106 protein-coding genes and 2 pseudogenes (1 of these 108 cut by a window edge) are annotated in these 113,575 nt (G+C 74.7%); 74 read left to right on the top strand and 34 right to left on the bottom strand.

Annotated elements, in window-relative coordinates; all coding sequences use genetic code 11:
* The first annotated feature begins 203 nt into the window (after window positions 1–203).
* Window positions 204–1,607 (top strand): MFS transporter, encoded by a 1,404-nt coding sequence (locus LWC35_RS08125; RefSeq protein WP_232869382.1) that lies wholly within the window; start codon window positions 204–206, stop codon window positions 1,605–1,607.
* A gap of 113 nt (window positions 1,608–1,720) precedes the next feature.
* On the opposite strand, the gene LWC35_RS08130 is transcribed toward LWC35_RS08125, so the two are convergent.
* Both LWC35_RS08130 and LWC35_RS08135 read right to left on the bottom strand, forming a co-directional pair.
* Complete coding sequence (locus tag LWC35_RS08130) at window positions 1,721–2,884, bottom strand: glucuronyl esterase domain-containing protein (protein WP_232869384.1); 1,164 nt, start codon at window positions 2,882–2,884, stop codon at window positions 1,721–1,723.
* 408 nt (window positions 2,885–3,292) lie between these two features.
* On the bottom strand, window positions 3,293–4,186 hold the full coding sequence (locus LWC35_RS08135; protein WP_232869385.1) for an MIP/aquaporin family protein: 894 nt from the start codon (window positions 4,184–4,186) through the stop codon (window positions 3,293–3,295).
* 456 nt (window positions 4,187–4,642) lie between these two features.
* Here LWC35_RS08135 and LWC35_RS08140 point away from each other — a divergent pair, with 456 nt between their 5' ends.
* Together LWC35_RS08140 and LWC35_RS08145 are read left to right on the top strand one after the other, a co-directional pair.
* Entirely contained in the window at window positions 4,643–6,397 is a 1,755-nt protein-coding gene (locus tag LWC35_RS08140; protein ID WP_232869387.1) for a helix-turn-helix domain-containing protein, read from the top strand.
* Window positions 6,398–6,559: 162 nt separating this feature from the next.
* The gene (locus LWC35_RS08145) at window positions 6,560–6,853 is read left to right on the top strand and encodes a hypothetical protein (RefSeq protein ID WP_232869389.1); all 294 of its coding nucleotides are present in this window, start codon (window positions 6,560–6,562) and stop codon (window positions 6,851–6,853) included.
* 21 nt (window positions 6,854–6,874) lie between these two features.
* On the opposite strand, the gene LWC35_RS08150 is transcribed toward LWC35_RS08145, so the two are convergent.
* Together LWC35_RS08150 and LWC35_RS08155 are read right to left on the bottom strand one after the other, a co-directional pair.
* A complete protein-coding gene (locus LWC35_RS08150) occupies window positions 6,875–8,260 on the bottom strand; it encodes a GAF domain-containing protein (protein WP_232869391.1) in 1,386 nt (461 codons plus the stop codon).
* Window positions 8,261–8,391: 131 nt separating this feature from the next.
* Complete coding sequence (locus tag LWC35_RS08155; RefSeq protein WP_232869393.1) at window positions 8,392–9,705, bottom strand: hypothetical protein; 1,314 nt, start codon at window positions 9,703–9,705, stop codon at window positions 8,392–8,394.
* 386 nt (window positions 9,706–10,091) lie between these two features.
* Here LWC35_RS08155 and LWC35_RS08160 point away from each other — a divergent pair, with 386 nt between their 5' ends.
* From LWC35_RS08160 to LWC35_RS08170, 4 genes are all read left to right on the top strand, one after another.
* Entirely contained in the window at window positions 10,092–10,304 is a 213-nt protein-coding gene (locus LWC35_RS08160; RefSeq protein WP_232869395.1) for a hypothetical protein, read from the top strand.
* Window positions 10,305–10,376: 72 nt separating this feature from the next.
* Window positions 10,377–10,511, top strand: a complete 135-nt coding sequence (locus LWC35_RS39065) for a hypothetical protein (protein WP_269803791.1) — start codon at window positions 10,377–10,379, stop codon at window positions 10,509–10,511.
* On the top strand, window positions 10,495–11,004 hold the full coding sequence (locus LWC35_RS08165) for a MarR family winged helix-turn-helix transcriptional regulator (protein WP_232869397.1): 510 nt from the start codon (window positions 10,495–10,497) through the stop codon (window positions 11,002–11,004). The genes LWC35_RS39065 and LWC35_RS08165 overlap by 17 nt, the downstream gene beginning before the upstream one ends.
* Before the next feature lie 128 nt (window positions 11,005–11,132).
* Complete coding sequence (locus LWC35_RS08170; protein ID WP_232869399.1) at window positions 11,133–11,555, top strand: hypothetical protein; 423 nt, start codon at window positions 11,133–11,135, stop codon at window positions 11,553–11,555.
* A gap of 102 nt (window positions 11,556–11,657) precedes the next feature.
* Here LWC35_RS08170 and fmdA read toward each other — a convergent pair whose 3' ends face one another.
* The 3 genes from fmdA to LWC35_RS08185 form a co-directional block, all read right to left on the bottom strand.
* Entirely contained in the window at window positions 11,658–12,911 is a 1,254-nt protein-coding gene (gene fmdA, locus LWC35_RS08175; protein WP_232869400.1) for a formamidase, read from the bottom strand.
* A 39-nt stretch (window positions 12,912–12,950) separates the two neighbouring features.
* Window positions 12,951–13,604 carry an AmiS/UreI family transporter gene (locus LWC35_RS08180; RefSeq protein ID WP_232869402.1) on the bottom strand — a complete coding sequence of 218 codons (654 nt, stop codon included), beginning with the start codon at window positions 13,602–13,604 and terminating at the stop codon, window positions 12,951–12,953.
* A gap of 86 nt (window positions 13,605–13,690) precedes the next feature.
* On the bottom strand, window positions 13,691–13,972 hold the full coding sequence (locus LWC35_RS08185; protein ID WP_232869404.1) for an FmdB family zinc ribbon protein: 282 nt from the start codon (window positions 13,970–13,972) through the stop codon (window positions 13,691–13,693).
* A 214-nt stretch (window positions 13,973–14,186) separates the two neighbouring features.
* Here LWC35_RS08185 and ligD point away from each other — a divergent pair, with 214 nt between their 5' ends.
* Window positions 14,187–16,238, top strand: coding sequence for a DNA ligase D (gene ligD / locus LWC35_RS08190; RefSeq protein ID WP_232869406.1), 2,052 nt, complete (start codon window positions 14,187–14,189; stop codon window positions 16,236–16,238).
* Between the two features lie 15 nt (window positions 16,239–16,253).
* Here the strand turns inward: ligD and LWC35_RS08195 are convergent, their stop codons facing one another.
* Entirely contained in the window at window positions 16,254–17,153 is a 900-nt protein-coding gene (locus LWC35_RS08195) for an aldo/keto reductase (RefSeq protein WP_232869408.1), read from the bottom strand.
* Between the two features lie 180 nt (window positions 17,154–17,333).
* Here LWC35_RS08195 and LWC35_RS08200 point away from each other — a divergent pair, with 180 nt between their 5' ends.
* The 5 genes from LWC35_RS08200 to msrA all read left to right on the top strand — a co-directional run bounded on the left by LWC35_RS08200 (window position 17,334) and on the right by msrA (window position 21,127).
* Window positions 17,334–17,981 carry a HemK2/MTQ2 family protein methyltransferase gene (locus LWC35_RS08200; protein WP_232869410.1) on the top strand — a complete coding sequence of 216 codons (648 nt, stop codon included), beginning with the start codon at window positions 17,334–17,336 and terminating at the stop codon, window positions 17,979–17,981.
* A complete protein-coding gene (locus LWC35_RS08205) occupies window positions 17,974–18,183 on the top strand; it encodes a CDGSH iron-sulfur domain-containing protein (protein WP_232869419.1) in 210 nt (69 codons plus the stop codon). The genes LWC35_RS08200 and LWC35_RS08205 overlap by 8 nt, the downstream gene beginning before the upstream one ends.
* Window positions 18,180–19,208 carry an iron-containing redox enzyme family protein gene (locus LWC35_RS08210; RefSeq protein WP_232869421.1) on the top strand — a complete coding sequence of 343 codons (1,029 nt, stop codon included), beginning with the start codon at window positions 18,180–18,182 and terminating at the stop codon, window positions 19,206–19,208. The genes LWC35_RS08205 and LWC35_RS08210 overlap by 4 nt, the downstream gene beginning before the upstream one ends.
* Window positions 19,209–19,596: 388 nt before the next feature.
* The gene (locus LWC35_RS08215; protein ID WP_232869423.1) at window positions 19,597–20,511 is read left to right on the top strand and encodes an NADP-dependent oxidoreductase; all 915 of its coding nucleotides are present in this window, start codon (window positions 19,597–19,599) and stop codon (window positions 20,509–20,511) included.
* Between the two features lie 100 nt (window positions 20,512–20,611).
* Window positions 20,612–21,127 (top strand): peptide-methionine (S)-S-oxide reductase MsrA, encoded by a 516-nt coding sequence (msrA, locus tag LWC35_RS08220; RefSeq protein WP_232869425.1) that lies wholly within the window; start codon window positions 20,612–20,614, stop codon window positions 21,125–21,127.
* Between the two features lie 54 nt (window positions 21,128–21,181).
* Here msrA and LWC35_RS08225 read toward each other — a convergent pair whose 3' ends face one another.
* Window positions 21,182–23,041, bottom strand: a complete 1,860-nt coding sequence (locus LWC35_RS08225) for a putative nucleotidyltransferase substrate binding domain-containing protein (RefSeq protein WP_232869427.1) — start codon at window positions 23,039–23,041, stop codon at window positions 21,182–21,184.
* 33 nt (window positions 23,042–23,074) lie between these two features.
* Window positions 23,075–24,058, bottom strand: coding sequence for a beta-ketoacyl-ACP synthase III (locus tag LWC35_RS08230; protein ID WP_232869429.1), 984 nt, complete (start codon window positions 24,056–24,058; stop codon window positions 23,075–23,077).
* A gap of 245 nt (window positions 24,059–24,303) precedes the next feature.
* Here LWC35_RS08230 and LWC35_RS08235 point away from each other — a divergent pair, with 245 nt between their 5' ends.
* The gene (locus LWC35_RS08235) at window positions 24,304–24,810 is read left to right on the top strand and encodes an SRPBCC family protein (RefSeq protein WP_232869431.1); all 507 of its coding nucleotides are present in this window, start codon (window positions 24,304–24,306) and stop codon (window positions 24,808–24,810) included.
* Window positions 24,810–25,853 carry an LLM class flavin-dependent oxidoreductase gene (locus LWC35_RS08240; RefSeq protein ID WP_232869433.1) on the top strand — a complete coding sequence of 348 codons (1,044 nt, stop codon included), beginning with the start codon at window positions 24,810–24,812 and terminating at the stop codon, window positions 25,851–25,853. Before LWC35_RS08235 ends, LWC35_RS08240 begins: the two co-directional genes overlap by 1 nt.
* Here the strand turns inward: LWC35_RS08240 and LWC35_RS08245 are convergent.
* Both LWC35_RS08245 and LWC35_RS08250 read right to left on the bottom strand, forming a co-directional pair.
* Complete coding sequence (locus LWC35_RS08245) at window positions 25,850–27,514, bottom strand: sigma-54-dependent Fis family transcriptional regulator (RefSeq protein WP_232869440.1); 1,665 nt, start codon at window positions 27,512–27,514, stop codon at window positions 25,850–25,852. The two genes, LWC35_RS08240 and LWC35_RS08245, sit on opposite strands and share 4 nt — an antisense overlap.
* Before the next feature lie 136 nt (window positions 27,515–27,650).
* Window positions 27,651–27,800 carry a hypothetical protein gene (locus LWC35_RS08250; RefSeq protein ID WP_232869441.1) on the bottom strand — a complete coding sequence of 50 codons (150 nt, stop codon included), beginning with the start codon at window positions 27,798–27,800 and terminating at the stop codon, window positions 27,651–27,653.
* Window positions 27,801–28,014: 214 nt separating this feature from the next.
* On the opposite strand from LWC35_RS08250, the gene LWC35_RS08255 reads away from it, so the two are divergent.
* On the top strand, window positions 28,015–29,538 hold the full coding sequence (locus LWC35_RS08255; RefSeq protein ID WP_232869442.1) for a catalase: 1,524 nt from the start codon (window positions 28,015–28,017) through the stop codon (window positions 29,536–29,538).
* Between the two features lie 72 nt (window positions 29,539–29,610).
* Here LWC35_RS08255 and LWC35_RS08260 read toward each other — a convergent pair whose 3' ends face one another.
* Window positions 29,611–30,690 (bottom strand): class I SAM-dependent methyltransferase, encoded by a 1,080-nt coding sequence (locus LWC35_RS08260; protein ID WP_232869443.1) that lies wholly within the window; start codon window positions 30,688–30,690, stop codon window positions 29,611–29,613.
* 65 nt (window positions 30,691–30,755) lie between these two features.
* On the opposite strand from LWC35_RS08260, the gene LWC35_RS08265 reads away from it, so the two are divergent.
* From LWC35_RS08265 to gabP, 3 genes are all read left to right on the top strand, one after another.
* Complete coding sequence (locus LWC35_RS08265) at window positions 30,756–31,823, top strand: 2,3-butanediol dehydrogenase (RefSeq protein WP_232869444.1); 1,068 nt, start codon at window positions 30,756–30,758, stop codon at window positions 31,821–31,823.
* Window positions 31,820–32,584, top strand: a complete 765-nt coding sequence (locus LWC35_RS08270; protein WP_232869448.1) for an acetoin reductase — start codon at window positions 31,820–31,822, stop codon at window positions 32,582–32,584. Before LWC35_RS08265 ends, LWC35_RS08270 begins: the two co-directional genes overlap by 4 nt.
* 181 nt (window positions 32,585–32,765) lie before the next feature.
* Complete coding sequence (gabP, locus tag LWC35_RS08275; RefSeq protein WP_232869449.1) at window positions 32,766–34,178, top strand: GABA permease; 1,413 nt, start codon at window positions 32,766–32,768, stop codon at window positions 34,176–34,178.
* Here gabP and LWC35_RS08280 read toward each other — a convergent pair.
* Window positions 34,115–35,908: an acyl-CoA dehydrogenase gene (locus LWC35_RS08280; RefSeq protein ID WP_232869450.1), complete on the bottom strand. Its 1,794-nt coding sequence runs from the start codon at window positions 35,906–35,908 to the stop codon at window positions 34,115–34,117. The genes gabP and LWC35_RS08280 overlap by 64 nt on opposite strands.
* Window positions 35,909–35,985: 77 nt before the next feature.
* Between LWC35_RS08280 and LWC35_RS08285 the strand changes: the two genes are divergently transcribed.
* Genes LWC35_RS08285 through LWC35_RS08300 form a run of 4 tightly spaced genes read left to right on the top strand, consistent with a single transcriptional unit; the run spans window position 35,986 to window position 39,329 of the window.
* Window positions 35,986–36,633: a TetR/AcrR family transcriptional regulator gene (locus LWC35_RS08285; RefSeq protein ID WP_232869451.1), complete on the top strand. Its 648-nt coding sequence runs from the start codon at window positions 35,986–35,988 to the stop codon at window positions 36,631–36,633.
* Window positions 36,634–36,637: 4 nt separating this feature from the next.
* Window positions 36,638–37,426 (top strand): carbon-nitrogen hydrolase family protein, encoded by a 789-nt coding sequence (locus tag LWC35_RS08290; RefSeq protein WP_232869452.1) that lies wholly within the window; start codon window positions 36,638–36,640, stop codon window positions 37,424–37,426.
* Between the two features lie 40 nt (window positions 37,427–37,466).
* Complete coding sequence (locus LWC35_RS08295) at window positions 37,467–38,309, top strand: MBL fold metallo-hydrolase (RefSeq protein ID WP_232869453.1); 843 nt, start codon at window positions 37,467–37,469, stop codon at window positions 38,307–38,309.
* A 27-nt stretch (window positions 38,310–38,336) separates the two neighbouring features.
* Window positions 38,337–39,329: an adenosine deaminase gene (locus LWC35_RS08300; RefSeq protein ID WP_232869454.1), complete on the top strand. Its 993-nt coding sequence runs from the start codon at window positions 38,337–38,339 to the stop codon at window positions 39,327–39,329.
* Between the two features lie 66 nt (window positions 39,330–39,395).
* Here LWC35_RS08300 and LWC35_RS08305 read toward each other — a convergent pair whose 3' ends face one another.
* Window positions 39,396–40,682: an acyl-CoA dehydrogenase family protein gene (locus tag LWC35_RS08305; protein WP_232869455.1), complete on the bottom strand. Its 1,287-nt coding sequence runs from the start codon at window positions 40,680–40,682 to the stop codon at window positions 39,396–39,398.
* A gap of 195 nt (window positions 40,683–40,877) precedes the next feature.
* On the opposite strand from LWC35_RS08305, the gene LWC35_RS08310 reads away from it, so the two are divergent.
* Window positions 40,878–41,690 (top strand): siderophore-interacting protein, encoded by an 813-nt coding sequence (locus LWC35_RS08310; RefSeq protein ID WP_232869456.1) that lies wholly within the window; start codon window positions 40,878–40,880, stop codon window positions 41,688–41,690.
* A 66-nt stretch (window positions 41,691–41,756) separates the two neighbouring features.
* Window positions 41,757–42,341 carry an Rv1733c family protein gene (locus LWC35_RS08315; RefSeq protein WP_232869457.1) on the top strand — a complete coding sequence of 195 codons (585 nt, stop codon included), beginning with the start codon at window positions 41,757–41,759 and terminating at the stop codon, window positions 42,339–42,341.
* A 193-nt stretch (window positions 42,342–42,534) separates the two neighbouring features.
* On the opposite strand, the gene dinB is transcribed toward LWC35_RS08315, so the two are convergent.
* The 3 genes from dinB to LWC35_RS08330 form a co-directional block, all read right to left on the bottom strand.
* The gene (gene dinB / locus LWC35_RS08320) at window positions 42,535–43,749 is read right to left on the bottom strand and encodes a DNA polymerase IV (RefSeq protein ID WP_232869544.1); all 1,215 of its coding nucleotides are present in this window, start codon (window positions 43,747–43,749) and stop codon (window positions 42,535–42,537) included.
* Window positions 43,750–43,844: 95 nt separating this feature from the next.
* Window positions 43,845–45,323 (bottom strand): aldehyde dehydrogenase, encoded by a 1,479-nt coding sequence (locus tag LWC35_RS08325; protein ID WP_232869458.1) that lies wholly within the window; start codon window positions 45,321–45,323, stop codon window positions 43,845–43,847.
* 77 nt (window positions 45,324–45,400) lie between these two features.
* On the bottom strand, window positions 45,401–46,651 hold the full coding sequence (locus tag LWC35_RS08330) for an aminotransferase family protein (protein WP_372463016.1): 1,251 nt from the start codon (window positions 46,649–46,651) through the stop codon (window positions 45,401–45,403).
* Window positions 46,652–46,761: 110 nt separating this feature from the next.
* Here LWC35_RS08330 and LWC35_RS08335 point away from each other — a divergent pair, with 110 nt between their 5' ends.
* The 3 genes from LWC35_RS08335 to LWC35_RS08345 all read left to right on the top strand — a co-directional run bounded on the left by LWC35_RS08335 (window position 46,762) and on the right by LWC35_RS08345 (window position 48,606).
* Window positions 46,762–47,508, top strand: a complete 747-nt coding sequence (locus LWC35_RS08335) for a dienelactone hydrolase family protein (RefSeq protein ID WP_232869459.1) — start codon at window positions 46,762–46,764, stop codon at window positions 47,506–47,508.
* Window positions 47,509–47,511: 3 nt separating this feature from the next.
* Window positions 47,512–47,769, top strand: coding sequence for a DUF6295 family protein (locus tag LWC35_RS08340; RefSeq protein WP_232869460.1), 258 nt, complete (start codon window positions 47,512–47,514; stop codon window positions 47,767–47,769).
* Window positions 47,770–47,835: 66 nt separating this feature from the next.
* Window positions 47,836–48,606: a DUF5995 family protein gene (locus tag LWC35_RS08345; RefSeq protein WP_232869461.1), complete on the top strand. Its 771-nt coding sequence runs from the start codon at window positions 47,836–47,838 to the stop codon at window positions 48,604–48,606.
* A gap of 19 nt (window positions 48,607–48,625) precedes the next feature.
* Here LWC35_RS08345 and LWC35_RS08350 read toward each other — a convergent pair whose 3' ends face one another.
* Genes LWC35_RS08350 through LWC35_RS08370 form a run of 5 tightly spaced genes read right to left on the bottom strand, consistent with a single transcriptional unit; the run spans window position 48,626 to window position 55,452 of the window.
* Window positions 48,626–50,272, bottom strand: coding sequence for a thiamine pyrophosphate-dependent enzyme (locus LWC35_RS08350; protein ID WP_232869462.1), 1,647 nt, complete (start codon window positions 50,270–50,272; stop codon window positions 48,626–48,628).
* On the bottom strand, window positions 50,265–51,581 hold the full coding sequence (locus LWC35_RS08355) for an MFS transporter (RefSeq protein WP_232869463.1): 1,317 nt from the start codon (window positions 51,579–51,581) through the stop codon (window positions 50,265–50,267). Before LWC35_RS08355 ends, LWC35_RS08350 begins: the two co-directional genes overlap by 8 nt.
* Window positions 51,578–53,197 carry an amidohydrolase gene (locus tag LWC35_RS08360; RefSeq protein ID WP_232869546.1) on the bottom strand — a complete coding sequence of 540 codons (1,620 nt, stop codon included), beginning with the start codon at window positions 53,195–53,197 and terminating at the stop codon, window positions 51,578–51,580. Before LWC35_RS08360 ends, LWC35_RS08355 begins: the two co-directional genes overlap by 4 nt.
* A 2-nt stretch (window positions 53,198–53,199) precedes the next feature.
* Window positions 53,200–54,873 (bottom strand): urease subunit alpha, encoded by a 1,674-nt coding sequence (locus tag LWC35_RS08365; protein ID WP_232869464.1) that lies wholly within the window; start codon window positions 54,871–54,873, stop codon window positions 53,200–53,202.
* Window positions 54,874–54,876: 3 nt separating this feature from the next.
* Entirely contained in the window at window positions 54,877–55,452 is a 576-nt protein-coding gene (locus tag LWC35_RS08370) for an urease subunit gamma (RefSeq protein WP_232869465.1), read from the bottom strand.
* Between the two features lie 74 nt (window positions 55,453–55,526).
* Here LWC35_RS08370 and LWC35_RS08375 point away from each other — a divergent pair, with 74 nt between their 5' ends.
* The 10 genes from LWC35_RS08375 (at window position 55,527) to LWC35_RS08420 (ending at window position 63,923) form a co-directional block, all read left to right on the top strand.
* Window positions 55,527–56,744, top strand: a complete 1,218-nt coding sequence (locus tag LWC35_RS08375; RefSeq protein ID WP_232869466.1) for a PucR family transcriptional regulator — start codon at window positions 55,527–55,529, stop codon at window positions 56,742–56,744.
* A gap of 11 nt (window positions 56,745–56,755) precedes the next feature.
* Entirely contained in the window at window positions 56,756–57,139 is a 384-nt protein-coding gene (locus tag LWC35_RS08380; RefSeq protein WP_232869467.1) for an ArsR/SmtB family transcription factor, read from the top strand.
* Window positions 57,136–57,621 (top strand): SRPBCC family protein, encoded by a 486-nt coding sequence (locus tag LWC35_RS08385; RefSeq protein WP_232869468.1) that lies wholly within the window; start codon window positions 57,136–57,138, stop codon window positions 57,619–57,621. Before LWC35_RS08380 ends, LWC35_RS08385 begins: the two co-directional genes overlap by 4 nt.
* A gap of 131 nt (window positions 57,622–57,752) precedes the next feature.
* Entirely contained in the window at window positions 57,753–58,328 is a 576-nt protein-coding gene (locus LWC35_RS08390; protein ID WP_232869469.1) for a biotin transporter BioY, read from the top strand.
* Complete coding sequence (locus LWC35_RS08395) at window positions 58,325–59,593, top strand: AMP-binding protein (protein WP_232869470.1); 1,269 nt, start codon at window positions 58,325–58,327, stop codon at window positions 59,591–59,593. Before LWC35_RS08390 ends, LWC35_RS08395 begins: the two co-directional genes overlap by 4 nt.
* Window positions 59,590–60,732, top strand: a complete 1,143-nt coding sequence (locus tag LWC35_RS08400) for a thiolase family protein (RefSeq protein WP_232869471.1) — start codon at window positions 59,590–59,592, stop codon at window positions 60,730–60,732. The genes LWC35_RS08395 and LWC35_RS08400 overlap by 4 nt, the downstream gene beginning before the upstream one ends.
* A complete protein-coding gene (locus tag LWC35_RS08405) occupies window positions 60,729–61,406 on the top strand; it encodes an energy-coupling factor ABC transporter ATP-binding protein (RefSeq protein ID WP_232869472.1) in 678 nt (225 codons plus the stop codon). The genes LWC35_RS08400 and LWC35_RS08405 overlap by 4 nt, the downstream gene beginning before the upstream one ends.
* A complete protein-coding gene (locus LWC35_RS08410; RefSeq protein ID WP_232869473.1) occupies window positions 61,403–62,086 on the top strand; it encodes an energy-coupling factor transporter transmembrane component T family protein in 684 nt (227 codons plus the stop codon). Before LWC35_RS08405 ends, LWC35_RS08410 begins: the two co-directional genes overlap by 4 nt.
* Before the next feature lie 56 nt (window positions 62,087–62,142).
* Complete coding sequence (locus tag LWC35_RS08415) at window positions 62,143–63,132, top strand: alpha/beta fold hydrolase (protein ID WP_232869474.1); 990 nt, start codon at window positions 62,143–62,145, stop codon at window positions 63,130–63,132.
* Window positions 63,129–63,923 carry an acyl-CoA thioesterase gene (locus LWC35_RS08420; protein ID WP_232869475.1) on the top strand — a complete coding sequence of 265 codons (795 nt, stop codon included), beginning with the start codon at window positions 63,129–63,131 and terminating at the stop codon, window positions 63,921–63,923. Before LWC35_RS08415 ends, LWC35_RS08420 begins: the two co-directional genes overlap by 4 nt.
* 146 nt (window positions 63,924–64,069) lie before the next feature.
* On the opposite strand, the gene bldD is transcribed toward LWC35_RS08420, so the two are convergent.
* Window positions 64,070–64,561 carry a transcriptional regulator BldD gene (gene bldD / locus LWC35_RS08425; protein ID WP_037038677.1) on the bottom strand — a complete coding sequence of 164 codons (492 nt, stop codon included), beginning with the start codon at window positions 64,559–64,561 and terminating at the stop codon, window positions 64,070–64,072.
* Between the two features lie 603 nt (window positions 64,562–65,164).
* Here bldD and pyrR point away from each other — a divergent pair.
* The 11 genes and pseudogenes from pyrR to coaBC all read left to right on the top strand — a co-directional run.
* Window positions 65,165–65,740, top strand: a pseudogene (gene pyrR / locus LWC35_RS08430) (bifunctional pyr operon transcriptional regulator/uracil phosphoribosyltransferase PyrR); the annotation flags it as partial.
* A gap of 119 nt (window positions 65,741–65,859) precedes the next feature.
* Entirely contained in the window at window positions 65,860–66,804 is a 945-nt protein-coding gene (locus tag LWC35_RS08435) for an aspartate carbamoyltransferase catalytic subunit (RefSeq protein WP_232869476.1), read from the top strand.
* Window positions 66,801–68,105: a dihydroorotase gene (locus LWC35_RS08440; protein WP_232869477.1), complete on the top strand. Its 1,305-nt coding sequence runs from the start codon at window positions 66,801–66,803 to the stop codon at window positions 68,103–68,105. The genes LWC35_RS08435 and LWC35_RS08440 overlap by 4 nt, the downstream gene beginning before the upstream one ends.
* On the top strand, window positions 68,102–69,301 hold the full coding sequence (carA, locus tag LWC35_RS08445) for a glutamine-hydrolyzing carbamoyl-phosphate synthase small subunit (protein WP_232869478.1): 1,200 nt from the start codon (window positions 68,102–68,104) through the stop codon (window positions 69,299–69,301). The genes LWC35_RS08440 and carA overlap by 4 nt, the downstream gene beginning before the upstream one ends.
* Window positions 69,301–72,603: a carbamoyl-phosphate synthase large subunit gene (gene carB / locus LWC35_RS08450; protein ID WP_232869479.1), complete on the top strand. Its 3,303-nt coding sequence runs from the start codon at window positions 69,301–69,303 to the stop codon at window positions 72,601–72,603. The genes carA and carB overlap by 1 nt, the downstream gene beginning before the upstream one ends.
* A gap of 82 nt (window positions 72,604–72,685) precedes the next feature.
* A complete protein-coding gene (gene pyrF / locus LWC35_RS08455) occupies window positions 72,686–73,516 on the top strand; it encodes an orotidine-5'-phosphate decarboxylase (RefSeq protein WP_232869480.1) in 831 nt (276 codons plus the stop codon).
* Window positions 73,517–73,692: 176 nt separating this feature from the next.
* Window positions 73,693–74,163 (top strand): response regulator transcription factor, encoded by a 471-nt coding sequence (locus tag LWC35_RS08460; protein WP_232869481.1) that lies wholly within the window; start codon window positions 73,693–73,695, stop codon window positions 74,161–74,163.
* A 289-nt stretch (window positions 74,164–74,452) separates the two neighbouring features.
* Window positions 74,453–74,767, top strand: coding sequence for an integration host factor, actinobacterial type (gene mihF, locus LWC35_RS08465; RefSeq protein WP_037038688.1), 315 nt, complete (start codon window positions 74,453–74,455; stop codon window positions 74,765–74,767).
* 11 nt (window positions 74,768–74,778) lie between these two features.
* Window positions 74,779–75,396: a guanylate kinase gene (gene gmk / locus LWC35_RS08470; RefSeq protein ID WP_372463017.1), complete on the top strand. Its 618-nt coding sequence runs from the start codon at window positions 74,779–74,781 to the stop codon at window positions 75,394–75,396.
* Window positions 75,397–75,398: 2 nt separating this feature from the next.
* Window positions 75,399–75,671: a DNA-directed RNA polymerase subunit omega gene (gene rpoZ, locus LWC35_RS08475; RefSeq protein WP_232869548.1), complete on the top strand. Its 273-nt coding sequence runs from the start codon at window positions 75,399–75,401 to the stop codon at window positions 75,669–75,671.
* Between the two features lie 36 nt (window positions 75,672–75,707).
* Window positions 75,708–76,922 (top strand): bifunctional phosphopantothenoylcysteine decarboxylase/phosphopantothenate--cysteine ligase CoaBC, encoded by a 1,215-nt coding sequence (gene coaBC, locus LWC35_RS08480; RefSeq protein WP_232869482.1) that lies wholly within the window; start codon window positions 75,708–75,710, stop codon window positions 76,920–76,922.
* Between the two features lie 99 nt (window positions 76,923–77,021).
* Here coaBC and LWC35_RS08485 read toward each other — a convergent pair whose 3' ends face one another.
* A complete protein-coding gene (locus LWC35_RS08485) occupies window positions 77,022–77,465 on the bottom strand; it encodes an SH3 domain-containing protein (protein ID WP_372463021.1) in 444 nt (147 codons plus the stop codon).
* A gap of 417 nt (window positions 77,466–77,882) precedes the next feature.
* Between LWC35_RS08485 and metK the strand changes: the two genes are divergently transcribed.
* From metK to LWC35_RS08550, 13 genes and pseudogenes are all read left to right on the top strand, one after another.
* Window positions 77,883–79,085: a methionine adenosyltransferase gene (gene metK, locus LWC35_RS08490; protein WP_308194487.1), complete on the top strand. Its 1,203-nt coding sequence runs from the start codon at window positions 77,883–77,885 to the stop codon at window positions 79,083–79,085.
* Between the two features lie 56 nt (window positions 79,086–79,141).
* Window positions 79,142–81,148, top strand: a complete 2,007-nt coding sequence (locus tag LWC35_RS08495) for a primosomal protein N' (RefSeq protein ID WP_308194488.1) — start codon at window positions 79,142–79,144, stop codon at window positions 81,146–81,148.
* A 223-nt stretch (window positions 81,149–81,371) separates the two neighbouring features.
* Window positions 81,372–81,920, top strand: coding sequence for a peptide deformylase (def, locus tag LWC35_RS08500; RefSeq protein WP_232869485.1), 549 nt, complete (start codon window positions 81,372–81,374; stop codon window positions 81,918–81,920).
* On the top strand, window positions 81,917–82,849 hold the full coding sequence (fmt, locus tag LWC35_RS08505; RefSeq protein WP_232869486.1) for a methionyl-tRNA formyltransferase: 933 nt from the start codon (window positions 81,917–81,919) through the stop codon (window positions 82,847–82,849). The genes def and fmt overlap by 4 nt, the downstream gene beginning before the upstream one ends.
* Before the next feature lie 604 nt (window positions 82,850–83,453).
* Window positions 83,454–84,896: pseudogene (locus LWC35_RS08510) on the top strand (RsmB/NOP family class I SAM-dependent RNA methyltransferase); the annotation flags it as partial.
* Between the two features lie 84 nt (window positions 84,897–84,980).
* Window positions 84,981–85,682 carry a ribulose-phosphate 3-epimerase gene (rpe, locus tag LWC35_RS08515; protein ID WP_232869488.1) on the top strand — a complete coding sequence of 234 codons (702 nt, stop codon included), beginning with the start codon at window positions 84,981–84,983 and terminating at the stop codon, window positions 85,680–85,682.
* Between the two features lie 38 nt (window positions 85,683–85,720).
* The gene (gene ribD / locus LWC35_RS08520; protein WP_232869550.1) at window positions 85,721–86,710 is read left to right on the top strand and encodes a bifunctional diaminohydroxyphosphoribosylaminopyrimidine deaminase/5-amino-6-(5-phosphoribosylamino)uracil reductase RibD; all 990 of its coding nucleotides are present in this window, start codon (window positions 85,721–85,723) and stop codon (window positions 86,708–86,710) included.
* A gap of 32 nt (window positions 86,711–86,742) precedes the next feature.
* On the top strand, window positions 86,743–87,414 hold the full coding sequence (locus tag LWC35_RS08525) for a riboflavin synthase (RefSeq protein WP_232869489.1): 672 nt from the start codon (window positions 86,743–86,745) through the stop codon (window positions 87,412–87,414).
* A 5-nt stretch (window positions 87,415–87,419) separates the two neighbouring features.
* The gene (locus LWC35_RS08530; protein WP_232869551.1) at window positions 87,420–88,739 is read left to right on the top strand and encodes a bifunctional 3,4-dihydroxy-2-butanone-4-phosphate synthase/GTP cyclohydrolase II; all 1,320 of its coding nucleotides are present in this window, start codon (window positions 87,420–87,422) and stop codon (window positions 88,737–88,739) included.
* Between the two features lie 70 nt (window positions 88,740–88,809).
* Entirely contained in the window at window positions 88,810–89,292 is a 483-nt protein-coding gene (ribH, locus tag LWC35_RS08535) for a 6,7-dimethyl-8-ribityllumazine synthase (protein ID WP_232869490.1), read from the top strand.
* The gene (locus tag LWC35_RS08540) at window positions 89,289–89,825 is read left to right on the top strand and encodes a PH domain-containing protein (protein ID WP_308194489.1); all 537 of its coding nucleotides are present in this window, start codon (window positions 89,289–89,291) and stop codon (window positions 89,823–89,825) included. Before ribH ends, LWC35_RS08540 begins: the two co-directional genes overlap by 4 nt.
* A 187-nt stretch (window positions 89,826–90,012) precedes the next feature.
* The gene (locus tag LWC35_RS08545; protein ID WP_232869491.1) at window positions 90,013–90,564 is read left to right on the top strand and encodes an MSMEG_1061 family FMN-dependent PPOX-type flavoprotein; all 552 of its coding nucleotides are present in this window, start codon (window positions 90,013–90,015) and stop codon (window positions 90,562–90,564) included.
* 223 nt (window positions 90,565–90,787) lie between these two features.
* On the top strand, window positions 90,788–91,630 hold the full coding sequence (locus tag LWC35_RS08550) for an HAD family hydrolase (protein WP_232869492.1): 843 nt from the start codon (window positions 90,788–90,790) through the stop codon (window positions 91,628–91,630).
* A gap of 23 nt (window positions 91,631–91,653) precedes the next feature.
* On the opposite strand, the gene LWC35_RS08555 is transcribed toward LWC35_RS08550, so the two are convergent.
* Window positions 91,654–92,454 carry a DUF2786 domain-containing protein gene (locus LWC35_RS08555; RefSeq protein ID WP_232869493.1) on the bottom strand — a complete coding sequence of 267 codons (801 nt, stop codon included), beginning with the start codon at window positions 92,452–92,454 and terminating at the stop codon, window positions 91,654–91,656.
* 151 nt (window positions 92,455–92,605) lie between these two features.
* On the opposite strand from LWC35_RS08555, the gene uvrC reads away from it, so the two are divergent.
* The 9 genes from uvrC (at window position 92,606) to LWC35_RS08600 (ending at window position 101,931) form a co-directional block, all read left to right on the top strand.
* Complete coding sequence (uvrC, locus tag LWC35_RS08560; RefSeq protein ID WP_232869494.1) at window positions 92,606–94,780, top strand: excinuclease ABC subunit UvrC; 2,175 nt, start codon at window positions 92,606–92,608, stop codon at window positions 94,778–94,780.
* Window positions 94,781–94,956: 176 nt separating this feature from the next.
* Window positions 94,957–95,814, top strand: coding sequence for an RNase adapter RapZ (gene rapZ / locus LWC35_RS08565; RefSeq protein WP_232869553.1), 858 nt, complete (start codon window positions 94,957–94,959; stop codon window positions 95,812–95,814).
* Window positions 95,815–95,888: 74 nt separating this feature from the next.
* Window positions 95,889–96,872, top strand: a complete 984-nt coding sequence (locus LWC35_RS08570; RefSeq protein WP_232869554.1) for a gluconeogenesis factor YvcK family protein — start codon at window positions 95,889–95,891, stop codon at window positions 96,870–96,872.
* A 55-nt stretch (window positions 96,873–96,927) separates the two neighbouring features.
* Window positions 96,928–97,911 carry a DNA-binding protein WhiA gene (gene whiA, locus LWC35_RS08575; RefSeq protein WP_232869495.1) on the top strand — a complete coding sequence of 328 codons (984 nt, stop codon included), beginning with the start codon at window positions 96,928–96,930 and terminating at the stop codon, window positions 97,909–97,911.
* Window positions 97,912–98,042: 131 nt separating this feature from the next.
* The gene (gap, locus tag LWC35_RS08580) at window positions 98,043–99,056 is read left to right on the top strand and encodes a type I glyceraldehyde-3-phosphate dehydrogenase (protein ID WP_232869496.1); all 1,014 of its coding nucleotides are present in this window, start codon (window positions 98,043–98,045) and stop codon (window positions 99,054–99,056) included.
* Window positions 99,053–100,249: a phosphoglycerate kinase gene (locus LWC35_RS08585; RefSeq protein WP_232869497.1), complete on the top strand. Its 1,197-nt coding sequence runs from the start codon at window positions 99,053–99,055 to the stop codon at window positions 100,247–100,249. The genes gap and LWC35_RS08585 overlap by 4 nt, the downstream gene beginning before the upstream one ends.
* Window positions 100,249–101,034, top strand: coding sequence for a triose-phosphate isomerase (gene tpiA / locus LWC35_RS08590; RefSeq protein WP_232869498.1), 786 nt, complete (start codon window positions 100,249–100,251; stop codon window positions 101,032–101,034). The genes LWC35_RS08585 and tpiA overlap by 1 nt, the downstream gene beginning before the upstream one ends.
* 255 nt (window positions 101,035–101,289) lie before the next feature.
* Window positions 101,290–101,526: a preprotein translocase subunit SecG gene (secG, locus tag LWC35_RS08595; protein WP_037038713.1), complete on the top strand. Its 237-nt coding sequence runs from the start codon at window positions 101,290–101,292 to the stop codon at window positions 101,524–101,526.
* Window positions 101,527–101,589: 63 nt separating this feature from the next.
* Window positions 101,590–101,931 carry an RNA polymerase-binding protein RbpA gene (locus tag LWC35_RS08600; protein WP_232869555.1) on the top strand — a complete coding sequence of 114 codons (342 nt, stop codon included), beginning with the start codon at window positions 101,590–101,592 and terminating at the stop codon, window positions 101,929–101,931.
* 80 nt (window positions 101,932–102,011) lie between these two features.
* Here LWC35_RS08600 and LWC35_RS08605 read toward each other — a convergent pair whose 3' ends face one another.
* Entirely contained in the window at window positions 102,012–105,266 is a 3,255-nt protein-coding gene (locus tag LWC35_RS08605) for a bifunctional cytochrome P450/NADPH--P450 reductase (RefSeq protein ID WP_232869499.1), read from the bottom strand.
* The gene (locus LWC35_RS08610; RefSeq protein WP_232869500.1) at window positions 105,256–105,993 is read right to left on the bottom strand and encodes a hypothetical protein; all 738 of its coding nucleotides are present in this window, start codon (window positions 105,991–105,993) and stop codon (window positions 105,256–105,258) included. Before LWC35_RS08610 ends, LWC35_RS08605 begins: the two co-directional genes overlap by 11 nt.
* A gap of 244 nt (window positions 105,994–106,237) precedes the next feature.
* Here LWC35_RS08610 and LWC35_RS08615 point away from each other — a divergent pair, with 244 nt between their 5' ends.
* Together LWC35_RS08615 and LWC35_RS08620 are read left to right on the top strand one after the other, a co-directional pair.
* Window positions 106,238–107,497 (top strand): TrpB-like pyridoxal phosphate-dependent enzyme, encoded by a 1,260-nt coding sequence (locus LWC35_RS08615; protein ID WP_232869501.1) that lies wholly within the window; start codon window positions 106,238–106,240, stop codon window positions 107,495–107,497.
* A gap of 71 nt (window positions 107,498–107,568) precedes the next feature.
* The gene (locus LWC35_RS08620; protein WP_232869502.1) at window positions 107,569–108,690 is read left to right on the top strand and encodes a lysylphosphatidylglycerol synthase transmembrane domain-containing protein; all 1,122 of its coding nucleotides are present in this window, start codon (window positions 107,569–107,571) and stop codon (window positions 108,688–108,690) included.
* A gap of 10 nt (window positions 108,691–108,700) precedes the next feature.
* On the opposite strand, the gene LWC35_RS08625 is transcribed toward LWC35_RS08620, so the two are convergent.
* The 3 genes from LWC35_RS08625 to LWC35_RS08635 form a co-directional block, all read right to left on the bottom strand.
* Window positions 108,701–109,150, bottom strand: coding sequence for a rhodanese-like domain-containing protein (locus tag LWC35_RS08625; RefSeq protein WP_232869503.1), 450 nt, complete (start codon window positions 109,148–109,150; stop codon window positions 108,701–108,703).
* Window positions 109,151–109,231: 81 nt separating this feature from the next.
* The gene (gene purT / locus LWC35_RS08630) at window positions 109,232–110,416 is read right to left on the bottom strand and encodes a formate-dependent phosphoribosylglycinamide formyltransferase (protein WP_232869504.1); all 1,185 of its coding nucleotides are present in this window, start codon (window positions 110,414–110,416) and stop codon (window positions 109,232–109,234) included.
* A gap of 41 nt (window positions 110,417–110,457) precedes the next feature.
* Window positions 110,458–110,946 (bottom strand): VOC family protein, encoded by a 489-nt coding sequence (locus tag LWC35_RS08635; protein ID WP_232869505.1) that lies wholly within the window; start codon window positions 110,944–110,946, stop codon window positions 110,458–110,460.
* Window positions 110,947–111,053: 107 nt separating this feature from the next.
* On the opposite strand from LWC35_RS08635, the gene LWC35_RS08640 reads away from it, so the two are divergent.
* The gene (locus tag LWC35_RS08640) at window positions 111,054–111,551 is read left to right on the top strand and encodes an Lrp/AsnC family transcriptional regulator (RefSeq protein ID WP_232869506.1); all 498 of its coding nucleotides are present in this window, start codon (window positions 111,054–111,056) and stop codon (window positions 111,549–111,551) included.
* Window positions 111,552–111,695: 144 nt separating this feature from the next.
* Here LWC35_RS08640 and LWC35_RS08645 read toward each other — a convergent pair whose 3' ends face one another.
* The 3 genes in view from LWC35_RS08645 to opcA are tightly spaced (at most 11 nt apart) and all read right to left on the bottom strand, a layout consistent with a single transcriptional unit that may run on beyond the window.
* Window positions 111,696–112,076, bottom strand: coding sequence for a PIN domain-containing protein (locus LWC35_RS08645; RefSeq protein WP_232869507.1), 381 nt, complete (start codon window positions 112,074–112,076; stop codon window positions 111,696–111,698).
* A gap of 11 nt (window positions 112,077–112,087) precedes the next feature.
* Window positions 112,088–112,867, bottom strand: coding sequence for a 6-phosphogluconolactonase (pgl, locus tag LWC35_RS08650; protein ID WP_232869508.1), 780 nt, complete (start codon window positions 112,865–112,867; stop codon window positions 112,088–112,090).
* On the bottom strand, window positions 112,864–113,575 hold the 3' portion of the coding sequence (opcA, locus tag LWC35_RS08655; protein WP_232869509.1) for a glucose-6-phosphate dehydrogenase assembly protein OpcA. The gene runs 233 nt beyond the window's last position; the window shows 712 of its 945 coding nt (coding positions 234–945); its start codon lies beyond the right edge, outside the window — the gene reads right to left on this strand; the stop codon is at window positions 112,864–112,866. The genes pgl and opcA overlap by 4 nt, the downstream gene beginning before the upstream one ends.

The following is a 113,575-nucleotide window of genomic DNA, read 5'->3' on the forward strand; positions in this document are numbered from 1 at the left end:
GTGCAGGACCTTCGGCTGCGCGACCGGGGTGACGCCGTGCAGGGCGCTGCCGCCTCCGCGCGCGTCCGCCTCGCGGCGCGCTGGTCCGACGACCCGCGCCCCGTCGCCTCCTGGAACCTCGAGTGGCGGTGATCGTGAACCGACAGGGCCCAGGCGGCGCGGCCGAGGCCCCACCCGCCTACCCACGCCCACCCAAGAGCCTCATGACGAGCCCCGTCGAGCTGTCCGACCGCCTGGACCGCCTGCCGATGGGCAGGTTCCACCGTCGGGTGCTGGTCGCTCTGGCCGTGGCATTCGTCTTCGAGTTCGGCGACCTCAACACCTTCGCCTACGTGGCGCCGGCGCTGCAGCAGCACCTGCACCTGACGGTGGCCGACATCGCCTTCGTCACCTCCGCCTCCTTCCTCGGCATGTTCCTCGGCGCGGTCGGCGGGGGTCGTTTCGCCGACGCCGTCGGCCGCCGGCGCGCGCTGTTCCTGTCGGTGATCTTCTTCTCGGCCAGCTCGCTGCTGAACGCGCTGGTCTCGACCGTGCCGGCCCTCGCCGTGGCGCGGCTGCTCACCGGCATCGGGCTCTCGGCGATGGCCGTCGCCGCGACCGCCTACCTCTGCGAGGTCATGCCGGCGCGGCTGCGCGGCCGGATGCAGTCCGCCGTGATGGCCATCGGGCTGGTCGGCATCCCGGTCATGTCCTTCGCCGCACGCGCGATCATCCCGCTCGGCCCCGACACGTGGCGCTGGGTCTTCGTCTTCGGCGCCCTGGGGCTGCTCGCCCTGCCGCTGATCGCCCGGCTGCCGGAGAGCCCCCGGTGGCTGCACCGGCACGGCCGGCCCGAGCAGGCCGCCGTCGCGCTCGACCGGATCGAGAAGGTCACCGCCGTCGATCCCGGCGCCCTGCCGGCGCTCTCGCAGGTTCCCCCGTGCGCCTCGCACCCGCCGAACGGGTCGCGCGTCGGCTACCGGGCCCTGTTCCGCGGACCCCTCGGGCGCCGCACCCTGATGCTCGCGGTCGTCTGGGTCTTCCAGACCCTCGGGTTCTACGGCTTCGTGGCCTGGGTGCCCACCCTGCTCGCCGCGCACGGTTTCGACCTGGTGCACAGCCTGACCTTCTCGGCGCTGACCACCCTGGGCGCAGTGCCCGGCGCGCTGCTGGCCTGGCCGCTGTCCGACCGCTTCGGTCGCAAGACGCCCATCGCGCTGATGGCCGTCGGCATCGCCGCCTGCGGCCTGGCCTACGGTCTGACGTTCGACCCGGTGGCGATCGTCGTGTTCGGTTTCCTGGTCAACGCGCTCATGCAGACCTTCGCCGCCCTGCTCTACGCCTACACCCCGGAGCTGTTCCCCACCGAGCTGCGCAGCTCCGGCAACGGCCTGGTCTACGGCGTCGGTCGGCTGTCCAACATCCTCGGGCCGATGATCGTCGCCGCCGTCTTCGGCACCTTCGGCTACAGCCCGGTCTTCGTCTACGTCGCCGGCTGCTGGGCCGTCGTCGCCCTCGCCATCGCCCTGTTCGGCCCACGGACCGGCAACCAGCAACTGGAGAACCTCCACGGCACGGAACCCGTCCCGCCGAGCCCGCCGACCGCGGCGACCCCGGCAGCCGGCTGACGTGCCCCGACGGGAACCCGGCCCGGCTCACCCGGGTCGAATCCCGTCGTCCCGACGGTCGGCGGAGGCCGGTGTCCTCGACGGAGACACCGGCCTTCGTCGTTCTCAGGAGGTCAGCTGGCTCCGCCCGCGCCGCCGCCCTCGCGGGAGAACAGGTCGCCGTTCAGGTAGACGTCCCAGTCCTCCGCGGTGAGGCCGTGCCCGCCCGACCGCAGGTGGTAGCTCATCGCCGGGCCCCGGAAACCCTGGTCCGTGGGCGGCGGCCAGGTCGCCGAGGACAGCCCGGTGTCACCCAGCCCGTAGAGCTCGTACACCGGCGCCGCGGCGAGGTAGGAGAGGAACTCGCCCTCGGGGTCGGCGTTCGCGTCGTCCGTGGCGCTCGCGACGACGATCCGCCGCGGGGCCACGAGCGCCAGCAGCTCGTGCTGGTCGACCGGCAGGGAGTCCACGCGGTCGCCGTAGGCCTTGTACGACTGGGGGAACCAGTGCGGGAACGAGGCGTTGACGCGGGCGACGGTCTCGGCGCCGACGCCGCCGTCGCCGCGCCGCGCGAGCTTGGTACCGGTCGAGCCGGAGTCGTTCGTGATGACGGTCGCGAACCGGGTGTCCTGCGCGCCGGCCCACAACGCCGCCTTGCCGCTGCGCGAGTGGCCGACGACCGCGACCTTCGTGGGGTCGATGTCGGGATCGGTCTGGAGGTAGTCCATGGCCCGGCTCGCGCCCCACGCCCACGCGCTGATGGTCCGGCCCGCGTTGTCGGGCAGCTCCTGCCCCGACGGGTGGAACAGGTCGATCATCTTGCTGCGGTAGCTGCCGCTGTCGTCGGGGGCGATCTCGCCGGCGTCGAAGGTCGCGAACGCGTAGCCGGCCTTCGTGATCGTCGAGACCGGCGCGTAGCCGGACGTCTGGCCGGGATCGTCCCCGACCTGGCCCCGGTGGTCGATCAACAGGAACGTGCCCCGCGGTGTGCCGCCGGACCTCGGGACGAACAGGTTCACGTCGAAGCTGCCGGTCCCCTGGGGGCCGGTGACGGTGATCGTGATCTTCTTGCGCGTGACGCCGGGGAAGTCGGTCGGGGTCACCGCGAAGGTCTGCGTGGTCGGCGCGGGCAGGCTCTGGCCGTAGACGTTCTGCCGGAAGTCGGCCAGCAGCTCGGCGCGGCGCGCGTTCTCCCACTCCGCCGCGGTGGTCACGGCGGTGCCGTCGTTCAACCGCAACGGGTTCGGATAGCTCTCGCCGTCGATCGTCACGGTCTTCTCCGCCTGCGTCGCGGCCACCGTCCGGACGGGGAGCGGCTCCGTGCGCACCGTCGCGCCGCCGGCGGCACACATCGCCACGACGACACACAGGGATGTCGCGTGCCTGGTCACGGTGTGCAGTCGGTCGCCCAGGCTGCGCGATCGGCTCGGAGTACGCACAGGGCGGAATCTACGCAGTGTCGATCACGTCGCAACTACTCTCGGCTCATCTCCGTCGGTCGGATGACGAAGTCCTCCCTCGGATGGGTGTGCGGCCGTCCCGCCCGGCGTCCCCCTCCGCTCCAGGTCGAGAGAGGCGGCGGCCGCGCGCCGGTTGGTCACGCCGGTTCCCGGGGCACCGCGCAGACGTGGTGGTCGACTTCGTCGCGGTGGGTGAGGACGAGGAGCGCCGGCAGCTCGGCGATCCGCGCCCCGCCGGCACCAGGCTCACCGGGCGTCGGACGGACCCTGGCGGCCGAGACCGAGGGTGCCCTGCGCCGCGGCGGTCCCGCTCCGGCCGCCACCGCGCCCGCGCAGGACGTACGCGAAGCCGACCGCGACGAGCCCGCCCGCGACCGGCCCGACGACGTACGCCCACCACGCGGTCCAGTCGCCCACCAGCATCGCCGGCCCGAGCGACCGCGCCGGGTTCATCGAGGCCCCGCTCACCGGCGACCCCCACAGCCCGGCGAGGGCGATGTAGCCGCCCACGCCGATGGCGGCGAGCGGCCCGATCTGCTGCGCGCCCGACGCCGTCCCGAGGATCACGCTCACCAGACCCGTCGTCAGGACGAGCTCCCAGAGCATCGCGACGGTCGGCGACACGTCGGGTCCGGGCAGCGTCAGGCCGGCGGTGCCTTGGCGGCCGATCAGCGCCCAGAGCAGCAGGGTGGCGAGGACGGCGCCGAGGAACTGCGCCACCACGTAGGCCGGCACGCGCTTCCACGGGAAGTCGCCGCGCGCGGCGAACGCGATGCTCACCGCCGGGTTGAGGTGCGCGCCGGACACGGTGCCCATGAACAGGATGACCGCGGCGACCATCAGGGCCGGCGCCACCACCTGCGCGCCGTGGGGCACGGCGTCGGCGCCGAACCGGGCGGCCACCATCCCGCCGCCGACGGCGACGAGGACCAGGAAGAACGTGCCCAGCACCTCGGAGAACAGCCGCCGCCCCTCGTAGCGGTCGTTCCAGAAGTCGAACTCGCGCGTCACCGAGTTCGGCCGGCCCATGGACCGCAACGCAGCCGCGGCGTGCCGCGCCTCCTCCCCGGTCTCCGGGATCGTCGGCTCCGGCGCCGAGGGGCCCCGGGTCGCCGGCCTGTCCGTGGGCTGCTGCGTCATCGGCCGACGGTCCCGACGCCGCCCCGCGCCCGCCTCACCCCACCGGGATGAGGGCGCTCACCTCGGCAGCTCCTCCGCCCCCAGGTCGAGGGCGTGGATGCGCCGCCCCTGCGGTTCGTCCCGGGCCGAGGGCCCGGGAAACCCGGGGCCGGGTCGAGGGCCGGGGACACGGAGGGGCGCCCGTCGGTCGAAGGGCGTCTCGACCGACCGGCGCCTACCTGGCTGCCTGGCGAGCATCTCGAAGAACACCACCTCCTGACCGCTACCGGTGGTCCCGGCGGCGCCGGGCGATGGGACAAGCGTGTCTCCGACGGCCTCGGCGCGGAACCGGCCTCGCAACGCCAAACCGCCCCGCGGCCCTGGGCCTGCCGGGACGGGGCGCGGGCGCCGCCGGACCCCGCGCATGGATCGCCCGCTCCGGGGTACGTGGACCTGCTGCGATGCCGAGGAGGGGCGATGGCGGGCTGTCGTACCGACCGGGCGTTGCTCGAGGAGAACGCGAACCTGCGCCGCCTGATCGCCCTCTCCTCGGCCATGGCGGAGCTGCTCGACGAGGGCGAGATCGTCGACCGCGCGATGGCCGCGGTCGCGAGCCTCACGCCCTGCAGCCCGGTGGCCGCGCTCGTCGGTGCCGGGCAGTCGGACGGTGCCGGGCGGTCGGACGTCCGCACGCCCGACGGGCGGGGTGTCGACCGGCCGGAGCTCGCGGCCCGCCTGGCCGCGCTCGGCGACGCGGACGGCGACGTCGCCGGCGTCGTGGGCACGCGGTGGGCCACCGCGTACGCGCTGCGGGCCGTGGACGCCCACGCCGGACACCTCGTGGTCGCGTGCGGGCACGCGCCGCACCAGGAGCACCGGGTGGTGCTGCGGCTCCTCGTGCAGCAGACGAACCTGGCCCTGGGCACCGCACGGCTGCACGGTCGCGAGCGCGCCGCCGCCCGGGAGATGAAGCGGGTCAACGCGTCGCTGGAGGAGGCCAACGGCCGCCTGACCGCTGCCGTCGTCGACCTGCAACGACGCCGGCAGGCCCACGAGCGGCTGGCCGGTGCGGTGGCCGCGGAGACGGGGGAGGCGGGCATCGCGGCCGAGGTCCACCGGCTGACCGGCCTGCCCGTCGCCGTCGAGGACGCCGCCGGCGGGCTGCGGGCGTGGGCCGGGCCCGGCCGGCCCGAGCGTCCCCGGCCCGACCTGTTCGACCGCGCCGCCCGCCGGCGCCGCACGGCCCTGCTGGCGGAGGCCAGCCGCAGCCCCGCACCGGTCCGCGACCGGGACCGGCTGGTGGCCGTGGCCCGGCCGCGCGACGAGGTGCTGGGCGTGCTCGCGCTCGTCGACCCCGGGGGCCGGGCGGGGGAGTACGAGGCCTTCGTCCTGCAGCACGGCGCGCTGATGCTCACCGTCGAGCTCAGCCACCAGCGCAACCTGGTCGAGTCCGAGCTGCGGCTGCGCCGCGACCTCGTCGACGACCTGCTCGCCGGCACCGACGTCGCCGGGGCACGGTCGCGGGCCGAGGCGCTCGGCCACGACCTCACGAGCCCGCACCGGGTGCTCGTGCTGCGCTGGCCGGCGGAGGAGGGCCTCGTGCGTGCCGTGGAACAGGCCAGCAGGGCCGCGCTGGGCGCGACGCCGCTGCTCGCCCGCCGTCCGGACGGCATCGTCCTGGTCGCTCCGGAGCCCGACCAGCCGGACGGGCGGAGTCCCTGGGAGGCGCTGCACCGTGCCGTGACCGACCGGCTGCCGGGCGTGGCCGGGAGCCCGGGCGCCATCGGCGTCGGCGCGGTGTGCCACGAGCCGGCCGGCCTCGCGCGCTCGTTCCTGGAGGCCCGGCGCGCCCTCACGGTGCGCCTCGGCTGCGGGCGGCCGGCGGGGGTGACCCGCTACGAGGACCTCGGCGTCTACCGCGTCCTCACCGTCGACGGCGACGACGGCGAGGTCCGCGGGTACGTGCGGGAGTGGCTCGGCCCCCTCCTCGACTACGACTCGACGAACGGGGCGGAGCTGGTCCGCACCGTGTGGCAGTACCTCGAGCAGGGCGGCAACTACGACGCCACCGCCCGCGCCCTCCTGATCCACCGGAGCACGCTGCGGTACCGGCTCCGGCGGATCCGGGAGATCAGCGGACTCGACCTCGGCGCCGTGGACACCCGGCTGAACCTGCACGTGGCCGCGCGCGCCTGGCACCTGCTCCAGGGCGAGGTGTCCCGGACCGTGTGACCCCGGTGTGATGGCCGGGCCACGGATCCGGCGGACGGGCGTGCCCGGGTACCGGCGGAGGGTCCGCCCGGCCCTGTCGGGCGGGCCGGTGGTCCCTGTCGTGGCCCCGCCGGGTCGGTCAGGCTTCCGCTCTCGCCGCACCGGGCGGCGGAAGGAGGAGTGATGCACGAGGTGTCCGAGCCCGTCCGTTCCAGAGGGGTCGCCGCCGAACGGGCCGCCCTGCTCGTCCGGCTGTGCCTGGACCTGGACCGGCAGGGCGCGCCGCCGACCATCCGGCTCGCCGCCCTGGACCAGGCGTGGGCCGCCGTCGCGACCGTGCCCCCCGGGCGGATCCGGGACCGGCTCACCACCGTGTGCGAGATCCTCGCCGAGCTGCACCGCGACGACACCGCCGAGGCGGTGCGGGCCGCGATCGTCCGGGCCCGGGCGGCGCTGGACACGTCCGCCGCCGGTTGACGGGCCGCCGGCTGACGGGTCTCAGCCTGCGCGGGGGTCGTGCGGGCGGCCGAGGTCGAACACGCTGGACCCGATGCCGCGGGCGACGCGGTCGAGGCGGTCGGCCTGGGCCAGCAGCCTGGCGCGGTGCGCCGGCGAGGTCAGGCTGCCGGCGAGGCCGGTGAGGTCGGTTGCCACTGCGAGGAGCTCGGTGATCACCGAGGTGTTGAGGTCGTCGGCGATCCGGTCGCGGTCGTCGAGCCGGCGGCGCAGCTCCTGCTCCACCCGTACGCGGGCGTAGGCGGCGACCAGCCCGGCGTGCCCGGCCAGCGAGACGACGGCGTCTAGGTCCTCCCGGCGGTACGGGGGCCGGCCGCGGCGCCGGCACACCGCGAGCGCGCCCCGCGGGGCCCCGGCGGACGTCAGCGGCGCCACGAGCACGGGCCCGACGTCCAGCCGGCCCAGCGGCACACCGGCCAGCCGCGGGTCCCCGCGTGCGTCGGCGGTCGCCACCGCGTTCCCGGCCATGAGCGCCCGGCCCGCGGCGCTGTCCTGGCCGCGCAGCCGGGTGTTCTCCACCGCCGTGAGCGGCTCGCCCTCGGCCACGGCCACCAGGAACTCGCCCGCCCCCTCGGCCGGCACCAGCAGGGCGGCGGCGTCGCTGTCGCTCAGGTCGCGCAGGGTCGTGACGAGCCCCTCCAGCACCTCGGCGGGCTCCTCGCCGGCGAGCAGGTCCGTCGCGACCTGCGTGGACGCGGCCTGCCACGCCTGCCGGCGCCGCGTCTCGGCGAACAGCATGGCGTTCTCGATCGCCACCGCGGCCGAGGTCGCGAGGGCCTGGAGCAGCTCCTCGTCGTCGGCGCTGAAGCTGCCGCCGGCCTGGTGGTCGGTGAGGTAGAGATTGCCGAACACCTCGTCGCGGACCCGGATCGGAACACCCAAGAAGCTCGTCATCGGAGGATGCCCGGGCGGGAACCCGGCGGAGCGCGGGTCGTCGTGCAGGGAGGCGAGCCGGACCGGGTGGGGGTCCTCGATCAACGCGCCGAGCAGGCCCTCGCCCCGCGGTGGCCGGCCGATCGCCCGGACCTCCTCCTCGGACATGCCCTCATGCAGGAACTCGACGAGACGGCCGTCGGCGCCGAGGAGGCCGAGCGCCGCGTAGCGGGCCCCGACCAGCGCGCGGGCCTCGGTCACGACGCGCCGCAGCACGACCGGGAGCTCCAGGTCGGCGCCGACCGCCCGGTGGGCCCGGAGCAGGCCGCGCAGCCGGCCCTGGCTGGCCATGACCTCCTCGGCCCGGTCGACGATCTGCTCGAGCAGCTGGTCGAGCTCGAGCCGGGGCACGTCCACGAACCCCAGGTCGGCATCCGGGTCGTCGTCGCCCGGCCCCCCGAGGCCTTCGCCGTTCTGCGGCCGCGTCTGCACCACCGGCCGTCACCACCCGTCGCGTCGAGGGGCTCCCACCGACCGCTCGGGGGACACGGCCCGTGCGGCGAGACGTTCCACTATGGGCCCGGTGACGGGCGCTGTCCAGGAGATTTCGGGCGACACACGGGGTGTCAGGACCAGCGGTCGGCGTCCGAATGGTCGTCACTGTCGGTGTCGTCGTGCCCGTACCCGTCGCCTCCGGTGTCGTGCCGGTCCCCGTCGCGGTACTGCTGCCCGTCCCCGTCGCCGTTTCCGTCGCCGTGCCCGTCGTCGTTTCCGTCGTCGTGCCGGTCCTCGTGCCCGCCGTGCTCGTCCCAGGTGTCCTCGACGGCCTGCCCGGCCGGCGCGGCGTCGAGCGGGCGGGGCCGCGGCCGGGGAGCCTGCGCCCCGTGCACCGAGGCCCGGACGACGCGGCCCGCCTGGGCCTGCGCGCCCGCCGCGGCCGCGGACGGGACCGGGACCATCACGGCCGGCGCGGGCAGCACCGTCGCGTTCCGCAGGCCGCCGGACGATCCGGGGGTCTGGCCGGCCGCGGCGGCGGGGGCGGCCGGTGCCTCGGCGACCCCGCCCGGGCCGAGCGTGGGCTTGCCGACCAGCACCGCGACGGCGGCGCCCAGCAGCGCGACCACCGCGATCCGGCGGTGCGCCGTGGGTCGTGGACGCGCGGGCCCGGCCTCCTCGACCCGTCCGGGCTCCCCGCCCCGCCCGAACCCGTCGCCCCGCCGGAGCTCGTCGATCCGCCGGGACTCGCGGGCCAGCCCGGCGGCGAGCTCACGGGCGGACGGCCGGACGACGGCGTCGGCGGCCGAGGCGCGGGCCAGCAGCGCCGCGACCCCGGCCGGCACCCCGGGTGCGGTCCGGCGCCGCGGACCTGCGCCGGGGCGCGCGAGGCAGTGCCCGAGCAACCGGCCGAGCTGCGCGACGTCCCCGGCCGCCCGCGCGGCGAACGCGGGGGTGCCGAACGCGGCCTCGGGCGGCCGGTGGACGCGGCCGAGCAGGTGTGCGTCCCCGGTCCGGTCGAACCGCACGGCCCCGGCGCGTACCGCCCCGTGCACCACGCCGTGGGCGTGCAGGTAGGCCAGGGCGTCGGCCAGCCGGGCGCCGGCGGCCAGGACGGCGGGCACCGACAGCGTGCGCCGGGTGGCGCGGTCGGCGAGCGACGGGCCGTCGACGAACTGCAGGACGAGGAAGGGGCCGTCCACGCAGGTCCCGACGTCGTAGAGCGCCGCCAGGCCCGCATGGTGCAGCCCGGCGACGGCGGGACCCGCCGGAGCGGGCTCCAGGATCTCGACGACGACGGGGCGGCACAGGACGTCGTCCCACCCGCGGTAGCGACGGTGGCCGCGACCGTGGCCCAGCCGGGCCTCGAGCCGGTACCGGTCCGGCAGGCCCGCCGGACGCTCCGGCCGCCTCGGCGGCCGCACGACGTCGTCGGTCGTGGCCACGCGCCTACCCCCCGTCGGCAGCCGGCCACCGCGCGGACGCGCGCGTGGTGGCCGTGCCGGTCGCGGTCCCCGGACGCCGTGCGACCCCGCCGGCTCGTGCCGGACGGTGCCGACGGCGCCCCCGTCGGATCCCGCGTACCCCGATGTCCCCCGGACTACCCCGCCCCGTGCGGCGCACAGCGTGGCGTACCGCACGGTTTCGGGGCAGGGCCGAAAGTCATGCCCGTTCGGGCCGGGGCACCGGCGCCCACCGGCCCGCCACCGGCGGGTCGGCTCCGCGACCGGTCGAGCGGCGTGGTCGGCGGTTCCGGGACGTCCGGCCCTGGTGTGTGCGGCCCGGGCCCGGGACCCTCACGCGGCCCGCCCGGCGACCACAGGAGGCCCCGATGCCGTCCGCACCGCACTCCGCGCCCGCCCCGGGCGGCGGGCCCAGGTCCGGCCACCGGCACACGACCCGCTGCTACTGGGACGTCCAGGGCTGCGGCTGGCACTGCCCGCGCCCGGCCGCCGGGCCCGCGGCGCCTTCGGCGCTCGACGCCGTGGAACCGGCCGCGCCCGCACCGTCCGTCGCCACCCCGTCCGTCGCCGCCCGGGCCTGACACCGGCGAGGCCGCCCGCCCGCCGGGGCGGTGCCCGCCGCCGACCGCCCGCGACACCGCGAGGAGGACGCCGTGGTCCTGTCGGTCGAGGTCGTCGAGCCCGGTGGGCCGGGCGACCGCGGCTCCCGCGCGCCCGACGGCGGTGTCGCGCCGCTCGTCGACGCCCGGCGCACCATCCTGGTGGGCGCGGGTGCCGCCGCGCGGTGAGGACGCCGTCCGGACGCTGGCGGAACGGGTGCGCGAGCTCGTCGTCGCCACGGACGACTACCGGCGGACGATGGCGCAGGCCGCCGGCGTCGGCGTGAACGAGGCCACGACCCTGGGGGAGCTGCTGCACCGTGGCCCGCTGCCGCCGTCGGCGATCGCCCGGCGCCTGGGCATCGCCTCGGCCAGCGTGACCTCCCTGCTGGACCGGCTGACGGTCGCCGGTTTCGTCGAGCGGCACCCCAACCCCGTGGACCGGCGCAGCGTGCTCGTCGTGCTCACGCCCGGCGGCCGGGCGACTATCCGCGCCATGTTCGACCTGTTCACCGATGACGTCGAGCAGGCCGTCCGGGCGGCGGAGCCCCGTCACGTGGCCGAGTTCGCCCGGTCCCTGACGCGGATGGTGGCCGCGCTCCAGGCGCGCGCGACCGACCGTGCGAGCCTCGAGGCGGAGCTCGCGCGCCGCACCCGGGGCGCCGGCGAGAACCGGAGTTGACGGCGAAGACGGTACTTCTCGCACACCGAACATCTCGGCGGGGAGTTGCGCCGTCCGGCGGTGGCTCGTCGGCGGCGCCGGAGGGTGGGATCGGACGACCCCGACGGCGAGTACCACGGCGGTGACCCGTGCCCGACGAGCGCTCCGACGACTCCTCCGACCACACCGACCGCATCGACCACACCGGCGGCCCGCCCCCGACCGCCCGCCCGCATCCGCCCGGTCCCGCGCACCGGGCGGAGGACCCCCTCGACCGGCCGAGCCGGCGGCGCGCCACGATGCCGGCCGACCAGCGCGTCCTGCTGCGGCGGGCCGCCCTGCTGGCCCCCGAACGCTACCCGGGCCCGGTCGGTGAGCTGCTGGAGCGCGAGCTGCTGCTCTGGGAGGACTTCGGGCACCGCTTCGGCGCCCACGCCCTCGTCTCGCGGCTGATCGCGCAGATCCTCGATCCGGCGGCCACCGTCACGCGTGACCCGGGCGAGCACGCCGCGGCCGCGCCCGGCGTGGAGCCCACCGCCCCGGCGCCCGCCGACGACGGCACCGCGGCCTGAGCCCGCGAACCGGACCGGGGCTGCGCACCCCGGCCGGCGCGGCTCCGGCCCACCCCGCCCGTGCCGACCCGGGCGGGGTGGGACGCCCGGGCCGGCTTGCGGTCAGGCGCGCGCCACCGGCACACCGGCACCCGGGTCGACCCGGGCCGGCTCGCCCTTGCCGGGGCGTACCTCGAAGTCGAAGATCTCCGTCGGGAGGTAGACCGTCGAGCACGAGTTCGGGATGTCGACCACCCCGGAAAGCCGGCCCTCGATCGGCGCCGCACCCAGGATCATGTACGCCTGGATGTCGGAGTAGCCGAACTTCTGCAGGTAGTCGATCGCGTGCAGGCAGGCCCGCTGGTACGACAGGTGCGAGTCGAGGTAGCGCTGCTCGCCACCGAGCGTCACCGAGGTGCCGGAGAAGGCCAGCCACTCGCTGTACTGCGGGTCCGTGCGGCCCGGCATGAACAGCGCGTTCTCGGACACGCCGAAGGTGTCCATCCCGCCCTTGATCACGTCGACACCCAGGTCCATGAACCCGCCCATCTCGATGGCGCCGCAGAAGGTGATCTCGCCGTCGCCCTGGGAGAAGTGCAGGTCGCCCATGGACAGGTTGGCGCCGTCGACGAACACCGGGTAGAAGATCCGCGAGCCCTTGGTCAGGTTCTTGATGTCCTGGTTGCCGCCGTTCTCGCGCGGCGGGGCGGTGCGGGCGGCCTCGCGGGCGACGCGGTCGAAGTCGTCGCCGCTCAGTGCGCCGAGGATCGCCGAGTCCGGCAACGGCGGGAGCGCCAGCGGCGGCACCCGGTCCGGGTCGGTGTCGATCAGGGCCTGCTCGCGGGCGTTCCACTTGCGGAGCAGGTCGTGCGACGGCGCCGTGCCCATCAGGCCGGGGTGGACGATCCCGACGAAGGACACGCCCGGGACGTGCCGGGAGGTGGCCACGCCGCCGCGGAAGTCCCAGATCACCTTGTAGGCGTCGGGGAACTGCTCGGTGAGGAAGCCGCCGCCGTTGCGGGTGGCGAACACGCCGGTGTAGCCCCAGCCCTGGCCGGCGAGCGGACCGGAGTCCTCCTGCGGGATCGGGCCGACGTCGAGGATGTCGACGATCAGCAGGTCGCCGGGTTCGGCGCCCTCGACCGAGATCGGGCCGCTGAGGACGTGCACGCTCGGCAGCGGGGCGTTGAGGATGTCGTCGGCGGAGTCGTTGTTGTGGATGGCCCCGTCGAACCACTCCCGGCAGTGGACCCGGAAGGAGTCGCCCGGCTTGACCCGCACCAGCGCGGGGATGTCCGGGTGCCAGCGGTTGTGGCCGACGATCCGCTGCTCGGTGAACCTCTTCATCGAGTCCAGGGGGAAGACGACCTCAGGCATGGTGGTACCTCGATTCGTGTGCCGGCGTACGGATCCGGATCAGGGGGAGACGGGGGCGCCGCGGTCCTGCGGCGTGCGCTCCGTCGGTGGGGTGGTGTCGGCGCTCGGCCGGGTCATGCGCGGGTAGAGCAGGCCGAAGACCACGACGCCGAACACCGCGAGCCCGATGGCCGTGCGCGCGTCGGCGTACCGCCACCAGCCGTTGAGCAGGAAGAACGCGGGGATCGCGGCGGTGATCCAACCCTCGATCACGGCCACCATCCCGGTGTAGCGCCCGATCCTGCCGACCTCGCGGCCCAGCAGTATGTAGAACAGCGCCCAGAGGAAGGCCCAGAAGAGCCAGATGACGCCGAACACGGGGTCACCGAGCTTGACGAAGTTCAGCACGGAGTACCCGACGGCGGCGATCGCGACGAACAGGGAGAAGTAGCCGAGGCCGGTGCCGTCGAGCCCGCCCCAGAGGTTGCACGCCACGTAGAGGTAGGTGAAACCGAACAGGTACAGGCCGGACGCGTTGAGCACGATCGTCGGGTCGCCCGCCGCCGTGAAGATCAGGTACGTCGGCGTGACCACCTGGAGCAGGCCGACGAAGAGGTTCAGGGGTGCCGCCGACTTGGCCTCGACCCAGCCGAGCAACATCGCGCCGTTCAGGAAGAGCACCGCTCCGACGTACAACAGGCCGACGCTGGCCATGGGATCTCCTTCCGGGCAGGGCGGGCCGCTCCCGGTCCGGTCGGGTTCTCCCGGCCGGCCGCGCGGCGGAGTGCCCGCCGGGCGGTTCAGGGGCGCGGCAGGCGCCGCTGCGCCGGGGTGGGCGTGACCGTGCGGCGGCCGGGTCTGCCGGGCACACGGGTGACCACCTCCGGCTCCGTGCGGCTGCGCTCCGCCCGGTCGATCGCCCCCACGGCCGCCGGCGGTGCGAGGGAGACCATCGGCGCGGTCCAGACCCGGCGCATCGGCAGGCCGCACACGGGGCACGGCGCCACGGCCGGCGCCGCGCCGAAACCGCGGCGGACGTCGACGGTGCCGTGCTCCTCGCACCGGAACGAGTACGTGGTCACGAGGTGTTGCCCCTTCCCGCTCGGCGGGTCGTCGAGCGTTCCAGCCCTTCCGTCCGGCGCATCCGGGCGGAGGGCCCGGCACGGGCGGGTCGTTGGTCCCTGGGCCTCCCGTCGCGGACGGGGTGCCCGCGCGCCCCGTCCGCGACGGCGACAGCGGGCCCCGACCGGGTGGTCCTCAGTGGCCGCCCGGCCGGGGAGTGGGCAGGGTGGTGCCGTGCCGACCTCCCGCCCGCGCGGCGACGACGAGCTGCGCCCCATGCTGGCCACTGCCGGGAGGCCGCCTGCGGACCCGGGCTGGGCCGTGGAGTTCAAGTGGGACGGCGTGCGGGCGCTCGTGGTCGTCGAGGACGGCGACGTGCGCTTCGTGAGCCGCAACGGCAACGACGTCACCGGCGGCTACCCCGAGCTGGTCGCGGCGGTGCCGACCGACCGGGACCTGGTGCTCGACGGCGAGATCGTGGCCCTCGACGTCGGGGGCCGGCCGGACTTCGGGCTGCTGCAGCACCGCATGCACGTGCGGACCCCGCCGGCCACGCTGCTCGACGCCGTCCCGGTCGAGCTCTACCTGTTCGACGTGCTCCGGATCGACGGCGAGTGGTTGCTCCACGAGCCCTACGACGAGCGCCGCACGCGGCTCGAGGGCCTCGGCGCGGCGGAGTGGCGCCGGGTTTCGGTGCCGCCCTCGTTCACCGACGTCCCGCCGGCCGAGGTGCTCGAGGTGGCGCGCGCGCACCGGTTGGAGGGGATCGTCGCCAAGCGGCGCACCTCGCGGTACGAACCGGGGCGGCGCGCGGCGGCGTGGGTGAAGACGGCCCTGTTCCACGGGCAGGAGGTGGTGCTCGGCGGGTGGACGCCCGGCCGCGGCAACCGCGGCTCCACCCTCGGTTCGCTGCTGCTGGGCGCGCACGACGCCGACGGTCGGCTGCGGTACGTGGGCAACGTCGGCACCGGGTTCACCGAGGCCGCCCTGCGCGCACTGCTGGACCGGATGGGCCCGCTGCGCCGGGCGGCCAGCCCGTTCGACGAGCCCGTCCCGCGCGACCAGGCCCGCGGTGTCACCTGGATCGAACCGATCCTGGTCGGCGAGGTCGAGTACCGCACCCTGACCCACGACGGCCGGCTGCGGCACTCGGTGTGGCGGGGCCTGCGCCCGGACCGGGAGCCGACGGAGGTGGTGCTGCCCGCCCTGTCCGGCGGAGCGGCCCCTGCGGCGGACCTGAAGACCGACCCGGACGCGGACCCGGACGCGGGCCCGGGCGGCGTCCCGCCGGCCCGCACCCGGGAACGCACCCCGCCCGCCCCTCCGGACGACGCTGCCGCCGGCACGGTGACCTCGGAGGAGCTCGCCGCCCTCGACCTGCTGCGCCGCCGGGGCACCTGGGAGGTCGGGGGCCGCGAGCTGGCGCTGACCAACCTGGACAAGGTGCTGTTCCCCGGGGAACGGGAGGAGCCGCTGACCAAGCGGGACGTGATCCGGCACTATGCCGTCGTCGCGCCGTACCTCGTGCCCTACCTGCGCGACCGGCCGGTCAACCTGCACCGCTACCCCGACGGTGTCGACCGGCCCGGGTTCTGGCAGAAGGAGGTCCCGTCGCACGCGCCGGAGTGGCTGCGGCGCTGGCGGAACCCGGAGGCCGAACCGGGGGAGACGCAGGTCTACGCGGTGGTCGACGCCGCCGCCGCGCTGGTGTGGATGGCCAACTACGGGGCCCTCGAGCTGCACCCGTGGACCTCCGCGCTCCCCGACGTCCACCGGCCGACCTGGGCGCTCATCGACATCGACCCGGGCACGAACAGCACCTTCGCCGACGTGCTGGTGCTGGCCCGGCTGTACCGCACCGCGCTCGACCACCTCGGCGTGCGGGCCGCGCCGAAGGTCACCGGCAAGCGCGGCGTGCAGATCTGGGTGCCGGTGTCGGACGGCTACACCTTCGCCGACACCCGGCGCTGGGTGGAGCGGCTGTCGAGGGCGGTGGGGCGTATGGTGCCCGAGCTGGTCACGTGGGAGTGGTACACCGACCGCCGCTCCGGACTGATCCGCCTCGACTACACCCAGAACGCGATCAACAAGACGCTCGTCGCCCCGTTCAGCATCCGCCCCGCGCCCGACGCGCCCGTGTCCGTGCCCCTCGAGTGGCACGAGCTCGACGACCCGGACCTGCGCCCGGACCGCTGGACCGTGCGCACCCTGCCGGACCGCCTCGCGGCGCACGGTGACCCGCTCCGCCCCCTGATCGGCGTCGAGCAGACCCTGCCGCCCTTGTAGACCGGCCGGGGCGGATCAGGTCAGGGCGTCGAGGGTCGCGAGGATCTCCGCGTCGAGGGTGAGGTCGCCCGCCGCGAGGTTGGCCTCGAGGTGGGCGAGGCTTGTGGTGCCCGGGATGAGCAGCGTGTGGGGGTCGTGCGCGAGCAACCAGGCAAGCCCGACCTGTGCGGGGGTGGCCCCCAGCGCGTCGGCGGCCGCGCGCACCGCCGGGTGGTCGGTCACCTTCGGCACGCCCGGGAAGGCAGACCCGAGCGGGAAGAACGGCACCCATGCCACGCCGTGCCGGCGGCAGAGCTCCCGCACGGGCTCGCTCGTGCGGTCGAGGACGTTGTAGGCGTTCTGCACGCAGGCGATCCCGGCGGGCAGGGCGGCGGCGAGCTGCTCCGCGTCGACGTTGCTCAGCCCGATCCCGCCGATCGCGCCGGCGTCGCGCAGCGCCACGAGCTCGGCCAGCTGGTCCGCCGGCGGGACGCGCTGGTCGCCCTCGGCGACGAGGCCGGGCGGTGCGTCGGCCCGACGGAGGTTCACGATCCCCAGCCGCTCCACGCCGAGCGCCCGCAGGTTCTCCTCGACCGCGGCGCGCAGCTGCTCGGGCCGCTGCGCGAGCACCAGGCCGGCGGGCGTGTGCACGGCGCCGACCTTCGTGGCCAGCACCAGCTCTTCCGGGTAGGGGTGCAACGCCCGGCGGAGCAGCGCGTTGGCCGCCCCGTCGCCGTAGAACTGCGCCGTGTCGACGTGGTCCACACCGGCCGCGACCGCGTGTCGCAGCAGGGCCACCGCCTCGGCCGGACCCGGTGCGGGCCGGCCGGACCGGTTCTCCGCGAGCTGCATGATCCCGAACCCGATCCGGGCGACGGACCGGTCGCCGAGCAGGGCGCGGCCGCCGGGAGAGGGGCGCGTCTCGGTGCGTGTCATCGTTCCTCCTCGATCCGGAGGTTCCTCCGGTAAGGGCACCGTAGCACAACTGGAGCATCCTCCGTTTCGTTGCCGATCGTGCCGCGCATACTCGCCGGACGGACGGGTAGCTCCCTTTTGTCGCCCACCACCCGCCCCCCGCCCCCGGCGACGGGGCCGACGACAGGCAGGACCCCCGACGTGATCCTCTTCTGCCCGCCCGGCGTCTACCGGGCCCAGTCCGACACCGAACTGCTCTCCGGCCGGCTCTCCCGGCACGCCGCCGGTCGTGACGTCCTGGACCTCGGCACCGGCACCGGCGCGCTGGCCCTGGCCGCCTGGCGCGAGGGCGCGGCGTCCGTGACCGCCGTCGACCTCTCCCGGCGCTGCGTCGCGGCGACCCGGGTGAACTGCCTTCTGCACGGGGCCTCCGTGCGCGTGCACCGCGGCGACCTCTTCGGGCCGGTCGGCGACCGCCGGTTCGGGATGATCGTGGCCAACCCGCCCTACGTGCCGTCGGAGAGCACCGTGCTGCCCCGGCACACACCGGGCCGCAGCTGGGACGCCGGACCCGACGGCCGCGCGATCCTGGACCGGATCTGCGACGGTGCCGCCGACCACCTCGAGCCCGACGGCGTGGTGCTGATCGTGCACTCGCAGGTCTGCGGCCCCGAGGCCACGGTCGAGCGGCTGGAGCGCACGGGCCTGGAGGCCGCCGTCGTCGAGCGTGCGCGGATCCCGTTCGGCCCGGTGATGCGCTCCCGCGCGGCGATGTTGGAGAAGCAGGGGCTGATCGAGCCGGGCGACCGGCTGGAGGAGCTGGTGGTCGTGGAGGCGCGTCGTGCCTGAGCCCGGACCCACCCGGGTCCTGCTCACCGAGGAGGGCCCCGCGCTCATCGCCGGCCCCGTCGAGCTGGAGCTGCCCGACGGCACCCGCGTCCGCTCCGACCGGGCCGTCACGGCCGTCTGCCACTGCCGGCGCAGCAGGCGCTACCCGATCTGCGACGCCAGCCACCGCCGCAAGGTGCGCCAGGAAGGACCCGACGCGTGACGGCGACCCTCGAACCGAGCTTCCTGCGGCAGGTGGCGGCGCCGCAGCTGCCCACGCCCCGCGGACCGCTGTCCGGGGCGGTGGTGGACGCGCTGCGCGGCGGCCCGCTCCGTGCCGTGGACGTGGCGGGTGCCGCGCCGTACGGCGACGACCTGCAGCTCGCCCTGCACTGCTGCTACGAGCTGCACTACAGGGGCTTCGCCGGCGTCGACGCCGAGCGCGAGTGGGACCCGGAGCTGCTGGGCCTGCGCCGCGACCTGGAACGGGTGTTCCTCGCCGCGTTGCGGGCCGACGTCGAGCCGGGTGACGACGTGCCGGCCGAGGTCGACGCGCTGCTCGTCGAGCCGGTCGGGCCGGGCGTGCGCGGGGTGTCGCACCACCTGCAGCGCGAGGGCACGCTCGCGCAGCTGCGCGAGTACGTGGCGCACCGCTCGATCTACCACCTCAAGGAGGCCGACCCGCAGGCCTGGGCGATCCCGCGGCTGAGCGGGGCGGCCAAGGCCGGGCTGGTCACCGTGGAGCACGACGAGTACGGCTCCGGGCGGCCGGAACGCATGCATGCGCTGCTGTTCGCCGAGATGATGACCGAGCTGGGCCTGTCCGACGCGTACGGCGCCTACGTCGAGCACGTGCCCGGCGAGACCCTGGCCGAGGTCAACCTGATGTCGCTGTGCGGGCTGCACCGCAGCCTGCGCGGGGCGTCCGTCGGGCAGTTCGCGATGGTGGAGCTGACGTCGTCGCCGGGGTCGGAGCGCCTGGTCCGCGGCATGCGTCGGCTGGGATGCGGTCCTGCCGCGATCCGGTTCTACGACGAGCACGTCGAGGCCGACGCGGTGCACGAGCAGGTCGTGCGGCGCGGGGTGCTCGCCCCGCTGCTGGAGGCGGAGCCGGAGCTGGCGGCCGACGTCGTGTTCGGGATCCGGGCGAGCCTGTTCCTGGGCGAGCGGTTGGGGGAGCGGCTGCTCGGCTGCTGGGACCGGGGGGAGACGAGCCTGCGGATGCCGCTGGCGGTAGATCACCCCTAGCCTCCGACGCGTGGCCGCACCCGATCCCGCCGTCCTGGCCGTCGACGACGCGTTCCGGGACGACGGCGCTCGGCCGGCGGAATGCCTGCGCGAACCGGTGCCGCGATCCCTCCGCTCTTCGGGTACGGCGCGCGCGGATCACAGCCGTTCGAGGCGATCGCCGAGCTGCCGCCGTACTCCCTGACCGGGGGGTGCTCGAGCCGCACGCGGGCGAGATCGCCGCGCTGGACGCGCCGCACCCGGCCGATCCGGGCGGTGGCGTCGCCGCGTGCGGACCTCCTCGCCGGCCTAGCCGCCCGCGGGCCGGGACCCGACACCCGGTCGTCGGCGAGGTCTGGGTCACTCTCCGGCGGGGTGCGATCATCGGGGCGCGGCGGAAGGAGAACCGATGCGGGCGTACGGCTTCACGGCGGTGGGCGGACCGGAGAACGAGGCGTTCCTCGAGGTGCCGGTCCCGGAGCCCGGTCCCGGTGAGCTGCGCGTGCGGGTGCGTGCGGCCGGGGTGAACCCGGGCGACTGGCGGCTGCGCGAGGGTTCCTACGGCACGGCCGGACCGGCGGTGCTCGGCCGGGAGGTCGCCGGCACCGTCACCGCGGTGGGCCCCGGGGTCGACGCGTTCGCCGAGGGCGACGAGGTCTTCGGCGGATGCCCCGGGATGGTCGGGGGCTGGGCCGAGGAGGCCCTGGTCACGGCCTCGTTCGCGGCACTCCGGCCGGAGGCCGTCCCGCCGGAGGTCGCGGCGGCGCTGCCGGTCGCGGCGGGGACGGCCTACGACGCGCTGGAGAACCTCGGGCTCACCCCGGGTTCCACGCTGCTGGTGAACGGCGCGGGCGGTGGTGTGGGCGTACCCGTCGTGCAGCTGGCCCGGGCCCGCGGGCTGCGCGTGGTCGGGACCGCGAGCCCGGCCAAGCGGGACCTCGTCGCGGGGCTCGGTGCCACGCCCGTGGCCTACGGCGACGGCGTGCTCGACCGGATCCGCGAGGCGGCGCCGCAGGGCGTCGACGCGGTGTTCGACCTGGTCGGCGGCGAGGCCCTGCGCACCGTCGCCACGTTGCTGACCGACCGTCGCAACCTGTTGTCGGTCGCGGACAAGCCGCTGGTCAAGGAGCTCGGCGGGCGCGACGTGGAGCGCGACCGCAGCACGGCGGTGCTCAACGCACTCGTGCAGCTGGTCGCGGAGGGCGCGCTCGACCCGCACGTCACGCGCGTGCTGCCGCTCGACGAGGCGGGGGCCGCGCTCGCGGAGGTGGAGGCCGGGCACGCGCAGGGCAAGGTCGTGCTGGTGACGGCGCCGAGCGCCTGAGCTGAGCCGGCGCCATCGCCGGGGCCGCCCGGGTGCGGGACTATCGGGCGAGACCGAACCGTTGACGAGCGTGGGACTGCGCGACGAGAAGGGAGCAGTGATGAGCCGCTACGAGAAGGCGATCCTGGCAGGGGGCTGCTTCTGGGGCATGCAGGACCTCATCCGCAAGCGGCCGGGCGTGGTGTCCACCCGCGTCGGCTACACGGGTGGGGACGTCCCGAACGCCACCTACCGCAACCACGGCACACACGCCGAGGGCATAGAGATCGTGTTCGACCCGGAGAAGACGAGCTACCGCGAGCTGCTGGAGTTCTTCTTCCAGATCCACGACCCGACCACGAAGAACCGGCAGGGCAACGACATCGGCATGTCGTACCGCTCCGCAATCTACTACACCGACGACGAGCAGAAGCGCGTCGCCGAGGACACGATCGCCGACGTCGACGCCTCCGGGCTCTGGCCGGGCAAGGTCGTGACCGAGGTCGAGCCGGCCGGGGACTTCTGGGAGGCCGAGCCCGAGCACCAGGACTACCTGGAGCGCATCCCGTGGGGCTACACCTGCCACTTCCCGCGCCCCGACTGGGTGCTGCCGAAGCGGGCCGAGTCGAAGGCCTGATCCGCGTCGCGCGGCGCTCCCGCCACTGTCCGTGGGGGAGCGCCGTTCGCGTTCTCAGGCGTGGTCCGGGCGGCCCCACTCCTGCGGCGAGGTGTACTGCAGCAGGTTGTAGAGCCGCTTCTGCACGGTGGCGATCTCGCGGACCGACTGCGCGACCAGACTGCGGTCGAGCGGGGCGAGGCGACGCATCCACACGACGTCGGACACCGGCTCCCCCCGGTCATACTGCGCGAGCTGCTGGTGCAGCCGCACCCGCTGGAGCACCTCGAACACCTCGCTCAGCGTGGCGCCCTGGTCGCGGGACAGCAGCATCGACCCGGCGGCCGCCGCCAGCCGGGCCCGCGTCGAGAGTTCGGGGGAGCGCACGCTGAGCGCCGCCCACCGGGCGATCTCGACGACCGGGCGCAGCGCGTGGGCCTTGAGGTCGAACGTGCCGCCGCGCCCCGCGAGCACGTCGCGCACCGACCGCAGGTGCGCCCGGTGTGCGAGCGACTCGCGCACCAGCAGCTTCATCGTGGCCGGGTGGTCGCGCACGCCGGCGAACACCTCGGTGACCACGGGGCGGGCCGGGTCGCCCTGGATCGGGCGCCCGTCGAGCAGCAGCGAGGCCATGAGCATGCCCTGGTCGTCGAGCGGCGAGACCAGCCACTGCTCCGCGGCGGCACGCCACTGGGTCCGGGTACGCGCGAAGGCGGGCGACGCCGGGCTCGCGCCGTGGCCGTCGACCCGGAGCCCCGCCCGCCGCAGGACGTCGGCGACCTCGGCGAACGCCGCCCGGTAGGCGGCCGCCCGCGGGGCGTCGACGGACTCGGCGAACACCACGGCCGAGTCGATGTCCGAGCCGAGGGTGGGCTCGCGTCGGGCGTTGCTGCCCAGCAGCATCCAGGTGACCTCGGCCTCGTCGAGGTCCGGGCGCCCGGCGAGGACCAGGGTCAGGACCCGCCGCAGCACGGCGTCGACCACCGTGGAGTAGACCGCGGTCGTGTCCGTGGCCTCCCGGCGCTGCCGGACGAGGTCCCCCAGCAGCAGGGGCAGCCGGCGGGCGAGGGCCACGACGTCGTCGAGCCGGTCCGCGCGCACCACCTGCTCGCGCAGCACCATCCCGGCGGCCGACGGCGAGGCGAGGAAGTCCTGCGGGTCGACCGCTCCACACAGCCTGCCGTCGGCGTCGACGACCAGCAGCAGGTCGAGCCGGTGCTCGGTGAGCTCCTGCAGCACGTCGGCGGTCGGTGTACCGGTCCGCACGGTCCGGGCCGCCGGCTGCATCACCGCGGTGACGGGGGTGTCGCCGGGCCGCCCCTCCGCCACGACCCGAGCCCGCAGGAGGGCGTCCGTGACCAGCCCGAACCGGCCGTCGCCGAGCGGGACGGCGAGGTAGGCCGCGCGTCGCTCGGTCATCTGCCGCGCCGCCTCGGCCACCGTGGTCGCCGGCGTGCCCAGCACCGGCTCGGACACGACCAGCTCGTCGACGGTCCGGAACCGGGGCACCGGCCCGGTGGCGCTGCGGGCGGCGAACAGGTCGTGGGCCAGCAGCCGGACGCCGGCGGGCGAGGAGAACGCCGAGGCCACGGCCTTGCGCGGGATCCGCACCAGCCGGACCGGCCCGAGCGCCACCGCCCGCGGCCCGACGGCGGCGCCGGTGAGCACCGAGGTCTGCCCGAAGACCCCGCCCCGGTCGGCGGTCTCGTCGGCGGGCCGGTCGCAGGCGTCGTCGACGGTCCACATCTCGACCTGCCCGGACAGGACGACGTGGACCGCCTCGGCGGCGTGCGCGAAGGCGTCGAGGATCAGCGCGCCCGCCGGATGGTCGACGATCTCGGCGGCCTCGGCGACCCGGCGCAGCTCGCGCTCCGGGAGCGAGCTGAACGGGGCGGTCCGTCCCAGGAAGCCCGCGAGATCCTGCACGGGCGTCATGGTGGCAGGCGACGCCCCCGGATCCGCCGGGGGTCAGGCCAGCTCGGGCCAGGTGAGGGTGGCGGCGCCCCAGGTGGCCCCGCCGCCGAACGCGGTGAGCACGACCTTGTCGCCGGCGCGCAGGACCCCCTGTTCGTGGGCGTCGGACAGGGCGACGGGGATGGAGGCGGCGGCGGTGTTGCCGACGCGGTCCAGGTTGGCCACCACGCGGTCGGCGGCCACGCCGAGCCGGTTCGCCACGGCGTCGAGGATGCGGCGGTTGGCCTGGTGCCCGACGAACCGGTCGACCTCGTCGACGACCCAGCCGGTGCGGTCGAGGATCTCCCGGGTGGACACCGTCATCCGGTCGACGGCCTGCCGGTACACGGCCTGGCCCTGCATGGTGAACCAGCGGTCGTCGGAGCGGGGCTCGCGGGAGCCGCCGCCCGGCGTGATGATCAGGTCCTCCTGGCCGCCGTCGCTGCCGAGGACGATGTCGTGGACCGTCGGCCCCCCGCCGGCCCGCAGCACCACGGCCCCGGCGCCGTCGCCGAACAGGAAGGCGGTCCGGCGGTCCGTGGGGTCGACGATGGTCGAGAACGTGTCGGCGGCGACCAGCAGCACCGAGTCCGCCGCGCCGGCGGTGAGCATCGCCGACGCGGTGGACAGGCCGTAGAGGAACCCCGAGCACACGGCGTTGACGTCGAACGCCGGCACCGTGCCCAGGCCGAGGCGGTGCGCGACGAGCGGGGCGGTGGCCGGGCAGGTCCGGTCCGGAGTGGTGGTGGCGAGCACGACCAGGTCGACCTCGCCGCTGCCGCCCGAGCGCAGGTCGGCCTTGAGCGCGCGGGCCCCGGCCTCGGCGGCCAGGTCGGAGGTCGCGGTGCCGGGGTCGACGTGGTGCCGGGTGGCGATGCCGCTGCGGGTCCGGATCCACTCGTCGGACGTGTCCAGCGTCGCGGCGAGGTCGTCGTTGGCGACGACCCGGGCGGGCAACGCGTGCCCGAGTCCGGTGAGGCGCAGAGCGCGGTCGTGCATTACGGGGCACCCGGTTCCGAGTCGGCGGCGGCGGTCCGGTCCGAGTGTCGTGCCTTCCCCGGCGTGCCCACAACCGGGCTGTGACCTGCGGATCTTCGAAGCAGCGCTCTACTGGTCGGTAGGGCGATCGGACGTTGGACCGAGCGGCGGTGGCGGCCGGACGGGCACGTGGGTTTTCCTGCGAAACCCTACGTGCGAGACTGGCCCCGCCGACGTCCCCGAGAACGAGACGAGGAAGACCCCCGATGGAGTGGACCGGAGCCCGCTACACCGACCAGCCGACCGTCGAGGTCGAGACCTGGGTGGACGCGCCGCCGGAGCGGGTGTGGCCGGCGGTGGTCGACGTCGAGGCGATGCCCGGGCAGAGCCCCGAGGTGCAGCGGGTGGAGTGGCTGGAGGGCGCCGGCCCGGCGGTCGGGTCGCGCTTCCGGGGCCACAACGCGCACGACGCGCTGGGGGAGTGGTCCACGGTCTCGCACGTCGTGGAGTGCGAGGAGCCGCGGGTGTTCGCGTGGGCCGTCGAGGACCCCGACCACCCGACCGCGACCTGGCGCTTCACCCTCGAGCCCGCCGACGGCGGCACCCGGCTGCGGCAGTGGGTGCGGATGGGCCCGGCGCCGTCGGGGCTGAGCCTGGCCATCGAGCGCATGCCCGACAAGGAGCAGAAGATCGTCTTCGTCCGGATGCGCGAGTTCGAGGCGAACATGTCCGGCACCGTCGAGGCGATCAAGAAGCGCGTCGAGGAGGCCTGATGCGCACCGCCACCACGGTCGAGGGATCGGGCGGCGACTTCCGCGAGACCGTCGCGTTCGTCGTCGAGGCGGAGAAGCTCGGCATGGACGCCGTGTTCGTCGCCGAGGCCTGGGGCTCCGACGCCCCGTCGGTGCTCGGCTACCTCGCGGCGCGCACGGAGCGCGTCACGCTCGGCTCCGGGATCGTGCAGGTCGGCACGCGGACCCCGGTCGCGATCGCGCAGGCCGCGCTCACCTTGGCCGACATATCCGAGGGCCGGTTCGTCCTGGGCCTCGGCCCCTCGGGCCCGCAGGTCGTGGAGGGTCTGCACGGCGTCCCGTTCGCCCGCCCCCTCACCCGCACCCGGGAGGCGATCGCGGTGATCCGGCAGGCGTTCGCGGGGGAGAAGATCGCCTTCGACGGCGAGACGGTGCACATCCCGCTGCCCGGCGGGGAGGGGCGGCCGATGCGGCTGTCCACCGCGCCGAACCCGGACATCCCGATCTACCTCGCCACCCTGTCCCCACGGATGCTGCGGCTCACCGGCGAGACGGCCGACGGCTGGCTGGGCACGAGCTTCGTCCCCGAAGGCTCCGCGGCCTACTTCGGCCCGCTCGACGAGGGGCTGGCCGCGGCCGGCCGCACCCGCGCCGACCTCGACGTCTGCCAGGGCGCCGAGGTGGCCTTCGCCGCCGACGAGGACGAGCTGCACGGCATGGTCGCCGAGCGGCGGCAGGGGCTGGCGTTCAGCCTGGGCGGGATGGGCTCCGCCGCCACCAACTTCTACAACGCGGCCTACGGCCGGCAGGGCTGGGCCGACGTCGCCGCCGAGGTCCGGGAGCGCTGGCAGGCCGGGGACCGCGCGGGGGCCGCCGATCTCGTCACGGACGAGATGGTCCTGGGTACCACGCTCATCGGCACCGAGGAGAGGGTCCGCGCCCGTCTCCGGGTGTGGCGCGACGCGGGCGTCGACACGGTGCGGCTCTACCCCGCCGGGGAGACGCTCGACGAGCGGCTCACGACGCTGGGCCGCGCCCTCGACCTCGTGCGGGAGGTCGGCTAGATCCCGTACTCCCGCAGCTTGCGGTAGAGGGAGGAGCGGGCGATCTGCAGCCGGGCGGCGGCCGCGACCTTGTTGCCGCCGCAGTCCCGCAGGGCGTCCCGGATGGCGTCGGCCTCTGCGGCCTCCATCGGGGTGAGCCGCGTCCGTGGCGTCTCGGCGCGCAGCCGGGTGGGCAGGTCGTCGGCGTCGACCACGGCCCGGTCCTGCCGGGCGAGCCAGCGCGCCACCCCGGCGAGCTGGCGGAGGTTGCCCGGCCAGGGGTGCCGGCGGAGCAGCTCGGTCGCGGCCGGGGTGAGGCGTGGCCGCGGCGCGCGGCGGTCCACCGTGAGTGCGTCGAGCAGGCCGTCGAGCAGGGCGGGGATCTCTGCCGCGCGGCTGCGCAGCGGCGGGACGACGACGGCGTCGAGCCCGAACCGGTCGAGCAGCGCCTGCTGGGCCGGGGTGGCGGCGGTGGGGTCGCCGGACCAGGTGCCGGCGACCCGGGGCGCGGGGCTGTCGTCGAGCAGTGCGCCGAGGGCCGCGCAGGCCGCCTCGTCGAGCGTCTGGAGATGGGTCAGTGCGACGCCGGAACGCGCGCGGAGCCCGCTCCGCACCCCGTCGAGCCAGGCCGGGAGGCCCGTGGTGGGGACCCGGGCGGCGTCGTGCAGCGCCAGGCCCAGGCCCGTGAGCAGCGTGGTCTTGCCGGTGCCCGGCTCCCCGTGCACGAGCAGCGGTTCCACCCCGAGCCGGCGGCGCACGGTGTCGGCGAGGCCGTCGCCCGACGCAGGGGAGGCCGGGCCCGCGGGGAGGGCCGGGCCGTCGGTCGCGTCGGGGACGGTCACGATCAGCCCGACCGTCCGGCCGGCCGACGTCACGGTGCGGCAGCGGACCTCCGGCCCGTCGGGGCCCGCGGGGACGGTCACCTCGGTGGCGCCGGCCAGCTCGTCCTGCGCGCGGGCCCACCAGGCGCGGTGGTCCAGCTCGAGGCGGGCGCCGGCGCGGTTGGCGATGAGGATGTCGCCGTCGAGCACCACGACCGCGGCCGAGCTGCGCCGCCGGGCGCTGAGGTAGTGCCGGAACAGCTCGCGCTCCCGGGCACTGCTGGTGCCGTAGAGCTCGGCCTCGATCTCCCGGACGAGCTTGAGCAGCGTGGGCCGGACGAGTGGGTTCGCGTCCTCGGCGCGGCAGGTCATGTTGAGCGCACCGAGCACGCGCCGGGTCATCGGGTGCCGGACCGGGGCCGCTGCGCAGCTGAACCCGTGCAGCGCCGCGGCGTAGTGGTCGGCCCCTGTCACGACGACCGGACGGGCGGTCTCGAGGGCCGTACCGATCCCGTTGGTGCCGACGTGCTCCTCGGCCCACTGGGTGCCGACCACGACCGACCGTCGGTCCAGCCGGCGCCGCAGGCCGTCGGTGTCCGTCCAGCGCCACAGGACCGTGCCGCCGGGGCCGGTCAGCATGAGGCTCGTGTCCGCGCCGACGAGCGTGTCGGCCGCCGCCTCCAGGACCGGGGTGGCGGTCCGGCTGAAACGGCTCTCCTCGGGCTGCGCCTGCGGAAGCTCGAGCTGGTCGGGGTCGACCCCGGAGAGCCGCGACCGCCGCCAGGACGCCACGATCTCCGGCCGTCGCGCGATGCGCTCGACCTCACCGGCCAGCAACCGCTCCCGGTCCCTGTCGATCACCTGTCGATCACCCGTCGATCACCGCCCGTGCCCCGCCGCGAAGCCGCCGGACGGCCCCGCCGCCGTCGCCGGACCTCCGACGCTACAGGGCACCCGGAGCGCCGATCACCTGGGCGAAAGGTGGGGATCGGGCGGATCAGGTCAGGGCGCGCAGCTCGCCACGGGCGGGTTCGGCCAGCGCCCGCACCACGTCCCACAGCTGGTCCTCGTCCATGGACATCACCGTCGGCGGGGCCGCGGGAACCGTCGCGTCGTCGTTCTGGGGAAGCAGGTCGTCGTCGACCATCGTGCGTACCTCCGTGCTCGGGCAAGACGGTCCCTACCCCCGCAACGAACCCGGTATGCAGCCCGGCGATACCGGAATCCGAACGGGCCGCCCGAGCGGAGGAGGAGGGTTCGCGCGCGCGAGGCCCGGGTACGCCACCGGACGTGTGGCGGCCGTCCCCTCGCCCACCACGCGAGCACACCGGAAGCGACCCGACGACGAGGAGGCGCACCCCGTGACGAGCACGCGCCCGAACCCCACCACGACCGACGCCGGCATCCCGGTCGAGAGCGACGAGCACTCGTTGACCGTCGGCGCGGGCGGCCCGATCCTGCTGCAGGACAGCTACCTCATCGAGCAGATGGCGCAGTTCAACCGGGAGCGCATCCCGGAGCGCCAGCCGCACGCGAAGGGCAGCGGGGCCTTCGGGTCCTTCGAGGTGACCAACGACGTGAGCGCCTACACGAAGGCGGCGCTGTTCCAGCCGGGCGCGAAGACGGAGCTCGCCATCCGCTTCTCCACCGTCGCGGGGGAGCGGGGCAGCCCCGACACGTGGCGCGACCCCCGCGGCTTCGCGATCAAGTTCTACACGTCCGAGGGCAACTACGACATGGTCGGCAACAACACGCCGGTCTTCTTCGTCAAGGACCCGATGAAGTTCCAGCACTTCATCCGGTCGCAGAAGCGGCGCGCCGACAACAACCTGCGCGACCACGACATGCAGTGGGACTTCTGGACGCTCTCGCCGGAGTCGGCCCACCAGGTCACCTGGCTGATGGGCGACCGCGGCATCCCGCGCACGTGGCGGCACATGAACGGCTACACGAGCCACACGTACATGTGGATCAACGATGCCGGCGAGGAGTTCTGGGTCAAGTACCACTTCAAGACCGACCAGGGCATCCAGAACTTCACCCAGCACGAGGCCGACCAGATGGCGGCGGCCGACACGGACTACCACACGCGTGACCTGTTCGAGCACATCCGCGACGGCGACTACCCGTCCTGGACGCTCTACGTCCAGATCATGCCGTACGAGGACGCCAAGACGTACCGGTTCAACCCGTTCGACCTGACGAAGGTCTGGCCGCACGGCGACTACCCGCTGACCGAGGTCGGCCGGATGACGCTGAACCGCAACGCCACGGACAACCACACCGAGATCGAGCAGCTCGCGTTCCAGCCGAACAACCTCGTGCCCGGCATCGGCCCGTCGCCGGACCGGATGCTGCTCGCGCGGCTGTTCTCGTACGCGGACGCGCACCGCCACCGCCTGGGCGGCAACTACCAGCAGATCCCGGTGAACGCCCCCGTCGTGCCCGTGCACTCGTACTCGAAGGACGGGGCGATGCGCATGAACAAGGTGTCCGACCCCGTCTACGCGCCGAACTCCTACGGCGGCCCGGCGGCGGACACCGAGCGCTACGGGCGGGTCCCGACCTGGCAGGCGGACGGCGACATCATGCGCACCGCCTACGTCGACCACGCCGAGGACGACGACTGGGGCCAGCCGGGCACGCTCGTCCGCGAGGTGATGGACGACGACGCCCGCGCCCGGCTGGTCGACAACGTGGTCGGGCACCTGCTCAACGGCGTGTCCGAACCGGTCCTCCAGCGCGCCTTCGAGTACTGGCACAACATCGACAAGGAGATCGGCGACCGGATCGAGAGCGGCGTCCGGGAGAAGGCCGCCGAGAAGGACCCGAAGGCCGACGACCAGGGCAACCCCGCCCGGAAGAGCATGCAGGCCAAGGCCTGACCGGACCCGACACCGCCCCCGACGGGCCGAGAACCGCCCCGGGGGCTCCGGGGGGCCACGGAGCGGCCGGGCTCAGCCCGGCCGCTCCGTCGCGTAGATCAGGTTGAGCGCCTGGCCGGGCGCCGGGGCCACGGTGACCTCCCCGAACCCGGCCTCGCCGAGCATCCGCACCGCAAGCTCCCGGCCCCAGGCCGCGCCCAGCCCGGCGCCGCCCTCCGCCAGCGAGACCGTCATGCAGTGCAGGGTGCTGATCGTGTAGATCCACGGGGCGAACGGGTTGCCGACATTGTCGGCGAGGTCCGTCGCCGCCGCCATGTCCACCATCACGAACGTCCCGCCGGGCACGAGCGCGTCGTGGATCCCGCGCAGCACCGCGGCCGGATCGACCTGGTCGTGCACGGCGTCGATGGCGAACGCGACGTCGACCGGCTCGGCCGGGCGGAAGGCGGCGGCGTCGGCGCGCTCGAACCGCACGTTGGTGAGGCCCTCCGCGGCGGCCTCGGCGCGGGCCCGCGCCAGCGCGTCCTCGGCGATGTCGTAGCCGATGAACGTCGAGGCCGGGAACGCCTTCGCCAGGATCACCATCGCGTGCCCGGTCCCGCACCCGACGTCGGCCACGCGGACGCCGGCGGTCAGGCGTTCGGTGAGCCCCGGCACCAGCGGGAGCCAGGCGTCGACCAGCAGCTCGTCGAGCGGGCGGCGGTTGAGCTGGTCCATCACGCCGGTGAAGTCGGGCGCGAACGCCGCGTAGGGCAGGCCGCCGCCGCTGCGGAAGGCCTCGGCGATCCCGTCGAGGTTGCGGCCGAGCAGCGGCACCATGGCGGCCATCGGCGCCATGTTCTTCGACCCGGGGCCGGTGAGCGCGGCGGCGTGCGCGGCGGGCAGGGCGTACCGCCCGTCGTCGAACGTCATGATCCCGCCGGTGACCATCGCGCCGAGCCATTCGCGCACGTAGCGCTCCTGCAACCCGGCCCGCTCCGCCAGCTCGGCCGACGACGCGGGGCCGCGTGCGGCGGCCTCGAACAGCCCGGTCCGGTGCCCGAGGTCGATCATCATGGTCAGCCCGCCTGCCGTGTAGACGCCGAAGAGGTGGCGGGCGAACTCGCGCACCGCGCGGCGGTCGGGGACGTCGGTGTCCGCGCTCGTGGTCATGGGGTGATCCTGCAACCTCGCTGCAACCGTTGCCCAGGGCCCGGCACGGGCGTGACCGTGGACACATGAGAGCAGCGCGGTTCCACGGTCCCGGCGACATCCGCATCGACGAGGTCCCCGACCCGGTGGTGGGGCCGGGCCAGGTCGAGGTCTCGGTCGACTGGTGCGGCATCTGCGGCACCGACCTGCACGAGTTCCTCGAGGGGCCGATCTTCATCCCGAACAAGGGCGAGCCGCACCCGCTCACCGGCGTGGAGATGCCCGTCGTGCTCGGGCACGAGTTCGCGGGCGTGGTCTCGGCGGTCGGCTCCGGCGTGACGGGCGTGCGCGAGGGCGACAAGGTCGCCGTCGAGCCGTACTGGGTGTGCGGCGAGTGCGTCGCGTGCAAGGCCGGCCGCTACAACATCTGCCGCAGCCTCGGTTTCGTCGGCCTGGCCGGTGACCAGGGCGGGTTCGCGGAGCGCTGCGTCGTCGACCAGCGGTGGGTGCACCCGCTCGGTGACCTGCCGACGGACCTCGGCGCGCTCGTCGAGCCCCTCGCCGTCGGGTACCACGCGGTGCGCCTGTCCGGGCTGCGCGAGGGCGGGACGGCCGTGGTCTACGGCGCCGGCCCGATCGGGCTGGTCACCACCGCGGCGCTCAAGGCCGCAGGCGCCTCGCAGGTCGTGGTGGTGGAGCCCGCGGCGGCACGCAAGGCCAAGGCGGGGCCCGCGGGTGCCGACGTGATCATCGACCCGATCGCCGACGACGCCCCGGCGGCGATCCTCGACCTCACCGGCGGCGGGGCGGACGTCGCCTTCGAGTGCGCCGGCATCGACGCCGTGCTGGCGTCGGCGATCGGGTCCGTGCGGCCCGGCGGCACGGTCGTGAACGTGGCGATCTGGGGGCACGTCCCGTCGGTCGCCGTGAACGACCTCGTCATGAGCGAGGTCAACCTGCTCGGCTCGCTCGCCTACTGCGGCGACCACCCGGACACGATCGCGCTGCTGCGCGACGGGAAGGTCGACGCCGCCCAGTTCATCACCGGCCGGATCGGCCTGGAGGACATCGTGTCCGGCGGCTTCCGGGAGCTGATCGACAACAAGGAGGAGAACGTGAAGATCCTCGTCTCGCCGAAGGAGCTGCTGGCATGAGCGTCGCACTGGTGACCGGGGCCGGGCGGGGGATCGGTCGGGCGATCGCGCTGCGGTTGGCGAAGGACGGGCACGCCGTGGCCGTCAACGACGTCAACAAGGACGGCGCCGAGGCCGTCGCCGGGGAGATCGCCGCCGCGGGTGGGTCCTCGGTCGCGCTGCCGTTCGACGTGACCTCCCGGGATGCCGTGTTCGACGGCGTCGCGGCGGCCGTCGACCAGCTGGGCGGGCTCGACGTGATGATCAACAACGCCGGGATCGCGCAGGTCAAGACGCTGCTCGAGCTGACGCCCGACGACCTCCGGACGATGTTCGGGGTCAACGTCTTCGGCGTGGTCTACGGGATCCAGGCCGCGGCGGAGCACATGAAGGAGCACGGCGGGGGGAAGATCATCAACGCCGCGTCGATCGCCGGACACTCGGGCTTCGACTTCCTCGGCCACTACTCGGCGACGAAGTTCGCCGTCCGGGCGCTGACCCAGGCCTCGGCGAAGGAGCTGGCCCAGTTCAAGATCACCGTCAACGCGTACTGCCCGGGCATCGTCGGCACCGACATGTGGGACCTCATCGACGAGAAGATGGGCCCCTACCTCGGCAACGAGCGCGGCGAGACGCTCAAGCAGTACACCGAGCTCATCGCGCTCAAGCGGGTGCAGACGCCCGAGGACGTCGCCGGCTTCGTCTCGTACCTGGCCGGCCCCGACTCGGACTACATGACGGGCCAGTCGGTGATGATCGACGGCGGGATCGTGATGGTCTGAGGTCGGTCACAAGGGCGGCTGGTCGGCGCCCCCGCCGTGCGGCACGCGCGGCGGGGGCTCGTCCGCGGCGCGGGGCGAGGTCCAGGCCCTCCTCGACGGACCCCACGAAGGTGACACTCCTCGCGCTGCGCGGGTCGTTTCGCGGCGTGATGATTTGCCGACGCGACGGGAGGGAGCCGACATGGCGGGGGACTCGCAGCTCAGCGCGGGACTGAAGAACCGGCACGTCACCATGATCAGCATCGCCGGGGTCATCGGCGCCGGCCTGTTCGTCGGGTCCGGCACCGCGATCGCGACGGCGGGGCCGGCCGTGCTCCTGGCCTACGCCTTCGCCGGGCTGCTGGTCGTCCTCGTGATGCGGATGCTGGGCGAGATGGCCGCGGCGACGCCGGACTCGGGCTCGTTCTCCACCTACGCCGACCGCGCGATCGGCCGCTGGGCCGGGTTCTCCGTCGGCTGGCTCTACTGGTGGTTCTGGGTCCTGGTCATCCCGGTCGAGGCCACGGCGGCCGCCACGATCCTCAACTCGTGGATCACGGCCGTGCCGCAGTGGACGTGGGCGCTGGTGATCACGCTCCTGCTGACCGTCACGAACCTGTTCAACGTGGCCAACTACGGCGAGTTCGAGTTCTGGTTCGCGCTGCTCAAGGTCGTGGCGATCGTCGCGTTCATCGTGATCGGCGTGCTCGCCGTGCTCGGCATCCTGCCCGGCGGCCAGGTCAGCGGCGTCAGCCGGCTCTGGGACACCGGTGGCTTCCTGCCCAACGGCGTCGGCGCCGTCGTCGCCGCCGTGCTCGTGACCATGTTCAGCTTCATGGGCACCGAGATCGTCACCATCGCGGCGGCGGAGTCCGAGAACCCCGCGGAGAAGATCGGCAGGGCCACGCGGTCGGTGATCTGGCGGATCTCGGTGTTCTACCTGGCCTCGATCCTGCTGGTCGTGGCCCTCGTGCCGTGGACCGATCCGGGGCTTCCGGAGAACGGCTCCTACCAGACCGCGCTCGACGTCATCGGCGTCCCGGCCGCCAAGCTGATCGTCGACGTCGTCGTGCTGGTCGCCGTGGCGAGCTGCCTGAACTCGGCGCTCTACACCGCCTCCCGCATGATCTACTCCCTCGGCCGCCGCGGCCAGGCCCCGCGCGCGGTCGTGCGGACCACCTCGGCCGGGGTCCCGCGCATCGCGGTGCTCGCCTCCACGGCCGTCGGCTTCCTCACCGTGATCGCGAACTACATCTTCCCGGAGGAGGTCTTCTCGACGCTGCTCGCCACGTCCGGCGCGATCGCCCTGCTCGTCTACCTGGTCATCGCCGTCTCACAGCTGCGGATGCGCCGTCGGCTGGACCGGGAGGGCGTCGCACTGCCCGTGCGGATGTGGGCCTACCCGGTGCTGACCTGGGCGGTCATCGTCGTGATCCCGGTGATCCTGGTGTACATGGCCTTCCGTGCGGGGTCCCGCTTCGACCTCGCGATGACGGCGCTGATCGCCGCGGTCGTGGTCGTCGTCGGGATCGTGCTCGCCCGCCGGACCGGTCAGAGCCAGGAGGGGTCGGTGTCGAGCGAGGTCCGGTCGAGCGAGGCCAGAAGGTCCAGCTGAGGGCCGACCTTGGGCAGCTCGAACCGGAAGAAGTAGCGGGCGGCGGCGCGCTTGCCGTGGCCGAGGTCGTCGTCGCGTCCGGCCGCGGCCAGGAGCTGTTCCAGCCAGATCCAGGCGACGACGACGTGCCCGGCCGCCTCGAGGTAGACCGACGCGTTGGCCAGCCGCTCCTCGGCGTCGGGGTCGGCGTGGAGGACGGCGGTGACCTCGACGAGCCGGTCCAGTGCCGCCCGCAGGGCCCCGCCGTACTCCGCGGCGTCGCCGCCGGCGCCGGCGGCCCGCGCGATCGTGGCGGAGAGCGTCTCCTGCAGCGCGGTGAACCCGGCGCCGCCGGCCAGCACGACCTTGCGGCCGAGCAGGTCCGCGGCCTGGATGCCGTGGGTGCCCTCGTGGATCGGGTTGAGCCGGTTGTCCCGGTAGTGCTGCTCGACGTCGTACTCGCGGGTGTAGCCGTAGCCGCCGTGCACCTGGATGGCCAGCGAGTTGGCCTCGGGGCCCCACTGCGAGGGCCAGCTCTTGGCGATCGGGGTGAGCGTCTCGAGCAGCAGGTGCGCCCGAACCCGCTCCGCCTCGGTCGGCGCCGTGCGCTCCTCGTCGACGAGCAGGCCGCAGTAGAGGACGAGCGCGAGCGCGCCCTCGGCGTAGGCCTTCTGCGCCAGCAACATCCGGCGCACGTCGGCGTGCCGGACGATCGGGACCATCGGAGCGGCCGGGTCCTTCGCGCCGGCGGGACGGCCCTGCGGCCGGGTCCTCGCGTAGTCCAGGGCCTTGAGGTACCCGGTGTAGGCGAGCGCGGCCGCGCCCGCCCCGACCCCGATGCGCGCCTCGTTCATCATGTGGAACATCGCGGCCAGCCCGCCGCCGGCCGCGCCGACGAGATACCCGACGGCCCCCGGCTCGCCGCCCGGGGTGTGCGCGCCCTCGCCGAGGTTGAGCAGCGTGTTGACGGTGCCCCGGTAGCCCATCTTGTGGTTGAGTCCGACGAGCGCGACGTCGTTGCGCTCCCCGTTCTCCAGGAACTTCGGCACCAGGAACAGCGAGATGCCCTTCACCCCGGCCGCACCGCCGGGGATCTTGGCCAGGACGAGGTGGACGATGTTCTCGCCCAGCTCGTGTTCGCCGCCGGAGATCCACATCTTGGTGCCGCGCAGCCGGTAGGAGCCGTCGGGCCGCGGCTCGGCGCGCGTGGTGATGTCCGCGAGGGAGGACCCCGCCTGCGGCTCGGAGAGGCACATCGTCCCGTGGAAGCGCCCCTCCAGCATCGGCGGGACCCAGGTCGCGACCTGCTCGGGCGTGCCGTGGGCGAGCAGGAGGTTGGCGTTGGCCACGGTGAGCATGGCGTAGGCCCAGGTGCCGATGTTGGCGGCGTGGAGCCAGGCCTGCACCGCGGTGCCCACGACGTGGGGCAGCTGCAGCCCGCCCACCGCGGCGTCCATCGTCGCGGACAGGAGGCCGGCGTCCGCGGCGGCGCGCAGGGCGGGCGCGACCTCCTCGTGCAGGACCACCCGCCCGTCGACGAACCGGGGCTCCTCGGCGTCGTTGCGCTTGTTGTGCGGGGCGAACTTCTCCGCCGCGAGGTCGGCCGCCAGCTCGAGGACGGCGTCGACCGTCTCCCGGGAGTGCTCGGCGAACCGCTCGCGCTTGGTCAGCTCCTCCACGTGCAGCCAGTCGTGCAGCAGGAAGTGCACGTCGCGGCGGGACAGGATGAGGTCGCGGTCGCCTCGTGGCATCGTCGCTCCCGAGTGATTACTGATCGATCAGTAAGTAGAGTGGGCGCGGCGGGCGGCGACGTCAAGGGGAGCGGGCCATGGTGCGGGTCACCGGCGGGACGACGGCGGAGGCGGGCGAGCGGATCCTCGCCGGCCTGGACCTGTGGGCGGAGTGGCCGACGGCGACGCAGCGGGCGATCGTCGGGGCCGCGTTGGAGTCGTTCGCCGAGCGGGGCTTCCACGGCACCTCGCTCAAGCACATCGCCCAGGGCTCGGGGCTGAGCACGGCCGCCCTCTACGTGCACTTCGCCTCGAAGGAGGAGCTGCTCTTCGCGCTCGGCCGGCGGGGTCACGCCATCGCCCTGGAGCTCGTCCGTACGGCCGCCGCGGAGCCCGACCCGGCGACGGCGGCGCAGGTGCTGGTCTACGCCTTCACCCGCTGGCACGCCGAGCAGCGCACCACCGCGCGGGTCGTCCAGTACGAGCAGGGCGCGCTCACGGCCGCGCACGCCGAGGTGATCGCCGCGCTGCGGCGGGACACGGAACGCGTCGTGCGCGGGCTGGTCACCCGGGGGGTCGGGGCGGGCGCGTTCGCCGTGCCCGACGTGCGCGGGGCGAGCGCGGCCGTGCTCTCCCTCGGCATCGACGTCGCCCGGTGGTACGTCCCGGGCGGCCCGTGGACGCCCGACGCGCTGGGCCTGCTCTACGCCGAGTTGGCGGGCCGCCTGCTCGGGATGCCAGCCTGAGCCCATGCGGATCGCCCTCGCCCAGATCGTCTCGACCCCGTCGCCGGAGGAGAACCTCGGGCTCGTCGCCGACGGGGCACGCGCGGCCGCCGCGGCCGGAGCGCGGATCGTCGTGTTCCCCGAGGCCACGATGTGCTGCTTCGGCGTGAAGCTCGCCCCCGTCGCCGAGCCGCTCGACGGCCCGTGGGCGGACCGGGTGCGGGCGATCGCCGAGGAGGCCGGGATCACCGTGGTCGCCGGCATGTTCACCCCGGCCGAGGACGGGCGCGTGCACAACACGCTGCTGGCCACCGGCGGCGAGGTCGAGGCCTCCTACGAGAAGCTCCACCTCTTCGACGCCTTCGGGTTCGCCGAGTCGGACACCGTCGCCCCGGGCACGGGGCTGCGGACGATCCAGGTCGACGGCCGCACGATCGGCCTCACCACCTGCTACGACCTGCGGTTCCCGGGGCTGTACCAAGCGCTCGGCGACCGCGGGGCGCGGCTGGTCCTGGCGCCGGCGTCGTGGGGTGCGGGGCCGGGCAAGCGGGAGCAGTGGGACCTGCTGGTGCGCGCCCGGGCGCTGGACTCGACCGCGTTCGTCGCCGCCTGCGACCAGGCCGACCCCGCGACCGTGGGCCGGGAGCGCGGCAAGGCGCCCACCGGGATCGGGGCGAGCCTGGTCGCGAGCCCGTACGGGGCGGTCGTCGCGCAGCTGGGGGAGGAGCCCGGACTGCTCCTCGCCGACGTCGACCTGGACGAGGTCGACGCGGCGCGCAGGGCGATCCCGGTGCTGGCGAACCGTCGCTTCTGACCGTTCCCGGATCCGCTGCGGTGCGGGTAGCTTCCGGCGGATGACGTGGACCGTCGACGGGGTGCGGATCAGCCGGGTCGTGGAGCACGTGATGCCCTTCCCGGTCGACTTCTTCGCCGAGGCCACCCCGGCCGACGTGGCCGCGGAGCCGGACCTGGCGCTCGACTTCGTCGACGCCCACGGCCGGTACCGGACGAGTCTGCACTCCTACCTGCTCGAGGCGGACGGCCGGCGCATCGTCGTCGACACCTGCTGCGGGAACGGGAAGGAGCGCCCGCTCCTGCCGGAGTTCGACCACCGGACGGGCCCCTACCTGGCGGACCTCACATCGGAAGGCTTCGCCCCCGACCTCGTCGACACGGTCGTCTGCACGCACCTGCATCTCGACCACACCGGCTGGAACACCCGGCTCGTCGACGGCGGGTGGGTGCCCACGTTCCCGCGGGCCCGGTACTTGCTGGGGGCGGCCGATCTCGAGGAGTGGGCCCGGTCGGACGACCCGCTGCACGCGCCCGCGTTCGCCGACTCGGTCCGCCCCGTGCTCGACGCCGGGCTCGTCGACCCGGTCCCCGGCGACCTGGCGGTCACCGACGCGGTCCGGCTGCGGGCGACCCCGGGGCACACACCCGGCCACCTCAGCGTGTGGATCGGCGACCGGTGCGTGATCACCGGCGACACCCTGCACAACCCCATCCAGTGCCGCCACCCCGAGTGGACCGCCACCGGTGACGGCGACCCGGACCTCGCCCGCGCGACCCGAGGGGCGTTGCTGGAGGAGGCCGCGTCCACGGGCGCGCTGGTGCTGGGCACGCACTTCGCGGGCAGCAGCGCCGGTCACGTAGTGCGCGAGGGCGGCGCCTACCGGTTCGTCCCCGAGGACTGAACCGGACCCGGGTGGCAGGCTGCGGGGGTGACCGCCCCCACCCCGCCCACGGCCGAGCTGCACCTCCACGTCGAGGGCACGATCGAGGCGGAGCTGCTCGTCCGGCTCGCCGACCGGCACGGCCTGCCGTTGCCCTCGCGCGACCCCGACCGCCTGCGCGAGCGGTACGCGCACTTCGTCGATCTGCAGTCCTTCCTCGACGTGTACTACGCGAACCTCGCCGTGCTGCGCACCGAGGAGGACTTCCACGAGCTCGCCGCCGGCTATCTCGACCGGGCGTCGAAGGCCGGGGTGCGGCGGGCGGAGGTGTTCTTCGACCCGCAGACCCACGTGCACCACGGCGTGCCGCTGGCGGCGGTGATCCGTGGGCTGAGCAGTGCGTTCGCCGCGGCCGAGGAGACGCACGGGGTCTCGGCGGCGCTGATCCTCTGCTTCCTGCGCGACCTCGGCCCGGAGGCGGCGGAGGAGATCCTGCGCGCGGCGCTGCCCTTCCGCGAGCACTTCATCGGGGTCGGGCTGGACTCGGCCGAGGTCGGGTACCCGCCGTCGCTCTTCACCCGCGTCTACGCGATGGCCGCCGCCGAGGGGCTGCACCGGGTGGCGCACGCGGGGGAGGAGGGCGGCCCGGACTACGTCCGCGAGGCCCTCGACCTGCTGCACGTGGAGCGGGTCGACCACGGCATCCGGGCCATGGAGGACCCGGAGCTGGTGGCGCGGCTGCGCGAGCAGCGGATCCCGCTCACCGTGTGTCCGCTCTCCAACGTGTCCCTGCGCGCCGTCGACACCCTCGTCGAGCACCCGCTCCCGCGGATGCTCGACGAGGGCCTGATGGCCACCGTCAACAGCGACGACCCCGCCTACTTCGGCGGCTACGTCGACGACAACTACCGGGCCGTCGCCCGCGACCTCGGCCTGGAGCGGCCGCGGCTCGCGCAGCTGGCCCGCAACTCCGTCGACGCCAGCTTCGCCCCGGAGGAGGACAGACGCCGGTGGCGGGCCGAGATCGACGCCTGGCTCTGAGCCCTTGTCCTGCACCTGTCGGACGGCGCACCGTCGTCGTCGGGTCGGTGTCGGGTCGGTGTCGGGTCAGTCGTTCGCGGTCGCCAGGTCCAGGTACTGCGCGAACTTCTTCCGGGCGGCCGCCGTGCGGGTCGGGACGTGCTCGGTCGGCACGTCCTTCGCCTCGTAACCGCGCAGGATGCGCTTGGCGAGGGTCGCCTTGTGCACCTCGTCCGGGCCGTCGTAGATGCGCGCGGCGCGGGCCGCCCGGTACATCTGCTCCAGCGGCAGGTCGCCGGAGAAGCCCAGCGAGCCGTGGATCTGGATGGCCCGGTCGATGACGTCGTGCAGGATCTTCGCGCCCCAGAACTTGATCATGGCGATCTCGTTGCGGGAGTTCGACGCGCCGACCTGGTCCATCGTCCAGGCCGCCTGCAGGGTGAGCAGGCGGGCGGCCTGCATCTCCGCGGCCGAGGTGGCGACCCAGTCCTGGATCATCTGCTTGTCGGCGAGCACCGAACCGTGCGCGTAGCGGGAGACCGCCCGCTCGCAGAGCATGTCGAAGGCGCGCTTCGACTGGCCCAGCCAGCGCATCGCGTGGTGGATGCGGCCCGGGCCGAGGCGCTGCTGGGCGAGCTTGAAGCCGTCGCCCGGGTTGCCGACGAGGTTCGACTTCGGCACCCGCACGTTGTCGTAGATGATCTCCGCGTGCCCGCCCTCGAGCTGCGGGTGCACCGTCGAGTGGTCCATGACCGGGATGTCGCGCAGGATGTTCACGCCCGGCGTGTCCGTCGGGACGATGATCATCGACGAGCCCTGGTAGGGCGAGACGTCCGGGTCCGTCACGGCCATGACGATCAGGAAGTCCGCACGGCTCGCGTTCGACGAGAACCACTTGTGCCCGTTGATGACGTACTCGTCGCCGTCGAGCACGGCCCGGGTGGTGAGCAGGGTCGGGTCCGCTCCCGCGCCCGGCTCGGTCATCGAGAAGCAGGAGCGCAGCTCGCCGCGCAGCAGCGGGTGCATCCACTGCTCCTTCTGCTCCGGCGAGCCGCCGATCGCCAGCAGCTCCGCGTTGCCGGAGTCCGGCGCCTGGTTGCCGAAGATGCCAGGCGCGAACTTGCACTGCCCGAGGATCTCGTGCATCAGGCCGAGCTTGACCTGCCCGAACCCGCCGCCGCCCAGCTCCGGGGGCAGGTGCGCGGCCCACAGGCCCTGCTCCTTGACCTGCTCCTTGAGCGGCGCGGTGATCCGGGCGTACTGCTCCGGGCTCAGGTCCAGCGTCTCCAGCGGGAAGATCTCCTCACGGACGAACTCCCGCATCCAGTCCAGCTTCTTCTTGAACTCCGGCTCGGTGGAGAAGTCCCACGCCATCGTGCCCGCACCTCCGCGACTCGCGTTCGCCGACGCCTGCGTCGGCCGTTGCCTGCACGCTAGTTGATGCAGCCGCCTTACGGCAGCCCCTCCTGTGGAGGTGCGGCCGGTGCGAGTCGAATGATCGACGCCGCTTCCGGAATTGGTTAGCCTCACCTCTGTTCCCCGATCCCCGTCCGTGGAGGTCCGCACGACATGGCCACCGAGCTGGAGAACGGTCCCGTGCCCGTGGTGACGGAGGCCGTCGAGCGGCTGTCGCCGAGCCTGGTCCGGGTGACCTTCGGCGGGCCCGGGCCGGCCTCCTTCGCCTCGCTCGGGGTGCCGGACGAGGCCGTGGTCCTCCGGTTCCCCGGCAGCGAGGGCGGCCGCTGGTACACCGTGCGGCGCTGCGAGCCGGGCCGGCTGACCGTCGACATCGTGCTGCACCCCGGCGGGATCGGCGGCGAATGGGCCGCCCGGGCCCGGATCGGCGACCGGCTCGAGATCACGCACCGGAACAGCTGGTTCCGCCGGCCCGCCGAGGCGGGCTGGCAGCTGCTCCTCGGCGACGTCACGGCCCTGCCGGCGATCGGCCGGATCGTGGAGGAGTCGGCCGACCGGCTGCCGACCACCGTGCTGGTCGAGGTACCGCACCGCGAGGACGCCCAGGAGCTGCCCGGCGCCCAGGTGCGCTGGATGCACACGGCCGGTCTGGGGCACGCGCCCAGCCGGATCGCCGAGCTCGTCCGGGGCGCCCGGCTGCCGCCCGGCCCCGGCTACGTCTACGTGGCCGGCGAGGCCTCGGCCACCCGCGCGGTGCGCCGGTACCTCCGGCAGGAGCTGGGCCTGCCCGCCGGCTCCTACGGCGTCGTCGGGTACTGGCGGGCGGAGTCCGAGAAGTGGTTCGCCCGGGTCGCCGAGACGGGCACGGACACCGCGGCGATCTACGCCGAGGAGCTCGACGCGGGCGGCGACCTCGAGGACGTCCGCGCCCGCTACGAGGAGCGCCTCGCCACCCTCGGGCTGTGACGAATCCGCTGTGACGAGCCGGGCCCGGCCGTAACGGCGGGGGTGGGCCGGGACGAGAACCGGGCCGTGGAGAGGCGACGCGGCCGGACGCTGCCGCGCAGGCGGACCGACCGGATCGAGGACGTCGTTGCCGTGCTGCTGTGCGCGCTCGGCGTGGTCGCGGTGGTGCTGGCCGGGCTGGTCGGGACGGCGGCGCACGGGGTCGTGGCCGCGCGGGCGAACCAGGAGGCGGCGGACCGCAGCCGGGTGGTCGCGACGGTCGCCCGGCCGACGGACGACGCCGGGACGACGGGCGGCGTGGGCCCTGGTACCCGCCGTGCGACGGCCACCTGGACCGCTCCCGACGGCACCGGCCGGGTCGGCGAGGTCACGGTCCCGCTGAACGCCGAGGCCGGCTCGGCCGTCCCGGTGTGGGTGGACCGGGCCGGCGCGCCCGCTCCGCCCCCGACCTCGCCCCGCGCCGGAGTGCTGGTCGGTGCCGTGGCCGCGGGCTGGGTCGCGATCGCCGGGGCGCTGCTGCTCCTGGCCGCGTGGCGGTTCGTCCTGGGCCGGACCGCCCGCCGCAACGACGCCGAGTGGACGCGCCGCTGGGCCGAGGTCGAGCCCGAATGGTCCGGCCGTGCCGCCGGACCGGCCGGCCGCACGGGCTGACCGGCGCCGCGCAGGTCAGCCCGGTTTCCGGGGCGTTCACGCACCCGCAACGAACCCGACGGGCAACTCCCGGCGCTCCCGCTCGTTGAACCGGATGCCGGTATCGGCGGGGACTGGGGAGCCCCCTCGCCGATACCGGCAGATCCGTCCCCGGGGCCGTCGGGCGCGGTTCCGGCTCCGTCGCCGACCCGACTCAGCCGTCGGGCAGGATCGGCACCTCCAGTCCCTGGTCACGGCCGAGCCGCGCGGCCCGGGTGACCGACTCCGCGCCGAACCGGGCCCGCAGCGAGTCCAGGGTCCGGTCCAGCTCCGGCCCGCTCGTGCGGTCGAAGGGCAGGGCGAGCTGCATCGCGTCGTCCGTGGCGAGGTTCGTGAACGAGATCCCGAGGAGCGTGAGCCCGCGGTCGAGGATCATGCTCAACGCCTCGCGCAGCAGCCGCCGGGCCGCCTCCAGCAGCGTCGGGGTGTGGTCGGTGGCGCGCGCGAGGGTGTGCGAGCGGGTCGCGCGGGTGTAGTCGCCGAACCGCAGCCGCAGGACCACGGTGCGGCAGGTGCGCTCCGCCCCGCGCAGCCGCTTGCCCAGCCGGTCGACGATCCCGGCCAGGATCGCGTCCATCTCCTCCGGGGTGCGGTGCCGGCGGCCGAGCGCGCGCTGCGAGCCGATGGATCGCCGGCGCCGACCCGTCTCGACCGCCCGCGGGTCGTGGTTGTGGGCCAGGGCGTGCAGGTGCCGGCCCGACGCCCGGCCGAGCAGCGAGACCAGGGCGGGCTCCCCGAGGTCCGCGACCTCGCCGACCGTGCGGATCCCCAGCGCGTGCAGCTTCGCCGCGGTGACCTTCCCGACGCCCCACAGCCGCTCGACGGGCAGCGGGTGCAGGAAGGCCGGTTCGCCGCCCGGCGGGACCTCCAGCAGGCCGTCGGGTTTCGCGACGCCGCTGGCCACCTTGGCGAGGAACTTCGTGCAGGCCACCCCGACCGTGATCGGCAGGCCCGCCTCGGCGAGCACACGCGCCCGCAGCCGCTCCGCGATCGTCACGGGCGGGCCCGCGATCCGCCACAGGCCGCCGACGTCGAGGAACGCCTCGTCGATCGAGATCCCCTCGACCACGGGCGTGGTGTCCCTGAAGATCGCGAAGACGGCCTTGCTCGCCTCGCTGTAGGCGGAGAACCGCGGGGGCACCACGACCGCGCGCGGGCACAGCGCCCGCGCCTGCCGCCCGCCCATCGCGGTGCGGACCCCGAAGGCCTTGGCCTCGTAGCTGGCCGCGAGCACGACCCCGCCGCCGACGATCACCGGCAGCCCGCGCAGCCGCGGAGCGTCCCGCTGCTCGACGGACGCGTAGAAGGAGTCGAGGTCGGCGTGCAGGATGCTCGCCTCGGCGCGACTCTCGATCCGGGACACGAACAGATGTTCGCACCCCGCCCCGACAAAAACCCACCCCGCGACGTCGTCCGCGGCGGGTGGCGCTCCGGCACCGCTCGCCGCTACGGCCGACGGAGCCGCTATCCGAGGGTGAACGGGTCCCGGGTGCCGCCGGTGAGCTCCACCCACACGGACTTGTTCTCCAGGTACTCGTCGACCGCGGCGACGCCGTTCTCCCGGCCGAGACCGGACGCGCCGAAGCCGCCGAAGGGCACGCTGGGCGCCACGACCCGGTAGGCGTTGATCCACACCGAGCCGGCCCGGATCCGCGCGGCGACCCGGTGCGCCCGGTGCACGTCCTTCGTCCAGACGGCACCGGCGAGCCCGTAGGGGGTGTCGTTGGCCAGCTTCACCGCCTCGTCCTCGTCGGTGAAGGTGTACGCGGACAGGACCGGGCCGAAGACCTCCTCACGCACCACGGTCGACGCGGGCCCGACGCCGGTGAGCACGGTCGGCTTCACGAAGTACCCGCCCAGCCCGTCCTCGGCCGCCCCGCCGTACGCGACGGTCGCGCCCTCCTCCTGCGCCGTCCGCAGGTAGCCCAGGACCTTCTCGTACTGCGGCGCGTTCGCGACCGGGCCCATCTCGGTCTCCGGGTCGTTCGGGTCGCCGAGCCGGATCGTGGCCGCGCGCTCGGCCACGAGCCGGACCAGCTCGTCGTGCACCGACTCGTGGACGATCAGCCGCGACCCGGCCATGCAGGTCTGGCCGGTCGCCGCGAACACCCCGGCGATCAGCCCGTTCGCCGCGGCCTGCAGGTCGGCGTCGGGGAACACGATCTGCGGCGACTTCCCGCCGAGCTCCAGGGTGACCTTGTTGAGGTTCTCCGCCGCGGCGTGGGCGACCGCGCGCCCGGTCGCCGTGGAGCCGGTGAAGGCCACCTTGTCGACGCCCGGGTGTCCGGCCAGGTGCGCCCCGACCTCCCTGTTCAGCCCGGTCACCACGTTCACGACGCCGGGCGGGAACCCGGCCTGCTCGATCAGCTCGGCGAAGCCGAGGGTCGAGGCGGGCGCGTGCTCCGACGGCTTGACCACGATCGTGCATCCCGCCGCCAGCGCCGGGGCCAGCTTCCACGTCATGAGCAGCAGCGGCGAGTTCCATGGCGTGATCGCCGCGACCACCCCGACCGGCTCGCGCCGCGTGTACACGAGGTAATTCGGGTTGGGCGAGGGGATCTGCCGGCCCTCGATCTTGTCGGCCAGCCCGGCGTAGTAGTGGTACCAGGAGCCCAGCCCGTTGAGCTGGCCGATCATCTCCCGGTACAGCTTCCCGGAGTCGTTCACCTCGAGCCGGGCCAGCCGCTCCGCGTTCTCCCCGACGAGGTCGCCGAGCCGGCGCAGCAGCGCGGCCCGGGCGAACCCCGTGGTCCGGCCCCATTCGCCGTCGAGTGCGGCGCGGGCGGCGGCGACCGCGGCGTCGACGTCCTCGGTGCCGGCGTCGGGGATCTCCGCCCACGCCCGCCCGGTGTAGGGGTTCTGCGACTCGAAGGTGCGTCCCGACACGGCGTCGGCGGGCTTGCCGCCGATCAGCATCCGGAACCGTTCCAGCCCTGCGCTCATGCCCGTCCTCCTCGACGTCTCCGGGCCCGACCCTAGGGGAGTGGCATGCCACACTCCATACCCGGTGCGCGACCCCGTCAGAGCATGCCGTCGAGTCCCTTGCGGACGGCGTCGGCGAGCAGGTCGAGGTGCTCCTCGGTCGCGGTGAGCGGGGGCGAGAAGCCGAGCGCGGAGACCATCGGACGGACGAGCACGCCGTGGTCGCGCACCGCGCTCGCGACCGCGCCGGGCAGCCCGGGGGTCGCGGCGAGGCGCTCGGGGTCGAGCTCGAGCGCGCCGAGGAAGCCGGTGCCGCCGCGGGAGTGGTCGACCAGCGGGTGGTCGGCCAGGCCGGCGAGGCGCTCGGCCAGCGGGCCCTCCAGGGCGGTGGCCCGCTCGAACAGGCCGTCGCGCTCGTAGACCGCGATCGTCGCGATCCCGGCGGCGCAGGCGGCGGGGTGCCCGGAGTACGTCTGGCCGTGCCGGAACACCCGGCCCGGCTCGTCCCAGAACGGGGCCGCCACCCGTCCCGACGCGACGACGCCGCCCAGCGGCTGCACCCCGGACGTCACGCCCTTGGCGAAGACGACCAGGTCCGGCCGCACCTCGAAGCGCTCGATGCCGAACCAGGTGCCGAGCCGCCCGAACCCGCAGATCACGGCGTCGGCGACGAACAGCACGCCGTGCCGCGCGCAGACCTCCGCGGCGGCCTCGATGTAGCCCGGGGGCGGCGGGAGCACGCCGCCGGCGCCGATGACGGGCTCGCAGAAGAACGCGGCGACCCGCTCGGCGCCGAGCTCGCGGATGGTCTCCTCGAGCATCTCGGCGTCGTTCCACGCCGTCTGCACGACGTCCGGGACGAAGGGCGGCGCCACCCGGTTGCCCGGGATGCCGGCCAGCGAGGTCCCGAGCCCGTGCGTGCCGTGGTAGCTGTGCTCGCGGTGCAGCAGGATCGTGCGCTCGGGCTGCCCGGTCAGCGCGAAGTACGCCCGCGCCATCTTCGCAGCGGTGTCGATCGAGTCCCCGCCGCCGCTGGTGAAGAACACCCGCGGGTCGTCGAGCGGGGCGCGGGCCGCGATCTCGTCGGCCAGCCGCAGCGCCGGCTCGTTCGCGAAGTCCGTGAACAGGTGGTAGGCGTCGAGCTCCCGCAGCTGCGCGGCGACCGCGTCGACGATCTCCCGCCGCCCGTGCCCGGCGTTGGCGTACCAGAGGCTGGCGGTGGCGTCGAGGTAGCGGGTGCCGGCGGCGTCCCAGAGCCAGACGTCCTCGGCGCGGGTGATCGTCACCTGCGACCGCCGTACCGCGTGCATCGCGGCGAACGGGTGCCAGAGGGTCTCGGTGCCGGTCACGGTGTCTCCTTCGGATCGGTTCGGGCGGTTCGTGCGCGGGTCCCCCTCGCCGGGGCCGCGTCCGGGAGAGTAAGCAGGGCGGGAACACGAGATCTTCGAGGAGGCGCGAAGTGGCGTACGACGCCGTGCTGGCCGAGACCGTGGGCATCCGCGGCCACGGCGACGACCTGGTCGAGGCCTACATCGCCCGGCCGATGGCCCCCGGTCCCCGGGGCGGGGTCATCGTGATCCACCACATGCCCGGCTACGACCGGGAGTCCAAGGAGGTCGTGCGCCGCTTCGCGGTGCTCGGCTACGACGCGATCTGCGTCAACCTCTACAGCCGCGAGGCGCCGGGCGCCGCCCCGGACGACGCCGCCGCGACCGCCCGCGCCCAGGGCGGGGTGCCGGACGAGCGGTTCGTCGGCGACGCGAGGGCCGCCGCCCGCTGGCTGCGCGACCTGCCGACGTCGAACGGCAAGGTCGGCTCGATCGGGTACTGCTCCGGTGGCCGGCAGGCGTTCCTGACCAGCGTCGAGGTCGACGTCCAGGCGGCGGTGGACTGCTACGGCGCGTTCGTCGTCGGGACGCCGCCGGAGGGCTTCCCGCTGCAGGTGCAGCCGCTCGCCGACCGGGTCCCCGAGGTGCGGGCGCCGATCCTGGGCCTGTTCGGCAACGACGACTCCTACCCCTCGCCCGAGCAGGTCGACGAGCTGGAGAAGCTGCTGCAGGAGAACGGCAAGACCTACGAGTTCCACCGCTACGACGGTGCCGGGCACGCCTTCTTCTCCGTCGACCGGCCGAGCTACCGGCCGGAGGCGGCGGTCGACGGCTGGCGCCAGGTCGAGGCGTTCTTCGCGACCCACCTGGCGGTCTGACCCGTGTGCACCTACTCCACGGAGAAGATCGAGGTCGCCCGCAGCAGCGGGAAGGGGCCCGAGGGCTGGTTCCCGCTGCGCACCGCCACGGTCTACTACGACCACCCCGTGCACGCCCCGGACGAGCACACGGTCAACATCGACTTCCTCAACCCCGAGCAGGGGCCGGGGGCCCGGGTGGCGGTGGAGCTGAGCCTCGACACGGCCCGTGAGCTGCTCGAGGCGCTGCGGACGACCGTGGAGCGCGCCGCGCACCACTGAGCGGTATCGCCGGGGTGCCGTCCGTGCTCTTCTCCTCCGGGGCGGACGACGAGGGGAGCACGGACGGTGGCACGGAACCTGGCGGACTGCTGCAGCGACGTCACGACGATCGCGGACGTGGTGAGGGTGCTGAGCGCCGTCCGCGACGCGGCGGCCGAGGACATCGTCCGCCCGGAGGTCGACGGCATCTCCTGCTTCTCGCGGCTCTACACGATCATCACGCAGAACGTGCTGGACACCGTGGAGGGCCGCAAGCAGAAGCGGGAGTTCAAGGACCCGGAGTTCCTGACCCTGCTCGACCTCGAGTTCGCGCGGCGGTACATCGCCGCGATCAGGGCGTACGAGGGCGGCCGCGGGGACACCCCGAAGAGCTGGGAGGTGCTGTTCGAGCGCCGGCGCAAGGCCGGCATCGGGCACGTCAACTTCGCCGCCGCGGGCGTGAACGCCCACGTGAACTTCGACCTGGCCTTCGCGCTGCTCGAGACCTGGCGCACCTACCCGCCGAACGCCGACCGGCGCTCGGACTACGACCAGGTCAACGAGATCTTCGCCGAGGAGATGGACCAGCTCCGCGAGGACTTCGACGCCTTCCTGGCCGAGGTCGCGCCGGACGGCAGCGCGGTCGACCGGTTCGGCAACGCGGCGTCGGACCTCCTCGTCCGCGTCACCCGGGCCCTCGCCTGGGAGGCGGCCGAGGAGGTCTGGGAGCACTACGACGAGAACCAGGCGGACGGCGGCGCGGCCTACCGGAAGGCCTACGACCGGATGGAGCGTCGGCTCGACCGCACCGCGTGGATCCTCGGCTGGGGTGTGCTCACCGCACCCGACCTGCCCTGATTCCTCGGACGCCGGCACCTCACACCCCGCGCGGCTGGAGGATCCCCGGGTCGACGTCGAGGTGCAGCACCGCGGCCCGGCCCTCCGCGACGGCGGCGAGGGCGCGGTCGAGCGCGGCCGGGACGTCGTCGGTGCGGGAGACCCGCTCCCCGTGCAGGCCGAAGGAGCGGGCGAGCGCGCCGAAGTCCGGGTTGACCAGCTCCGTGCCGCTGGGCCGGCCCGGGTGGTGGCGCTCCTGGTGCTGGCGGATCGTGCCGTAGCCGGAGTTGTCCGCGATCACCACGAGCGGGGCGGCGCCGTGGGCGGCGGCGGTCGCGAGCTCTTGGCCGTTCATGAGGAAGCAGCCGTCGCCGGCGACGCAGACCACCTGCCGTCCCGGGTGCACGAGCGCGGCGGCCACGGCGGCGGGCAGCCCGTAGCCCATCGCGCCGTTGCGCGGGGCGAGCAGCGAGGGGAACGAGTGCCGCGGCAGGAACCGCTGCGCCCAGATCGCGTGCTGCCCGGCGCCGTGGGCGACGATCGCGTCGGGCGTCATCCGCTCCGCCAGCGCGGCCGCGGCCCGGTCGAGGTCGACGTACTCGCCGTCGACCGGTGCCCCGGGCGTCGCGAACCGCTCGCGGGCCGCGCGCAGGCCGTCCCACCAGGCCGGGTCCGCCGCCGGCCCCTCCGGGAGCGCGCCGGCGAAGGCCGCCGGGGTGGCGAGCAGGTGCAGGTCGACGCGGCGCTGGTGGGCCCGCAGGTCGGGGTCGGCGGACACGACGACCGTCGGGGCCCCGGGGTTCCCGCGGGTGTAGCCGCCGGACAGGACGTCGCCATACTGCCCGCCGACGAAGAGCAGCAGGTCGGCGTCGTCGAGGGCGTCGAGCAGGCCGGGGTCGGAGCCGTAGCCGAACCACCCGGCGTAGGCCGGGCTGTCGTGGTCGACCATGTCCTGGCACCGCCAGTCCGCGACGACGGGGAAGCGCCGCCGCTCGCACCAGGCGGTCACCGCGACCGTCGCGTCGGCCGTCCAGCCCGTCCCGCCGACGATCACGAGCGGCCGCTCGGCCCGCGCGAGCAGGACCTCCAGCTCCTCGGCCTGCGCGGGGGAGACCGCGCCGTCGGGGACTGCCCGCGCGGGGACGACGGGTGCGGAGGTCTTGGCCGTGAGGACGTCCTCGGGCAGGCCGATCACCACCGGACCGGGCCGTCCCGCGGTCGCCGCCGCGAACGCCTCGGCCACCTGCTCGGCCGCGCGCTCGGGCCGGTCGAGGGTGATCACCCGCTTCGCGGTGGTGCCGAACCACCCGCCGAGGGAGAACTCCTGGAAGGACTCCCGGTCCCGGTCGGCGACCGGGATCAGGCCGACGAGCAGGACCAGCGGCGTCGCGTCCTGCCAGGCGGTGTGCACCGCGATGGCGGCGTTGGCCGCGCCCGGGCCGCGGGTCACGGCGGCGACGCCGGGCCGGCCGGTCAACCGGGCCTCGGCCAGCGCCATGAACCCGGCCCCGCCCTCCTGCCGGCAGACGACCATCTCGACCGGGGAGTCGTGCAGCGCGTCGAGCACCTCGAGGTAGCTCTCGCCGGGCACGCCGTACACCCGCGGCACCCCGAGCGCCTCCAGCTGCGCGACGAGCAGCGCCCCCGCGGTCCGTTCCACCCCGGTCCGTCCCACCCCGTCAGCCACGGACGTCCTCCACGACCTCGTCGTCGCGACCCAGCGCGACCTTCGGTGCGAGCATGCCCGAGATCGTGGTGATCAGGGCGATGACGATCAGCAGCAGCGCCGCGGTCCACGAGGCCCCGCCGGCGCCGGCGAGGAAGGCCGCCGCCACGAGCGGCACGAAGCCGCTGACCAGACCGGCGACGTTCGCCGACAGGGCCACGCCGGAGTACCGCAGCCGCGCCGGGAAGAGCTCGGTGAGCAGGGCGCCGGAGACGGCGTAGGGCACCGACAGGCAGGCGACGCCGAGGGTCACACCGACGATCACCAGTGCGGCGGACTTCGAGTCGATCAGCCAGAACATCGGGAAGGCGGCGATCGCCGAGAGCACGCCGCCGGCGACGGTGATCCGGGCCGCGCCGTACCGCTCGGCGAGCCGGCCGCCGGTGATCAGCACGGCGATCTCCACCGCGGCCGCAACGAGCGTGGCGGCCAGCATCAGCGACTGGGGCAGCTTCAACGTCGCCGTCCCGTAGCTGATCACGAACGTGGTGGCCAGGTAGAACCCGCCGACCCCGAGGAAGGCCGAGCCGGCGCCGACCAGCAGCTGCGGCAGCGAGCGCACCACGACGTCCTTGACCGGCGAGCTCGCCCGCTCGTCCTCGGCCAGCAGCTGCTCGAACAGCGGGGACTCCTCGACCCGGCGCCGCAGGTACAGCGCGATGGCGAGCAGCGGGAAGGCGATGAGGAACGGGATCCGCCAGCCCCAGGAGTCGAAGCTGTCCTTGGGCAGCGCGGACACCGCGAGGAAGGCGCCCGACGACAGCAGCGTGCCGATGGGCGAGCCGATCTGCGGCATCGCGGCGTACCGGCCGCGCTTGTCCTTCGGCGCGTGCTCGACGGCGAGGGTGACCGCACCGCCCCACTCGCCCCCGACCGCGATGCCCTGCAGCAGCCGAAGCACGGTGAGCGCGATCGGCGCGAGCACGCCGATCGACAGGGCGGTCGGCAGGACACCGATCAGCCCCGTGACGATGCCGATCATCGTGACGGTGACGATGAGGCAGGTCCGCCGGCCGATCCGGTCGCCGAGGTGTCCGAAGAGGATCGCGCCCAGCGGCCGGGCGGCGAACCCGACGGCGAAGGTCGCGAAGGCCGCCAGCGTGGCCGCCACCGGCGAGCCCGTGAAGAACAGCCGGTTGAACACCAGCGAGGCGGCCGTGCCGAAGAGGAAGAAGTCGTACCACTCGAGGGCGGTGCCGACGAAGGCGCCGAAGGCGACCTTCCGCGCCTCACGGTCGCTGACGACCGCGGTGTGCGCCGGTGAGCTCATGACATCTCCTCAGGGTCGAGACCGAGCGTGGTGGAGCCGTGGGTGGGGCGGCCCCCGAGGAGCGTCGCGACCACCTCGGTCGCGCCGATCCGGTCGGCGGCCACGGACAGGACGTCGTCGCCGAGGACGACGAGGTCGGCGTGCTTGCCGGGGGTGAGCGAGCCGCGGACCCGCTCGTCGCCGGCGGTCCAGGCGGCGTCGAGGGTGTAGGCGCGCAGGGCCGCCTCGGCCGTGACGCGCTCGTCGGGCCCGAGGACCCGGCCGTCGCGGGTGCGCCGCTGGACCATGGACTGCATGCCGAGCAGCGGCGCCCCGAGCGCGACCGGCCGGTCGGAGCTGCCGGGGACGCGCAGGCCGGCGCGGTGGAACCCGCCGACCCGGTAGAGCGAGTCGGCGCGGTCCGGCCCGACGGCGGCGGCCATCGTGTCGCCGATCTCGTAGAGGAACCGGGCCTGCGGCACGGGCGTGACGCCGAGGTCGGCCATCCGCGCGATCTGCGCCTCGGTGGTCACCGCGGCGTGCTCGATCCGGTGCCGCACGTCCGGGCGCGGCCGCTCCTCCTGTGCCTCGGCGAACGTGTCGAGCGCGAGGTCCACGGCCCGATCGCCGATGGCGTGCGCGGCCACCGTCCAGCCGGACACGTGCGCGTCGACCACCCGCCGCCGCAGCAGCTCCGCGTCGTCCTGGAGGTAGCCGTGCGAGTGCCGGTCGCAGAAGGGGTGCAGCATCGCCGCGGTGCGGGCGACCAGCGAGCCGTCGAGGAAGATCTTCATCGGCCCGAGCCGGAGCATGTCGTCGCCGAACCCGGTGCGCAGGCCGAGGTCGAGGCCGAAGCGGTCCGGGTCGGTCGCGTGCCCGCGCAGCGGGTGCAGGGCGTCGGAGACCGGCATGACCTGCACCCGGACCGGGAGCGGCCCGGCCTGCTGGTAGGCGCCGAGCTCGAGTCCGGAGCGGCCGATCCAGCCGCCGCCGACCCCGCACTCGGTGACGTGCGTGAGGCCCTCGCCCGCGTAGACCGCGGCCGCCCGCCGGATCGCCGCCGCGAGGTCGGCCAGGGGATGCGGCACCACGAGCTCGCCGACCAGGTTCTGGGCCTGCTCCTCGAGGGTCCCGGTGGGCCCGTCGTCGTCGGTGACGACCACGCCGCCCTCGGGTACCGGGGTGTCCCCGATCAGTTCGAGCACCGGCGAGTTCACGGTGCAGACGTGCCCGGAGCGGTGCTTGAGCCAGACCTTGCGCCCGCCCGCGGCCCGGTCCAGGGCGCGGCGGTGCGGGTGCCCGCCGAGGGAGGTGTCGTCGTAGCCGGAGCCGACCACCCACGCGTCGGCGGGCAGGGCCGCCGCGCGCTCGGCGACGGCCGCGTACAGCGCGTCGAGGTCGGGCAGCCCGGCGAGGGCGATCTCGGAGAGCGACTGGCCGAACCAGGCCATGTGGTTGTGCGCGTCGCCGAACCCGGGGACCACGGTGGCGCCCTGCAGGTCGATCTCGCGTCGGGCGTGCACGCCCTCGGGGTCGAGGGCGAAGACCCGGCCCTGGTGGACCGCGACGGACCGGGCGCGCGGGTGGTCGGCGTCCAGGGTGTGGACGGTCGCGTTGTGGAGCAGCAGGTCGATCATGCTCATCCCAGGTGGTGGAGCCGGGTCAGGGGCAGGGCGGGCGAGCGGTGCAGCGGGACCTCGCGGCCGTCGACGCGCACCGGGATCGGTTCCGGGGCGACCTCGACGTGGGGCGTCGCGGTGTTGTGCAGCATGTCCGCGCAGGTCAGGCCCCTGCTGTCGGCGACCGTCGCGTACGTGCGCCCGGCGGGCAGGCTCCCCCGGTCGGCATGCTCGGACACGAAGACGTGGGCCAGCCTCGCCGGCGCGGTGCCGAGGCCCCCGTAGAACGGGAGCATCCGCCGCGGCTGGGTGAGCCGGGTGGACCCGGAGCCCGAGCCGGCGGCGCCCCACGCGACGAACCCGGACTTGAGCACCAGGTCGGGCTGGGCGCCGAACCAGGCCGGGTTCCACAGCACCAGGTCGGCGAGCATGCCGGGACGGACCGACCCGACGTGGTGGGCGAGCCCGTGCGCGACCGCGGGGTTGTGCGTGAGCTTGGCCAGGTAGCGCAGCACCCGGGCGTTGTTCGCGACGTCGGGTCCGGTCTCGCCGGCCAGCGTCGCCTGCACGTGGGCGAGCTGCCAGGTCCGTCGCGCGGTCTCGCCGATCCGGCCCATGCCCAGGGCGTCGGAGTTGACGATCGCGATGGCACCCGAGTCGTGGAGGGCGTTCTCGGCGGAGATCGCGTGCTCGCGGATGCGGCTGGCCGCGATGCTCGCGTCGCTGGGGACGTGCGCGTGCCCGCGGTGCACCGTGAGGGTCATCGGGCCCAGCTCGGCGACGGTCGACGGGGTGAGCGGCAGCGTCGGCGTCGTCGAGGAGGTGAGGACGTTGGCCTTCGAGACGATCTGCAGCAGGTCGGGATGCCCGCCGCCGCCCTCGACGTGGTAGGCGTGCACCGTCCGGCCGCCGACGGCGTCGAGGGTGTCGGCGAGGTAGCCGGACTCGTTGAGCGTGTCGGTGTGCAGGGCCACGGGCAGGTCCGCGCCCTCCGCCACCCCCAGGCACGTGTCGATCACCGAGGGCGTGGCTCCCCAGTCCTCGTGGATCTTGAACCCGCCCGCGCCGGCGGCCACGGCCTCCTCGAGCAGCCCGGCACTGGTGGAGCTCCCGCGGGCGAGGAACGCGGCGTTGATCGGCACGTCCGCCCAGCCCTCGACCAGGGTGTGCAGGTTGCGGCGGGGGTTGGCGCCGACGTCCCAGACGCCGCCCATCCCCATGCCGACCAGCGTGGTCACGCCGGCCGACAGCGCCGCGGCGGCGAGGTCGGCGTTGGACAGGTGCACGTGCGAGTCCACGACGCCCGGGGTGCAGAGCAGCCCCTCGCCGGTGATCATGGCGGTGTGCGCGTCGACCTCCAGCTCGACCCCGGCCTGGACCTGTGGGTTCCCGGCGCGGCCGACGCCGACGACCCGGCCGTCCTTGATGCCGATGTTGGTCTTGCGCACGCCGAGCAGCGGGTCGACGAGCACCACCCCGAGGACGATCATGTCCAGGGCGCTCGCCCGGTTCGCGGAGCTGCTGACCAGCGCCCCGTGCCGGGCGGTCTTGCCGCACCCGCCCAGGAGCTCCTCGCCGGGCTCGGTGTCGTCGGCCTCGACCTCGATCCACAGGTCGGTGTCGCCCAGCCGGATCCGGTCGCCGGTCGTCGGCCCGTACAGCCGGGCGTAGTCGCGGCGCTCGACGGTCGTCATGCCTTATGTCCTCTCCATCCGGACCACCGGGACTTCCCGTTCCGCGCCCGCTTCCACCTTCAGCGACGTCCCGGCCGGCAGGTCGAGGCGGAAGCTGCCGGCGTCGTCGAGCTCGACCGCCAGCGCCGGGTTGAGCCGGTCGAGCTGGACGTGCGAGGAGACCCAGATGGCCAGGTGGCCGCGGTTGTGCAGGCGCGCGGTGCCGCGCTCGCGGCCGGGCGCCAGCTCGCGGGGCGGGCCCTCGGCGCGGACGGCCCCCGGCCCGTCGGCGGGCGGGGCACCGAAGGGGTGGTCGACGTGCACGAGCACCGTGCCGTGCGGGAAGAGGGCCTCGACCTGCAGCGACGGCACGGCGGCGGCGACGCCCTCGACCAGCCGGTCCGGGCCGACGACGGTCCGGGCCCGGGCGACGACCTCCTCGTAGGGCAGGTCGTCCCAGGCCATCTCGCAGATCTCGTCACAGACCAGCGCGACCGCGTCGGGCGCGCCGAGCTTCGCGCCGCGGTCGAGCCGACGGCGCGCGAGCGAGGCCGCGCTGTGCAGCAGCAGCCGCTCGGTCTCTCGCGGGGTCAGGTGCACGGGCACAGCGTGACCGCTGGACGACCGGGTCGGTAGCACTTCGTGCAGCGCGATGTGAGCTGGATGATGTGCACATGCACAGCCCGCGTGACAGAGTCGCGAACCCGGCCGCGCACCCCGCCGCGAACCCCGCCGACGACGCCCGCTGGGCCGTCCTGGTGGGGCGGCTGCGGGCCGACTCCGGGGGCCTGGTCGACGAGTTCGTCGACCGGGTCCGCCGGATCGCGCCGTACGGCCGCGGGCTGGTGCCGCCGGACCGGCTGGTCACCGACGCCGACCTGACCTTCGACCACCTGCTGCGCCGGATCGCGGGGCAGGACGTCCCCGAGCGGCTCGCGGCCGTCGGCGAGGCGATCGGGCGGGACCGGGCCCGGCGCGGGGTCCCGCTCAACGAGCTGCTCTCGGCGGTGCGGCTCGACTTCCGGGTGCTGTGGTCGGCCCTGCGCGAGCGGGCGACGCCGGAGGAGCGCGACGTGCTGGTCTCGCGGGTCGAGCAGGTGTGGGCGGTCGTCGAGGACTACACGCTGCAGATCCAGTCCAGCTACCAGGAGGAGGCCGCACTGCTCGCGCGCGAGCGGCACGGGGAGCGGACCGCGCTGGTCGGCGAGCTGCTGGGCAGCGAGAACCCCGATCCGGACCAGGTCGAGCGGGTGGCGCTCGCGCTGGCCGTCGATGTCGACGCGGACTTCCTGGTCGTCGCCACCGGGGCCGCGGCGGGCGCCGGCCTGCGGCGCGTCGCCGAGTCCCTGGGGGCGCGGGGCCGCGTGGTGCACGTGCAGTCGACCGGGGCGCACAGCGTGCTGGTCGCGGCGTGGCAGGGCGGGACCGGGGCGCCGGTGCGGGCGGTGCTCGACGGCGTGCCGTGCGGGGTCGGGCCGCTCGCCCACGGTCTCGCCAACGTGCCGCGGTGCGCGCGGCTGGCCACCGAGATCGCCTCGGTCACCGCGGGGCCGGGCCCGGTCGAGATGGCCGACGCCTGGCTGCCGCTCGCCGCGGGACGGCTCTCCGACACCGCGGCCGAGCTCGTGGACTCGGTGCTGTCCGGGCTGGCGGAGGCCGCGCCGGGGGAGCGGGAGCGGCTGCTGGACACCGTCCGGGCGTTCGCGGCGTGCGGCTCGGTGAAGGAGGTGGCGGAGCGCTCGTTCTGCCACCGCAACACGGTGCTCAACCGGCTGCGCCGCTTCACGGCGCTGACCGGGCGCGACGTCACGCGGCCCGCCGACGCGGCCGTGGTGCTGCTGGCCCTGGCCGCCGCGAACCGGGGGCTTGTCGCGCCGGGGCGGATGCCCTAACGTACAACCATGTGGTTGTACGTGAGCGCCCTGTCCACGGGCTGAGTCCCGACGAGGTCGACCGGATCTTCCACGGCCTCGCCGACGCGACCCGGCGGGACATCGTGGAGCGGGTGCTGCACGAGGCGCAGTCCGTCTCGACGCTCGCCCGCCGGTACGACATGAGCTTCGCCGCCGTGCAGAAGCACGTGGCGGTGCTCGAGCGGGCCGCGCTCGTCACCAAGCAGCGACGTGGACGGGAGCAGCTCGTGCACGGCAACCCGGAGGCCCTGCAGCGGGCCGCCCGTCTGCTCGACGACTACGAGCGGATCTGGCGGCACCGCGTGCGGGCGATCGAGGACGTCCTCGCCGAGGACGCCCTCGCCGGAGACCCCGAGGAGAGGACGGAACCATGACCGTGATCGACGTGCGCAAGGACCCGCAGGCCCTCACGCTGACCTTCGTCGCCGAGTTCGACGCCCCCGTCGAGCAGGTGTGGCAGGTGTGGGCGGACCCGCGCCGGCTGGAGCGGTGGTGGGGCCCGCCGACCTGGCCGGCGACCTTCGTCGAGCACCGGTTCGTGGTCGGCGGGCGGTCGCGCTACTACATGACCGGCCCCGAGGGGGAGAAGGCCGGGGGCTGGTGGCGGATCACCGCGATCGAGGAGCCCCATCGTCTCGAGTTCGACGACGGCTTCGCCGGCGAGGACGGCGAGCCGAACACGGACATGCCCACGACCCACGCCGTGGTGACGCTGGAACCCCTGGGCTCGGGCACGCGAATGACCACGGTGAGCACCTTCCCCACCCTCGAGGACCTCGAGAAGCTCGCCGCGATGGGCATGGAGGAGGGCATGCGGCTCGCGATGGGACAGATCGACGCGGTGCTGGCGGGCTGAGACGGGCGCCCGCGGGCGCAAGGGGTGCCCGCGGGTCCTTCCCGGCGCCGCCCGCCGCCGGACCGCGGAGTGGCGCGGGTGACAGCGGCGGGACCTCGGGGAACGGCACGCGACTCGTCTAGCCTCGTCGGGTGTCCGCCCGAGCGTCGTCGCCCGCCACCGATCTGGCCACCACCGTGGTGTTCGCCGCGTTCCTCGCGGTGCTCGGCCTCTTCCCGGGGGTGTACGTCGGCGCCACCGGGGTGCCGATCGTGGTGCAGAACATGGGGCCGTTCCTGGCGGGCGTGCTGATCGGCGCGAAGCGGGCCGTGTTCGCCGTGGTGCTGTTCCTGGCCCTGGTCGCGATCGGGCTGCCGCTGCTGTCCGGCGGACGCGGCGGCCTCGCCCCGTTCGTCGGCCCCAGCGGCGGGTTCCTGCTCGGCTGGATCCTGTCGGCGCTCGTGTCGGGCCTGATCGCGCAGGCCGCCGCGCGGCGCGGCCGCCCCGGTCTCCCGGTGCTGCTTCTCGCGGCGTTCGCCGGCCTCGTCGCCGATTACGTGATCGGCGTGCCCTGGCTGGCCGTCTACACCGGGTCGTGGAGCACCGCGCTCACGGGCTCGCTGGTCTTCGTGCCCGGTGACCTGGTCAAGGTGGTGGTCGCGGCGTTGATCGCCTCGGTGGTGCACCGCGCCCTCCCCGGCCGCCTGGTGGGGACGCGGACGCGGTGACCGCGCCCGCCGCCCCGCCCGTCGTCGGCGACGCCGAGGTTCCGGCCGGGCTGCTGACCCGGGCGCACGGCGCCGCCGCGGAGCTGGCGAGGCGGGGCGTCCGCGAGGGCGACCGGGTCGCCCTGGACGGCGCCGGCCCCGACCTGCTCGCCCGGTTCCTCGGCGCCGATCTGCTCGGCGCCGCGGCCCTCGTCGTCGAACCGCGGTGGTCCGCCCGCGAACGCGCCGCGGTCCTCGACGACGCCCGCCCCGCCCTCGTCGTCGGGCCGACCGGCGGCGACGACGCCGAACCGAGGACCGTGACCACGGTCGGCGACGGCACCACTCCCTTCTACCTGCCCACCACCTCCGGCAGCAGCGGCCGCCCCACGGTGCTGCAGCGCTCCCGGGACTCGTGGCTGCGCAGCTTCGCCGCCCTCGGCCCCGTGCCCGGACCCGTCCTGATCGCCGGTCCGCTCAGCTCGTCGCTGTTCCTCTTCGGCGCCCTGCACGCGCTGTGGTGCGGGGCCGGTCTCCTGCTCGGCCGCGCCGCGGAGGCCCGCGCCGCCGCGACGACCCACGTCGTCCCGGCCATGCTCGCCGAGCTGGTCGCGGCGCAGGAACGCGCGCCCGGGCCGTCCGCGCTCCGCACCGTGGTCTGCGGCGGCGCGCACCTCGGCGACGGCCTGCGGGACCGGTTCGCCCGTGCCTTCCCCGGCGCCGAGCTGGTGGAGTACTACGGCTCCGCCGAGCACTCCCTGATCGCGATCCGGCGCGGCGCCGGGCTGCGGCCCGTACGGGGGGTCGACCTGGACGTCCGCGACGGCACGCTCTGGGTCCGCTCGCCCCTCGCGGCCGACGGCGCGCTGCGCGCCGGCCGCCTCGAGCCCGCGGCGGAGTGGACGACCGTCGGCGACCGCGTCGACCTCCACGACGGGGTGCTCACGGTGCACGGCCGCGGCTCCGCCGTCATCTCCAGCGGCGGCCGGCTGGTGGCCGCCGAGGAGGTGGAGACCGTGTTGCGCGAGGTCCCCGGGGTCGACGACGTCGTGGTGGCCGGGAGACCGCACCCCCGCCTCGGCGCGCTGGTCACCGCCGTCGTCGAGGGGGAGCCGGTTCTGGCGGCCCTCCGCGCGGCGGCCCGCCGCGCCCTCGAACCGGGCAAGCGGCCGCGGGTGTGGCTGCGGGCGAAAGCGTTGCCGCGCACCGCCTCCGGCAAGCCCGCCCGGGCCGTGATCACCGCCGAGCTGGCCGCGGGGATCCTCGACGCGGAGCCGCTGCGATGAGCGCACCCGTCGTCGTCGCCGCCCGTCGCACCCCGATCGGCACCGCGGGGGGCGTGCTGCGCGACCTCGCCGTCGACGAGCTGGCCGCGCCGGTGCTCCGGGCCGTGCTCGGGGACGCCGGGCTCACCACCGTCGACGACGTCCTGCTGGGCAACGTCTTCGGCCCCGGCGGCAACACCGCTCGCGTGGCCGCCCTGCGCGCCGGGCTCGGCCCGGAGGTCCCCGGCCTCACGGTCGACCGCCAGTGCGCCAGTGGGCTCGCGGCGATCACCCTGGCCGCGACCCTGATCACCGCGGGGGAGGGCGAGGCCTACCTCGCCGGCGGCGTCGAGAGCGCGTCGACCGCCCCGCACCGGTTGTGGCGCACCGACCCGCCGCAGCCCTACACCCGCGCGCCCTTCGCCCCGGCGGAGCTCGGCGACCCGGAGATGGGCGAGGCGGCGGACCTCGTGGCCGCCGAAGCGGGGATCTCCCGCGAGCGGCAGGACCGCTTCGCCCTGCGCAGCCACGAGCGCGCCGTGGCCGCGCAGGCCGCGGGCCGGTTCGACGACGAGCTGGTCGAGGTCGCCGGGGTCCGGCGCGACCAGCGGCCGCGGGCGGGCTTCACGGCCGCGCGGCTGGCGCGCTTCCGGCCCGCCTTCACCGCGGACGGCACGGCGACGGCGGCGAACTCCTGCGGCGTGAGCGACGGTGCCGCGGCGGTGCTGGTCGTGTCGGAGCGGGTGCGGCGCGAGCGGAACCTGCCCGGCCTGCGACTGGTGGCGAGCGCGACCTCCGGCTGCGACCCGCGGCGGCTGGGCCTCGGTGTGGTCCCGGCCCTGCGCACGGTGCTGCAGCACGGCACGCCGCAGGTCACCGAGTTCACCGAGGCCTTCGCCGGGCAGGCGCTGGCCTGCCTCGACGCGGCCGGCCTCGACGAGGGGACCGTCAACCCCGACGGCGGCGCCATCGCCCTCGGCCACCCCTGGGGCGCCTCGGGCGCGGTGCTGGCGGTGCGGCTGTTCGCGCAGCTCGTGCGGCAGGCGCGCGGCGGGCTCGGGCTGACCGCGCTGTCCGCGGGCGGTGGGCTGGGCGTCGCGGCCCTGTGGCAGGCCGTCGGGCCGGACGGGGAGCCGCTGCCGCCGGAGGGAGCACGATGATCACGTTCGAGGGCGTCGGCCACCGCTACGAGGAGCGGGTGGTGCTGCACGAGGTCGACCTGGCGCTCGCGGAGCGGCGGATCGGCTTCGTCGGGGCCAACGGCTCGGGCAAGTCCACGTTGGCGCGCATGGTGAACGGGCTCGTCCTGCCGACCGAGGGCCGGGTGCTGGTCGACGGCCTGGACCCCGCCGAGAAGGGCCCCGCGGTCCGCCGGCGGGTCGGCTTCGTGTTCACCAACCCGGACAGCCAGATCGTGATGCCGACCGCGGGGGAGGACGTCGCGTTCTCGTTGCGGCGCAGCGGCTTGTCGCGCACCGAGCGTGCCCGGCGGGCCGCCGGGGTGCTCGCCGCGCACGGCCTCGACGGCTATGCCGATCACCCCGCCCACCAGCTCTCCGGTGGCCAGAAGCAGCTCCTCGCGCTGTGCGGGATGCTCGCCCTGGACCCCGACGTGCTGGTCTGCGACGAGCCGACCACCCTGCTCGACCTGCGCAACACCCGCCGCTTCGCCGAGATCGTGGCCGGCCTGCGGCAGCAGGTGCTGCTGGTGACCCACGACCTCGATCTGCTGGCGGACTTCGACCGGGTCGTGGTGCTCGACGAGGGCCGGGTCGTGGCCGACGACGAGCCCGAGCCCGCACTCCGGTACTACCGGAAGCTGTGCGAGACATGACCCCACTCGGCCTGTACTCGCCCGGCGACAGCCCGCTGCACCGCACGCCGGCCGGGGCGAAGCTGCTCGTGCTGCTGGTGCTGGTGACCGCCGTCGTGATCGTGGGGTCGCCGGCCTGGCTCGGCGGGGCGTGCGTGCTCGTCGCCGCCGGGTACCTGGTCGCCCGCATCCCGTGGCGCCGCCGCGTCCTGCCGTTGCTGCGGACCCTGCTCCTGCTCGCCGTGCTGGTCGGTGCGCTGCAGGTCTGGCTCCTCGGCTGGCAGTCCGCCCTGGTCACGGTGCTGCGGCTGGCCGCGTCCCTCGCCGCGGCGGGCCTGTTCACCCTGACCACCCGGATCGACGCGGTCGTCGCGACCGTCGAGCGGGCGCTCGGCCCGCTGAGCCGGACCGGGGTGCGGGCGGACCGGCTCGGCCTGCTCGTCGGACTCACCGTGCAGGCGGTGACCACGCTGTCGGCGATCGCGGGGTCGGTGCGTGAGGCGGCGCGGGCGCGCGGGGCCGAACGCTCGCCGACCGCGTTCGCGGTGCCCTTCGTGGTCCGCACCCTCCGGCACGCCGACGAGCTGGGCGAGGCGCTCGCCGCCAGGGGGATCGGCGACGAGGACGATCACCCCACCGGGCCCGACACCGGGCCCGACACCGCGGCCCGACCGGGCGGGAACGGGCGCCGGGTGCCGTAACGTCCCGGGGACCCAAGCCCCACCGTCCACCCACCCCTCACGACCAGGAGCCGCCCGTGCCCCAGCCCGTGTCCGGGGCCGATCCGGCGCCCGAAGCAGGGCCCGACTCCACCGGGCCCGACTCCGCCGGCTCTGACTCCACCGGCCCCGAGTCGCCGCCCGCCTCCCCGGCCTGGTTCCGTGCCGCCCTCGCCGAGGAGGCCCAGACGGGTGCGGTCGAGGTCGACGGCGCGGCGGTCGCCTTCCGGGCGTGGGGCCCGCCCGGCGAGGGCGTGCTGCTCGTCCACGGCGGCGCCGCGCACGCGCGCTGGTGGGACCATCTCGGGCCGCTGCTCGTCGGGCCCGAGGGCCGGCGGGTGGTCGCGATGGACCTGTCCGGGCACGGCGACTCCGGCCGCCGCGAGCGCTACACCCTGCAGCAGTGGGCCGCGGAGGCGCTGGCCGTGGCCGGCGCCTCCGGGCTCGCCCCGCTGCCGGTGATCCTGGGCCACAGCATGGGCGGGATGGTCGCGCTGATCGCCGCGCAGGAGTTCGGCGACCGGCTCGGCGGTGCCGTCGCGATCGACACCCCGGTGCGCGAGATGCCGCCCGAGGACGAGGCGGCCCGGCAGCGCCGCGCCTTCGGCCCGCTGCGCGTCTACGCCGAGCGGGACCGGGCGGTCCGGCACTTCCGGACCGTGCCGCCGCAGGACGGCGAGCCGTACGTCCTCGCCCACATCGCCGAGCACTCGCTGCGCGCGGTCGAGGGCGGGTGGTCGTGGAAGTTCGACCCGCGGGTGTTCCTGCGCAACGCGCTCACCCCGGAGGACCTCGACATCCCCGGCTGCCGGGTCGCGCTCTTCCGCGCCGAGCACGGGCTGATGCCGAAGCACATGGGCGAGATGGTGAGCGACCGGCTCGGCCGCGGGGTGCCCGTCGTCGAGATTCCCGCCGCCGCGCACCACGTGATGATCGACTCGCCGATCGCGCTGGTCACCGGCCTGCGTACGCTGCTGGCCGACTGGCGGCACTCCCGTGCCGCGACCCCCGGGGAGGTTCCGGCATGACGGCGACCGAGCCGCGCCGCACGCCGCCGACGCTGCTCGACCTGCTGGAGCTCGAGCGCATCGACCGCGACCTGTTCCGCGTGTGCACCGTCTTCGAGGAGGACTACGCCCTCTTCGGCGGCCAGGTCGCCGCCCAGGCGCTGCTCGCGGCCGGGCGCACGGTGCCCGACGACCGGGCGCCGCACTCGTTGCACGGCTACTACCTGCGCGGCGGGCACGCCTCCCGGCCGACGGTGTTCCAGGTGCACCGCGACCGCGACGGCCGCTCGTTCACCGCGCGCCGCGTCGTCGCGATCCAGGACGGCGAGGTGATCTTCAACATGGCGGCGTCGTTCGCGGTGCCGCAGGACGGCCCGGACACCTCGGTCGATCCCGTGCCCGAGGCACCAGACCCCGACACGCTCACCGGCGAGCCGGTCCCGCGCGTCTTCGGTTTCGAGGGGCGGACGGTCCGTGCGCACCCGGGCGCCCGCCGCTACCCGGTCCGCTACTGGACCCGGTGCACGGAGCCGCTGCCGGCGGACCCGCTCGTGCACGCCTCGGCGCTGACCTACATCTCGGACATGTTCGGAGCGTTCCCGCCGGTCGAGGGGGGAGTGCCGGGCCCGAGCCTGGACCACGCACTGTGGTTCCACCGCGCGGTCCGGGCCGACGACTGGATGCTGATCGACCTCGTGCCGCGCAGTGCCGCGGGCGGCCGCAACTGGTACACGGGCACCCTGCACGACCGCTCCGGCCGGCACGTCGCCAGCCTCACCCAGGAGTGCCTGTTCCGCGAGCCGCGCTCCTGATCCGGCCGGGACCACGACGGCGGCGGCCCGGTGACCCGGGCCGCCGCCGTCGGATCACCGCTCCCGTGGGAACTCGTCCCGGTGCCGCGCGCCCTTCCCCGGTGCGCGGTCCCGTGCGGAGCGGAGGTCCGGTGCCGTCGCCGCCGCTACTCGACCCGGTGCGAGGGCCGCGCCTCCGGCGGCAGCACGCCCCAGTCGATGAGCTGGTCGGTCAGCTCGCCCGGGGTCATGTCGTAGATGATCGCCAACGAACGCAGGTCCTCGGCCCGGATGGAGAGGACCTTGCCGTTGTAGTCTCCGCGCTGGGACTGGATCGCGGCGGCGTAGCGGGCCAGCGGGCCCACCTTGTCCGCGGGCAGCTGCTGGAGCCGCTCGAGGTTGATGACGATCTTCGTGGCCGGCTCGGAGCCGGAGGGGACGCGGCCCTCGGGCAGCAGCTCGGCCACCGGGACCCCGTAGAAGTCGGCGAGCTCGGCGAGCTTCTGCACGGTCACCGCGCGGTCGCCGCGCTCGTACGACCCGACGACCACCGCCTTCCAGCGGCCCCCGGACTTCTGTTCGACGCCGTGCAGCGACAGCCCCTGCTGCTGCCGGATGGCCCGGAGCTTGCTCCCGAGGGCCTTGGCGTAGTCGCCCATGTGGCGATCTCCTCATTCCTGGTCTTCTCCGCCGCGGTGGGCCGAAAGTGGACCTCGTACCGCTGAGTGGTGAGCGGGTGGTGCTGAGCGCCGACGCGCTCCGGTGGTGCTCGCTGGTCTCGTCGTGGGACGAGGTCGGTGTCGCCGCGCGGCGGCCACCCTCGCCACTGTCGATCAATACGCAGAGTAATCATGCGCCGGTCTCGCGTCGCAGGTCAAGCCGGGTGGCCCCGGACGGGTGCCAGGTCGGGCTTTCCCACCCGATCGAACGACGGTTCGTCCCCCGTCGGCGGTATCAATCGGGCATCCCGCCCGCCCGGCCGCGACAGCCCGCGAGCGTTGGGGCGCATGGTGAACGTGTGGGTGTGGCCCTGCGTGACGGTACGGGGGGTGACCGTCGCCCTGGGCGCCGACGGGCGTCGCCGGCGACCGGAAGGGGGTTGGCGTGTTGCCGGATCGTGACGAAGCCGTGACCTGCTGTGGCGTCGTCGGACGTGACCGACGGCGCTCCCGCCCGCCCCCGACGACCACCCGTCGCTTGATAACCTCGGACCCCGACAGTCCTTTAACCCCGTCCCGTGAGGCGGGAAAGGAGAGCACCTCGTGGCGAACGATCGCCGCGGGGACGTCGGCGAGGGGCAGGACCCTGCCCGGGAGCTGCTCAGCAGTGCCGACGTCGCCCGCACCATCGCGCGCATCGCGCACCAGATCATCGAGAAGACGGCGTTCGGGCCGGGCAACACCGGGGACCTCGTGCTCCTGGGCATCCCCACGCGCGGGGCCGTGCTGGCCCGCCGGCTCGCCGCCGCCATCACCGAGTTCACCGGCGTGGCCCCGGCCGTCGGCTCGGTCGACCCGACCCTCTACCGGGACGACCTGCGCCGCGGACCCACCCGCGCGCTCGTCGACACCGCGGTGCCGGAGGGCGGGATCGACGGCAAGCTCGTCGTCCTCGTCGACGACGTCCTCATGTCGGGCCGCACCACCCGCGCGGCGCTCGACGCGCTGAGCGACGAGGGCCGCCCCCGCGCCGTCCAGCTCGCCGTGCTGGTCGACCGCGGTCACCGCGAGCTGCCGATCCGGGCGGACTACGTGGGCAAGAACGTGCCCACCTCGCGCGCCGAGAAGATCCTGGTCCGGCTCACCGAGTCCGACGACCGGGACGGGGTACTGATCCAGCGGCCGGGGGCGGCGCCCGCGGAGCCGGGCGTCGGCACGGAGGCGGAGCCGAGCGTCGGCACGGAGGCGGAGCCGACCATCGGCACGGAGGCGGAGCCGACGACCGACGGAGACGACGCGTGAAGCACCTGCTCTCGATCGCGGACCTGGACGCGGCCACCGCGACCGGCCTGCTGGACACCGCGAGCAGGCTCAAGGACACCCTGCTGGGCCGCGAGGTCCGCAAGCTGCCCACCCTGCGCGGTCGCACCGTCGTCACGCTGTTCTACGAGGACTCGACCCGCACCCGGGTGTCGTTCGAGATCGCCGGCAAGTGGATGAGTGCCGACACGATCAACGTCAGTGCCAAGGGCTCGTCGGTGTCGAAGGGCGAGTCGCTGCGCGACACCTCGCTGACGATCTCCGCCATGGGCGCGGACTGCGTGATCGTCCGGCACCCCGCCTCGGGCGCGGCGCACCGGATCGCCGCCTGGGCCGACAAGGACGCGGGCACGACCGGCACCCACACCTCGATCGTCAACGCGGGCGACGGCACCCACGAGCACCCCACCCAGGCGCTGCTCGACGCGGCCACGCTCCGGGAGCGGCTGGGCTCGGTCGCCGGACGCCGGATCGGGATCGTCGGCGACGTCCTGCACTCGCGGGTCGCCCGGTCCAACGTGCTGCTGCTCTCCACGCTGGGCGCGGAGGTCGTGCTGATCGCCCCGCCCACGCTGCTACCCACGGGTGTCGCGGAGTGGCCGTGCCGGGTCGCGCACCACCTCGACGCCGAGCTCCCCGCACTCGACGCGGTGATGATGCTGCGCGTGCAGGCCGAGCGGATGCACGGCGGCTTCTTCCCGAGCGCCCGCGAGTACTCGATCGCCTACGGGCTCGACGAACGCCGGCTCGCCCTGCTGCCCGAGGGCACGCCCGTGCTGCACCCCGGCCCGATGGTGCGCGGCATGGAGATCGCGCCCGCCGTGGCCGACGCCCCCAACGCCGCGGTCCTCGCCCAGGTGCGCAACGGCGTGCACGTGCGGATGGCCGTCCTCTACCACCTGCTCGCCGGAGCGCCCGAATGACAGACCTGCTGAACGACCTGCTGATCCGCAACGCCCGGCCCTACGGCGACGAGGCCGTCGACCTGCTCGTCCAGGACGGCGTCGTCACCGGGATCGGTACCGGCCTGACCGCGCCCGAGGGCACCGAGGTGTTCGACGCCGGCGGCCACGTCCTGCTGCCCGGGCTCGTCGACCTGCACGTGCACCTGCGCGAGCCGGGCGGCGAGGAGTCCGAGACCATCGAGACCGGCTCGCACGCCGCCGCGCTCGGCGGCTTCACCGCGGTCTTCGCGATGCCGAACACCGACCCGGTGGCCGACACCGCCGTCGTCGTGGAGCACGTGCGGCGCCGCGGCGAGGAGGTCGGCCTGGTCGACGTCCACCCGGTCGGCGCCGTGACCACCGGGCTGAAGGGCGAGAAGCTCGCCGAGCTCGGGACGATGGCGGCGTCGGCGGCCCAGGTGCGGATGTTCTCCGACGACGGCCGCTGCGTGAACGACCCGCTGATCATGCGCCGGGCGCTGGAGTACGCCAGCGCGCTCGACGTCGTCATCGCCCAGCACGCCGAGGACCACCGGCTCACCGACGGCGCGCAGGCCCACGAGGGTGCGATCGCGTCCCGGCTCGGCCTGGCGGGCTGGCCCGCCACGGCCGAGGAGACGGTCGTCGCGCGGGACTGCGCGCTGGCCCGCGAGGCCGGTGCGGCGCTGCACGTCTGCCACGTCTCCTCGCTGCACTCGATCGCGGTCCTGCGGGCGGCGAAGGCGCAGGGAGTGCGGGTCAGCGCCGAGGTGACCCCGCACCACCTGCTGCTCACCGACGGGCGGCTGACCGGCTACGACCCAGTGAACAAGGTCAACCCGCCGCTGCGCACCGGGGCGGACACCCAGGCGATGCGCGAGGCGCTGGCCGAGGGGGTGATCGACGTCGTCGCGACCGACCACGCCCCGCACGCGTCGCAGTACAAGGACACGGAATGGGCGGCCGCGAAGCCGGGCATGCTGGGGCTGCAGACGGCCCTGTCGGTCGTGATCCACACGATGGTCGAGCCGGGCCTGCTGGACTGGCACGGGGTCGCGCGGGTGATGTCGGAGCGGCCGGCCGAGATCGGGAACCTGCCCGACCAGGGCCGGCCGATCGCGGTCGGGGAGCCGGCGACGTTCGCGCTGGTCGACCCGGACGCGCAGTGGACGGTGCGCGGCCCGGCGCTGGCCAGCAGGGCGGCGAACACGCCGTACGAGGGAATGCGACTGCCCGGAGCGGTGGTCGCGACGGTTCTGCGTGGCCGGATCACGGCCCGCGACGGGAAGGTTGTGGCATGACCAGCCCCACCATCGACGCAGTGCTCGTCCTCGAGGACGGGCGGATCTTCCGGGGCGAGGCCTTCGGCGCCGTGGGCGAGACCCTGGGCGAGGCCGTGTTCACCACGGGCATGACGGGCTACCAGGAGACCCTGACGGACCCGTCGTACCACCGCCAGATCGTGGTGCAGACCGCGCCGCAGATCGGCAACACGGGGTGGAACGGCGAGGACGACGAGTCCACCGGCATCCAGGTCGCCGGCTACGCCGTGCGCGACCCCAGCCGCCGGCCGTCGAACTGGCGGGCCACCGGCTCCCTGGAGGACGCGCTGCGGACCCAGGGCGTCGTCGGCATCTCCGGGATCGACACCCGCGCGGTCGTGCGGCACCTGCGCGAGCGCGGCGCCATGCGCGCAGGCGTCTTCTCCGGTACCTCGCTGGGATCGGACGAGATGCTCGTCGAGCGGGTGCGGCAGAGCCCCGGCATGGAGGGCGCGGACCTCTACGGCGCGGTCACCACGGCGACCCCGTACGTGCGGGAGGCGGTGGGGGACAAGAAGTTCACCGTCGCCGCCCTCGACGTCGGGATCAAGTTCAACACCCCGCGGATGATGACCGAGCGCGGTATCGAGGTGCACGTGCTGCCGGCCGACACCTCGTTCGAGCAGCTGCTCGCCGTCAACCCCGACGGGGTCTTCGTCTCCAACGGCCCGGGCGACCCGGCCACGGCCGACGTCCCGGTGGAGCTCACCCGGCAGGTGCTGGAGCGGCGGATCCCGCTGTTCGGCATCTGCTTCGGCAACCAGATCCTGGGCCGCGCGCTCGGCCGCGGCACCTACAAGCTGCGCTACGGGCACCGCGGGATCAACATCCCGGTCGTCGAGCACGCCACCGGGCGGGTCGCGATCACCTCGCAGAACCACGGCTTCGCGGTCGAGGGCAGTGCGGGGGAGCGCTTCGACACCCCGTTCGGCACCGGCGTCGTCAGCCACACCTGCCCCAACGACGGCTGCGTCGAGGGGCTCACCGGCCTGGACTTCCCGGCCTTCAGCGTGCAGTACCACCCGGAGGCGGCCGCGGGCCCGCACGACGCCGCGGACCTGTTCGACCGCTTCTGCCAGCTCATGACGGACAACCCGGTGACCCACGGGCCGGCGGGGATCGAGGAGCCCGGCGGGCGACACCGCCTGCTCGACCAGAACGGGGGAGCGGTCTGATGCCGCGCCGCGAGGACATCCGGCACGTGATGGTGATCGGCTCCGGCCCGATCGTCATCGGACAGGCCGCCGAGTTCGACTACTCCGGAACCCAGGCCTGCCGCGTGCTGCGCGCCGAGGGCCTGCGGGTCTCGCTGGTCAACTCGAACCCGGCCACGATCATGACGGACCCCGAGTTCGCCGACGCGACCTACGTCGAGCCGGTCACCCCCGAGTTCGTCGAGAAGGTCATCGCCGCCGAGCGGCCCGACGCGCTGCTGGCCACCCTGGGCGGGCAGGTCGCGCTCAACACGGCGATCGCCCTGCACGAGAACGGGGTGCTGGAGCGCTACGGCGTCGAGCTGATCGGCGCCGACGTCGACGCCATCCAGCGCGGCGAGGACCGGCTGAAGTTCAAGCAGATCGTGCAGGCGGTCGGGGGCGACGTGCCGCGGTCGGCGGTCTGCCACTCGATGGAGGAGGTCAGGGCCGCCGTCGCCGACCTCGGGCTCCCGGTCGTCATCCGGCCGTCGTTCACCATGGGCGGACTCGGCTCCGGCATGGCCCACACCGAGGAGGACCTGGAGCGGCTCGCCGGCGGCGGGCTCGCGGCCTCCCCGGTCACCGAGGTCCTCATCGAGGAGTCGGTGCTGGGCTGGAAGGAGTTCGAGCTCGAGCTCATGCGCGACCGCCACGACAACGTGGTCGTCGTCTGCTCGATCGAGAACCTCGACCCGATGGGCGTGCACACCGGCGACTCGATCACCGTCGCGCCCGCCATGACGCTGACCGACCGCGAGTACCAGCAGATGCGCGACGTCGGCATCGCCGTGCTGCGCGAGGTCGGCGTCGACACCGGCGGCTGCAACATCCAGTTCGCCATCCACCCGGAGACGGGCCGGCTCGTCGTCATCGAGATGAACCCGCGCGTCTCCCGCTCGAGCGCGCTGGCCTCGAAGGCCACCGGCTTCCCGATCGCGAAGATCGCGGCGAGGCTGGCCGTGGGCTACACGCTCGACGAGATCCGCAACGACATCACCGGCGAGACCCCGGCGGCCTTCGAGCCGACCCTGGACTACGTCGTGGTGAAGATCCCGCGGTTCGCCTTCGAGAAGTTCCCGGGCGCGGACCCCGAGCTCACCACCACGATGAAGAGCGTCGGCGAGGCCATGGCGCTCGGCCGGTCGTTCCCCGAGGCGTTCGGCAAGGCACTGCGTTCCATGGAGCGCAGCGCGATCGGCTTCTGGACCACCGCCGACCCGGCGCAGCCCCACACGGACGACGAGATCCGCACCCCCACGGACGGGCGCATCTACGCCGTCGAGCGGGCGCTGCGAGCGGGCCGGACCGTCGACGAGGTCGCCGAGATCTCCGGCATCGACCCGTGGTTCCTCGACCAGATCCAGCTGCTCGTCGAGCTGCGGGCCGAGATCGAGGCGGCCCCGGTGCTCGACGCCGCGCTGCTGCGCCGGGCGAAGCGGGCCGGTCTGTCGGACCGCCAGCTCGCCGCGGTGCGCCCCGAGTTCGCGGGCGAGGACGGCGTGCGCGCGCTGCGGCACCGGCTGGGCATCCGGCCCGTCTACAAGACGGTCGACACGTGCGCCGCCGAGTTCGCCGCGAAGACGCCGTACCACTACAGCGCCTACGAGACCGACCCCGCGGCGGAGTCGGAGATCGAGCCGCAGACCGAGAAGCCGAAGGTGCTCATCCTCGGCTCGGGCCCGAACCGCATCGGCCAGGGCATCGAGTTCGACTACTCCTGCGTGCACGCCGTGCAGGCGCTGCGCGAGGCCGGGTTCGAGACCGTCATGGTCAACTGCAACCCGGAGACGGTCTCGACGGACTACGACACCGCGGACCGGCTGTACTTCGAGCCGCTGACGTTCGAGGACGTCCTCGAGGTGGTGCACGCCGAGCAGCAGTCCGGCCACGTCGCCGGCGTGATCGTGCAGCTGGGCGGTCAGACCCCGCTCGGCCTCGCGCAGCGGCTCACGGCGGCCGGGGTGCCGGTCGTCGGGACGTCCGCGGCCGCGATCGACCTGGCCGAGGACCGGGGCGCTTTCGGCGAGGTGCTGCGCAAGGCGGGTCTGCCCGCCCCGGCGTTCGGCACCGCGACGAGCTTCGAGCAGGCCCGGGAGATCGCCGACCGGATCGGCTACCCCGTCCTGGTGCGGCCCTCCTACGTGCTCGGCGGGCGCGGCATGGAGATCGTGTACGACGAGTCCACGCTCGCCGGCTACATCGCCCGCGCCACCACGATCTCCCCGGACCGCCCGGTGCTCGTCGACAAGTTCCTCGACGACGCGATCGAGATCGACGTCGACGCCCTGTGCGACGGCGAGGAGGTCTTCATCGGCGGCGTGATGGAGCACATCGAGGAGGCCGGCGTGCACTCCGGCGACTCGTCGTGCACGCTCCCGCCGATCACGTTGGGGCGCAGCGTGCTCGAGGCCGTGCGGACCTCGACCGAGGCGATCGCGCACGGCGTCGGGGTGCGGGGCCTGCTCAACGTGCAGTACGCCCTGCACGGCGAGACGCTCTACGTCCTCGAGGCCAACCCCCGGGCGTCGCGCACGGTGCCCTTCGTGTCGAAGGCGACCGCGGTCGCGCTGGCCAAGGCGGCGGCGCGGATCATGCTCGGCGCCTCGATCGCGGACCTGCGGGCCGAGGGGATGCTCCCGCAGCAGGGCGACGGCGGCGAGCTGCCGGCCGACGCGCCCGTCGCGGTCAAGGAGGCCGTGCTCCCGTTCAACCGCTTCCGCACCCCGACCGGCCAGGGCGTCGACCCGCTGCTGGGCCCGGAGATGAAGTCGACCGGCGAGGTCATGGGCATCGACGCGTCCTTCGGGCCCGCGTTCGCCAAGTCCCAGGCCGCGGCGTACGGCTCGCTGCCGAGCGAGGGCAAGGTCTTCGTGTCGATGGCCGACCGGGACAAGCGCGCCATGGTGTTCCCGGTGCGCCGGCTCGCCGACCTGGGCTTCGAGGTGCTCGCCACCGAGGGGACCGCGGAGGTGCTGCGGCGGCACGGGATCACGACCACGGTCGTGCGGAAGCACTCGCAGAAGGAGGAGGGCGAGACGATCGTCGACCAGATCCTGGCCGGCGAGGTCGCGCTGATCGTGAACACGCCGTACGGCAACTCGGGCCCGCGCGTCGACGGCTACGAGATCCGTGCGGCCGCCGTGTCCCGCGGGGTCCCGTGCATCACCACCGTGCAGGGCGCCTCCGCCGCGGTGCAGGGCATCGAGGCGAAGCTGCGCGGGTCGATCGGCGTCCGCTCCCTCCAGGACGCCCACGCGGCCCTGAAGAAGGCCCGCCCATGATCGCGTTATGGAACCATAACGCGATTTCCGAGCGCTTTTTCGCGCATTATGGAACCATAATGCGGTCGACGCGGGGGGTGTCGTGAGCTTCGGGGAGCGGCTCGCCGCGGCGGTCGACCGCTTCGGGCCGCTGTGCGCGGGCATCGACCCGCACCCCGGGCTGATCGCCGAGTGGGGCCTCACCGACGACGCGGACGGGTTGTCCCGGTTCTGTGCCGCCGCCGTCGAGGCCCTCGCCGGGCACGTCGCCGTGGTGAAGCCACAGGCGGCGTTCTTCGAGCGGCACGGGTCGGCGGGGATCGCCGTCCTGGAGCGGACCCTTGCCGACCTCGCCGGCACCGGCACGCTGTCGCTGCTCGACGTGAAGCGCGGCGACATCGGCTCGACCATGGACGGCTACGCCGACGCCTACCTCGGCGTCGGCGCGGCCGTCGCGGCGGACGCGATCACGGTCTCGCCGTACCTCGGGTTCGGGTCCCTCGAGCCGGCCTTCCGGGCCGCCGAGGAGGCCGGGCGCGGGGTGTTCGTGCTGGCCCGGACGTCGAACCCCGAGGGCGGCTCGGTGCAGCTGGCGAGCACCGACGGGCGCACGGTCGCCCAGGCGATGGTCGACGGCGCGGCGGGGCGCAACACCGGTGCGTCGCCGCTGGGCGGGATCGGTGTGGTCGTCGGTGCGACCCACGACCACGGGCTCGAGCTCGGGGCCCTCAACGGCGCCGTGCTGGCCCCCGGGCTCGGGGCCCAGGGAGCGACCCCGCGGGACGTCGCGGAGCGCTTCGCGGGCCTGTCCGGGCTCGTGCTGCCCGCGGCCTCGCGCTCGATCCTCAAGGTCGGGCCGGAGGTGGCCGCCCTGCGCGCAGCGGCCGAGGCCCAGCGGGACGAGCTGGCGGCGGCGCTCACCGCCCTGCGCTGAACGTCACGCCGGGTCCTGCGCGCCGGTGAACCCCGCGGCGGTCCCGGCGTGAGCGTCACGCCGGGCCCTGCGCCCGGTGATCCCCTCGCCGACCCCGGCCCCGCGAGCGGCCGGGTCGGCCGGCTGATATCGCCGGCGCACGTGTTCACCCGTTCGGAGGGGATGGTGGCACCCTGGTGTCCGCCGTCGCGGCCCGGCAGGCTGTGCTGACCGCGCGGCCGGGACCGGTGCCGCGCGGCCCGGGGGAGGTGTCGTCGGTGGCCGGAACGGCGGACGAGGTGGTGGACGTCCTCATCGTGGACGACCAGCGCCCGTTCCGGACGGTGGCGCGCACCGTCGTGGGGATGGTCGGCGGCTGGCGCGTGGCCGCCGAGGCCGAGACTGGCGAGCAGGCCCTGGTCGAGGCCGAACGGGTGCATCCCGCGGTCGTGCTCATGGACATCAACCTGCCCGGGATCAACGGGATCGAGGCCACCCGGCGGATTCTCGAGAGCGATCCGGCCGCCCGCGTGGTGCTCCTGTCGACCTACGCCCTCGACGATCTCCCCGGCGACGCGGCCCGGTGCGGCGCCGTGGCGTACATCAACAAGGAAGACCTCACACCGGCACGGCTGCGCGCCCTGGGGTCGGTGGAGCGGGCGGGCTGAGCGCCGCGGCGCCCTCGGACGCACGATCGTGACGGACGACACCGGCGACGCGCCGGTCCGGCGCGCCGAACGGGCGCGTCGCCGTAGCCACCGCGCGGCCGCTCGTGGTATCACCCGGACGGGTGTGGACGACCGCGCCTGTGGCATCAAACCCACAGGTGGCACCCCCGTTGGCATCCCGAACGGGTGCGTGGGTACGTTCGCTCCCGGCCCCGGAACCACCCACCGGGGACGGCGATCGCCGCCACCGGACGATCGCCCTCGCGCACGACGAAAGACGGAGGAGACCGTGGCCCTTCCCCAGCTGACCGAGGAACAGCGTGCCGCCGCGTTGGAGAAGGCCGCGGCCGCCCGCCGGGCCCGGGCAGAGCTGAAGGACCGGCTCAAGCGCGGCGGGATCACCCTCGCCGAGGTGCTGAAGCAGTCCGACACCGACGAGGTGCTCGGCAAGATGAAGGTGTCGGCCCTGCTCGAGGCCCTGCCCAGCGTCGGCAAGGTCCGTGCGGCGCAGATCATGGAGCGCCTCGAGATCGCCCCGAGCCGTCGCCTGCGCGGCCTCGGCGAGCGGCAGCGCAAGGCGCTGCTGGCCGAGTTCCCTTCCTGAGAGGGGGCGGCGTGCCGGCAGGACCGCCGCCCCGCCGGGGCCGGCTGATGGTGCTCGCGGGACCCTCCGGGGTCGGGAAGAGCAGCATCGTCGACCGGCTCCGATCGGAACTCCCCGACCTCCACTTCAGCGTCTCCGCGACCACGCGGGCGCCGCGGGAGGGGGAGGTCGAGGGGATCCACTACCACTTCGTCGACCCGGCCGAGTTCGACCGCCTGATCGCCGACGGCGAACTGCTGGAGTGGGCCGAGGTGCACGGCGGCCTGCAACGCTCCGGGACCCCGCGCGAGCCCGTCGAGCGCGAGCTCGCCGCCGGTCACCCGGTGCTCGTCGAGGTGGACCTGCAGGGGGCGCGCTCGGTCAAGCGGGTCATGCCGGAGTCGGTCACGGTGTTCGTCGAGCCGCCCTCGTTCGAGGAGCTGGCCCGGCGGCTCACCGACCGGGGCACCGAGACCCCCGAGGTCCGGGAGCGCCGGCTGCGCACCGCCGTCGAGGAGATGGCGGCGCGTGACGAGTTCGACGTCGTCGTCATCAACGACGAGGTGCAGGCCGTCGTCGACCGGTTGGTAGAGTTGTTGGTCGCACCTGCGGAGTTCCCGCATTCGTCCGTCTCTGGAGTTTCTGAGTGAGCATGCCGCTGACCGGCGCGGTCGCCGGTTCCATCCCCGAGGGCATCACCAACCCGCCGATCGACGACCTGCTCGACAAGGTCAGCTCGAAGTACGCGCTGGTGATCTACGCGGCCAAGCGCGCCCGGCAGATCAACGACTACTACTCCCAGCTCGGCGAGGGCCTGTTGGAGTACGTCGGCCCGCTGGTCGAGCCCGGCCCCCGCGAGAAGCCGCTGTCGATCGCCATGCGCGAGATCCAGAGCGGCCTGCTCGAGCACACCGAGGGCGAGTGAGCCCGGCCGGCTGCACACCGTTGGCGTGAGGACGGCATGACCGCACCGAAGGTCCTGCTCGGCGTGGCCGGCGGCATCGCCGCCTACAAGAGCGCCGAGCTGCTGCGGCGGCTCACCGAGACCGGCCACTCCGTGCGGGTCGTCCCCACCGGGTCGGCGCTGAACTTCGTCGGCGCCGCCACGTTCGAGGCGTTGTCGGGGCAGCCGGTGCACACCGGCGTCTTCTCCGACGTGCCGTCGGTCCAGCACGTGCGGCTGGGCCAGGAGGCCGATCTCGTCGTCGTCGCCCCCGCCACCGCGGACCTGCTGGCCCGCGCGGTGCAGGGCCGCGCGGACGACCTGCTCACCGGTTCGCTGCTCGTCGCCCGGTGCCCCGTGTTCTTCGTCCCGGCGATGCACACCGAGATGTGGGAGCACCCGGCGACCCGGGCCAACGTGGCGACCCTGCGCGCGCGGGGCTCGGTCGTCATGGAGCCCGCGTCCGGGCGACTCACCGGCAAGGACACCGGCCCCGGCCGGCTGCCCGATCCCGCGGAGATCGCCGAGCTCGCTCGGCTGCTGCTGGAGCGGGGCGACGCGCTGCCGCGGGACCTCGAGGGCCGGCGCGTGGTCGTCTCGGCCGGAGGCACCCGCGAGCCGCTCGACCCCGTCCGCTACCTGGGCAACCGTTCGTCGGGTCGGCAGGGTTACGCCCTGGCGAAGGTCGCGGCCCAGCGGGGCGCGCACGTCACGCTCGTCGCGGGGCACACCGCGGAGCTGGCCGACCCGGCGGCCGTCGAGGTCGTCAAGGTCGGGTCCGCGCTGGAGATGCGCGAGGCGATGCACGCAGCGGCCAAGGGGGCCGACGCCGTGGTGATGTCCGCGGCGGTCGCCGACTTCCGGCCGGCCGCGCTCGCCGCGCACAAGATCAAGAAGGACGGGTCCGAGCCGGAGCCGCTGCACCTGGCGCTCAACCCGGACATCCTCGCCGAGCTCGTCGCCGCCCGGGAGCCGGGCCAGGTCGTGGTGGGGTTCGCCGCCGAGACCGGCGACGACACCGCGGACGTGCTGGAGTACGGCCGCCGCAAGCTCGCGAAGAAGGGCTGCGACCTGTTGCTGGTCAACTGGGTGGGCGAGGGCGGAGCCTTCGAGAACACCGAGAACCAGGGCTGGCTGCTGGGTGCGGACGGCGGCGAGACGCAGATCCCGAACGGCTCGAAGGCGTTGCTGGCCTCGCGGCTGTGGGACGCGGTGGCCGCCCGGCTGGCCTGAGGTCGCGCAGGTCCGTCGGTCGCGACGAGACCCGAGAACGCACGAGGGGCGGTCCCGTCGGGACCGCCCCTCGTCTCGTGTGCGTGTCGCGCGGTCGCGTCAGCGGCCGAGCAGGCCGCCCACGCCGCCGCTGCGGGCCGGGGCCTCCGTCGGGGCCTCCTGGTCGGCGTTCGCGCCGTCGGCACCGTCGGTGCCCTCGGCCGGGGTGGCCTTCTCCGGCGAGTCGGTGCCGGAGGCGGCCGGGGCACCGGTGGTCGCCGGGGTGCTGCCGTTCTGGCCGCCGCGCGTGAGGCCGGCGTCGCTCGGGGTCCCGGTGTCGGAACCGGAGGCGGCGCCGTTCGTCTTCACGTAGTCCTTGACGGCCCAGCCGTCGAGGTTCTCCAGCTTGACGAAGCCGTTGCGGGTCTCGCCGACCTGCACCTCGGTGCCGCGGTCGCAGACGGCCACGATGGCGGCGTCGGCCGCCGGCTCCTCGCGGACGTTGACGTTGTCGGTGCAGGTGCCCGTGGTCGCGGCGGACGCGGTGCCGGCCAGCACGGCCATGAGCCCGGCCGCGCCGACGGCGAGCACGCCGCCGACCGCCGCGGTCACGCGGCCCGGTCGCTGCAGTGCAGTCACCTTCATGGGGAGGAACCTCCGAGAGTGGTCGACCGCGACCCGGGTGTCGGGCGACGCGAGGGCGTCGGCCGGGTCGCGGCTGCGGTGTCATCGGGCCCAACGACGCCGCTCGTTACCGATTCGGGACCTCGCTCGGGGTCCACCCGAAGGGGTGGTGGACGGGGCGCTCGCGACACGGTCCGTCACGCACCGTGATCGGTTGCGGTCTCCTCACCTGTGGAGGTCCGCGGTCGACTACCCTGCCGTCCGACAGCATCCAGCGATCTGCACCCCGCCCCGCCGCACGAGGCGACGGAGCCGGCAACGAGGCCAGGGGCGCGACGACCTCGGCAGGAGTGGCGCGTGGCGAACGTGGGCCGTCGGCTCTTCACCAGCGAGTCGGTGACCGAGGGTCACCCGGACAAGATGTGCGACGCGATCAGCGACACGATCCTGGACGCGCTGCTCGCGCAGGACCCGCGCAGCCGTGTCGCGGTCGAGACCCTGGTGACCACGGGGCAGGTGCACGTCGCCGGCGAGGTCACGACCAGCGCCTACGCCGACATCCCCGGCCTGGTCCGGGAGAAGATCCTCGAGATCGGCTACGACTCGTCGTCGAAGGGCTTCGACGGCAACTCGTGCGGCGTCAACGTGGCGATCGGCGCGCAGTCGCCGGACATCGCGCAGGGCGTCGACACCGCGTACGAGAGCCGGGTCGAGTCGAGCGAGGACGAGATCGCCCGCCAGGGCGCCGGCGACCAGGGCCTGATGTTCGGGTACGCGAACACCGACACGGACGAGCTGATGCCGCTGCCGATCGCGCTCGCGCACCGGCTCTCGCGGCGGCTCACCGAGGTCCGCAAGTCCGGCGTGCTGCCCTACCTGCGCCCGGACGGCAAGACCCAGGTCACCATCGAGTACGACGGCGACAAGCCGGTCCGCGTCGACACGGTCGTCCTGTCCACGCAGCACGCGGAGGACATCGACCTCGACGGGATGCTCGCGCCCGACGTGCTGGAGAAGATCGTCACCCCCGAGATCGGCGACCTCGGGCTCGACACCTCGAACGTCCGGCTGCTGGTCAACCCGACCGGCCGGTTCGTGATCGGCGGCCCGATGGGCGACGCCGGGCTCACCGGGCGCAAGATCATCGTCGACACGTACGGCGGGTTCGCCCGGCACGGCGGCGGCGCGTTCTCGGGCAAGGACCCGTCGAAGGTGGACCGCTCCGCCGCCTACGCCATGCGCTGGGTGGCCAAGAACGTCGTGGCCGCCGGGCTGGCCGAGCGGATCGAGGTGCAGGTCGCGTACGCGATCGGCAAGGCGGCCCCGGTCGGGCTGTTCGTCGAGACCTTCGGCACCGCGCGCGTCGACCCGGCGAAGATCGAGTCGGCGATCACCGAGGTGTTCGACCTGCGCCCGGCCGCGATCGTCCGCGACCTCGACCTGCTGCGCCCGATCTACGCGCCCACCGCGGCCTACGGCCACTTCGGCCGCAGCGACATCGCGCTGCCGTGGGAGGACACCTCGCGCGCCGAGGCGCTCAAGTCCCTCGCGGGCGCCTGAGTCCCGGCTTGGCCGCACGGAGCGCGCGGACGCGCGGGGAGTGGACCGCGGCGTCCGTGCAGCCGGTCGCGCGGGTGGCCGTGGACGTGCCGCTGCCGCACCTGGACCGGCCGTTCGACTACCGCGTGCCCACCCACCTCGACGAGCAGGCCCGGCCGGGCGTCCGGGTGCGGGTGCGGTTCGCCGGGCGGCTGGTCGACGGGTTCCTGCTCGAGCGGGCCGAGGAGTCCGGGCACACCGGCCGGCTGGCGTGGGTCGACAAGGTCGTCTCGCCGGAGCCGGTGCTGACCCCGGAGGTCGCGACCCTCTGCCGGGCGGTCGCCGACCGGTACGCGGGCGTGTTCGCCGACGTCGTGCGGATGGCGGTGCCGCCGCGGCACGCCCGGGTCGAGGCGGAGACCCCGCGCGAGCGGGCGCTGCCACCGGTCGAGGCGCCCGATCCGGCGGGCTGGGCGCGCTACCAGCACGGTGCGACGTACTTGGACGCGCTCGCCGGCGGCCGCGCCGCACACGCCGTGTGGCAGGCCCTGCCGGGGGAGTGCTGGCCCGCACGGTTCGCCGAGGCCGCGGCGGCGACCGTCGCCGCCGGACGGGGCGCCCTCCTGGTGGTCCCCGACCAGCGGGACGTCGACGCCGCCTGCGCCGCGCTGGGTGATCGCCTGGGGACCGACGCGGTGGTCGCGCTGACCGCCGAGCTCGGCCCGGCGGAGCGTTACCGGCGCTGGCTCGCGGTGCGCCGCGGGGCCGTGCGCGCGGTCGTCGGGACGCGGTCGGCGGCGTTCGCGCCCGTCGAGAAGCTGGGGCTGCTCGCGGTGTGGGACGACGGCGACGACAGCCACGCCGAGCCGCGCGCCCCGTACCCGCAGGTCCGCGACGTGCTGGTGGCCCGCGCCCACGCCGCCGGCGCCGCGCTGCTGGTGGGCGGCTTCAGCCGCACCGCCGAGGCGCAGCTACTGGTCGAGTCCCGGTGGGCGAGCCCGATCGTCGCCGACCGGGCCACCGTGCGTGCCGCCGCGCCCCGGGTGACCGCGATCGGGGAGACCGACACCCAGCTCGCCCGCGACCCCGACGCCCGCGCGGCCCGCGTGCCCGCGGTCGCGTTCGAGGCCGCCCGGCAGGCGCTCGGGGCGGGCCGGCCGGTGCTCGTCCAGGTGCCCCGCGCCGGCTACCTGCCGTGGCTGTCCTGCGCGCACTGCCGCGAGCCCGCCCGGTGCCGGCACTGCGCCGGCCCGCTGGGCCTGCCGCGCGGCGGCACCGCCGGCGACCCCGGGCTGCCCACGTGCCGGTGGTGCGGGCGGGCCGAGCCGGCGTTCCGGTGCGGCGGCTGCGGGTCGCGCCGGCTGCGCGCGGGCGTCGTCGGGTCGCGGCGGACCGCGGAGGAGCTGGGCCGGGCGTTCCCCGGGGTCACCGTGCGGACCTCCGGAGGCGGGGCGCCGGTGCTGGCCTCGGTGCCGGACGAGCCCGAGATCGTCGTCGCGACGCCGGGGGCGGAGCCCGCGGTCGAGGGCGCGCCGGCCGGGTACGGAGCCGCGCTGCTGCTCGACGGCTGGGCGATGCTCTCCCGCGCCGATCTCCGGGTCGCCGTGGAGGCGCTGCGCCGCTGGCTCGCCGCGGCGGCGCTGGTGCGGCCGCACGCCGACGGCGGGCGGGTGATCGTCGTCGCCGAGTCCGCGATCCCGGTGGTGCAGGCGCTCGTGCGCTGGGACCCGGCCGGGTTCGCCGCCGAGGAGCTCGCCTCGCGCGCCGAGGTCGGGTTCCCGCCGGCCGTGCGGATGGCAGCGGTCGAGGGCACGCCGGGCGCGGTCGCCGACGTCGTCGACGCCGTCCTGGCCGCCGCGCAGGACGGGGGGCCGGAGGTGGAGGTCCTCGGCCCGGTGGAGATCGACGCCCCGCCGGAGCCGGGGGAGGCCGCGGGCGAGGTGCGCGAGCGGGCGCTGCTGCGGGTGCCGCGGACGGAGGGCCGCGCGCTCGCCCGGCACCTGCACGCCGCGCAGGCCGCCCGCAGCACGCGCAAGGCGCCCGACGCGGTCCGGGTGCGCCTGGACCCGGCCGAGATCGGCTGAGACCGGGGCGCACCGGCAGGCGGCCGGGCGGCCCGCCACTGCCGTGGGCGGGCACCCGCCGCTGCCGTGGGCGGGCACCCGCCGCTGCCGTGGCCGGGTGGCCCGCCGCTGCCGTGGCCGGGTGGCCCGCCGCTGCCGTGACCGGGCGGCCCGCCGCTGCCATGACCGGGCGGCCCGCCGCCGGGTGGCACAATCGGGGTCGATCCCGATCGTTTGGAGTTCCGTGTCCGTTCAGCCCGTCCGCCTGTTCGGCGACCCGGTGCTGCGCACCCCCGCCGCGCCCGTCACCACGTTCGACGCGGAGCTGCGCAAGCTCGTCGCCGACCTCACCGACACCATGCACGACGAGGGCGGCGCCGGCCTGGCCGCGCCCCAGATCGGCGTCGGGCTGCGCGTTTTCACCTTCGAGGTCGACGGCGTTGCCGGGCACATGGTCAACCCGACCTGGAACGCGGTCGACGGCGAGGAGCAGTTCGGTCCGGAGGGCTGCCTGTCCATCCCCGGGCTCGGCTGGGACTGCCGCCGGTCGCTGAACGTGGTCGCAACCGGCTGGAACATGCACGGCGAGCCGATCACCGTCGAGGGCACCGCCAAGCTGGCGCGGGCCATCCAGCACGAGACGGACCACCTCGACGGCGTGCTGTTCGTCGACCGGCTCGACCCCGAGACCCGCAAGCAGGCGATGGCCGAGATCCGCGCCGCCGAGTGGTTCGGCCGCCCCGAGCCCGCGGTCAAGGTCAGCCCGCACCCGATGTTCGGCAGAGCCCGTTGAGGCTGCTGTTCGCGGGCACCCCGGAGCCGGCCGTGCCCGCGCTGCGGGCCCTGCTCGACTCGCCGCGCCACGAGGTCGTCGGGGTGCTGACCCGGCCGGACGCCCCCGCCGGGCGCGGCCGCCGGCTCGTCCGCTCGCCCGTCGGGGCGCTGGCCGACGAGGCCGGCCTCCCCGTGCTCACCCCGGCGAAGCCGCGCGAGCCGGAGTTCCTCGACGCGCTGCGCGATCTCGCGCCGGACTGCGTCCCGGTCGTCGCGTACGGGGCGCTGGTCCCGCGCGTGGCCCTCGACATCCCGGCCCGCGGTTGGATCAACCTGCACTTCTCGCTGCTCCCGGCCTGGCGCGGGGCCGCGCCGGTGCAGGCGGCGATCAAACACGGCGACGAGATCACCGGCGCCACCACGTTCCTGCTCGAGGAGGGCCTCGACACCGGCCCGACCTACGGAGTGGTCACCGAGGCGATCGGCGAGCGGGACACCTCCGGCGACCTGCTCGGCCGGCTCGCCCGGTCCGGCGCCGCCCTGCTCGTCGCGACCATGGACGGCATCGAGGACGGCACCCTGCGCGCGGTGCCGCAGCCCGCGGAGGGCGTGTCGCACGCGCCCAAGGTGACGGTGGCCGACGCGCGCGTGGACTGGTCGGCGCCCGCGGTGCCGCTCGACCGGCTGATCCGCTCGACCACGCCGGACCCGGGCGCCTGGACGGAGTTCCGCGGGCAGCGGCTCGGCCTGGGCCCGGTCACGCCGGTCCGGACCGGCGAGGTGGACCTCAAGCCGGGGGAGCTGCGGGCGGAGAAGAAGCGCGTGCTGGTCGGCACCGCCACGGTGCCGGTGCGGCTGGGCGAGGTGCGCCCGGTGGGCAAGAAGGCGATGCCGGCGGCGGACTGGGCCCGCGGAGTGCGCATCACGGACTCCGAGACCCTGGGCTGAGGTCCGGCCGGCGTCGCGGTCACGCGGTCCCGGTCGTCGCGCGCACCGGTCCCGGCGGGGCGGCCCGGGGGGCGAGGGCCGGGGGCGGACCTGGGACCATGGGGCGGACGAGCCGGACGAACGAGGAGTGTGTGTGAGCGAGCCCGACGGCGGACGACCCGAGCGGGACGACCGCGACGATCGGGGCCGGTCCGGCGGCCCCCGGGGATCCGGGGAGCTGCGCGGGTCCGGCCGGTCGGACGACCGGCGCTCGGGCGGCCGGCCGGCCCGCGACCCGGGGCGGGGTGGCCGTCCCCGCGGCGAAGGCGGGTACCGGGGCGGCTCCTCCGGCGGCGACCGGCGTGCTCGTGACGACCGTGGCGGCTTCCGCGGTGACAGGGGGCGCGACGACCGGGGCCGCGGTGACAGGGGGCGTGACGACCGGGGGCGTGACGACCGGGGCCGTGAGGATCGGGGCCGTGACGACCGGGGCCGCGGTGATCGGGGCCGCGGTGATCGGGGCCGGGACGACCGCCCCCGGGGCGGGGACCGCTCATCCGGGCGTGGCGACCGTGCCGGGCGGGACGACCGGCGCGGCGGCTACGGACGCGACGACCGGGGCGGGCGGCGCGACCGCACCCCCGGCCCCCGCAACGCCGGCCCGCCGCGGCGGCGCAGCGGCCCGGACGCCCCGCCGGCGGGCGACCCGGCCCGGCAGGCCGCGTTCGAGCTGCTCACCGCGGTGCGGGAGCGCGACGCCTACGCCAACCTCGTGCTGCCGTCGATCCTGCGCCGGTACCGGCTGAAGGACCGCGACGCGGCGCTCGCCACGGAGCTCGGCTACGGCACGCTGCGCGCCGCCGGTCAGCTCGACGCCGTCATCGAGGCCTGTGCGGACCGCCCGCTGCACCGCATCGAGGGCCCGCTGGTCGACGCCATGCGCCTCGGCAGCTACCAGCTGCTGCGGATGCGGGTGCCCGAGCACGCGGCCGTCGCGACCTCGGTCGACATCGTCCGCGGCATCGCCGGCTCGCGCTCGTCCGGCTTCGTCAACGCGATCCTGCGCAAGGTCGCCGAGACCGCCGCGGCGAAAGGGGCCGAGGAGTGGCTCACCGAGCTGGCGCCGAACCCGCAGGAGGACCCGGTCGGGCACGCCTCCTTCGTGCACGCCCACCCGAAGTGGATCGGGCAGGCGTTCGCCGACGCGCTCGGCTCCCACGAGGAGCTGCCCGCCGCCCTCGCCGCCGACGACGCCCGCCCGGCCGTGCACCTGCTGGCCCGGCCCGGCGAGATCACCGCCGAGGAGCTGGCCCTCGTCACCGGCGGCACCGAGGCGCCCTACTCGCCCTACGGGGTGCACCTCGAGCCCGGCAGCGGCGAGGTCGGCGAGCTCGACGCGATCCGCGAGGGCGTGGCGACCGTGCAGGACGAGGGCAGCCAGCTCGTCGCGCTGGCCCTGGCCCGCGCCGCGCTCGACGGCGAGGACACCGGCCGCTGGCTGGACCTCTGCGCCGGCCCGGGCGGCAAGGCCGTGCTGCTCGGCGCGCTCGTGGCCCTCGACGGGGGCACGCTCGACGCCGTCGAGCAGACCGAGCACCGCGCCGACCTGGTCCGCAAGTCCACCGACGGGCTTCCCGTCACCGTGCATCACGCCGACGGTCGAGAGGCGCCGCTGCCCGAGGGCGCCTTCGACCGGGTGCTCGTCGACGCGCCCTGCACCGGGCTCGGGGCGTTGCGCCGGCGGCCGGAGGCTCGCTGGCGGCGCAAGCCCGAGGACGTGTCCGCGCTGGCCAAGCTCCAGCGCGAGCTGCTGCTGGCCGCGCTGCGGCACGTCCGGGTCGGCGGGGTCGTGGGCTACGTCACCTGCTCGCCGCACCTGTCCGAGACCGTCGGCGTGGTCGGCGGGATCGTCCGGCGCAAGGACCTCGGCGTCACGGTCGAGCGGCTCGACGCGCGGGAGTACCTGCCCGGCGTCCCGGAGCTCGGGGCGGGCCCGCACGTGCAGCTGTGGCCGCACCGGCACGGCACGGACGCCATGTTCCTGACCCTCCTCCGCCGGACGTCCTGAGTCCGGGAACCCGTGTGACCTGCCTCTCCCGCGCGGACGGGGGTGCGCGGGGGCGGACGGGCGGCGGACGGGCGATACCCTGCCGTGGTGCGTCCCCTGATCGCCCCGAGCATCCTGTCCGCCGACTTCGCCCACCTCGCCGACGAGGCGGCGCGGGTCTCCGACGCGGCTGCCGGGGAGGGTCGGGGCGCCGACTGGCTGCACGTCGACGTGATGGACGCGCACTTCGTCCCGAACCTCACGCTCGGCCTGCCCGTGGTGGAGTCGCTGCTGAGGGCGACCGACATCCCGCTGGACTGCCACCTGATGATCGAGGACCCGGACCGCTGGGCCCCGGGCTACGCCGAGGCCGGTGCGTACAACGTCACGGTGCACGTCGAGGCGGCCGCGGACCCGGTGATGCTGGCCAAGAACCTGCGCGCGGCCGGGGCGAAGGCGGGGTTGTCGATCAAGCCGGGCACCCCGCTGGACCCGTACGTCGAGGTCCTCAAGCACTACGACACCCTGCTGGTGATGAGCGTCGAGCCGGGCTTCGGCGGCCAGTCGTTCATGCCGGAGGTGCTGGACAAGGTCCGCGCCGCCCGCCGGCTCGTCGAGACCGGGCACCTGAAGGTCCTGGTGGAGATCGACGGCGGCATCGCCGCGTCGACCATCGAGGCCGCGGCCGAGGCCGGGGTGGACTGCTTCGTGGCGGGCTCGGCGGTCTACGGCGCCGACGACCCCGGCAAGGCGGTCGCGGCGCTGCGCGAGCAGGCGGTGGCCGCCCACCCGCGGTGGTCGGGGTGACCGCTCCGGCCGGCGCGACCCCGCCGGTCGAACGGGCGATGCGGCGGGCCCTGGCGGCCTCGGTGGCGGTGCACGGGGCGACCAGCCCGAACCCGCCGGTCGGTGCGGTGATCCTCGACGCCGCCGGCGAGGTCGTCGGGGTCGGTGCCACTGCTCCCGCAGGAGGGCCGCATGCCGAGGTCGTCGCCCTGCGGGAGGCGGGGGAGCGGTCCCGCGGCGGCACCGCCGTCGTCACGCTCGAGCCGTGCGCCCACCACGGGCGCACCCCGCCGTGCACGGACGCGCTGGTCGGGGCCGGTATCGCGGCCGTCCACGTGGCCGTCGCCGACCCGAACCCCCTGGCTGCGGGCGGTGCGGAGGCGCTGCGCGGGGCGGGTGTCGAGGTCGGCCTCGGCACGCTGGCCGACGAGGTCGCGGCCGGGCCGCTGCGGGCGTGGCTGCACGCCGTGCGCACCGGGCGTCCCCATGTCACCTGGAAGCTGGCGGCGACGCTCGACGGGCGCAGTGCGGCCGCCGACGGGACCAGCCGCTGGATCACGGGCCCCGAGGCGCGCGCCGAGGTGCACGAGTTCCGCTCCCACGTCGACGCGATCGTCGTCGGGACGGGCACCGCGCGGGCCGACGACCCCGCACTGAGCGCCCGGTACCCGGACGGCACGGACCGCGAGCGCCAGCCCCTCCGCGTCGTGGTGGGGCACAGTGACATTCGCCCGGGATCGCGGCTGGACGCCCCGGACGTGCTACACCTGCGGACACACTCGCCGGACGACGTGTTGAAGGCGCTCACCGACCGTGGCGCCGTCGACGTGCTGCTGGAGGGCGGTCCGCGGCTGGCGGGGGCCTTCCTCGCCGCCAACCGGGTGGACCGGGTGCTGGCCTACCTGGCGCCCGCGCTGCTCGGTGCGGGTCCGGCGGCGCTGGCCGACGCGGGTGTGGGAACGATCGCCGGGATCCGGCGGTTGCAGGTGGACGCGGTGCGCACCGTGGGCGGGGACGTGCTGGTGGACGCGCGTCCCGCCGCGGGGTAGAGCGGAGCGGGAAGGCAGGAGGGGCGGAGCCCATGTTCACGGGGATCGTGGAGGAGGTCGGCGAGATCGTCGACGTCCGGCAGTCCGGTGAGGTGGTCGTGCTGACCGTGCGGGGCCCGCGCGTGTCCGGCGACGCCGCGCACGGCGACTCGATCGCGGTGAACGGCTGTTGCCTCACCGTCGCCGACCCCGGCGGGGCGCAGGGCGACGAGTTCCGGCTCGAGCTGGTGCCCGAGACACTGAAGCGGACCTCGCTCGGCGGGGCGGCCCCGGGCGTGAAGGTCAACCTCGAGCGGGCGCTGCAGGCCGGCGCCCGGCTCGGTGGGCACATCGTGCAGGGCCACGTCGACGGCGTCGGCACGCTGCTCGAGCGCACCCCGGGCGAGCGCAGCGACGAGGTGCGCTTCAGCCTGCCGCCCGATCTCGCGCGCTACGTCGTGGAGAAGGGCTCGATCACGGTCGACGGCGTGTCCCTGACGGTGGCCGGCACGGACGGCGACACCTTCTCGGTCGCGCTCATCCCCACCACGCTCGCCGACACCACGCTCGGCCTGCGCGCCCCCGGCGACCCGGTGAACCTCGAGGTCGACGTCGTGGCCAAGTACGTGGAGCGGCTGACCGCCGGCTACGTCGGCGGCCCGGCCCCCGCTCGGCGCGCGCCCGAGCAGCCCCAGGATCAGCACGGACAGGACGGTGCCAAGTGACCGAGATCGCTCACCAGGGGGCCGCCGCCGCAGCCGGCCTCACGGGCGGCTTCGAGCGGATCGAGCGGGCCCTGCGCGACCTCGCCGAGGGCAAGCCCGTCGTCGTGGTCGACGACGAGGACCGCGAGAACGAGGGCGACCTGATCTTCGCCGCGGAGAAGGCCACGCCCGAGCTGGTCTCCTTCGTGGTCCGCTACACCTCCGGCTACGTGTGCGTGGCGCTCACCGACACCGAGTGCGACCGGCTCGACCTCCCGCCGATGCACCACACGAACGCCGACGCGTACCGCACGGCCTTCACCGTCACCGTCGACGCCAAGGAGGGTGTGACCACCGGCATCTCGGCGGCGGACCGCGCCCACACGATCCGGCTGCTCGCCGACCCGACGACGCAGCCGACCGACCTGGTCCGGCCCGGGCACGTGCTGCCGCTGCGCGCCCGCGAGGGCGGCGTGCTGCGCCGCCCCGGGCACACCGAGGCCGCGGTCGACCTCACCCGCATGGCCGGGCTCTCGCCGGCCGGCGCGCTCTGCGAGATCGTGTCGCAGAAGGACGAGGGCGAGATGGCCCGCGGCGACGAGCTGCAGGTCTTCGCCGACGATCACGAGCTCACCCTGGTCACGATCGCCGACCTGATCGGCTACCGGCGCCGCTTCGAGAAGCACATCCAGCGTGTCGCGCAGGCCCGGATCCCGACCGCCCACGGCGAGTTCGTCGCGTTCGGCTACGACTCGCTGCTCGACGGGATCGAGCACATCGCCATGGTCAAGGGCGACGTCGGCACCCCGGAGGGCGACGGCGAGGACGTGCTGGTCCGCGTGCACTCCGAGTGTCTGACCGGCGACGTCATGGGCTCGCTGCGCTGCGACTGCGGTCCGCAGCTCGACGCCGCGCTCGAGGCCGTGGCCCAGGAGGGCCGCGGGGTGGTGCTCTACATGCGCGGGCACGAGGGCCGCGGCATCGGCCTGCTGCACAAGCTGCAGGCGTACCAGCTGCAGGAGGCCGGGGCCGACACCGTCGACGCCAACCTCGCCATGGGCCTGCCCGCCGACGCCCGGGACTACGGCATCGGCGCCCAGATCCTGTCCGACCTGGGCGTGAAGTCCATGCGGCTGCTCACGAACAACCCGGAGAAGCGCGCCGGGCTCGAGGGCTACGGCCTGCGGATCACCGAGCGGATCGCGATGCCGATCCGGCCCAACCCGGAGAACCTGCGGTACCTGCGCACCAAGCGGGACCGGATGGGACACGACCTGCCGGACCTGGGCGAAGCGGACGGACCGGGCAACCTGTCCGACGGCCTCTCCGACGGGTTGGGCGGCTGACCCGGGCGCTTCCCGGCGGCCGGACCTGGGAGACTGGTGCCATGAACTCGCGAGGTGCCGGAGGCGTGCGGTGAGCGGTGAGGGCAGGCCCACGGACGCAGGCGACCTGACGGGCGCGGCGGGGCTGCGGATCGGCATCGTGGCGGCCACCTGGCACGCCGAGGTGGTCGACGCGCTGCTGGAGCGCGCCCTGGCCACGGCGGAGAAGGCCGGGGCGGTGCCGACCGTCGTCCGGGTGCCCGGAACGGTCGAGCTCCCGGTCGTCGCCCAGGAGCTGGCTCGCACGCACGACGCCGTGGTGGCGCTGGGCGTGGTGGTGCGGGGCGGCACGCCACACTTCGAGTACGTGTGCGACTCGGTGACGGCGGGGCTGACCCGCGTCGCGCTCGACGAGTCGACCCCGGTCGGCAACGGTGTGCTCACCACCAACACCCTGGAACAGGCCGTGGACCGCAGCGGCGTGTCCGGCAGCAGCGAGGACAAGGGCGCGGAGGCCACCGTGGCCGCCCTGCGCACGGCGATCGTGCTCGCCGAGCTGCGGGAGCTGGCGTGAGCGGGAACGACGGGTCCGGCGCCGACGGCGGGTCCACGGGAGGTTCCGTGTCGTCCGACGTGCGGGAGAAGCCGGCGCGTCCGGGCCGCGGGCCCGGCGCCGTGACGATCCGCCCCCGCCTGGCCCTGTGGCTCGGCTGGGTGTCCGCCGCGGCCGTCCTCGTGATCTTCGTGGTGATCGCGGTCGTCCTGCGGAACACGGCGACGGGGGTCTACTTCCGGTTCGCCGACCAGGTCTCCATGGTGCTGCTCGGCCTCTTCATCGCCGCCGGGCTGGCCCTGTTCGCCCGGCCCCGGGTACGGGCGGACGAGCACGGCATCGAGGTCCGCAACGTGGCCCTGCCGCGGTATCTGCCCTGGTCGGAGGTCGAACGGGTCGCGTTCCCGGACGGAGCGTCCTGGGCCCGGCTGGACCTGCCGGACTTCGAGTACCTGCCGGTCCTGGCGATCCAGGCCGTCGACCGCCAGCACGCGGTCGATGCGATCCGCAGGGTCCGGGCGCTACACGCGGCGGCGCACCGCGCCGGCGGCTGAGCGTCTGCCGAGAGGTCAGGGGCCGAACTCCCGCACGGGTCCGGGTGAGGGTTACCTTACCCGGCGTGGAGATCGCGACCGCCCCGACCGCCGCCGCACCCGCCCTCCGGCCCGGGGCGCCGGACCTGCAGACCGTCACGACGCTCGACGAGCTGCGCGAGGTCGTCCCCGAGCCGCACGTGTCGCTGTGGGAGAGGACATCGGGCGGATCGACGAGTCCGCGCGCACCTTCGTCGAGGCCTCGCCGTTCCTGCTGCTGGCGACCTCGGGGCCGGACGGCACCTGCGACGTCACGCCCCGGGGTGACCCCGCGGGCAGCGTCCTGGTGCTCGACGAGCACACCCTCGTGATCGCCGACCGGCGCGGCAACCGCCGGCTCGACGCCTTCCGCAACATCCTCGAGAACCCCCACGTCGGCCTGCTGTTCGTGATCCCCGGACGGCCGGACACGGTCCGCGTGAACGGCACGGCCCGGGTGGTGCGCGACGCCCCCTTCTTCGATCGGCTCGCGGTCCAGGGTGTGCGCCCGGTGCTGGCGCTCGTCGTGACGGTCGAGGAGCTGTTCCTGCACTGCGCCAAGGCCTTCCTGCGCGCGGGACTGTGGGAGCCGGAGTCCTGGCCCGACCCCGCCGCCGTGCCGAGCGTGGGCCGGATGGCCAAGGCGATGAAGAACCTCGACGTGGCCGCCGAGGACATCGACGCCGCCCTCGCGCACGACGCGGAGCACAACCGGTACTGACCCCCACCGCCTCCCTCCACCGGTCCACCTGCCGATTCGCGTCCCCACTGATCGGCGCCCGGCTCGTCGCGAGATCATGACCGCTCAGCGCCGGCCGCCACTCGGAGTACCGTGCGCACCGCATGCCGGGTGAGGATGTTGCCCGCGTTGCGGAGCGTGATCGATCGTGTACGGAATGCCGGGCCTCCCCGCAGCGACGCCCCCGGCACGGTGAGGTGGACGCATGGCGCTGGGTCACGGAGGTCACGGAGGTCACGGCGCGCGCCCCGAGGCGGCGCGCACGACCGGGGCCTCGCGCACGACCGGGGCCTCGCGCACGACCGGGGCCTCGCGCACGGCCGGAGCCTCGCGCGCGACCGGCTCGGGCGGCACGGGCGAGCCGGCGGCCCCGCGACGGCCGCGCCGTCCGCGGGCCGTGCTCGTCGACGTCTACGACACGATCCTGCGGACGGACGCGCTGCGCCGCCGGTTCGTCGACGTCGGACGGCCCGAGCACGAGTACGAGCTCTTCCTCGCCCACGCCCTGCGCGACGCGATGGGGTTCGCGCTGGCCGGCACCCCGACCGAGTTCGCCCGGGTGCTGGCCGACGCGCTGCACTCGGCGACCGGCCACACACTCTCCCGCGACGCGCTCGCGCACATCCGGGAGGGCTTCACCGCGCTGCCCGCCTTCGCCGACGCCGAGCCCGCGCTCACCGTGCTGGCCCGCTCCCGTGTCCCCACCTGGGCAGTGGCGCAGGGCAGCGGTGACCTCACGTCGAACGCGCTCGACGCCACCGGCCTGCGCACCTTCCTGCGCGGCACCGTGGCCAGCGACGACCTCGGCGCGCTGCCACCCGACCCCGAGGCCTACCGGCTGGCCTGCGCCGCCGCCCGGGTCGATCCGGAGACCACCGCCTTCGTGTCCGCGCACGGGTACCTCGTGCACGGTGCGATGCGGGCCGGCCTGGTCGGCGCGCTGGTGCTGCGCGACGGCGAGGGCGCACCCGCCTCGATCGACCTGCCGCACGTGAGCGCGACCTCGCTGGTCACGACGATCGAGGCGCTGCTCGACCTGCCCAGCTGAGCTGAGGCCGGCCGGGGGAGGGGCTAGCCCGCCCCCAACCCCCGCGGCTCCGCACCGGACCCACCCCGTGTGCCGCCGATCCGCCGGCCGCCCAGATCGGCCCGGCGGCCCGCCTCGGCGCCCTCGGCGAACCCGCTGCCCGAGAGCGACGGCCGCCGCGCCCGGGACAGCTGCGGGAACGCCTCGGCGTAGGCCCGGTCGACCTGCGCGCCGCGGTCGACCAGCACGAGCGCGGTGCCCGCGGCCCGGGCGCGGTCCCCTCCGGCCCCGGTCGTCGCCTCCGCGGCCGCCCGCTCCTCGGCCTCCAGCAACCGCTGGTGGACCTGCGCGGCGAAGCCCTGCAGCCACGACCGCCGGTACGCGGCGACGGACTCCCCGGTCCAGGGCGGTCTCAGCCGCACGAGCTGCCCCGTGGCCTGCAGCAGCAGCGAGGTGTAGAGCAGCTCGACCCGCTCGCGGTCCGACCCGAACCCGAACACGGTGACCGCGGCGACCTTGCCCCCGGCGGCGCCGTGCATCACCCAGCGGCAGCGCAGCGCCGCCGCGGTCCACCCCAGCAGCCGCGCCTTGCCGGCCGAGTACGGGTCCTCCATCGCGATGCGGAGCATCCCGATCTCGTCCCGGCGCGGGTCGTCCGCCGCGAGCAGGGCCTCGTCGATCCCGTGCCGCGCCATGAGCTCGACGGCCTTGGCGTTGTAGATCTCGGCCTCCTCGGGCGTGCCCGCCCGTTCGGCCTTGGCCAGCAGCTTGCGCACACGGTCGAGCCGGTCGAGCCGGTCGGCGCGGGGGGAGGCGGCGGAGGACAGCGGGGTGCCGGTGGTCATCGGGGAGCCTTCCTTCGAACGGCCGTTCGGGTCGAGGAACGGTCTACCCGACCGCACCGACAGTTCCGGTTGGATACACCCCCGGTCCCCGGGCCCCGACACCGCCCGGGCGGCACGGCGTGTCGGGGGGCGGCTCTACCCTGGGGAGGCCATGCCCGACCCCGCCACCTACCGCCCGGCCCCGGGGACGATCCCCGAGGCCCCGGGCGTGTACCGCTTCTCCGACCCGCAGGGCCGGGTGATCTACGTCGGCAAGGCGAAGAGCCTGCGCCAACGGTTGAACAGCTACTTCGCCGACATCGCCGGCCTGCACCCGCGCACCCGGCAGATGGTGACCACGGCCGGGCACGTGCAGTGGACGGTCGTCGGCACCGAGGTCGAGGCCCTCCAGCTCGAGTACAACTGGATCAAGGAGTTCGACCCGCGGTTCAACGTCCGCTACCGGGACGACAAGACCTACCCGGTGCTCGCGGTCACGCTGAACGAGGAGTACCCGCGGCTGCACGTCTACCGCGGCCCGCGACGCAAGGGCGTCCGCTACTTCGGCCCGTACGCCCACGCGTGGGCCATCCGCGAGACCCTCGACCTGCTGCTGCGCGTGTTCCCCGCGCGGACCTGCAGCGCGGGCGTCTTCCGCCGGCACGGCCAGATCGGCCGGCCCTGCCTGCTCGGCTACATCGACAAGTGCTCGGCGCCGTGCGTCGGCCGGGTGGACGCCGAGGAGCACCGCCGGATCGTCGACGAGTTCTGCGACTTCCTGTCCGGGCGCACCGACCGGATGATCCGCGAGCTCGAGCGCCGGATGCAGGAGGCGGCCGAGGGCCTGGAGTTCGAGCGTGCCGCCCGCCTGCGGGACGACGTGGGTGCGCTCAAGCGCGCCATGGAGCGCCAGGCCGTGGTGCTGGGCGACGGCACCGACGCCGACGTCGTCGCGTTCGCGCAGGACGAGCTGGAGGCGGCCGTCCAGGTCTTCCACGTGCGCGGCGGCCGGGTCCGCGGGCAGCGCGGCTGGGTGATCGACAAGACGGACGAGACCGCGGACACCGCCGCGCTCGTCGAACGGTTCGTCACCCAGTTCTACGGCGAGCAGGCGGCCCTGGCCGAGGCCGCGGACGACGCCTCGCAGCCGGTGCCGAGGGAGATCCTGGTCCCCGAGCTCCCACCGGAGGCCGACGCCCTGCAGGAGTGGCTCACCGGGCTACGCGGGTCCCGCGTGCGGCTGCGGGTGGCGCAGCGCGGCGACAAGCGGGCGCTCGCCGAGACCGTCGAGCGCAACGCCAAGGAGGCGTTCACCCAGCACAAGCTGCGCCGCGCCGGGGACCTCACGGCCCGGTCGGCGGCGTTGCAGGAGCTGCAGGAGGCCCTGGGCCTGGACCAGGCGCCGCTGCGGATCGAGTGCATCGACGTCAGCCATGTGCAGGGGACCAACGTCGTCGCCTCGCTGGTGGTGTTCGAGGACGGGCTGGCCAAGAAGTCCGACTACCGCCGCTTCGAGGTCCGCGACGGCGCCCAGGGCGGCGACGTCGCGTCGATCGCCGAGGTGGTCCGGCGGCGGTTCCGCCGGTACCTCGCGGAGAACCGCGACGGGGCCGTGGAGCCGGACGGGGCCGGGGAGCCGGACGGGGCCGGGGAGCCGGACGGGGCCGGGGAGCCGGACGGGGCCGGGGAGCCGGACGGGGCCGGGGAGCCGGACGAGGCCGAGTCCATGCCGAAGGTCCGCACCGGCATCGACCCGACGACCGGCCGGCCGAAGAAGTTCGCCTACGCCCCGAACCTCCTGGTCGTCGACGGCGGGCAGCCGCAGGTGGAGGCGGCCGCGGACGTGCTGGCGGACCTCGGCATCCAGGACGTGGCGGTCTGCGGGCTGGCGAAGCGGCTGGAGGAGGTCTGGCTGCCCGGTGACCCGGACCCGGTGATCCTCTCCCGGACCAGCGAGGCGCTGTACCTGCTGCAGCGCGCGCGGGACGAGGCGCACCGCTTCGCCATCACCTACCACCGCCAGCGTCGTTCCAAGAGCATGGTGGCCTCCGAGCTCGACGGGGTGCCGGGACTCGGGCCGGCCCGGCGGCAGGCGCTGCTCCGGCACTTCGGCTCGATGCGGAGGATCCGGGCCGCGGAGGTCGACGAGATCGCCGGGCTGCCGGGGTTCGGCCGGCGCACGGCGGAAGCCGTGGTCGCCGCCCTCCACCCGGCCGACGGCGCTCGGCCTGACGGCGGTAACCCGGAGGCCCGGGCGGACGAACAGCCCGCCGAGCACCAGGCCGGACACGGAACGGCCGACCATCAGACAGCGGGAACGAGCGCGGAGGGGGCGCCCGGCCGGTGAACCAGGACGGCGAACCGACGACGACGGGCACGGCACCGGCCGTGGACCCGGGGACCACACCGGCGGAAACCGCGCCGGCGGGCACCGGCGAGACCGAGGCGGCCGCGGCGGCCCGGCGGGTCCCGGCGGTCGAGGCCGGCGGCTCCGCCGCGGGGGGCACGCCCGGGCCGTCCGGGATCGAGGTCGCGCTGGTCAGCGGACTGTCCGGGGCCGGCCGCAGCACGGCGGCGAAGGTGCTCGAGGACCTCGGCTGGTTCGTGGTGGACAACCTGCCGCCCGAGCTGATCGAGACGATGGTCGACCTGGGCGCGCGCTCCAGCGGCGAGGTCACGCGCATCGCGGTCGTCATGGATGTGCGGAGCCGGGCGTTCACCCGCGACCTGAGCGCGGTGATCCGGGACCTCGACGCCCGCGGCTACAAGCCCCGGCTGCTGTTCCTCGAGGCCTCCGACGCCGTGCTCGTGCGCCGGTTCGAGCAGAACCGCCGCGGCCACCCGCTGCAGGGCGCGGGCCGGCTGGTCGACGGCATCACCGCCGAGCGGGAGCTGCTGCGCCCGCTGCGGGAGAACGCGGACCTGCTCGTCGACACCTCCACCCTGTCGGTGCACCAGCTGCGGTCCCGCATCGAGCAGGGCTTCGAGACGGGCGCCCCGGAGCCGACCCGGGTGAACATCCTGTCGTTCGGCTACAAGTACGGCCTGCCGATGGACTCCGACCTGGTCGTGGACATGCGGTTCCTGCCGAACCCGCACTGGATCCCCGAGCTGCGCGAGCACACCGGGCGCGACGCCGACGTCCGCGACTACGTGCTCTCCCAGGAGGGCGCCGAGGAGTTCCTGGGCCGCTACGTCGAGCTGCTGACGCTGATGGGCGCGGGCTACCGGCGCGAGGGCAAGCGGTACCTCGCGGTGTCGGTGGGCTGCACCGGGGGCAAGCACCGCAGCGTGGCGATCAGCGAGGAGCTGGCCCGGCGGCTGGCGGGCGCGGAGGGGGTCGCGGTGAGCGTGACGCACCGCGACCTGGGCCGCGAGTGACGGGGCCGGGGCGGGCGGCCCGGGTGCCGGGACAGCGGGAGGACGGCGGCGACGCCGCGGACGGCGGTCGGGGGCTGCGCGCGGTCGCCCTCGGCGGCGGGCACGGCCTGTCCGCGACGCTGTCCGCGCTGCGGCAGATGTCCGAGGTCGCCGACGTCACCGCCGTGGTCACGGTGGCCGACGACGGCGGTTCGTCCGGCCGGATCCGCCGCGAGCTGGGCGGCCTGCTGCCCCCGGGCGACCTGCGGATGGCGCTCGTGGCGCTCGCCGCGCAGGACGACGGGGGCCGCCGCTGGGCCGAACTCGTCCAGCACCGCTTCGGCGGCACGGGCGCGCTGGCCGGGCACGCCGTGGGCAACCTCCTGCTGGCCGGGCTGATGGAGATCCTCGACGACCCGGTGGAGGCGCTCGACGAGGTCTGCCGCCTGCTCGGCGTGCGCGGCCGGGTGCTGCCGATGAGCCGGGTGCCGCTGGACATGGAGGCCGAGGTCAGCGGGCTGGACGAGACCGACCCCGGCCGGCTGCACCGGATCCGTGGCCAGGTCGCGGTGGCGTCGACCCCCGGCCGGGTCGAACGGGTGCGGCTGCACCCGGACCGGCCGCCGGCCTGCGAACAGGCGGTGGAGGCCGTCCGCACGGCGGACCTCGTGCTGCTCGGGCCGGGCTCCTGGTTCACCAGCGTGCTGCCGCACCTGCTGGTCCCGGGCCTGCGCGAGGCCCTGGACGAGACGGCCGCCCGGCGGGTCGTGGTGCTGAACCTGGCGCCGGAGCCGGGGGAGACGGCGGACTTCTCGCCGGAGCAGCACCTGGCGGTGCTCGCGGCCCACGCCCCGGAGCTGCGCGTGGACGCGGTGCTGGCCGACGCGGCGGCGGTGGCGGTACCCCATCGGCTGCGCCGGGCGGCACGGGCGATGATGGGACCCGGCGGCCGGGTGCATCTCGCCCCGGTCGCGGCGCAGGACCCGCTCGTGCCGCGGCACGAGCCGGCGGCGTTGGCGGCGGCGCTGCGGGAGGTCCTGGCGGCGTCCGCGCCGATGCCGGCCGGGAGGCGGGCATGAGGGGGCAGGCGCACGCGCGGGGCGTGCGGACGGACCGGAGGGGGAGGGGCACGGCATGGCGATGACCGCGGCGGTGAAGGACGAGCTCAGCAGGCTCACCGTGACGAAGCCCTCGTGCCGGCGGGCCGAGGTCGCGTCGCTGCTCCGCTTCGCCGGGGGCCTGCACATCGTGGGCGGCCGCGTGGTGATCGAGGCCGAGGTCGACACCGGCTCCGTCGCGCGCCGGCTCCGCAAGGAGATCCACGACCTCTACGGCCACCAGGTCGAGGCGCACGTCATCACCGCGGGCGGGCTGCGCCGCGGCAACCGGTACGTGATCCGCGTGGTGCGCGACGGCGAGGGCCTGGCCCGCCAGACCGGGCTGCTCGACCAGCGCGGCCGCCCGGTGCGCGGGCTGCCGCCCGCCGTCGTCTCCGGCGACCTGGACGACGCCGAGGCCGCCTGGCGCGGCGCGTTCCTCGCGCACGGCTCGCTCACCGAGCCCGGCCGCAGCTCCGCGCTGGAGGTGACGTGCCCGGGCCCGGAGGCCGCGCTGGCCCTGGTCGGCTCGGCGCGCCGGCTCGGGGTCACCGCCAAGGCGCGCGAGGTGCGCGGCGCGGACCGGGTCGTCGTCCGGGACGGGGACGCCATCGGCGCCCTGCTGACGCGGATGGGTGCGCACGAGTCCGTGATGGCGTGGGAGGAGCGGCGGATGCGCCGCGAGGTCCGGGCCACCGCCAACCGCCTCGCCAACTTCGACGACGCCAACCTGCGCCGCTCGGCCCGCGCCGCGGTCGCGGCGGCGGCCCGGGTCCGGCGCGCGCTGGAGATCCTCGGCGACGACGTCCCCGACCACCTGCTGGCCGCGGGCAGGCTGCGGGCCGAGCACACCCAGGCCTCGCTCGAGGAGCTCGGCCAGCTCGCCGACCCGCCGATGACGAAGGACGCCGTCGCCGGGCGGATCCGCAGGCTGCTGCACATGGCGGACAAGCGCGCCGCCGACCTGGGGATCCCGGACACGGAGTCCGCGGTCACCCCGGAGATGCTCGAGGAGGCGTGACCCAGGACGCACCCACGTGCGCACCGACCTGCGCAAATGCCGTGCAGGTCACGCCCGCCGGGTCCCTGTGAAGGGCGGCCGATGCCGCTAGGGTTGGCCCGATCCCCAAGACGACACCAGTGGAGGTTCGTGTGACGGTCCGGGTAGGCGTGAACGGCTTCGGCCGCATCGGCCGCAACTTCTGGCGGGCGGTGGACGCCCAGCGCGCCGCCGGCACGAGCGACATCGAGATCGTGGCGGTGAACGACATCACCGACAACGCGACTCTGGCGCACCTGCTGAAGTACGACTCGATCCTCGGCAGGCTGCCCTACGAGGTCTCCTCGACGGACGAGGAGATCGTCGTCGACGGCAAGGGCTTCAAGGGCCTCGCGGTCCGCGACCCCGCCGAGCTGCCGTGGAAGGACCTCGGCGTCGACGTCGTCGTGGAGTCGACCGGCCTGTTCACCAAGCGCGAGGCCGCGGCCAAGCACCTCGACGCGGGCGCCAAGAAGGTCGTCATCTCCGCGCCGGCCACCGGCGAGGACATCACGATCGTCAAGGGCGTCAACGACGACCAGTACGACGGCAGCCAGGCCATCGTCTCCAACGCCTCGTGCACCACCAACTGCCTCGCGCCGCTGGCGAAGGTGCTCGACGACCTGCTGGGGATCGAGAAGGGTCTGATGACCACGATCCACGCGTACACACAGGACCAGAACCTGCAGGACGGCCCGCACAAGGACCTGCGCCGCGCCCGCGCCGCCGCCATCAACATCGTCCCGACCTCGACCGGCGCCGCGAAGGCGATCTCGCTGGTCCTGCCGCACCTCAAGGGCAAGCTCGACGGCTACGCCCTGCGCGTGCCGATCCCCACCGGCTCGGCCACCGACCTCACGGTCGAGGTCCGCAAGGAGGCCTCCGCCGAGGAGATCAACGCGGCGTTCAAGGCCGCCGCGGAGGGCCCGCTCGAGGGCATCCTCAAGTACACCGAGGACCCGATCGTCTCGTCGGACATCGTGACCGACCCGCACTCGACGATCTTCGACGCCGGCCTGACCAAGGTCATCGGCAACCAGGTCAAGGTCGTCGGCTGGTACGACAACGAGTGGGGCTACTCGAACCGGCTCGCCGACATCACCGCCCTGGTGGCGTCGAAGCTGTGAAGACCGTCTCCGACCTCGTCGCCGAGGGCGTGAGCGGGCGCGCCGTGCTGGTGCGCTCGGACCTGAACGTCCCGCTCGACGGCGAGACCATCACCGACGACGGCCGCATCCGCGCGTCCGTGCCGACGCTCTCGACCCTGGCCGACGCCGGGGCCCGGGTCCTCGTCACCGCGCACCTCGGCCGGCCGAAGGGCGGGGCCGGGGCGGGCGGGGAGAACGCCAAGTACTCGCTGGCCCCGGTGGCGAAGCGGCTCGGCGAGCTGCTCGGCAAGGAGGTCGCGCTCGTGCCGCACGGGCAGCGGCCGGAGCTGGCCGACGGCCAGGTCGCGCTGCTGGAGAACATCCGGTTCGACCCGCGCGAGACCAGCAAGGACGACGACCAGCGGGCCGAGCTCGCCCGCGAGCTCGTCGACCTCGTCGGGGCCGACGCGGCGTTCGTGTCGGACGGTTTCGGCGTGGTGCACCGCAAGCAGGCCTCGGTGTACGACGTGGCGCAGGAGCTCCCGGCCTACGCCGGCGGGCTGGTCCTCTCCGAGGTCGAGGTGCTGCAGAAGCTCACCGGAGACCCGGAGCGGCCGTACGCGGTCGTGCTCGGCGGGTCGAAGGTGTCGGACAAGCTCGCCGTGATCGAGGCGCTGCTGCCGAAGGTCGACTCGCTGCTGGTCGGCGGCGGGATGTGCTTCACCTTCCTCGCCGCACAGGGCTACGGCGTGGGTTCGTCGCTGCTCGAGTCGGACCAGATCGACACGTCCCGCAAGCTCCTGGAGTCGGGGAAGATCGTCCTCCCGACGGACGTCGTCGTCGCCGACAGGTTCGCGGCCGACGCGGCGACCAAGACCGTCCCGGTCGACGCGATCGAGGACGGCTGGATGGGCCTGGACATCGGACCGGAGTCGGTCCGGGAGTTCGCGTCCGTCCTGGCCGGGGCGAGGACCGTGTTCTGGAACGGGCCGATGGGCGTGTTCGAGATGGCGCCGTTCGCCGAGGGCACCCGCGGGGTGGCGCAGGCGATCGTCGACGCCACCGCGGACTCCGGCGCCTTCAGCGTCGTCGGCGGCGGGGACTCCGCGGCCGCCGTGCGCGCGCTGGGCCTGCCCGAGGACGGTTTCTCGCACATCTCCACCGGCGGCGGGGCGTCCCTGGAGTTCCTGGAGGGCAAGTCCCTCCCCGGCGTCGCGGTCCTGGAGCGCTGATGGCACGCAAGCCGCTCATCGCCGGCAACTGGAAGATGAACCTCAACCACCTCGAGGCCATCGGGCTGGTGCAGAAGGTCGCCTTCGCGCTGCCGGAGAAGTACTACGACCACGTCGACGTGGCGGTGCTCCCGCCGTTCACGGACATCCGCAGCGTGCAGACGCTGATCGACGGGGACAAGCTCAAGCTGGTCCACGGCGCGCAGGACCTCTCGCCGCACGACTCCGGGGCCTACACCGGGGACGTGTCGGGCGCGATGCTCGCCAAGCTCGGCTGCACCTACGTGGTGGTCGGCCACTCGGAGCGACGGGAGATCCACGGCGAGGACGACGGCGTCGTCAACGCCAAGGTGCGCGCCGCGCTGAGGCACGGCCTCCGACCGATCCTCTGCGTCGGCGAGGGGCTCGACGTCCGCGAGTCCGGCGCCCAGGTCGCCCACACGACCGCGCAGCTGGTCGCGGCCCTGGAGAAGGTCACGGCCGAGCAGATCGGCGAGGTCGTCGTGGCGTACGAGCCGATCTGGGCGATCGGCACCGGCAAGGTGGCGAGCCCGGCCGACGCCCAGGAGGTCTGCCACGCGCTGCGCGAGGCGGTCCGCGAGAAGTACGGCGACCAGGTCGCCGACGGGACGCGGATCCTCTACGGCGGCTCGGTGAAGGCGAAGAACGTCGGCGAGATCGTGGCCGAGGCGGACGTGGACGGCGCGCTCGTCGGCGGGGCCTCGCTCGACGCGGACGAGTTCGCCCAGCTCTGCGCGATCGCCGCGGGCGGCCCGCTGCCCTAGCCGGCGGCCTCCGGTATCCGGCGGACGGCGCTCCCGCTCCTTCCCAGGGGCGGGGGCGCCGTTCGTGCGTTCTCGGGGACCCGGGGAACCCGGGGTGCATCCCGGCCGTTGGACGGTCGGCGGGGTGCGTTCGGCGGTCCGGTAACGCAGCGCCCGCCCCCGGCGACCCACGAACACGGCCCGGGGCGAGCGGGTGAGCGGCGCCGGTTACAGTGGACACCCCTGCCGGGCTTCGAGAGGGCGGATGAGAACGGGATGATCCTGGCGCTCCAGATCGTGCTGATCGTGTCCAGCGTCGTGCTGGTGCTGCTGATCCTGCTGCACCGCGGGCGCGGAGGCGGGCTGTCGAGCCTCTTCGGCGGCGGTGTGCAGTCGAGCCTCTCGGGGTCGAGTGTCGTCGAGAAGAACCTGGACCGGCTGACGCTGTTCACCGCGGCGATCTGGCTGGTCGCCATCATCGGGACCGGCCTGCTGGTCAAGGTCGGGGCCTGACCGAACGCCCTGCAGTCACGCCCTGCACCACAGCGGCGTCGAGCGGAGGAGAGCACCATGGCGATGTCCGGCGGCAACGCGATCCGCGGTACCCGGGTCGGGGCCGGCCCGATGGGCGAGTCCGAGCGGGGTGAGACCGCCCCCCGGGCCCGGATCCCGTACTTCTGCGCCAACGGCCACGAGACGCGGCCGTCGTTCGCGGCCGAGGCGGAGATCCCGGAGTACTGGGACTGCCCGCGCTGCGGCCTGCCGGCCGGCCGCGAGCAGGCCTCGCCGCCCGCTGCGCCGCGCAACGAGCCGTACAAGACGCACCTCGCGTACGTGAAGGAGCGCCGTTCGGACGAGGACGGCGCCGCCATCCTCGAGGAGGCCCTCGCGAGGCTGCGCGCCTCCCGCGAGCTCTGAGGGCGCCTCCGCAGACCCGCCGCCGGCCCCGCGAACCATGGTTCGCGGGGCCGGCGGCGTTCTCGGGCCCGTCCGTCGGGTCAGCCGGTGCCGCTGCCCCAGATGTCCTCCAGGAACCGGTCGGCGGCGCGCAGCCCGGCCAGCCACGCGTCGGCGTCGGCCTCGGACGCACCGGTCCGGTCCCGGAACACCTGCCGCAGCGCCGCCCGCACCCCGGGCGCGATGGTCGAGGCATTGCCGCACACGAACACCGCGGCGCCCTGCTGCAGCAGCTCCCACACCTCGTCGGCGTGCTCGAGCATCGCCTCCTGGACGTACTGCCGCGGGCCGCCGGCCCACCGCGAGTACGCGGGGACGAGGTGCACGAGACCCTGTTCCTGGAGCCCGCGCAGCTCGTCGGCGTAGAGCTCGTCGGCCTCGGGGCTGCGGCAGCCGAAGAACAGCAGGGACCGCCCGACGGTCCGGCCCTCGGCCGCGTCGGCGGCCCGGTCCTGCAGGAACCCGCGGAACGGCGCGAGCCCGGTCCCGGCGCCGACCATGATCATCGGGATGCTGGGGTCGGCCGGCGGGCGGAAGGCGATCGTCGGCTTGCGCACGAACACGAACGCCGTGCCCTGCTCCGGCAGCTCCGACAGGTGTCCGGAGCACGTGCCGCGGTAGACGCCGGACCCCGACCGGGCCGGCCCGCGGACCACTCCGACGGTGATGCTGCAGTCCTCGTTGCCCGCCCGCGGTGAGGACGAGATCGAGTAGTACCGCGGCCGCAGCGGCGGCAGCAGGTCGAGGAACTCGGCGAAGGGCAGGTCGCACGCGGGGAAGGCCTCGAGCAGGTCGAGCACCGAGCGGTAGGGCTCGGCCACGCCCGCGCGGTACCCGTCGCCGGCGAGCGCCTCGAGCTCGGCCTTCACGGCCGGGTCCCCCGTGTACCGGGCGAGGGTCTCGACGTCGCCGCGGGTCGCCACGTCCTGCAGCTCCACGCAGGTGGCCAGCACCCCGAGCAACGGGGCGGGCTCGTCGACCGGCAGGTGGGTCGGCGCCGTCCCGGTCGGGATGATCGTGGCGTACTGCGCGCCGTCGAGGCCGAAGTGCGCGATCACGCGGCGGATGGGGTCGATGCCGTTGCGGGGCAGCACCCCGAGGTGGTCGCCCGCGCCGTAGGTCACCCCCTCGGGCAACGCGATCTCCACGTGCCGGGTCGAGCGCTCCGGCGGTTTGCCGTCCGTCCCGAGGATCATCTCGCGGTTGGCGGTGATCCGGCCGGGCCGGGCGTGGTAGGAGAGCACGACCGGGTTGGTGACCTGCCGGTTCGTGAGCGTGACGGTCAGCCGCGGGCCGTGCCGCAGCTCCGCGCCGACCTCCGCGGGCAGGTCGAGGGACCGGGCGAGGCCGGCCCACAGCCCCGCGTGCCAGTCCCGGTAGGCGGCGTCGAAGTCGGCACTGGCGTCGCCGGCGCCGCGGGGGTGGGCGCGCCGCCCACCCGCCGCGGCCAGGCCCTCGTCGAGCCGGGTCGGCACGGCCTGGTAGGTCCCGGCCCACTCGCTGTCGCCGCACCCGAACACCGCGAACGCCGTGCCGGGCACGCGGGCGTCCGGACCGGCGAGCCATTCGCTGAACGCCGCGGCGTTGTCCGGCGGGGTGCCGTTGTACGAGGAGCTGACGACGACCGCCGCGCCCTTCTCGGGCAGCCCGCCGACGTGGTCGTCGAGCGGGCCGAGGGTCACGTCGAAGCCGCGCACGGCGCCCTCGCCCGCGAGCGTGGTGGCCAGCGCCTCGGCCGTGCCGAGGTTGGACCCGAACAGCACCGCGAGCGGGGTGCCGTGCTTGGTCACCAGCGGCTCCGGCGCGCCGACGGGCACGGCCTCCTGCGCGGCCGTGGCGCCCGTGCCGGTCGCGACCGGGGCCGCGCGCAGGGCGCGGCCCTCGCGCGGCCGGACGAGGATCCGGAACTCGTCGGGCTTCACGGTCAGGGTGGTCTTCGTGTGCAGCTGGTAGTCGAGATGGTCCTCGAGCTCGAAGCGCTGCAGCATCATGCCGAGCACCAGCGTGGCCTCCTGCAGGGCGAACTGCCGCCCGATGCAGGCCCGCTGGCCGGTGCCGAAGGGCTTGTAGGCGTTCGGCGGGAGGGCCGCGACCTTGTCCGCGGCCATGCGGTCGGGGTCGAACCGTTCCGGGTCGTCCCAGACCGAGGTGTCGCGGTGCAGCGCTCCCGCCAGCACCGTGATCGGCGTGCCGGCCGGGATCGCGTACCGCCCGCCGATCACGGTGTCCTCGCGGGGGGTGCGGGTGAAGCCGGGCGCGGTCGGCCAGAGCCGCAGCGTCTCGTCGAGCACCTGGCGGACGTAGCGGAGCCGGCCGATCTGCTCGAAGGTCGGCGCGGCGTCGTCGCCGAGGACCTCGTCGACCTCGTCGCGGGCCCGCTGCGCCGCCTCGGGGTTCTTCAGCAGCTCGTAGACGGCGAAGGCGAGCAGGCCGGAGGTCGTCTCGTGGCCGGCGATGAGGAAGGTGATGCACTGCGCGCGGATGTTCTCGTCCGGCAGCGACTCGCCGTCCCGGGTGCGGCCGACGAGCATGCGCCCGAGCAGGTCGGTGTCGTCGGCGGCCTCGCCCTGGGCCCGGCGCTCGCGCACCAGTCCGTCGACCAGGTCGCTCATGAAGGTCGCGTCCTCCTCGAGCTGCCGCTGGGCGCGCACCCGCAGCCGGTTCTGGATGGGCAGCTGGCGCTGCCGGCCCTGCGCCTCGGTCAGCACCCGGGTCATGGCCTGCACGAACGGGTGCGGGGTGTCGCGGTAGAAGGAGTTGAACCGGTAGCCGAACCCGCACAGCGCGATCGTGTCGAGGGTCAGCCGCGTCATGTCGGCGGGGACGTCGACCTCCTCGCCGGGGTTGAGCCGGGCCCACTTCTCCATGAGCTGCTCGGCGATGTCGACCATCCGCGGCACGTAGTCCCGCATCGCGCGCATCGAGAAGGGCGCCATGAGGATCTCGTGCGCCCGGTGCCAGAGCGGGTCGTCGGTCTCGGAGGTGAACAGCCCGTTCCCGATCGGCCCCGCGCTGAGCTGGGCGAGGCCGCCGCCCAGCGCCTTGTCGAAGCGGGTGTCGTCGAACACCTCCTGGGCGAGGTCGGCGCCGGACAGGAGCAGCCGCGACCCGCTCGGCATGCTGAGCCGGTAGATCGGGCCGTACTCCTTCGCCATCCGCAGGAAGCCGTCCATCGGGGCGGTGCTGTCGATGTCGAGGAGGTTGCCGAGCACGGGCAACGGGTGCGGACCGGGCAGCTCGTCGATGCCCACGATCCGCTCGCCCGCGCCGGTCGCGGGGCCGGTCTCACTGCTCATCCGTGTCCTCCTTCGTGGCACCGTCCTCCGGCCCCGCGCGGCGCACCAGCAGCAGGACGCTCAGCACGAGCACCCAGCCGGGGAACACCAGCAGGACCGAGGGATGGAACGTCGTACTGACCAGCAGGAATGCCGCGGCCAGGTAGAAGACGACGGCGACCGGCCGGGGGAGCGTGCGGCCCAGCCCGCTCGTCGTGGTGATCATGAACATGCCGGCGACCCGGACGCCGTAGACGAAGACCATGGTGAAGCCGACGGTCATCAGCGTGCGGACGACGTCGGGCGGCGGGGGCGCGGCGGAGGAGAAGCGGGTGAGCAGCGCGGCGCCGCCCGCGGTGGCGGTGCCCGCGAAGAGCAGGGCCACGAACACGACGCCCGAGGCGAGGTGCAGCCAGTGCGGGATCCGCGCCCACGAGCGCGGCGCGATGACCTGCATGTACGTCCGGCTCGCGACCATGTGCCACAGGAACGCGATCCCGGCGAAGGGCACCACGTAGAGGCCGACGGAGACCAGCAGCGAGTCGCGGCCCGAGGTGAAGAAGGCGGTGTAGGCGTCGTCCGGGGCGTCGAGGCCGGGACCCTGCGACACGAGCACCAGCGCCACGACGAACAGGGCCGCGAACACGATCCCCGACCCGCCGGCGGCGCGGGCGAGCGCCGTGACCTCGGCGCGCGCGGACCGGGCCGCGGGAGCGGCGTGCGGGTCGGGACGGACCGGTGCCGGCATGGCGTCTCCCGCGGCGGCGCCGCCGCGACCCCGGCCCGGCACGCCGCCCGGCCGGCCGGCGCGACCGCGCGGCCCTGCTGTGCGGGCGATGCTCGGTTCGCCGTCCGGGGCGGTCAAGGACCACAGGTCCCGATTCGGCCGCGCGTCCCGCGCGGCCGGTCCGGCGGGACGTGCGTACGCGGGTCCCGTCGGCCCAGCCGGAGGACCCTTCCACCCCGCCCGCGTGATCGCTAGCCTCCGCGCCATGAGTCGCTGGACGCTGCCGCCCGACAGGATCCCGAGCGCCTGGTTCAACGTGGCGCCGCACCTGCCGGAGCCGGTGGACCCGCCGCTGCACCCCGGCACCCGGGAACCCGTCGGTCCCGACGACCTGGCGCCGCTGTTCCCGATGGAGCTGATCGGGCAGGAGGTGTCGACCGCGCCGTGGATCGACGTCCCGGGCGAGGTCGTGGACATCCTGAAGCTGTGGCGCCCCACCCCGCTGGTCAGGGCCGAACGGCTGGAGCGGGCACTCGGTACGCCCGCGCGGATCTACTTCAAGGACGAGTCCGGCTCGCCGTCGGGCAGCCACAAGACCAACACCGCCGTGCCCCAGGCGTTCTACAACGCCAAGGAGGGCATCACCCGCCTCACCACCGAGACCGGGGCCGGGCAGTGGGGCACCGCGCTGTCCTATGCGGCTGCGCAGTACGGCCTGGAGCTGCAGGTCTACATGGTCCGCGCCTCCTACGAGCAGAAGCCGTACCGCCGGGTCGCGATGGAGACCTGGGGCGGCTCGGTGGTCCCGTCCCCGGTGGACGAGCCAGGCCACCCCGGCTCGCTCGGCGCCGCGATCTCCGACGCCGTGCGGGACTGCGTGGGCCGCGAGGACACGCACTACGCCCTGGGCTCGGTGCTCAACCACGTGCTGCTGCACCAGACGGTGATCGGGCTCGAGGCCAAGGAGCAGCTGGAGCTGGCGGGCGAGCGGCTGCCGGACGTCGTCCTCGCGTCCTGCGGCGGCGGCTCCAACCTGGGCGGGATCACCTTCCCGTTCGTGCCGGACGGGGGCGTGCGGCTGCTCGCCGTCGAGCCGCTGTCCTGTCCGACGCTCACCCGTGGCCGGTTCGAGTACGACTTCGGGGACGTCGCCGGGCTGACCCCGCTCATGCCGATGTACACGCTCGGGCACGACTTCGTGCCGCCGTCCATCCACGCGGGCGGGCTGCGCTACCACGGCGACTCGCCGCTGGTGTCGGCACTGGTCAAGGCGGGTCGGATGGAGGCGGTGGCCTACCCGCAGGGCAAGGTGTTCGAGGCGGCGGTGCAGTTCGCCAAGGTCGAGGGCAAGATCCCGGCTCCGGAGTGCGCGCACGCGGTCCGGGCCGCGATCGACGAGGCGTTGGCCGCCAAGGAGACGGGGGAGGAGAAGGTGATCCTCTTCAACTACAGCGGGCACGGCTTCCTCGACCTGTCGGCCTACGACGACTACAACAACGGCCGGCTGCCGGAGGAGCAGGGCTGAGACCCGGAGCGCGGTTTCCCGTCCGGCCCGGGGGCTAGCCTGGGTCGGCGGCGGAGCACCGGGGAGGGTCCATGGCAGTGCGGGCGCGCTCGGCCGTCTCGACGGTGCTGTCCTGGCCGCTGCGCCACGCCAAGACGGTGCTGCACTGGATCCTGGTCGCGGCCGCGCTGGGCTACATCGCGTGGCAGATGCCGGACATGGTCCGCGCCGTCTGGGAGGCCGGGGACCCGTTGTCCCACATGCGGCCCGGCTGGCTCGCGCTCGCCGTGCTGCTCGCCGTGGCCGCGCTGGCGCTCTACGGCGAGCTGCACCGGTTCATGCTGGTGATCGGCGGCGCCCGGGTCCCGGGCCGTACGGTGCAGGCCATCACGTTCGCCGAGAACGCGATCGCCAACACCGTCCCGGTCGTCGGCGGCGCCGGCGCGCTCGCCTACTCGATCGCCCGGCTCCGCAGCCGGGGGGTCGACGCCGCGCTGGCCTCGTGGTCGGTGTTCCTGCCCGGCGCCCTGTCGACGATCGTCCTGCTGGTCGGCGCGGTCTTCATCGTCGGGGCCGCAGGCTGGATGCCGATGTGGCTCGCGGTGGTGGTGGCCGCCGCGATCGTCGTCGGGACGATGGGGTTCTGGTCGGTGCTCACGCACGCGTCGGTCCTGCACCGGATCCTGCTCGGCCTCGTGCACCTGTGGCGGCGGGTGCCGGGCGTGTGCCACGACTGCCGCGACAGCTGGGCCTCGAACCCGGAGGCCACCGCGAACCGGCTGGCCGAGCGCATCGACATCCTGCACCCGTCCCCGGTGCAGTGGCTGGTGCTCGCCGGCACGGCCCTGGCCAGCTGGGCGGGTGACTTCCTCGCCCTGCACGCCTGTGCCGAGGCCCTCGGACTCGACGCCCGGTGGACCACACTCGCCCTCGGCTTCCTCGTGGTCCAGCTCAGCATCGCGCTTCAGGTGCTGCCCGGCGGGGCCGGCCTGGCCGAGACCGGGCTGCTCGGCGTGCTGCTCGCCGCGGGCGCGCCCGTGGCGCCCGCCGCCGCGACGGTGCTGGTCTACCGCCTGATCACGTGGCTGGGGCTGTCGGTGGTCGGCTGGATCGTCTACGCCGCGCAGATCCACCTCACGCCGCCGCACTGGCACCGGCACCGCAGCGCCGACGGCGAGCGCGAGCTGCCGCCGGGCACGGTGCCCAGCACCTGACCGGTCCCGCTCAGCAGCCGCACGGGGTGGTCAACGGGTCGGGGTCGGTCCGGCGGGTCCCGTCGGCCGTCTCGACGGGAAGGCCCTCGCGGATCCAGTACTCGATCCCGCCCAGCATCTCCTTCACCCGGAAGCCGGCCCGGGCGAGCGTGAGCGCACCGCGGGTCGCGCCGTCGCAGCCCGGGCCCCAGCAGTAGGTCACCACCGGGACCGCCGGGTCGAGGTCGCCGGGCAGGGCGGCGTGCGGGAGGTGCACCGCGCCCGGCACGTGGCCCTGGTCCCAGGCCGCGCGGCTGCGGGTGTCCACGAGCACGAAGCCCGGGGCCGGTCCGGCGAGCGCGGTGTGCACGTCGGCCACGTCGGTGAGGCAGGCCAGCCGGGTCGCGAAGAACGCGGCCGCCTCGGCGGGCGGGGCGGGCCGGACGGCGAGGACGGGCGACGCCGCAGCGGAAAGGGCCATGCCAGGAACGCTAGGGGGAAGATCGCGCTCCAGGAAGGCTGGTTCCCCGGTCGTTCGACGTTCTCGCCGTGGAATCCCCGGTCAGTCCACGACGACGCGGACGAGGCCGGCGGCCTGCTTCGCGCGCATCCGGGCGGTTTCGACGTCGTCCGCCGCGGCCACCGCGACGCCCATCCGCCGCTTCACGAAGCTCTCGGGCTTGCCGAAGAGCCGGAGGTCGGTCCCGGGCACGGCCAGCGCCGCGTCGACCCCCTCGAACCCGACGGCCTTCGCGTCGACCCCGCCGTAGATCACCGCGGAGGCGCCGGGGGAGCGGAGGGCGACGTCGACCGGCAGGCCCAGCACGGCGCGGGCGTGCAGCTCGAACTCCGAGAGCCGCTGGGTCGCCAGCGTGACCAGGCCGGTGTCGTGCGGCCGCGGGGAGACCTCCGAGAAGAGGACCTCGTCCCCCCGCACGAACAGCTCGACGCCGAAGACGCCGCGACCGCCGAGCGCCTCGGTGATCCGGCCGGAGACGTCCCGGGCGGCCGCCACGGCGGCGTCCGACATCGGCTGCGGCTGCCACGACTCGACGTAGTCCCCGCCCTCCTGGAGGTGCCCGATGGGCGCGCAGAAGTGGGTCCCGTCGGCCGCCCGCACGGTCAGCTGGGTGATCTCGTAGTCGAAGGCGACGAAGCCCTCGACGATGACCCGGGTACCCGCGACCCGGCCACCCGCCATCGCGTAGCCCCACGCCGGCTCCAGGTCCGCGGCGGAGCGCAGCACGGACTGTCCCTTGCCCGACGACGACATCACCGGCTTGAGCACGCACGGGTACCCGATCCCGCCGTCGATCGCGGTCCGCACCTCCTCCAGGGAGTCGGCGAACGCGTACGGCGAGGTGGGCAGCCCGAGCTCCTCGGCGGCGAGCCGGCGGATGCCCTCGCGGTCCATCGTCAGCCGGGTGGCGCGGGCGGTCGGGACGACCGTGGCCGTGCCGGCCTCCTCGACCCCCAGCAGCGCGGTGGTCGCGATCGCCTCGATCTCGGGGATGACGTACTGCGGCTGCTCCTGCTCGATCAGCGCCGTGAGCGCGACCGGGTCGGTCATGTCGATCGCGTGGGCACGGTGGGCGACCTGGTGGCCGGGCGCGTCCGGGTAGCGGTCGACCGCCACGACCTCGACACCCAGCCGTTGGAAGGCGATCACGACCTCCTTCCCGAGCTCGCCGGCGCCGAGCAGCATGACGCGGGTCGCGGAGGGGGCGAGCGGGGTGCCGATGCGCATGCGGTCAGCTTAGGTTCCGCGGAGATCGGCACCCCGGCCGCTCACGCGTCCGCCTTCTCGCCGAGGTAGGCCTTCCGCATCGCCTCGACGTCCGGCTTGCCGAACTGCGAGAGCATCTCCTGCATCGTCCGGTTGGCCTTCGCGGTGTCCGGGTCCTTCATCCACTCCTCGGCCTCCAGCGACACGACCTGCCAGGACACGCCGAACCTGTCCTTCAGCCAGCCGCACGGCTGGGGCTCGCCGCCCTCGATCAGCGCGTCCCAGTACCGGTCGATCTCCTCGGTGGACTCGCAGGGCACCACGAACGAGATCGCCTCGCTGTGCGGGAACTGCGGCCCGCCGTTGAGCCCGGCGAAGTCGCGGCCGTCGAGCGTGAAGTACGCGATCATGACCTCACCGGCGGGGCCGGGCGCACCCTCGGGGTACCGCTGGATCTCGGTGATCTCCGAGTTCGGGAACACGGAGGTGTAGAACTCGGCGGCCTGCTGCGCCTGGCCGTCGAACCACAGGCAGGTGGTGATCTGCTTCATCGGGGTCTCCTCGTGTCGTCCTGTGCCGTTGCAGGGGAGACGGCACGAACCGGACGAAGTCATCGCCGTCGGCGCGGTGTCGTGGATTCGACGGCTAGAGTGCCGCCATGGCCGTGGATTCCCTCGACGACACCGACTGGCGCCTGCTGGAAGCCCTGCAGCGCGACGGGCGGGCGAGCTACGCCGACCTGGGCCGGCTGGTCGGGCTCTCGCCCAGCGCGGTCACCGAGCGGGTGCGACGGCTGGAGGAGACCGGGGTGATCACCGGCTACGGCTGCGAGGTCGACCCCGAGAAGCTCGGGCTGCCGATCATGGCCCTGGTCCGGCTGCGCTACCCGAACGGGAACCACACGCCCTTCCGCGACCTGCTCGCCACCACCCCGGAGATCATCGAGGCGCACCACGTCACGGGCGAGGACTGCTTCGTGCTCACGGTCCGCACCCGCACGATGCGGCACCTGGAGGAGGTCACGGGCCGGGTCGCGGGGCTCGGCGGCGTCACCACCAGCGTCGTCTACTCCAGCCCGCTGCCGCGCCGCTCGGTGGTCGCCGGCGCGGTGCACGCCCGCGCCGCCGCGGCGGCCCGCGCCCCCCACCGCCGCTAGCATCATGGAACCATAACGCGCATTTCCCGACGCCCGAGAAGCGTTATGGAACCATAACGCGACAATTCAGCGGGTTGAGGCGCGTTATGGAACCATAATGCGCGAATTGAGGCCCTTGGAGCGCGCTATGGTTCCATAACGCGATCAGGGGTCGAGGAGGGCGAGAAGGGCGCCGGGCTTCGCCGTGGAGGCGCCCACGGCGTGGAGGAGCCGGGTGAGCTCCCGGTCGGCGGTCACCACGCACACGTCCTCGTCGCGCTCGCCGAGGTCGTGGGCGAGCTCGACCATCGCCGAGTCCCCGTCCGCGGGCGCGAGCAGGACCTCGAGGCCCTCGGGGACCTCGGCCCGCTTGGCCGCGCCCTCCAGCACCAGCAGGATCCGGTCGCCCAGCGACGCCAGCACCCCCGCGTCCCGGGCGTCGGCGAGCTGCGCGGCCAGCCGGGACGCCGCGCCCGCCCGGTCGCGCCACCAGCCGTCCGGGCGGGAGCCGACCACGTTGGCGCCGTCGACGATCAGGTGGCGCACGGTGCCGCCCCTCAGGGGTTGCGCAGGTCCGAGGGCAGCTTCGACGCCGCCGCACGGTCGAGGAGCCAGCGGGTGCGCAGCCGGCCCCGGGCGCCCGCGACCGGGATCGCGACCTCGCCCGCGCCGCCCAGCGCCATGCTGACGGCGGCGGCCTTCTCCTCGCCGGCCGTCACGATCCAGACCTCCTGCGAGGTCCGGATGGCCGGCAGCGACAGCGAGACCCGGGTCGGCGGGGGCTTCGGGCAGTTGTAGACCGGGATGACGGTCCGCTCGGTCTCGTAGACCGCCGGCGACTCCGGGAAGACGGACGCGGTGTGCCCCTCCCCGCCCATGCCCAGCAGCGTGATCTCGAAGGCCGGCACGTCGCCGTGGTCCTCGGGCCGGGCCTTGCGGGCGAGCAGGTCGGCGTACTCCGCGGCGGCCTCGTCGGCGCCCGACGGCCCGGTGCCCACGTCCGCGCCCATCGGGTAGACCAGCGCGGGGTCGACGCCGACGTGGTCGAGCAGCGCCTCGCGGGCCTGGGTCTCGTTGCGCTCGGGGTCGCCGGCGGGCAGGAACCGCTCGTCGCCCCAGTAGAACTCCACGCGGGACCAGTCCACCGCGGCCCGGGCCGGCGAGTCGCGGATGTGGGCGAGGAGCTTGATGCCCACGCCGCCGCCGGTCAGCACCAGCCGCGGGATGTTCCCGGTGGCCTGCAGGTCGACGAGCCGGGTCACCAGCCGCGCCGCGGTGGCCGCGGCGAGGACGTCGGCGTCGGAGTGGATGGTGATCTCGGGGGCGCCGCTGCTCACACCTGCACCGCCGTCCGGCCGCGGGAGACGTGGTCGACGCCGGCGAGGGCCTCGCCGTAGGTGTCGTCCGGATCGAGCCGGCGCAGCTCCTCGGCGAGGCAGTCCGGCACCCCCCGGCGGGCCAGCGCGATCATCCGGTCCGGCTGACCGGGCTGGGACAGCGTGGCCGTCTTGCCGTCCGGCCGGACCAGCTCGACCGGGCCGGCCGCCCGGGTGAGCCGGACCAGCGACATGCCCTGGCCGCGCGCGGCGGGGGAGCGCTTGACCTTCACCCCGAGCCGGGTGACCAGCCAGCCCGCGAGCAGGTCGGTCGACGGCGAGACCTGCTCGCCCGCGACCAGCGCGCCGGTGACCTCGTCGTGCGGCGGGAAGTCCAGCGCCGCGGCCAGCAGTGCGCGCCACTGGGTGAGCCGGGTCCAGGTGAGGTCGGTGTCGCCGGCGACGTGGTGCGCCCGCCGCTGCTCGAACGCCTTGATCGGGTTCTTCGACGACAGCGCGTCGGTGATGCGGCGCTGGGCGAGCTCGCCGATCGGGTCCTCGGCCGGCACGGCCGGGGCCTCCTCCGGCCACCACGCGACCACCGGGGCGTCGGGCAGCAGCAGCGGCATCACCATGCCGGCGCCGGCCTCGCCCCCGGCCAGCGCGCCGTAGCCGCGCAGCACGATCACCTCGCTGGCGCCGGCGTCGCCGCCGACCCGGATCTGCGCG

This window comes from Pseudonocardia kujensis, from assembly GCF_021283305.1.
Classification (GTDB): domain Bacteria; phylum Actinomycetota; class Actinomycetes; order Mycobacteriales; family Pseudonocardiaceae; genus Pseudonocardia; species Pseudonocardia kujensis.

Bases quoted from the DNA above. Each gene is read 5' to 3' on its own strand.
- LWC35_RS08250 (WP_232869441.1), bottom strand. From the start codon at position 27,800: ATGGTCGACGACGACCTGCTTCCCCAGAACGACGACGCGACGGTTCCC.
- LWC35_RS08135 (WP_232869385.1), bottom strand. From the start codon at position 4,186: ATGACGCAGCAGCCCACGGACAGGCCGGCGACCCGGGGCCCCTCGGCG.
- LWC35_RS08270 (WP_232869448.1), top strand. From the start codon at position 31,820: ATGAGCGTCGCACTGGTGACCGGGGCCGGGCGGGGGATCGGTCGGGCG.
- LWC35_RS08235 (WP_232869431.1), top strand. From the start codon at position 24,304: ATGGAGTGGACCGGAGCCCGCTACACCGACCAGCCGACCGTCGAGGTC.
- LWC35_RS08160 (WP_232869395.1), top strand. From the start codon at position 10,092: ATGCCGTCCGCACCGCACTCCGCGCCCGCCCCGGGCGGCGGGCCCAGG.
- LWC35_RS08215 (WP_232869423.1), top strand. From the start codon at position 19,597: ATGCGGGCGTACGGCTTCACGGCGGTGGGCGGACCGGAGAACGAGGCG.
- LWC35_RS08385 (WP_232869468.1), top strand. From the start codon at position 57,136: ATGACCGTGATCGACGTGCGCAAGGACCCGCAGGCCCTCACGCTGACC.
- LWC35_RS08485 (WP_372463021.1), bottom strand. From the start codon at position 77,465: ATGGCCGTGCTGGCCGGCACCGCGTCCGCCGCGACCACGGGCACCTGC.
- LWC35_RS08625 (WP_232869503.1), bottom strand. From the start codon at position 109,150: ATGGCCCTTTCCGCTGCGGCGTCGCCCGTCCTCGCCGTCCGGCCCGCC.
- LWC35_RS08600 (WP_232869555.1), top strand. From the start codon at position 101,590: ATGTCCGGCGGCAACGCGATCCGCGGTACCCGGGTCGGGGCCGGCCCG.
- LWC35_RS08420 (WP_232869475.1), top strand. From the start codon at position 63,129: ATGACGGCGACCGAGCCGCGCCGCACGCCGCCGACGCTGCTCGACCTG.
- LWC35_RS08125 (WP_232869382.1), top strand. From the start codon at position 204: ATGACGAGCCCCGTCGAGCTGTCCGACCGCCTGGACCGCCTGCCGATG.
- uvrC (WP_232869494.1), top strand. From the start codon at position 92,606: ATGCCCGACCCCGCCACCTACCGCCCGGCCCCGGGGACGATCCCCGAG.
- LWC35_RS08635 (WP_232869505.1), bottom strand. From the start codon at position 110,946: ATGAAGCAGATCACCACCTGCCTGTGGTTCGACGGCCAGGCGCAGCAG.
- LWC35_RS08265 (WP_232869444.1), top strand. From the start codon at position 30,756: ATGAGAGCAGCGCGGTTCCACGGTCCCGGCGACATCCGCATCGACGAG.
- LWC35_RS08610 (WP_232869500.1), bottom strand. From the start codon at position 105,993: ATGCCGGCACCGGTCCGTCCCGACCCGCACGCCGCTCCCGCGGCCCGG.
- LWC35_RS08640 (WP_232869506.1), top strand. From the start codon at position 111,054: ATGGCCGTGGATTCCCTCGACGACACCGACTGGCGCCTGCTGGAAGCC.
- msrA (WP_232869425.1), top strand. From the start codon at position 20,612: ATGAGCCGCTACGAGAAGGCGATCCTGGCAGGGGGCTGCTTCTGGGGC.
- LWC35_RS08290 (WP_232869452.1), top strand. From the start codon at position 36,638: ATGCGGATCGCCCTCGCCCAGATCGTCTCGACCCCGTCGCCGGAGGAG.
- LWC35_RS08140 (WP_232869387.1), top strand. From the start codon at position 4,643: ATGGCGGGCTGTCGTACCGACCGGGCGTTGCTCGAGGAGAACGCGAAC.
- LWC35_RS08145 (WP_232869389.1), top strand. From the start codon at position 6,560: ATGCACGAGGTGTCCGAGCCCGTCCGTTCCAGAGGGGTCGCCGCCGAA.
- LWC35_RS08400 (WP_232869471.1), top strand. From the start codon at position 59,590: ATGAGCGCACCCGTCGTCGTCGCCGCCCGTCGCACCCCGATCGGCACC.
- secG (WP_037038713.1), top strand. From the start codon at position 101,290: ATGATCCTGGCGCTCCAGATCGTGCTGATCGTGTCCAGCGTCGTGCTG.
- tpiA (WP_232869498.1), top strand. From the start codon at position 100,249: ATGGCACGCAAGCCGCTCATCGCCGGCAACTGGAAGATGAACCTCAAC.
- fmdA (WP_232869400.1), bottom strand. From the start codon at position 12,911: ATGCCTGAGGTCGTCTTCCCCCTGGACTCGATGAAGAGGTTCACCGAG.
- LWC35_RS08355 (WP_232869463.1), bottom strand. From the start codon at position 51,581: ATGAGCTCACCGGCGCACACCGCGGTCGTCAGCGACCGTGAGGCGCGG.
- LWC35_RS08555 (WP_232869493.1), bottom strand. From the start codon at position 92,454: ATGACCACCGGCACCCCGCTGTCCTCCGCCGCCTCCCCCCGCGCCGAC.
- LWC35_RS08365 (WP_232869464.1), bottom strand. From the start codon at position 54,873: ATGACGACCGTCGAGCGCCGCGACTACGCCCGGCTGTACGGGCCGACG.
- LWC35_RS08230 (WP_232869429.1), bottom strand. From the start codon at position 24,058: ATGCACGACCGCGCTCTGCGCCTCACCGGACTCGGGCACGCGTTGCCC.
- LWC35_RS08280 (WP_232869450.1), bottom strand. From the start codon at position 35,908: ATGCCACGAGGCGACCGCGACCTCATCCTGTCCCGCCGCGACGTGCAC.
- coaBC (WP_232869482.1), top strand. From the start codon at position 75,708: ATGACCGCACCGAAGGTCCTGCTCGGCGTGGCCGGCGGCATCGCCGCC.
- whiA (WP_232869495.1), top strand. From the start codon at position 96,928: ATGGCGATGACCGCGGCGGTGAAGGACGAGCTCAGCAGGCTCACCGTG.
- LWC35_RS08225 (WP_232869427.1), bottom strand. From the start codon at position 23,041: ATGACGCCCGTGCAGGATCTCGCGGGCTTCCTGGGACGGACCGCCCCG.
- carA (WP_232869478.1), top strand. From the start codon at position 68,102: ATGACCAGCCCCACCATCGACGCAGTGCTCGTCCTCGAGGACGGGCGG.
- LWC35_RS08310 (WP_232869456.1), top strand. From the start codon at position 40,878: ATGGCCACCGAGCTGGAGAACGGTCCCGTGCCCGTGGTGACGGAGGCC.
- LWC35_RS08240 (WP_232869433.1), top strand. From the start codon at position 24,810: ATGCGCACCGCCACCACGGTCGAGGGATCGGGCGGCGACTTCCGCGAG.
- ribD (WP_232869550.1), top strand. From the start codon at position 85,721: ATGCGGCGGGCCCTGGCGGCCTCGGTGGCGGTGCACGGGGCGACCAGC.
- LWC35_RS08260 (WP_232869443.1), bottom strand. From the start codon at position 30,690: ATGACCACGAGCGCGGACACCGACGTCCCCGACCGCCGCGCGGTGCGC.
- LWC35_RS08525 (WP_232869489.1), top strand. From the start codon at position 86,743: ATGTTCACGGGGATCGTGGAGGAGGTCGGCGAGATCGTCGACGTCCGG.
- LWC35_RS08440 (WP_232869477.1), top strand. From the start codon at position 66,801: ATGACAGACCTGCTGAACGACCTGCTGATCCGCAACGCCCGGCCCTAC.
- carB (WP_232869479.1), top strand. From the start codon at position 69,301: ATGCCGCGCCGCGAGGACATCCGGCACGTGATGGTGATCGGCTCCGGC.
- LWC35_RS08285 (WP_232869451.1), top strand. From the start codon at position 35,986: ATGGTGCGGGTCACCGGCGGGACGACGGCGGAGGCGGGCGAGCGGATC.
- LWC35_RS08620 (WP_232869502.1), top strand. From the start codon at position 107,569: ATGGCAGTGCGGGCGCGCTCGGCCGTCTCGACGGTGCTGTCCTGGCCG.
- gabP (WP_232869449.1), top strand. From the start codon at position 32,766: ATGGCGGGGGACTCGCAGCTCAGCGCGGGACTGAAGAACCGGCACGTC.
- LWC35_RS08180 (WP_232869402.1), bottom strand. From the start codon at position 13,604: ATGGCCAGCGTCGGCCTGTTGTACGTCGGAGCGGTGCTCTTCCTGAAC.
- purT (WP_232869504.1), bottom strand. From the start codon at position 110,416: ATGCGCATCGGCACCCCGCTCGCCCCCTCCGCGACCCGCGTCATGCTG.
- LWC35_RS08410 (WP_232869473.1), top strand. From the start codon at position 61,403: ATGACCCCACTCGGCCTGTACTCGCCCGGCGACAGCCCGCTGCACCGC.
- bldD (WP_037038677.1), bottom strand. From the start codon at position 64,561: ATGGGCGACTACGCCAAGGCCCTCGGGAGCAAGCTCCGGGCCATCCGG.
- LWC35_RS08195 (WP_232869408.1), bottom strand. From the start codon at position 17,153: ATGACACGCACCGAGACGCGCCCCTCTCCCGGCGGCCGCGCCCTGCTC.
- LWC35_RS08405 (WP_232869472.1), top strand. From the start codon at position 60,729: ATGATCACGTTCGAGGGCGTCGGCCACCGCTACGAGGAGCGGGTGGTG.
- LWC35_RS08615 (WP_232869501.1), top strand. From the start codon at position 106,238: ATGAGTCGCTGGACGCTGCCGCCCGACAGGATCCCGAGCGCCTGGTTC.
- LWC35_RS08325 (WP_232869458.1), bottom strand. From the start codon at position 45,323: ATGAGCGCAGGGCTGGAACGGTTCCGGATGCTGATCGGCGGCAAGCCC.
- LWC35_RS08295 (WP_232869453.1), top strand. From the start codon at position 37,467: ATGACGTGGACCGTCGACGGGGTGCGGATCAGCCGGGTCGTGGAGCAC.
- LWC35_RS08550 (WP_232869492.1), top strand. From the start codon at position 90,788: ATGGCGCTGGGTCACGGAGGTCACGGAGGTCACGGCGCGCGCCCCGAG.
- LWC35_RS08375 (WP_232869466.1), top strand. From the start codon at position 55,527: ATGCACAGCCCGCGTGACAGAGTCGCGAACCCGGCCGCGCACCCCGCC.
- LWC35_RS08605 (WP_232869499.1), bottom strand. From the start codon at position 105,266: ATGAGCAGTGAGACCGGCCCCGCGACCGGCGCGGGCGAGCGGATCGTG.
- rpoZ (WP_232869548.1), top strand. From the start codon at position 75,399: ATGCCGCTGACCGGCGCGGTCGCCGGTTCCATCCCCGAGGGCATCACC.
- LWC35_RS08305 (WP_232869455.1), bottom strand. From the start codon at position 40,682: ATGGCGTGGGACTTCTCCACCGAGCCGGAGTTCAAGAAGAAGCTGGAC.
- LWC35_RS08360 (WP_232869546.1), bottom strand. From the start codon at position 53,197: ATGATCGACCTGCTGCTCCACAACGCGACCGTCCACACCCTGGACGCC.